The sequence below is a fragment of the Thermomonospora echinospora genome (assembly GCF_900108175.1).
In the GTDB taxonomy this organism is placed as follows: domain Bacteria; phylum Actinomycetota; class Actinomycetes; order Streptosporangiales; family Streptosporangiaceae; genus Thermomonospora; species Thermomonospora echinospora.
Map to the genome: position 1 here is coordinate 115,344 of NZ_FNVO01000005.1, position 112,441 is coordinate 227,784.

116 protein-coding genes (2 of these 116 only partly in view) are annotated in these 112,441 nt (G+C 72.0%); 41 read left to right on the forward strand and 75 right to left on the reverse strand.

The window, feature by feature from the left end; genetic code table 11:
- Positions 1-140 carry the end of an oxygenase MpaB family protein gene (locus tag C4U03_RS13510; RefSeq protein WP_103938095.1) on the forward strand. It extends 772 nt beyond the left edge of the window, so 140 of the gene's 912 nt are visible here — the last part of the coding sequence; its start codon lies beyond the left edge, outside the window; its stop codon occupies positions 138-140.
- 128 nt (positions 141-268) lie between these two features.
- Here the strand turns inward: C4U03_RS13510 and C4U03_RS13515 are convergent, their stop codons facing one another.
- Genes C4U03_RS13515 through C4U03_RS13525 form a run of 3 tightly spaced genes read right to left on the reverse strand, consistent with a single transcriptional unit; the run spans position 269 to position 2,588 of the window.
- On the reverse strand, positions 269-1,171 hold the full coding sequence (locus C4U03_RS13515; protein WP_235017842.1) for a RecB family exonuclease: 903 nt from the start codon (positions 1,169-1,171) through the stop codon (positions 269-271).
- A 13-nt stretch (positions 1,172-1,184) separates the two neighbouring features.
- Positions 1,185-1,892, reverse strand: a complete 708-nt coding sequence (locus tag C4U03_RS13520) for an MBL fold metallo-hydrolase (protein WP_103938096.1) — start codon at positions 1,890-1,892, stop codon at positions 1,185-1,187.
- A 51-nt stretch (positions 1,893-1,943) separates the two neighbouring features.
- Complete coding sequence (locus C4U03_RS13525) at positions 1,944-2,588, reverse strand: DUF6758 family protein (protein ID WP_103938097.1); 645 nt, start codon at positions 2,586-2,588, stop codon at positions 1,944-1,946.
- An 84-nt stretch (positions 2,589-2,672) separates the two neighbouring features.
- Between C4U03_RS13525 and C4U03_RS13530 the strand changes: the two genes are divergently transcribed.
- The 3 genes from C4U03_RS13530 to C4U03_RS13540 are packed head-to-tail and all read left to right on the forward strand — an operon-like array spanning position 2,673 to position 4,882.
- Positions 2,673-3,071, forward strand: a complete 399-nt coding sequence (locus tag C4U03_RS13530; protein ID WP_103938098.1) for an NUDIX hydrolase — start codon at positions 2,673-2,675, stop codon at positions 3,069-3,071.
- 39 nt (positions 3,072-3,110) lie between these two features.
- Positions 3,111-3,764: a nicotinamide riboside transporter PnuC gene (gene pnuC / locus C4U03_RS13535; protein WP_103938099.1), complete on the forward strand. Its 654-nt coding sequence runs from the start codon at positions 3,111-3,113 to the stop codon at positions 3,762-3,764.
- A complete protein-coding gene (locus tag C4U03_RS13540) occupies positions 3,761-4,882 on the forward strand; it encodes an AAA family ATPase (RefSeq protein WP_103938100.1) in 1,122 nt (373 codons plus the stop codon). Before pnuC ends, C4U03_RS13540 begins: the two co-directional genes overlap by 4 nt.
- Positions 4,883-5,001: 119 nt before the next feature.
- On the opposite strand, the gene C4U03_RS13545 is transcribed toward C4U03_RS13540, so the two are convergent.
- The 4 genes from C4U03_RS13545 to C4U03_RS13560 form a co-directional block, all read right to left on the reverse strand.
- Positions 5,002-6,450 (reverse strand): CPBP family intramembrane glutamic endopeptidase, encoded by a 1,449-nt coding sequence (locus C4U03_RS13545; protein ID WP_103938101.1) that lies wholly within the window; start codon positions 6,448-6,450, stop codon positions 5,002-5,004.
- Between the two features lie 62 nt (positions 6,451-6,512).
- A complete protein-coding gene (locus C4U03_RS13550; RefSeq protein ID WP_103938102.1) occupies positions 6,513-7,454 on the reverse strand; it encodes an HpcH/HpaI aldolase/citrate lyase family protein in 942 nt (313 codons plus the stop codon).
- A 20-nt stretch (positions 7,455-7,474) separates the two neighbouring features.
- On the reverse strand, positions 7,475-8,365 hold the full coding sequence (locus tag C4U03_RS13555) for a serine hydrolase (protein WP_235017843.1): 891 nt from the start codon (positions 8,363-8,365) through the stop codon (positions 7,475-7,477).
- The gene (locus C4U03_RS13560) at positions 8,362-9,327 is read right to left on the reverse strand and encodes a LysR family transcriptional regulator (RefSeq protein WP_103938103.1); all 966 of its coding nucleotides are present in this window, start codon (positions 9,325-9,327) and stop codon (positions 8,362-8,364) included. Before C4U03_RS13560 ends, C4U03_RS13555 begins: the two co-directional genes overlap by 4 nt.
- A 110-nt stretch (positions 9,328-9,437) precedes the next feature.
- Here C4U03_RS13560 and C4U03_RS13565 point away from each other — a divergent pair, with 110 nt between their 5' ends.
- Both C4U03_RS13565 and C4U03_RS13570 read left to right on the forward strand, forming a co-directional pair.
- Positions 9,438-11,081, forward strand: a complete 1,644-nt coding sequence (locus tag C4U03_RS13565; RefSeq protein ID WP_103938104.1) for a penicillin-binding transpeptidase domain-containing protein — start codon at positions 9,438-9,440, stop codon at positions 11,079-11,081.
- 134 nt (positions 11,082-11,215) lie between these two features.
- A complete protein-coding gene (locus C4U03_RS13570) occupies positions 11,216-11,731 on the forward strand; it encodes a hypothetical protein (protein ID WP_103938105.1) in 516 nt (171 codons plus the stop codon).
- Positions 11,732-11,741: 10 nt separating this feature from the next.
- Here the strand turns inward: C4U03_RS13570 and C4U03_RS13575 are convergent, their stop codons facing one another.
- Positions 11,742-12,650 carry an RNA polymerase sigma-70 factor gene (locus tag C4U03_RS13575; protein WP_103938106.1) on the reverse strand — a complete coding sequence of 303 codons (909 nt, stop codon included), beginning with the start codon at positions 12,648-12,650 and terminating at the stop codon, positions 11,742-11,744.
- Positions 12,634-13,218, reverse strand: coding sequence for a carboxymuconolactone decarboxylase family protein (locus C4U03_RS13580; protein ID WP_103938107.1), 585 nt, complete (start codon positions 13,216-13,218; stop codon positions 12,634-12,636). The genes C4U03_RS13575 and C4U03_RS13580 overlap by 17 nt, the downstream gene beginning before the upstream one ends.
- Positions 13,219-13,365: 147 nt before the next feature.
- Between C4U03_RS13580 and C4U03_RS13585 the strand changes: the two genes are divergently transcribed.
- The 3 genes from C4U03_RS13585 to C4U03_RS13595 all read left to right on the forward strand — a co-directional run bounded on the left by C4U03_RS13585 (position 13,366) and on the right by C4U03_RS13595 (position 16,468).
- On the forward strand, positions 13,366-14,682 hold the full coding sequence (locus C4U03_RS13585) for a magnesium transporter MgtE N-terminal domain-containing protein (RefSeq protein WP_103938108.1): 1,317 nt from the start codon (positions 13,366-13,368) through the stop codon (positions 14,680-14,682).
- Entirely contained in the window at positions 14,682-15,224 is a 543-nt protein-coding gene (locus C4U03_RS13590; RefSeq protein WP_103938109.1) for a DUF1003 domain-containing protein, read from the forward strand. The genes C4U03_RS13585 and C4U03_RS13590 overlap by 1 nt, the downstream gene beginning before the upstream one ends.
- 92 nt (positions 15,225-15,316) lie before the next feature.
- Positions 15,317-16,468 (forward strand): Mrp/NBP35 family ATP-binding protein, encoded by a 1,152-nt coding sequence (locus tag C4U03_RS13595; RefSeq protein ID WP_103938110.1) that lies wholly within the window; start codon positions 15,317-15,319, stop codon positions 16,466-16,468.
- Between the two features lie 190 nt (positions 16,469-16,658).
- Here the strand turns inward: C4U03_RS13595 and C4U03_RS13600 are convergent, their stop codons facing one another.
- The 5 genes from C4U03_RS13600 to sigE form a co-directional block, all read right to left on the reverse strand.
- Positions 16,659-17,009 carry a sec-independent translocase gene (locus C4U03_RS13600; protein WP_103938111.1) on the reverse strand — a complete coding sequence of 117 codons (351 nt, stop codon included), beginning with the start codon at positions 17,007-17,009 and terminating at the stop codon, positions 16,659-16,661.
- Positions 17,010-17,123: 114 nt separating this feature from the next.
- A complete protein-coding gene (locus C4U03_RS13605) occupies positions 17,124-19,001 on the reverse strand; it encodes a trypsin-like peptidase domain-containing protein (protein ID WP_103938503.1) in 1,878 nt (625 codons plus the stop codon).
- An 83-nt stretch (positions 19,002-19,084) separates the two neighbouring features.
- Positions 19,085-20,158: a MucB/RseB C-terminal domain-containing protein gene (locus C4U03_RS13610; RefSeq protein WP_103938112.1), complete on the reverse strand. Its 1,074-nt coding sequence runs from the start codon at positions 20,156-20,158 to the stop codon at positions 19,085-19,087.
- Complete coding sequence (locus tag C4U03_RS13615) at positions 20,155-20,814, reverse strand: anti-sigma factor family protein (RefSeq protein WP_103938113.1); 660 nt, start codon at positions 20,812-20,814, stop codon at positions 20,155-20,157. The genes C4U03_RS13610 and C4U03_RS13615 overlap by 4 nt, the downstream gene beginning before the upstream one ends.
- Before the next feature lie 22 nt (positions 20,815-20,836).
- Complete coding sequence (gene sigE / locus C4U03_RS13620) at positions 20,837-21,442, reverse strand: RNA polymerase sigma factor SigE (protein WP_235017844.1); 606 nt, start codon at positions 21,440-21,442, stop codon at positions 20,837-20,839.
- A 311-nt stretch (positions 21,443-21,753) separates the two neighbouring features.
- Here sigE and C4U03_RS13625 point away from each other — a divergent pair, with 311 nt between their 5' ends.
- Positions 21,754-22,356, forward strand: a complete 603-nt coding sequence (locus C4U03_RS13625; RefSeq protein ID WP_103938114.1) for an O-methyltransferase — start codon at positions 21,754-21,756, stop codon at positions 22,354-22,356.
- Positions 22,357-22,384: 28 nt separating this feature from the next.
- On the forward strand, positions 22,385-22,963 hold the full coding sequence (locus C4U03_RS13630; protein ID WP_103938115.1) for a hypothetical protein: 579 nt from the start codon (positions 22,385-22,387) through the stop codon (positions 22,961-22,963).
- Positions 22,964-23,131: 168 nt separating this feature from the next.
- Here C4U03_RS13630 and C4U03_RS13635 read toward each other — a convergent pair whose 3' ends face one another.
- The 6 genes from C4U03_RS13635 to C4U03_RS13660 all read right to left on the reverse strand — a co-directional run bounded on the left by C4U03_RS13635 (position 23,132) and on the right by C4U03_RS13660 (position 27,884).
- Positions 23,132-24,589 (reverse strand): leucyl aminopeptidase family protein, encoded by a 1,458-nt coding sequence (locus C4U03_RS13635; protein WP_103938116.1) that lies wholly within the window; start codon positions 24,587-24,589, stop codon positions 23,132-23,134.
- A 237-nt stretch (positions 24,590-24,826) separates the two neighbouring features.
- Positions 24,827-24,994 carry a DUF3117 domain-containing protein gene (locus C4U03_RS13640; protein ID WP_103938117.1) on the reverse strand — a complete coding sequence of 56 codons (168 nt, stop codon included), beginning with the start codon at positions 24,992-24,994 and terminating at the stop codon, positions 24,827-24,829.
- Between the two features lie 278 nt (positions 24,995-25,272).
- On the reverse strand, positions 25,273-26,223 hold the full coding sequence (locus C4U03_RS13645) for a YbgA family protein (protein ID WP_103938118.1): 951 nt from the start codon (positions 26,221-26,223) through the stop codon (positions 25,273-25,275).
- Positions 26,224-26,332: 109 nt separating this feature from the next.
- Positions 26,333-26,920, reverse strand: coding sequence for a DNA-3-methyladenine glycosylase I (locus C4U03_RS13650; RefSeq protein ID WP_103938119.1), 588 nt, complete (start codon positions 26,918-26,920; stop codon positions 26,333-26,335).
- Positions 26,917-27,387, reverse strand: a complete 471-nt coding sequence (locus C4U03_RS13655; protein WP_103938120.1) for an SRPBCC family protein — start codon at positions 27,385-27,387, stop codon at positions 26,917-26,919. Before C4U03_RS13655 ends, C4U03_RS13650 begins: the two co-directional genes overlap by 4 nt.
- Positions 27,384-27,884 (reverse strand): hypothetical protein, encoded by a 501-nt coding sequence (locus tag C4U03_RS13660; RefSeq protein ID WP_146087363.1) that lies wholly within the window; start codon positions 27,882-27,884, stop codon positions 27,384-27,386. Before C4U03_RS13660 ends, C4U03_RS13655 begins: the two co-directional genes overlap by 4 nt.
- Positions 27,885-27,939: 55 nt before the next feature.
- On the opposite strand from C4U03_RS13660, the gene C4U03_RS13665 reads away from it, so the two are divergent.
- Entirely contained in the window at positions 27,940-28,605 is a 666-nt protein-coding gene (locus C4U03_RS13665; protein WP_103938122.1) for a hypothetical protein, read from the forward strand.
- Between the two features lie 67 nt (positions 28,606-28,672).
- On the opposite strand, the gene C4U03_RS13670 is transcribed toward C4U03_RS13665, so the two are convergent.
- The 4 genes from C4U03_RS13670 to C4U03_RS13685 all read right to left on the reverse strand — a co-directional run bounded on the left by C4U03_RS13670 (position 28,673) and on the right by C4U03_RS13685 (position 33,075).
- The gene (locus tag C4U03_RS13670; RefSeq protein WP_103938123.1) at positions 28,673-29,989 is read right to left on the reverse strand and encodes an alkaline phosphatase PhoX; all 1,317 of its coding nucleotides are present in this window, start codon (positions 29,987-29,989) and stop codon (positions 28,673-28,675) included.
- Positions 29,990-30,211: 222 nt separating this feature from the next.
- On the reverse strand, positions 30,212-30,802 hold the full coding sequence (locus tag C4U03_RS13675) for an LOG family protein (RefSeq protein ID WP_103938124.1): 591 nt from the start codon (positions 30,800-30,802) through the stop codon (positions 30,212-30,214).
- Positions 30,802-31,602 (reverse strand): LOG family protein, encoded by an 801-nt coding sequence (locus C4U03_RS13680; protein ID WP_103938125.1) that lies wholly within the window; start codon positions 31,600-31,602, stop codon positions 30,802-30,804. Before C4U03_RS13680 ends, C4U03_RS13675 begins: the two co-directional genes overlap by 1 nt.
- Before the next feature lie 33 nt (positions 31,603-31,635).
- The gene (locus C4U03_RS13685) at positions 31,636-33,075 is read right to left on the reverse strand and encodes a DHA2 family efflux MFS transporter permease subunit (protein WP_103938505.1); all 1,440 of its coding nucleotides are present in this window, start codon (positions 33,073-33,075) and stop codon (positions 31,636-31,638) included.
- 101 nt (positions 33,076-33,176) lie between these two features.
- Here C4U03_RS13685 and C4U03_RS13690 point away from each other — a divergent pair, with 101 nt between their 5' ends.
- Positions 33,177-33,767, forward strand: coding sequence for a TetR/AcrR family transcriptional regulator (locus C4U03_RS13690; protein ID WP_160146978.1), 591 nt, complete (start codon positions 33,177-33,179; stop codon positions 33,765-33,767).
- A gap of 171 nt (positions 33,768-33,938) precedes the next feature.
- On the opposite strand, the gene dapE is transcribed toward C4U03_RS13690, so the two are convergent.
- Together dapE and C4U03_RS13700 are read right to left on the reverse strand one after the other, a co-directional pair.
- Positions 33,939-34,997: a succinyl-diaminopimelate desuccinylase gene (dapE, locus tag C4U03_RS13695; protein WP_103938127.1), complete on the reverse strand. Its 1,059-nt coding sequence runs from the start codon at positions 34,995-34,997 to the stop codon at positions 33,939-33,941.
- Positions 34,998-35,157: 160 nt separating this feature from the next.
- On the reverse strand, positions 35,158-35,994 hold the full coding sequence (locus C4U03_RS13700; RefSeq protein ID WP_103938128.1) for a 2,3,4,5-tetrahydropyridine-2,6-dicarboxylate N-succinyltransferase: 837 nt from the start codon (positions 35,992-35,994) through the stop codon (positions 35,158-35,160).
- Positions 35,995-36,038: 44 nt separating this feature from the next.
- Here C4U03_RS13700 and C4U03_RS13705 point away from each other — a divergent pair, with 44 nt between their 5' ends.
- Positions 36,039-36,881: a hypothetical protein gene (locus C4U03_RS13705; protein ID WP_103938129.1), complete on the forward strand. Its 843-nt coding sequence runs from the start codon at positions 36,039-36,041 to the stop codon at positions 36,879-36,881.
- Between the two features lie 80 nt (positions 36,882-36,961).
- Here C4U03_RS13705 and C4U03_RS13710 read toward each other — a convergent pair whose 3' ends face one another.
- Together C4U03_RS13710 and C4U03_RS13715 are read right to left on the reverse strand one after the other, a co-directional pair.
- A complete protein-coding gene (locus C4U03_RS13710; RefSeq protein WP_103938506.1) occupies positions 36,962-37,159 on the reverse strand; it encodes a hypothetical protein in 198 nt (65 codons plus the stop codon).
- Between the two features lie 288 nt (positions 37,160-37,447).
- Positions 37,448-38,197 carry a helix-turn-helix domain-containing protein gene (locus C4U03_RS13715; RefSeq protein ID WP_103938130.1) on the reverse strand — a complete coding sequence of 250 codons (750 nt, stop codon included), beginning with the start codon at positions 38,195-38,197 and terminating at the stop codon, positions 37,448-37,450.
- Positions 38,198-38,419: 222 nt separating this feature from the next.
- On the opposite strand from C4U03_RS13715, the gene C4U03_RS13720 reads away from it, so the two are divergent.
- Genes C4U03_RS13720 through C4U03_RS13730 form a run of 3 tightly spaced genes read left to right on the forward strand, consistent with a single transcriptional unit; the run spans position 38,420 to position 40,828 of the window.
- Positions 38,420-39,082, forward strand: coding sequence for a DUF4097 family beta strand repeat-containing protein (locus tag C4U03_RS13720; RefSeq protein WP_103938131.1), 663 nt, complete (start codon positions 38,420-38,422; stop codon positions 39,080-39,082).
- A 13-nt stretch (positions 39,083-39,095) separates the two neighbouring features.
- Complete coding sequence (locus C4U03_RS13725) at positions 39,096-40,058, forward strand: ATP-binding cassette domain-containing protein (RefSeq protein WP_103938132.1); 963 nt, start codon at positions 39,096-39,098, stop codon at positions 40,056-40,058.
- Positions 40,055-40,828, forward strand: a complete 774-nt coding sequence (locus C4U03_RS13730) for an ABC transporter permease (RefSeq protein WP_103938133.1) — start codon at positions 40,055-40,057, stop codon at positions 40,826-40,828. Before C4U03_RS13725 ends, C4U03_RS13730 begins: the two co-directional genes overlap by 4 nt.
- A 152-nt stretch (positions 40,829-40,980) precedes the next feature.
- On the opposite strand, the gene C4U03_RS13735 is transcribed toward C4U03_RS13730, so the two are convergent.
- Entirely contained in the window at positions 40,981-42,123 is a 1,143-nt protein-coding gene (locus C4U03_RS13735) for an acyl-CoA dehydrogenase family protein (protein ID WP_103938134.1), read from the reverse strand.
- A gap of 79 nt (positions 42,124-42,202) precedes the next feature.
- Between C4U03_RS13735 and C4U03_RS13740 the strand changes: the two genes are divergently transcribed.
- Positions 42,203-42,922 (forward strand): MerR family transcriptional regulator, encoded by a 720-nt coding sequence (locus C4U03_RS13740; protein WP_103938135.1) that lies wholly within the window; start codon positions 42,203-42,205, stop codon positions 42,920-42,922.
- On the opposite strand, the gene C4U03_RS13745 is transcribed toward C4U03_RS13740, so the two are convergent.
- From C4U03_RS13745 to C4U03_RS13795, 11 genes are all read right to left on the reverse strand, one after another.
- Complete coding sequence (locus C4U03_RS13745; protein WP_103938507.1) at positions 42,919-44,469, reverse strand: polyamine aminopropyltransferase; 1,551 nt, start codon at positions 44,467-44,469, stop codon at positions 42,919-42,921. The two genes, C4U03_RS13740 and C4U03_RS13745, sit on opposite strands and share 4 nt — an antisense overlap.
- 249 nt (positions 44,470-44,718) lie before the next feature.
- Positions 44,719-45,165 (reverse strand): DUF350 domain-containing protein, encoded by a 447-nt coding sequence (locus tag C4U03_RS13750; RefSeq protein WP_103938136.1) that lies wholly within the window; start codon positions 45,163-45,165, stop codon positions 44,719-44,721.
- Positions 45,165-46,016 (reverse strand): hypothetical protein, encoded by an 852-nt coding sequence (locus tag C4U03_RS13755; protein ID WP_103938137.1) that lies wholly within the window; start codon positions 46,014-46,016, stop codon positions 45,165-45,167. Before C4U03_RS13755 ends, C4U03_RS13750 begins: the two co-directional genes overlap by 1 nt.
- Positions 46,013-46,414, reverse strand: a complete 402-nt coding sequence (locus C4U03_RS13760; RefSeq protein WP_103938138.1) for a DUF4247 domain-containing protein — start codon at positions 46,412-46,414, stop codon at positions 46,013-46,015. The genes C4U03_RS13755 and C4U03_RS13760 overlap by 4 nt, the downstream gene beginning before the upstream one ends.
- On the reverse strand, positions 46,411-46,914 hold the full coding sequence (locus C4U03_RS13765; RefSeq protein ID WP_103938139.1) for a DUF2617 family protein: 504 nt from the start codon (positions 46,912-46,914) through the stop codon (positions 46,411-46,413). Before C4U03_RS13765 ends, C4U03_RS13760 begins: the two co-directional genes overlap by 4 nt.
- A gap of 120 nt (positions 46,915-47,034) precedes the next feature.
- Complete coding sequence (locus C4U03_RS13770) at positions 47,035-47,646, reverse strand: DUF4178 domain-containing protein (protein ID WP_103938140.1); 612 nt, start codon at positions 47,644-47,646, stop codon at positions 47,035-47,037.
- 119 nt (positions 47,647-47,765) lie between these two features.
- Positions 47,766-48,857, reverse strand: a complete 1,092-nt coding sequence (gene dapC, locus C4U03_RS13775) for a succinyldiaminopimelate transaminase (RefSeq protein ID WP_103938141.1) — start codon at positions 48,855-48,857, stop codon at positions 47,766-47,768.
- 127 nt (positions 48,858-48,984) lie between these two features.
- Positions 48,985-49,308: a ferredoxin gene (gene fdxA, locus C4U03_RS13780; protein ID WP_103938142.1), complete on the reverse strand. Its 324-nt coding sequence runs from the start codon at positions 49,306-49,308 to the stop codon at positions 48,985-48,987.
- A gap of 66 nt (positions 49,309-49,374) precedes the next feature.
- Positions 49,375-50,433 carry a polysaccharide deacetylase family protein gene (locus C4U03_RS42815; RefSeq protein ID WP_327372768.1) on the reverse strand — a complete coding sequence of 353 codons (1,059 nt, stop codon included), beginning with the start codon at positions 50,431-50,433 and terminating at the stop codon, positions 49,375-49,377.
- A gap of 96 nt (positions 50,434-50,529) precedes the next feature.
- Positions 50,530-51,399 carry a crotonase/enoyl-CoA hydratase family protein gene (locus C4U03_RS13790; protein ID WP_103938144.1) on the reverse strand — a complete coding sequence of 290 codons (870 nt, stop codon included), beginning with the start codon at positions 51,397-51,399 and terminating at the stop codon, positions 50,530-50,532.
- 61 nt (positions 51,400-51,460) lie between these two features.
- A complete protein-coding gene (locus C4U03_RS13795; RefSeq protein WP_103938145.1) occupies positions 51,461-51,865 on the reverse strand; it encodes a hypothetical protein in 405 nt (134 codons plus the stop codon).
- Positions 51,866-52,015: 150 nt separating this feature from the next.
- Here C4U03_RS13795 and C4U03_RS41810 point away from each other — a divergent pair, with 150 nt between their 5' ends.
- From C4U03_RS41810 to C4U03_RS13820, 3 genes are all read left to right on the forward strand, one after another.
- The gene (locus C4U03_RS41810; RefSeq protein ID WP_235017845.1) at positions 52,016-53,212 is read left to right on the forward strand and encodes a class I SAM-dependent methyltransferase; all 1,197 of its coding nucleotides are present in this window, start codon (positions 52,016-52,018) and stop codon (positions 53,210-53,212) included.
- Positions 53,213-53,221: 9 nt separating this feature from the next.
- A complete protein-coding gene (locus C4U03_RS39920; protein ID WP_146087364.1) occupies positions 53,222-53,899 on the forward strand; it encodes a hypothetical protein in 678 nt (225 codons plus the stop codon).
- A gap of 261 nt (positions 53,900-54,160) precedes the next feature.
- Positions 54,161-55,240 carry a hypothetical protein gene (locus C4U03_RS13820; protein ID WP_146087365.1) on the forward strand — a complete coding sequence of 360 codons (1,080 nt, stop codon included), beginning with the start codon at positions 54,161-54,163 and terminating at the stop codon, positions 55,238-55,240.
- A 277-nt stretch (positions 55,241-55,517) separates the two neighbouring features.
- On the opposite strand, the gene C4U03_RS13825 is transcribed toward C4U03_RS13820, so the two are convergent.
- Together C4U03_RS13825 and C4U03_RS13830 are read right to left on the reverse strand one after the other, a co-directional pair.
- Complete coding sequence (locus tag C4U03_RS13825; RefSeq protein WP_103938150.1) at positions 55,518-55,754, reverse strand: hypothetical protein; 237 nt, start codon at positions 55,752-55,754, stop codon at positions 55,518-55,520.
- A 128-nt stretch (positions 55,755-55,882) separates the two neighbouring features.
- Complete coding sequence (locus C4U03_RS13830) at positions 55,883-56,233, reverse strand: MmcQ/YjbR family DNA-binding protein (protein WP_103938508.1); 351 nt, start codon at positions 56,231-56,233, stop codon at positions 55,883-55,885.
- 192 nt (positions 56,234-56,425) lie between these two features.
- Between C4U03_RS13830 and C4U03_RS13835 the strand changes: the two genes are divergently transcribed.
- From C4U03_RS13835 to C4U03_RS13860, 6 genes are all read left to right on the forward strand, one after another.
- Complete coding sequence (locus C4U03_RS13835; RefSeq protein ID WP_146087366.1) at positions 56,426-56,983, forward strand: hypothetical protein; 558 nt, start codon at positions 56,426-56,428, stop codon at positions 56,981-56,983.
- Positions 56,977-57,756 carry a hypothetical protein gene (locus tag C4U03_RS41120; RefSeq protein WP_200827230.1) on the forward strand — a complete coding sequence of 260 codons (780 nt, stop codon included), beginning with the start codon at positions 56,977-56,979 and terminating at the stop codon, positions 57,754-57,756. Before C4U03_RS13835 ends, C4U03_RS41120 begins: the two co-directional genes overlap by 7 nt.
- Entirely contained in the window at positions 57,753-58,517 is a 765-nt protein-coding gene (locus C4U03_RS39925) for a hypothetical protein (protein WP_146087367.1), read from the forward strand. The genes C4U03_RS41120 and C4U03_RS39925 overlap by 4 nt, the downstream gene beginning before the upstream one ends.
- A gap of 296 nt (positions 58,518-58,813) precedes the next feature.
- Positions 58,814-59,410, forward strand: coding sequence for a cysteine hydrolase family protein (locus tag C4U03_RS13850; protein WP_200827231.1), 597 nt, complete (start codon positions 58,814-58,816; stop codon positions 59,408-59,410).
- Between the two features lie 7 nt (positions 59,411-59,417).
- Positions 59,418-60,338, forward strand: coding sequence for a GlxA family transcriptional regulator (locus C4U03_RS13855; protein ID WP_103938153.1), 921 nt, complete (start codon positions 59,418-59,420; stop codon positions 60,336-60,338).
- Positions 60,339-60,492: 154 nt separating this feature from the next.
- Positions 60,493-61,134 (forward strand): hypothetical protein, encoded by a 642-nt coding sequence (locus C4U03_RS13860; RefSeq protein ID WP_103938154.1) that lies wholly within the window; start codon positions 60,493-60,495, stop codon positions 61,132-61,134.
- An 87-nt stretch (positions 61,135-61,221) separates the two neighbouring features.
- On the opposite strand, the gene rraA is transcribed toward C4U03_RS13860, so the two are convergent.
- Positions 61,222-61,701, reverse strand: coding sequence for a ribonuclease E activity regulator RraA (rraA, locus tag C4U03_RS13865; protein WP_103938155.1), 480 nt, complete (start codon positions 61,699-61,701; stop codon positions 61,222-61,224).
- Positions 61,702-61,822: 121 nt separating this feature from the next.
- Here rraA and C4U03_RS13870 point away from each other — a divergent pair, with 121 nt between their 5' ends.
- Positions 61,823-63,511 (forward strand): serine/threonine-protein kinase, encoded by a 1,689-nt coding sequence (locus C4U03_RS13870; RefSeq protein ID WP_235017846.1) that lies wholly within the window; start codon positions 61,823-61,825, stop codon positions 63,509-63,511.
- A gap of 55 nt (positions 63,512-63,566) precedes the next feature.
- On the opposite strand, the gene C4U03_RS13875 is transcribed toward C4U03_RS13870, so the two are convergent.
- Complete coding sequence (locus C4U03_RS13875) at positions 63,567-64,022, reverse strand: Lrp/AsnC family transcriptional regulator (RefSeq protein ID WP_103938156.1); 456 nt, start codon at positions 64,020-64,022, stop codon at positions 63,567-63,569.
- Positions 64,023-64,199: 177 nt separating this feature from the next.
- Here C4U03_RS13875 and rocD point away from each other — a divergent pair, with 177 nt between their 5' ends.
- Complete coding sequence (gene rocD, locus C4U03_RS13880; RefSeq protein WP_327372878.1) at positions 64,200-65,396, forward strand: ornithine--oxo-acid transaminase; 1,197 nt, start codon at positions 64,200-64,202, stop codon at positions 65,394-65,396.
- 218 nt (positions 65,397-65,614) lie between these two features.
- On the opposite strand, the gene C4U03_RS13885 is transcribed toward rocD, so the two are convergent.
- The 4 genes from C4U03_RS13885 to C4U03_RS13900 all read right to left on the reverse strand — a co-directional run bounded on the left by C4U03_RS13885 (position 65,615) and on the right by C4U03_RS13900 (position 69,445).
- Positions 65,615-66,151 carry a flavin reductase family protein gene (locus tag C4U03_RS13885; RefSeq protein ID WP_235017847.1) on the reverse strand — a complete coding sequence of 179 codons (537 nt, stop codon included), beginning with the start codon at positions 66,149-66,151 and terminating at the stop codon, positions 65,615-65,617.
- Positions 66,152-66,192: 41 nt separating this feature from the next.
- Entirely contained in the window at positions 66,193-66,756 is a 564-nt protein-coding gene (locus tag C4U03_RS13890; RefSeq protein ID WP_103938158.1) for a DUF6113 family protein, read from the reverse strand.
- 70 nt (positions 66,757-66,826) lie between these two features.
- Positions 66,827-67,726, reverse strand: coding sequence for an N-acetyl-1-D-myo-inositol-2-amino-2-deoxy-alpha-D-glucopyranoside deacetylase (gene mshB / locus C4U03_RS13895; RefSeq protein WP_103938159.1), 900 nt, complete (start codon positions 67,724-67,726; stop codon positions 66,827-66,829).
- Positions 67,727-67,882: 156 nt separating this feature from the next.
- Complete coding sequence (locus tag C4U03_RS13900) at positions 67,883-69,445, reverse strand: serine/threonine-protein kinase (protein WP_103938160.1); 1,563 nt, start codon at positions 69,443-69,445, stop codon at positions 67,883-67,885.
- Between the two features lie 281 nt (positions 69,446-69,726).
- Between C4U03_RS13900 and C4U03_RS13905 the strand changes: the two genes are divergently transcribed.
- Positions 69,727-71,805 (forward strand): S9 family peptidase, encoded by a 2,079-nt coding sequence (locus C4U03_RS13905; protein WP_103938161.1) that lies wholly within the window; start codon positions 69,727-69,729, stop codon positions 71,803-71,805.
- Between the two features lie 48 nt (positions 71,806-71,853).
- On the opposite strand, the gene C4U03_RS13910 is transcribed toward C4U03_RS13905, so the two are convergent.
- Entirely contained in the window at positions 71,854-73,605 is a 1,752-nt protein-coding gene (locus C4U03_RS13910; RefSeq protein WP_103938162.1) for an ABC transporter ATP-binding protein, read from the reverse strand.
- Positions 73,606-73,631: 26 nt separating this feature from the next.
- Complete coding sequence (locus C4U03_RS13915) at positions 73,632-75,338, reverse strand: ABC transporter transmembrane domain-containing protein (RefSeq protein ID WP_103938163.1); 1,707 nt, start codon at positions 75,336-75,338, stop codon at positions 73,632-73,634.
- Between the two features lie 337 nt (positions 75,339-75,675).
- Here C4U03_RS13915 and C4U03_RS13920 point away from each other — a divergent pair, with 337 nt between their 5' ends.
- From C4U03_RS13920 to C4U03_RS13955, 8 genes are all read left to right on the forward strand, one after another.
- On the forward strand, positions 75,676-76,896 hold the full coding sequence (locus C4U03_RS13920) for a PP2C family protein-serine/threonine phosphatase (protein WP_235017848.1): 1,221 nt from the start codon (positions 75,676-75,678) through the stop codon (positions 76,894-76,896).
- Positions 76,893-78,620, forward strand: a complete 1,728-nt coding sequence (locus C4U03_RS13925) for a sensor histidine kinase (protein WP_103938164.1) — start codon at positions 76,893-76,895, stop codon at positions 78,618-78,620. Before C4U03_RS13920 ends, C4U03_RS13925 begins: the two co-directional genes overlap by 4 nt.
- Positions 78,613-79,050: a response regulator gene (locus C4U03_RS13930; RefSeq protein WP_103938165.1), complete on the forward strand. Its 438-nt coding sequence runs from the start codon at positions 78,613-78,615 to the stop codon at positions 79,048-79,050. Before C4U03_RS13925 ends, C4U03_RS13930 begins: the two co-directional genes overlap by 8 nt.
- Before the next feature lie 168 nt (positions 79,051-79,218).
- On the forward strand, positions 79,219-79,917 hold the full coding sequence (locus C4U03_RS13935) for a succinate dehydrogenase cytochrome b subunit (RefSeq protein WP_103938166.1): 699 nt from the start codon (positions 79,219-79,221) through the stop codon (positions 79,915-79,917).
- 2 nt (positions 79,918-79,919) lie between these two features.
- Positions 79,920-81,875 (forward strand): fumarate reductase/succinate dehydrogenase flavoprotein subunit, encoded by a 1,956-nt coding sequence (locus C4U03_RS13940; protein ID WP_103938167.1) that lies wholly within the window; start codon positions 79,920-79,922, stop codon positions 81,873-81,875.
- Positions 81,876-81,915: 40 nt separating this feature from the next.
- Positions 81,916-82,671: a succinate dehydrogenase/fumarate reductase iron-sulfur subunit gene (locus tag C4U03_RS13945; RefSeq protein WP_103938513.1), complete on the forward strand. Its 756-nt coding sequence runs from the start codon at positions 81,916-81,918 to the stop codon at positions 82,669-82,671.
- Between the two features lie 187 nt (positions 82,672-82,858).
- Complete coding sequence (locus tag C4U03_RS13950) at positions 82,859-83,899, forward strand: LysR family transcriptional regulator (RefSeq protein ID WP_103938168.1); 1,041 nt, start codon at positions 82,859-82,861, stop codon at positions 83,897-83,899.
- A 119-nt stretch (positions 83,900-84,018) separates the two neighbouring features.
- Positions 84,019-84,849, forward strand: a complete 831-nt coding sequence (locus tag C4U03_RS13955; protein WP_235017849.1) for a hypothetical protein — start codon at positions 84,019-84,021, stop codon at positions 84,847-84,849.
- A gap of 93 nt (positions 84,850-84,942) precedes the next feature.
- Here the strand turns inward: C4U03_RS13955 and C4U03_RS13960 are convergent, their stop codons facing one another.
- The 8 genes from C4U03_RS13960 to C4U03_RS13995 all read right to left on the reverse strand — a co-directional run bounded on the left by C4U03_RS13960 (position 84,943) and on the right by C4U03_RS13995 (position 94,041).
- Complete coding sequence (locus C4U03_RS13960; RefSeq protein WP_103938169.1) at positions 84,943-85,692, reverse strand: Crp/Fnr family transcriptional regulator; 750 nt, start codon at positions 85,690-85,692, stop codon at positions 84,943-84,945.
- A gap of 150 nt (positions 85,693-85,842) precedes the next feature.
- Complete coding sequence (locus C4U03_RS13965; protein WP_103938170.1) at positions 85,843-86,250, reverse strand: SMI1/KNR4 family protein; 408 nt, start codon at positions 86,248-86,250, stop codon at positions 85,843-85,845.
- 48 nt (positions 86,251-86,298) lie between these two features.
- Positions 86,299-87,555: a hypothetical protein gene (locus tag C4U03_RS13970; RefSeq protein ID WP_146087368.1), complete on the reverse strand. Its 1,257-nt coding sequence runs from the start codon at positions 87,553-87,555 to the stop codon at positions 86,299-86,301.
- A gap of 272 nt (positions 87,556-87,827) precedes the next feature.
- Positions 87,828-89,597 carry an ADP-ribosyltransferase gene (locus tag C4U03_RS13975; RefSeq protein WP_160146980.1) on the reverse strand — a complete coding sequence of 590 codons (1,770 nt, stop codon included), beginning with the start codon at positions 89,595-89,597 and terminating at the stop codon, positions 87,828-87,830.
- A gap of 323 nt (positions 89,598-89,920) precedes the next feature.
- A complete protein-coding gene (locus C4U03_RS13980; protein WP_103938173.1) occupies positions 89,921-90,691 on the reverse strand; it encodes a succinate dehydrogenase/fumarate reductase iron-sulfur subunit in 771 nt (256 codons plus the stop codon).
- Positions 90,688-92,622 (reverse strand): fumarate reductase/succinate dehydrogenase flavoprotein subunit, encoded by a 1,935-nt coding sequence (locus C4U03_RS13985; RefSeq protein WP_103938174.1) that lies wholly within the window; start codon positions 92,620-92,622, stop codon positions 90,688-90,690. The genes C4U03_RS13980 and C4U03_RS13985 overlap by 4 nt, the downstream gene beginning before the upstream one ends.
- 13 nt (positions 92,623-92,635) lie before the next feature.
- Positions 92,636-93,439 carry a hypothetical protein gene (locus C4U03_RS13990; protein WP_103938175.1) on the reverse strand — a complete coding sequence of 268 codons (804 nt, stop codon included), beginning with the start codon at positions 93,437-93,439 and terminating at the stop codon, positions 92,636-92,638.
- Positions 93,440-93,813: 374 nt separating this feature from the next.
- Positions 93,814-94,041 carry a hypothetical protein gene (locus C4U03_RS13995; RefSeq protein WP_103938176.1) on the reverse strand — a complete coding sequence of 76 codons (228 nt, stop codon included), beginning with the start codon at positions 94,039-94,041 and terminating at the stop codon, positions 93,814-93,816.
- A 552-nt stretch (positions 94,042-94,593) separates the two neighbouring features.
- Here C4U03_RS13995 and C4U03_RS14000 point away from each other — a divergent pair.
- The 3 genes from C4U03_RS14000 to C4U03_RS14010 all read left to right on the forward strand — a co-directional run bounded on the left by C4U03_RS14000 (position 94,594) and on the right by C4U03_RS14010 (position 97,418).
- Positions 94,594-94,989, forward strand: coding sequence for a hypothetical protein (locus C4U03_RS14000; protein WP_103938177.1), 396 nt, complete (start codon positions 94,594-94,596; stop codon positions 94,987-94,989).
- 82 nt (positions 94,990-95,071) lie between these two features.
- Positions 95,072-96,616: a hypothetical protein gene (locus C4U03_RS14005; RefSeq protein ID WP_146087369.1), complete on the forward strand. Its 1,545-nt coding sequence runs from the start codon at positions 95,072-95,074 to the stop codon at positions 96,614-96,616.
- A gap of 382 nt (positions 96,617-96,998) precedes the next feature.
- Positions 96,999-97,418 (forward strand): hypothetical protein, encoded by a 420-nt coding sequence (locus C4U03_RS14010; protein ID WP_103938179.1) that lies wholly within the window; start codon positions 96,999-97,001, stop codon positions 97,416-97,418.
- A gap of 204 nt (positions 97,419-97,622) precedes the next feature.
- Here the strand turns inward: C4U03_RS14010 and C4U03_RS14015 are convergent, their stop codons facing one another.
- The 17 genes from C4U03_RS14015 to C4U03_RS14095 form a co-directional block, all read right to left on the reverse strand.
- Positions 97,623-98,033, reverse strand: a complete 411-nt coding sequence (locus C4U03_RS14015; RefSeq protein WP_103938180.1) for a hypothetical protein — start codon at positions 98,031-98,033, stop codon at positions 97,623-97,625.
- The gene (locus C4U03_RS14020; RefSeq protein ID WP_103938181.1) at positions 98,030-98,575 is read right to left on the reverse strand and encodes a hypothetical protein; all 546 of its coding nucleotides are present in this window, start codon (positions 98,573-98,575) and stop codon (positions 98,030-98,032) included. The genes C4U03_RS14015 and C4U03_RS14020 overlap by 4 nt, the downstream gene beginning before the upstream one ends.
- On the reverse strand, positions 98,545-99,930 hold the full coding sequence (locus C4U03_RS14025) for a hypothetical protein (protein ID WP_235017850.1): 1,386 nt from the start codon (positions 99,928-99,930) through the stop codon (positions 98,545-98,547). Before C4U03_RS14025 ends, C4U03_RS14020 begins: the two co-directional genes overlap by 31 nt.
- A gap of 383 nt (positions 99,931-100,313) precedes the next feature.
- Positions 100,314-100,739: a hypothetical protein gene (locus tag C4U03_RS14030; protein WP_146087370.1), complete on the reverse strand. Its 426-nt coding sequence runs from the start codon at positions 100,737-100,739 to the stop codon at positions 100,314-100,316.
- A gap of 2 nt (positions 100,740-100,741) precedes the next feature.
- Positions 100,742-101,323 carry a hypothetical protein gene (locus tag C4U03_RS14035; RefSeq protein ID WP_146087371.1) on the reverse strand — a complete coding sequence of 194 codons (582 nt, stop codon included), beginning with the start codon at positions 101,321-101,323 and terminating at the stop codon, positions 100,742-100,744.
- Complete coding sequence (locus tag C4U03_RS14040) at positions 101,308-102,801, reverse strand: hypothetical protein (protein WP_146087372.1); 1,494 nt, start codon at positions 102,799-102,801, stop codon at positions 101,308-101,310. Before C4U03_RS14040 ends, C4U03_RS14035 begins: the two co-directional genes overlap by 16 nt.
- 175 nt (positions 102,802-102,976) lie before the next feature.
- Positions 102,977-104,146 (reverse strand): C40 family peptidase, encoded by a 1,170-nt coding sequence (locus C4U03_RS42820; RefSeq protein WP_327372770.1) that lies wholly within the window; start codon positions 104,144-104,146, stop codon positions 102,977-102,979.
- Positions 104,143-104,784, reverse strand: a complete 642-nt coding sequence (locus tag C4U03_RS14050; RefSeq protein ID WP_103938186.1) for a prepilin peptidase — start codon at positions 104,782-104,784, stop codon at positions 104,143-104,145. The genes C4U03_RS42820 and C4U03_RS14050 overlap by 4 nt, the downstream gene beginning before the upstream one ends.
- A 45-nt stretch (positions 104,785-104,829) precedes the next feature.
- Complete coding sequence (locus C4U03_RS14055) at positions 104,830-105,078, reverse strand: hypothetical protein (RefSeq protein WP_146087374.1); 249 nt, start codon at positions 105,076-105,078, stop codon at positions 104,830-104,832.
- 135 nt (positions 105,079-105,213) lie between these two features.
- Positions 105,214-105,510 (reverse strand): hypothetical protein, encoded by a 297-nt coding sequence (locus C4U03_RS14060; RefSeq protein ID WP_146087375.1) that lies wholly within the window; start codon positions 105,508-105,510, stop codon positions 105,214-105,216.
- Between the two features lie 117 nt (positions 105,511-105,627).
- Positions 105,628-106,293 carry a response regulator gene (locus C4U03_RS14065; RefSeq protein WP_103938189.1) on the reverse strand — a complete coding sequence of 222 codons (666 nt, stop codon included), beginning with the start codon at positions 106,291-106,293 and terminating at the stop codon, positions 105,628-105,630.
- The gene (locus C4U03_RS14070; protein ID WP_103938190.1) at positions 106,294-107,514 is read right to left on the reverse strand and encodes a sensor histidine kinase; all 1,221 of its coding nucleotides are present in this window, start codon (positions 107,512-107,514) and stop codon (positions 106,294-106,296) included.
- A 1-nt stretch (position 107,515) separates the two neighbouring features.
- Positions 107,516-108,403, reverse strand: a complete 888-nt coding sequence (locus tag C4U03_RS14075; protein ID WP_103938191.1) for a type II secretion system F family protein — start codon at positions 108,401-108,403, stop codon at positions 107,516-107,518.
- A 7-nt stretch (positions 108,404-108,410) separates the two neighbouring features.
- Positions 108,411-109,334, reverse strand: a complete 924-nt coding sequence (locus C4U03_RS14080) for a type II secretion system F family protein (protein ID WP_235017851.1) — start codon at positions 109,332-109,334, stop codon at positions 108,411-108,413.
- A 1-nt stretch (position 109,335) separates the two neighbouring features.
- Entirely contained in the window at positions 109,336-110,658 is a 1,323-nt protein-coding gene (locus tag C4U03_RS14085) for a CpaF family protein (RefSeq protein ID WP_103938192.1), read from the reverse strand.
- Positions 110,659-110,665: 7 nt separating this feature from the next.
- Positions 110,666-111,028 carry a TadE/TadG family type IV pilus assembly protein gene (locus C4U03_RS14090; protein WP_103938193.1) on the reverse strand — a complete coding sequence of 121 codons (363 nt, stop codon included), beginning with the start codon at positions 111,026-111,028 and terminating at the stop codon, positions 110,666-110,668.
- Positions 111,021-112,441, reverse strand: the 3' portion of a protein-coding gene (locus C4U03_RS14095; protein WP_103938194.1) for an AAA family ATPase. Its footprint extends 127 nt past the window's final position; 1,421 of the gene's 1,548 nt are visible here — the last part of the coding sequence; the start codon falls outside the window, past its right edge; the stop codon is at positions 111,021-111,023. The genes C4U03_RS14090 and C4U03_RS14095 overlap by 8 nt, the downstream gene beginning before the upstream one ends.

The following is a 112,441-nucleotide window of genomic DNA, read 5'->3' on the forward strand; positions in this document are numbered from 1 at the left end:
TCATGAAGCCCACCCGGGACATGCTGGAGCGGGCCCGGACCGGGCTGGCGGCTGAGGGCTACGACCTCAGCAGGGGCCTGATCGGGCTGCGCGACCCGCGCCGCTGGCCGGCCCACCGCACCGCCCTCACCGGCGCCTGACCGTTCCGGGACGGCGCCGGACCATCGCGCTCACCTGGCCTGTCCCTCGCGGAGAAACCCCGACCTCCGCGATGGGCCTGGAGAACCACACCAGAGCATCCGCGCATGTCCGCAAACGAGGTCAGGACTCAGGACGGCTCCTCGGCGGCGGTCACCGCGGCCCACGGCTCCTTGGGCGCGGCCGCCTGCCTGCCCTCGGGGCAGTGCCGGTTGAAGTCGCACCAGGCGCACAGGTTCCCGGGCCGCGGTGGGAACACTTCGTCGAAGGGCGAGTGGTCGATGCCCTCCTCGCCGGCGAGGCGGCGTTTCGAGGCCGCGGGCGCCAGATCGCCGCGGTACGCCTCGTCTGCCGCGGACGCCTCGGCGGCGATCTGCTCGGCGCGCCGGACGTGGCGGTCCAGCGAGTCGTCGGTGTGCTCCCAGGCGGCGACCGTGCCGGTCGGCAGGTGGTGCAGCTCGACCGTCCGGCACGGGCGGCGCAGCACCCGGGACGCGGCGACCGCGTAGAGGGCCAGGGCCAGGGAGCTGCGGGCGTCGTCGGCGGTGGGCTCGCGCCGCCCGGTCTTGTAGTCGACCACCACCAGCTCGCCGCCCCGGGCGTCGAGCCGGTCGATACGGCCCTGCATCGCGATGCGGGCGGTCTTGGCGGCGACCGTGCGTTCCACGCCCAGCGGCTCGTCGGCCGGGTCGAGCCGGGAGACGTACCGTTCCACCATCGCGCGGGCGCGCTCCCGCCAGGCGGCCGACTGCTCGGCGTCCCGGTAGCCCTCGGTGAGCCAGCCCCGCAGCAGCAGCGTCCCGGCCATCTCGGCGGTGCGTTCGGGCAGGGGCAGCCGCCACCAGGCGGCCAGCGCGTTGTGCACGCTGATGCCGAGGCTGTTGTGCGCCCAGGGCGGGCCCTTGGGCGGCGCCGGACGGTCCAGATAGGTCATCCGGTACCGCCGGGGGCAGTCCAGCCAGGTGTTCAGCCGCGACGGCGTGCACGGATACAGCCGCTGCGGCATCCCCTCGAAACCGAGCTGTTCCGCCACCGCAGGGAGCCCGTCAGTCGTCGGTTTCCCTGGCGAGGGCGCCCCAGCTCTCCCAGCGGGCGTCCTCGTCGCCGACCGTGGTCTCCCCGCCCTGGCCGGGCAGCACCCGGATGTCCTTGGGCAGCGGGGTCAGCAGCGAGCCGATCGAGTTGAGCTGCCTGCGCAGGTCGGAGAAGACCCCACCGACCGAGCCGGGCCGGCCGCGGTGCAGGGTGTCGCCGGAGAACAGCACGCTCAGCTGCTCGCAGTAGACGATCACGCTGCCCGGGGTGTGCCCGGGGGTGTGCTGGATCTCCAGCTGGACCCCGCCGATCTCGAAGACGCCGCCGTCCTCCAGCCAGATGTCGGGCTCCAGCGAGCGCAGCGCCTTGGCGTCCTCCGGGTCGTCCTCCTCCTTGGCGAGCTGCGCGAAGTAGTCCCGCCACAGGATCCGGTCGTTGCGGTGCAGGGCGATCGGGGCCCAGTTCTCCTCGTCGTCCTCCCCGGCGGCCGCCACCTCCAGCACGGAGTTCAGGTGGGAGTCGAGGCCGTCAGTGCAGATGACCGCCATGACCTCCCGGTCGCCGACCGCCTTGAGAACGCCCTCGGCGTCATGGGCCGGGTCGATCACGATGACCTCGTCGTCGTCCCCGACGATGTAGGTGTTGCTCTCGACCTCGTACTCGGTGTCGTCCAGGGTGCACTTGCCCTTCGACACCACCTGTTCGATACGCGCGTCCACGGCTCAGACCCTATCCGTTCGCCGGGGTCCCGTGGCCGTCGAAGAGCTCGGCTACTCCTCCAGGCGGGAGCAGAAGACGCCGTACGGCAGGTCTAGGTCCATGCCGGGCTCACGCAGGTCGATCAGGTGCAGCTCGTCGACCATGAGGACCCCCGCGTCGGCGGGCCACAGCACGATCCACAGCCAGTTGCCCATCGCCTCGCCGATGTAGACCGCCCGGTCGCGGCCTCCCGTCAGGGCCCACAGGGGCAGTTGGTGAGGGCGCGTCCCGGTGGCCTGGATCTCAACCTTGGCGTGCGGGGGGCCGTCGCCGATCCTTCTGCCCGGGTCGACCTCCTCCAGCCCCGCGTACCAGGCGCCGAGCCCCACTCCGGGCTCCTCGGCGATCAGCAGCATGTCGGCGGTCCCCTGCAGCAGGGCGGGGCCGGAGACCGCCACGGCGCAGGCGCGTGCGCCGCTGCGCTCGTCGCCCACGTTCAGAAAACCGGTGACCAGCCAGCCGGGCGGCAGCGGCCAGGGCATCCACAGCGGAACCCGGGCGTCGTGCAGGGCGGCGGCCAGCCCTTCGGGGGACGGCGGCCGGGCAGGCTGCCTCGGCAGCACGGCACCGTGCACGGGGCAGGTCCACTCGCCGGACCCGGCCCCCGGCCCGTGCAGCGGCCTGTCGCACCGCGGGCAGGTGGGCTCGACCCTCACGAGAACTTACGGTTGTCCGCGGACGTGACCGAGTCAAGTGCCTTGACGACGGCTATGGCTCCCGTTGACCCGGACAATAGAACAATGAGGACCGTGCGCTGCGTGGGCGCGATCGTCCGGGACGAGGCGGGCCGGCTGCTGATGATCCGCCGTGGCCACCCGCCGGGCGAGGGCCTGTGGTCGATACCGGGCGGGCGGGTGGAGCCCGGCGAGTCCGACGCCGCCGCCGTGGTCCGGGAGCTGCACGAGGAGACGGGCCTGGCGGTACGGGTCGGCGGGCCGGCCGGGGTGGTGCGCAGGCCGGGGCCCGAGAACGTGACGTACGAGATCCACGACTACGTGGCCGAGGCGACGGGAGGCACCCTGCGGGCGGGCGACGACGCCGCCGACGCCCGCTGGGTCACCGCCGAAGAGCTGCGCGGGCTGCCCACCACCGCGGGGCTGCTGGAAGCCCTCACCGCGTGGGACCTGCTGCCCTCCTGACTGTTATCGTCTCTTTGACGATTAACCTCGGAGGCGCCCGTGTCCCTGCACGACCTGCTGGAACCCCTGCTGCGACCGGCCTTTCACCTGGGCACCGTGCCGACCAGCCGGGCGGAGTTGCTCGGCTTCGTCACCGGCGCCGTCACCGTCTGGCTGGTGGTGCGGCAGAACATCTGGAACTGGCCCATCGGCATCGCCAACGTGGTCCTGCTGGGCCTGGTGTTCCTGGACGGCGGGCTGTACGCGGACGCCACCCTCCAGATCGTCTACGTCGTCCTGCAGTCCTACGGCTGGTGGGCGTGGCTGTACGGCGGGCAGGACCGCACCCGGCTGGTGGTCACCCGCACCTCGGCCCCCGAATGGGGCGGGCTGCTGGCCGCCGGGCTGGCCGCCACCGCCGCGATGACCTGGGTACTGCACACCTGGACCGACTCGACGGTGCCGTTCTGGGACGCCCTGACCACCGCGCTGTCGCTGATGGCCACCTACGGGCAGTGCCGCAAGCGGCTGGAGTCGTGGTGGTTGTGGATCACCGCCGACCTGGTCTACATCCCGCTGTACGCCTACAAGGAGCTGTACCTGACCAGCGCCCTGTACGTGGTTTTCCTGACGCTGTGCGTGCTGGGGCTGCTGGCCTGGCGCGGCGACTGGCGGGCGCACCGGGGCGCGCAGCCGGCCGAGGCCGCCCGATGACGGCCGGGCGCGCCTTCCGGCACGGGATGGTGATCGGGAAGTTCTATCCGCCGCACGCCGGCCACCACCACCTGATCGACACCGCGGCCGGGGCGTGCGAGCGGGTCACCGTGGTGGTGGCGGCCGCCACCGTGGAGACCGTCCCGCTGGCGCTGCGAGCGGCCTGGCTGCGGGAGGCTCATCCGCAGCCGCATGTGGAGATCGTCCCGGTGGTGGACGACGTCGAGATCGACTACGGCTCGCCGGACGTCTGGGCGGCCCATGTGGCGATCTTCCGGGACGGCCTGGCGCTCGGCCACGGGCTCGGAGTGCGGCCGCCGGCCGTCGACGCGGTGTTCAGCTCCGAGCCGTACGGCCCCGAACTGGCCCGCCGGATGTCGGCCGTGCATGTGCCGGTGGACCCGCCCCGCGACCGCTTCCCGGTCAGCGGCACGCGGGTGCGCGAAGACCCGGCGGGCTGCTGGCAGTGGCTGTCGCCGCCGGTGCGCGGGTACCTGGCCCGCCGGGTGGTGGTGGCCGGTGCCGAGTCGTCCGGGACGACCACCCTGGCCCGCGCGCTGGCGGCGCACTACGCGGCGCGCGGCGGGGTGTGGGCGGCGACCCGGTGGGTGCCGGAGTACGGCCGGACGTACTGCGAGGAGAAGCTCGCCGTCGCCCGCCGGGACGACCCGTCGCTGTGGATCGGGGATCTGCCGTGGTCCACGGAGGAGTTCACGCTGATCGCCGAGCGGCACCTCGCGCTGGAGGAGGCCGCCGCGCGGTCCGGCTCACCGCTGCTGGTGTGCGACACCGACGCCCTGGCCACCTCGCTGTGGCACGAGCGGTACCTGGGATCGCTTTCCCCGGAGGTGGAGCGGTTGCACGAGCGGGCGCCGCACCATCTGTGGATCCTCACCGACGTCGCCGGTGTGCCGTTCGAGCAGGACGGCTGGCGGGACGGGGAGAAGATCCGCGACGCGATGGCCCAGCGGTTCCGCGATGAACTGGACCGCCGGGACCTGCCGCATCTGGTGGTGTCCGGGCCGCATGAGCGGCGCCTGGCCACGGCCGTCGACGCGATCGACGAGCTGCTGGCCCGGGGCTGGGAGTTCGGCGAGCCGCTGCGCCCGGCGGACTGACCGGTCCGGCGTCCCCATGAGCGGACGGCAGGACCTCCGCGTCGGCGAAGTCGCCCACTGCGGCAAGGATCTCCCGCCGAGCCCCGGCCGATCCCACCCGGGTCCGGCCGGGCAGGGCGCTACGCGGCGACGGGCACGGGACCGGCGGCCGGGGGGCTGACCGTCTCCAGCTCCCGTCGGCGGGCCAGCCTGGCGACGAGGGCGGCGTACAGCAGCAGCGGCGCGAGGTCGGCGAGCACGTACGGCCAGGGGATGTCGCCCTGCTCCAGGCTGAGCTGCCCGACCGCGGCCGGGAGCAGGAACGCCACCACGTTGTTGACCACATGGATGGCGATCGCCGCCTCCAGCCCGCCGGTGCGCACCGTCAGCCAGCCGGTGATCGCCGCGAAGCCGAAGATGGCGACCATCCCCCAGCCGGTGTAGCCGTGCACCGACACGAAGGCCAGCCCGCCGATGCAGATCGCCGGCCAGGGCGTGCGGAACACCGGGCTCAGCGCGCGGGCGACCCGGCCGGTACGGGTCTCCAGCGTGCAACCGCCGATGGACTGCAGCAGCCAGCCGCGGAAGAAGTACTCCTCGGCGGTCGCCTGAAACGGCACCAGCAGCACCACGATCAGCAGCGGCACCGCAAAGGCGCCCCAGCCGACCCATGCCCCCTCCTCGGGGGCGGGCCGGTCCACCAGCAGGCTCGCCAGCCAGGCGCATCCGAACGACACCAGGCTGGTCAGCACCGACAGCCCCGCGCACACCAGCAGCCAGCGCCAGCGCAGCCGGCCGGTGACCGAGGACAGGCTGCCAGGCCGGCGGCGCTGGAACGCCCAGGCGGCCAGCAGGATGAACGGCAGGAAGACCGCCACGCTGACCAGGGTGAAGCCCAGCTCGGCGTTGGAGTCGCGCAGCAGCGGGCCGTCCGCCTCGCCCGCCACCTCGGCGACCCGCACCACGCTCACACCGCTGGTCAGGGACTCGACGAGGACCCAGGCGACCATGATGGGCACGATCGCGGCCAGCCCGGACAGCAGGATCGCCACGGTGCCCGCGATCGGCCGCCACCAGCGCTGCGCAGGGGTGCGGGCCAGCCGGTGGTACGGGGTGCCCGGGGGCGCCTCCACCACCCAGGGCCGCCTGACCTGCGGCGGCCCGTACGGCGGCTGTCCATACGGGGGCTGCCCGTACGGCGGCTGCCCGTACGGCGGCTGCCCGTAAAGACCCGGCCCGTACGGGGGCGGACCGTACGGAGGTGACCCGTACGGCGGTGGATCAGACGAAGGCGGGCCGTACGAGGTCTGTTCGTACGAGGTCTGTTCGTACGGAGTCGGACCGGGCGAAGGCTGCCCGTACGACGACTGTCCGTACGGCGGCGGCCCGGCGTGCCCGGCATTTCCGGGGTGGCCCGGTGGGACGGGAGGCGACTCCAGCGGCGGCGCGAAGTCCGGGCGGGGCCTCGACGAGACGGCGGCGGGCTTCGTCAGGTCATCGGACGGCTCCGCCGCACCCTGGGGCCGTTCCCGCGGTGACTGCACCGGGTCGGTCGGCGGCCGGCCCTGCATGTCCCCCTCATCGGTCACGCCCTACTCCCTGCCCCTGACGCCCGGTCACCATCGCCTGTCGGACGAATGGTATGCGGAGTTCAGTTCCCGGGCGGCTCGAAGGACCTGGTGCGCGACAGCCCCGCCGCCCGTCCCTTGGCCGCGATCACCAGGGCCATCTTGCGGGACGCCTCGTCGATCATCTCGTCGCCGAGCATGGCCGCGCCGCGCCGTTCCACGGTGGTGTAGTACTCGTAGGCGTCCAGGATCAGCTCGGCGTGGTCGTAGTCCTCCTGGGCCGGGGAGAACACCTCGTTGGCCGCCTCGACCTGGGACGGGTGCAGCACCCACTTGCCGTCGAAGCCGAGCGCCGCCGAGCGCCGCGCCACCCGGGTGAAGGCGTCCACATCGCGGACGTTGAAGTAGGGCCCGTCGATGGCCTGCAGGTCATGGGCGCGGGCGGCCATCAGGATGCGCATCAGGATGTAGTGGTAGGCGTCGCCCTCGGTGTAGCCGGGCGGCTGCTCCCCCACCACCAGCGTCCGCATGTTGATCGAGGCCATGAAGTCGCCCGGCCCGAACACCAGCGTCTCCAGCCGGGGCGAGGAGGCGGCGATGGCGTCGATGCCGACCATGCCGCGGGCGTCCTCGATCTGCGCCTCGATGCCGATCCGGCCGACCTCGTACCCCATGGTGGTCTCGATCTGGGTGAGCAACCGGTCCAGCCACCGCACGTCGTCGGGCCCCTGGACCTTGGGCAGCAGCACGCAGTCGAGGTCGGCGCCCGCGCCCTCCACGACCTCGATCACGTCCCGGTAGGTCCAGTGGGTCCGCAGGTCGTTGACGCGCACCACGCGGACCCGCTCGCCCCAGTCGCCCTCGTTGAGCGCGGCGACCACGTTCTTGCGGGCCTCCTCCTTGGCGGCCGGGGCGACCGCGTCCTCCAGGTCCAGGAAGATCTCGTCGGCGGGCAGGCCCTGGGCCTTCTCGATGAACCGGGGGTTGCTGGCGGGGACCGCCAGAGTCGAACGACGCGAGCGCATGCCCGGATGCTACCCATCCGTTATCCGCCGGGTGCGCGCAGGTGCTCGACGGCCATCCGGGCGGTGGTACCGATCACCGCGTCTGCCCGGGGCAGCACGGAGGCGGTGCTCAGGCTGCGAGTGAAGACCGCCACCGCGTACCGGCCGCCGTCGGGGTACTCCACCACCCCGGCCTCGTTGCGGATCGTCGGCAGCGTGCCGGTCTTGCCGCTCACCTGCACGTCGTCGAACGGGAAGCCGGAAGCCAGCCGGTGCGGCCACACCTGCAGCCCGAACAGCCGCCGCATCCGGGCGCACTCGGCCGCCGGCGCCGCCTCGTCCCGCCAGATCGCCGCGAACAGCTGGGCGATCTCCTCGGGGGTGCTGCGGGCGGTGCGGGCCGGGTCCAGCGCCCGCAGCCGGGCCATCAGCCCCGGCTCGTCCAGCACCGCCCACAGCTCGTCCATCCCGTCCACCCCGGCGTCCGCCAGCAGCGTGTCGAACAGCTCCCGGCAGCAGCCGGGGATGTGGGTGCGGTGCAGGCCCAGCTCGGCCAGCACCGCGTTGACGGTCTCCACCCCGACCCGGGCGAACAACGTGTCGGCGGCGGCGTTGTCGCTGACGGTGATCATCATCGCGGCCAGGTCGCGCAGCGACATCCGCACCTCGTCCTGCAGCACCGCCACGCCCGTCGGGCCGGTGGTGCGCTCGCCGGGGCGCAGCACGACCTGCTCGGACAGGTCGACGATCCCGGCGGCGGCCTGCCGGTGCAGCGCCACCAGCAGCGGCACCTTCAGCACCGAGGCGATCACCACCGGCCGGTCGGCGCGTACCCCGACCAGCCGCCCGTCGTCCAGGTCGATCGCGGCCAGGCACCCGACGACGCCGGCGTCCCGGAACGCCCGCTCGATGCGCTCCTCGATCCCGCTCACGCCAGGAACCCCGAGGAGGGGCGGGCCACGACCCGGCGGGCGGTGCTGCGGTCGAGCGGGACCATGCCGGCGTGCCGGCGCAGCACCCCGGTGGCGATCGAGGTGAAGTGCTCGACCGCGCGTTCCAGGACGGGGTCGCGGCGGCCCCGGGGCCAGGCGCACGAGGTGCGCAGGGCCAGCGGGTCGCCGGCGAACGGCCGCCAGACGGCGCCCTCGGCGTCCTCGGTGCGCGGGGTCAGCGCCACGGCGGTGCCCGCCAGCACCAGACCGAGGGCGAACTGCGGGTGCCGGGCCTCGTGCACGGCGGACGGGTCGAGGCCGTGCCGGCGGCAGGCCGCCAGCAGTTCGTCGTGCGCGCCGGGCGCGTCCTCGCGCGGGAACAGCACCACCTCCCGGCCCGCCAGGTCGGCCGGGTGCAGCGCGGCCCGCGCGCCGTGCGGCGAGCCGGCGGGCAGCACCGCGCCGACGGGCTGCAGCAGCATCGGACCCAGTTCCAGGTCCCGCACGTCACAGGGATGGCGCAGCACGCCCACGTCCAGCGCGCCCTCGGTCAGCGCGCGCCCCTGCTCGGCGCTGCCGAGTTCGCGCAGCTCCAGCCGCAGGTCGGGGCAGTGCTCGCGGAACCCCTCAATCAGCGCGGCCAGCACCGGGCCGCCCAGGCCGGCCGGCAGCCCGGCGCGCACGGTGCCCACCGCGCCCAGCCGGGCGCGGGCGGCCAGCGAGTAGATCCGATCCACGCGGGCGAGGATGTCACGGGCCTCCTCCAGCAGCAGCCGCCCGGGCGGGGTCAGCTCGACATGACGGCTGGACCGGTCGAACAACCGGATGCCCAGTTCCCGCTCCAGCCGCTGGATGCGTTGGCTCAGCGGCGGCTGAGCCATGCCGAGCCGCTCGGCCGCGTGGCCGAAGTGCAGCTCCTCGGCTACGGCCACGAAGCACTCCAGATGCCCCACCAGATTCACGAGCAGGGACTATATCGGTATTCATATCGATCTACCGGAGATATGCACTTGGACATCATGGCCGGTCGGCTGGTCTGCTGTGGGGAGATGCGACGCTAGGGGGGTACGACATGCGCCGATCCCATGCGGCCGTGGCCGTCGCGGCCGTGGCGGTGCTCGTGGGGACGAGCCTGTGGTGGTTCCTGCGGGGCGACGGGGGCCCGCAGGAGACTGCACGGCGGTATCTGGACGCCTGGCAGCGCGGCGACTACGCCGCGATGCAGGCCCTGGTGGACGACCCGCCGGCCGACTTCGCCGAGCGGCACCGGCGGCTGCGCGACGACCTGGGGGCCGCCCGCTGGATGTTCACTCTGGCCTCGCTCGGCGACGCCAAGGACGGTGTCGCCGGCGGCGCCTATGAGGCCAAGATCACACTGGCCGGCGACCGGACCTGGGCCTACCAGGCCGCGCTGCCCTTCGTACAGCGGGACGGCGCGTGGCGGGTCGACTGGAACACGCGGGTGCTGCACCCCGACCTGAAGGACGGGCAGCGGCTGCGCGCCTCCCGGGCCTGGCCCGACCGGGCGCCGATCCTGTCCGCCGAGGGCAGTTCGCTGCTCGGGCACTCCTCCGGCTCGGTGCAGCAACTGGTCGGCGCCGTCGGCAAGCTGACCGCCGAGCAGGCCAAGCAGCTCGGCGCGCCCTACCGGGAGGGTGACCCGGCCGGGACCTCCGGGCTGCAGCAGCAGTACGAGAAGCGGCTGGCCGGGACGCCCGCCCTCGCCGTTCAGATCGTCGACGGCGAGGGCGGCGTGGTCAAGACCCTGCAGCGGTTCGGCGGCAAGGAGGGCGCGCCACTGCGCACCACCATCGACCCGGCCGTGCAGCAGTCGGCCGGGGAGGCGCTGGCCGACGTGGACAAGCCCGCCTCGCTGGTGGCCGTACGACCCGCCACCGGGGAGATCCTGGCGGTCGCCAACAAGCCCGGCGGCTACAACCGGGCGCTGATGGGGCAGTACCCGCCCGGCTCCACCTTCAAGATCATCACGGCCGCCGCTCTGGTGGCCGACGGGGTGTCGCCGTCCTCCTCGGTCGCGTGCCCGGCCACCACCAACGTGGGCGGCCGCTCCTTCCGCAACTCCGAGCACAAGGACTACGGCACCGTCTCCTTCCGGGACGCCTTCGCCCACTCGTGCAACACCACGTTCGCGCGGATGGCGGTCGACCGGCTCGGCGAGGAGCGGCTGGCCCAGGTCGCCCACATGTTCGGGTTCGGCGCCCCCATCATCGGCGGGCTGCCCGCCGTGCGCGGCGCCTTCCCCTCGACCAAGGACGCCACCGCGCTGGCCGCCGCGTCGTTCGGGCAGGGCCAGGTGCTGGCCAGCCCACTGAACATGGCCTCCGTGGCGGCCGCCGCCGCGGACGGCACCTGGCGCTCGCCCCGGCTCGTCCCGGCCGCCGACGCCCCGCAGGCGCTGGACGCCAAGGGCCGCAAGCCCGAGCGGCCGCGCCCGCTGGAGAGCGGCGTCACGCGGGCGCTGCGCAGCCTCATGCCCGCCGTGGTCAGCGAGGGCACCGCCGCCGGGGTCGGCTTCCCGTCCGGCACCGCCGGCAAGACCGGCACCGCCGAGTTCGGCTCTGGCGACAAGCCCCCGACGCACGCCTGGTTCGTCGGCTACCGCAAGGACGTGGCGTTCGCCGTCATCGTGGAGGGCGGCGGCACCGGCGCCGAGGCGGCGGCCCCGATCGCCGCCCGCTTCCTGCGCGGCCTGTGAACCGGCGCGCCACCCGACGTCCGGGGGCAGGTGCGGCCACTCGGACGGCACGGTGAACGCGCCGGCGACCCGCCGAAACCATGCCCCAGGGCTCCCGCCCGCCGGAGCCAGACCCTGGGGTTAGGGTTCGACACATGGCAGAGGTGACGGCCGCGCTCATCGAAGAGGCGATGAAGAAGTCCGCGCTGGTGTGGCTGACGCTCCCCGGGCTGCCCCAGCCCCGGGCGGCCTGGCATGTCTGGCACGACGGCGCCGCCTACGTCCTCACCGGCGGAGAGGGCGAGCAGCCGCTGCCCGGCCTGCCCGAGGCGGACCGGGTGCCGGTGACGGTGCGCAGCAAGGACAAGGGGGGGCGGCTGCTGTCGTGGGTGGCGGCGTGCGAGCACGTCGAGCCGGGCGGCGATCTGTGGAACGAGGTGGCGCCGCTGCTGGCCAAGGAACGGCTCAACGCGCCGACCCACGAAGGCCAGCTGGAGCGGTGGGCGAGCGAGTCCTACGTCATCCGGCTCGTCCCGACCGGCGAGATCACGGAGGCACCGGGCGGGTACGACGGCGACTACGCCACCGTCCGCCCGGTGCCCACCCCCGCCACCACGGCGGGGACGCCGCCCCGTCTGCTCGGCGCCAAGAAGCGGCACGCCGACCGCTGACCGCGCCCCCTCAGCGGGTGAGGCGGCGTCCGGCCGCCAGGGCCCGCAGCTTGTCCGGGTTGACCACCACATGGATCTCCGTGACCCGGCCCCGGTCATCGGCGTCCACGGTGACCGCCATCAAAGGTCCGTCCGGGCCGTGGAAGACCAGGCCGGGCGCACCGTTGACGTCCGCCTGCGCGATCCGCATGCCGCTCAACCGCACCCCGCCGATCGATTGGCGCGACACCCCGTCCAGCCAGCGGCCCACCTTGTCGGCGCCCACGATGACGCGCCGCGCCGCGCGGACCTTGCCGCCGCCGTCGCTCCACAGTGTCACGTCGGGGGCGAGCACCTGCATCAGCTCGTTGACGTCCCCGCCGACCGCCGCGGCGAAGAACCGCTCCACCGCCTGCCGCCGCTCGTCCCGGCCGCTCTCGAAACGGGGCCGCCGGGCCTGCACGTGCTTGCGGGCCCGGGTGCCGAGCTGGCGGACCGACGTCTCCGAGCGGTCCAGCGTCTGGGCGATCTCCGCGTACGGGTAGCCGAACACCTCCCGCAGCACGAACACCGCGCGCTCCAGCGGGCTGAGGGTCTCCAGCACCACCAGCATCGCCATCGACACCGACTCGGCCAGCTCGACGTCCTCGGCGACGTCCGGGGAGGTCAGCACGGGCTCCGGCAGCCACGGGCCGACATAGGTCTCCCGCCGGACCCGCGCCGACCGCAGCCGGTCCAGCGACACGTTGGTGGTGATCCGCACCAGGTAGGCGCGCGGATCGTCCACCCGCGCACGGTCGGCGGCGTCCCAGCGCAGCCAGGCGTCCTGGACCACGTCCTCGGCGTCGGCGGCGGTGCCCAGCATCCGGTACGCCACCGCGAACAGCAGGTCGCGGTGCTCCTCGAACACCGCGACCCGGCGGTCATCTCCCGCGTTCACCGGACTCCTTTCCCGCCCCGGCCGGGATCTCGCAGCGGTCCTTGAACCCCTGCCCGGTCAGCCCGGCGGCGGCGTTGAACCGCGACCGCAGGTTCTCCACCGCCACGATCATCGTCAGCTCCACCAGCCCCGCGTCGTCGAAACCATGCCTGCGCAGCGCCTCCACCAGCTCGTCGGTGACGCCCGGCGGGTCCTCGGTCATCGCCTCGGCATATTCCATCACCAGCCGCTCCACCGGGCTGAACAGGTCGCTGTCGCGCCAGTGCGGCACCGCCTGGACCTTCTCCAAGGGGATGCCGTGCATGTGCGACTCCCAGGTTCCGAAGTCCACGCACCACGAGCAGCCGATCTTGACGGCGGCGGCCATCACCGCCAGGTCCTTGAGCGTGCGGTCCACCTTCCGCCACCGCGGCACCTGCAGCTCGAACATCGCATAGGCGGTGCCCACCCCCCGGTGGTGCCCCATCGCGCGGACCGGGTCCAGCGCGGCGCCGTACTGGCGGCGGACGAACCACTCGCCCATCCGGTACCACAGTGTGCGCGGCGGGTTCAGGGAGATTCTCGTCATGGCTTCGGCCTCCTCGGCTGTGTGCTCTCGTCCTTACGACGAGACCCGGCCGCCGGACGTGACATCGCCCACGGATTACGGGCCCGGCCATGGGTAACCTCTGTCCCGAAATCGGGACAGCATCGGCGGTCGCAGGGAGGGGAAGCCTTGAGCGCTCCGACGCGGGTGTTCATCGCCAGGCTCGCCGGGATCGCCGTCTTCGACCCGGCTGGCGACCAGGTGGGCCGGGTCCGCGACGTGGTGGTGGCGCTGCGGATCGGGCCCCGGCCGCCGCGCGTCCTCGGGCTGGTGGTGGAGGTGCAGCCGCGCCGCCCGGTGTTCCTGCCGATCACCCGGGTGACCACCATCGAGGCCGACCAGGTCGTCTTCAACGGGCGGCTGAACATGCGCCGCTTCCAGCAGCGCGAGTCCGAGACCCTGGCCATCGCCGAACTGCTGGACCGCACCGTCCGGCTCGCCGACACCGGGGAGCAGGTCGCGGTGGTGGACGTGGCCATGGAGCCCACCCGCTCCCGCGACTGGCTGCTGACCAAGGCGGCCGTGCGGCGCGGCGGCGGGCGGGGGCTGCGGCGGCGGCGCGGCGAGATCCTGGTGGTGGACTGGGACGCCATCACCGGGCTGTCCGGGGTGGAGTACGGGCAGGGCGCCGCCGGGCTGATCGCCGCCTTCGAGCAGCTCAAGGCCCCCGACCTGGCCAACATCATCCACGAGCTGCCGGAGAAGCGGCGGGCCGAGGTGGCCGCGGCGCTCGACGACGAGCGGCTGGCCGACATCCTGGAGGAGCTGCCCGAGGACGAGCAGATCGAGATCCTCGGCAAGCTGGACTCCGACCGGGCCGCCGACGTGCTGGACGCCATGGACCCCGACGACGCCGCCGACCTGCTCGGCGAGCTGCCGGCCGACCAGCGGGAACGGCTGCTGACGCTGATGGAGCCGGAGGAGGCCGCCCCGGTGCGGCGGCTGCTGACCTACGCCGACAACACCGCGGGCGGGCTGATGACCACCGACCCGGTGATCGTCCCGCCGGACGCCACCGTGGCCGAGGCGCTGGCGCACATCCGCAACCCCGACCTGGACCCGGCGCTGGCCGCCCAGGTGTACGTGTGCCGGCCGCCCACCGACACCCCCACCGGCCGCTACCTGGGCACCGTGCACTTCCAGCGGCTGCTGCGCGAACCACCGTCGGAGCTGGTCAGCGGGCTGGTGGACACCGAGCTGGCACCGCTGCGCCCGGCCCTGTCGCTGGAGGCGGTGGCCACCTTCCTGGCCACCTACAACCTGGTGGCCGCCGCCGTGGTGGACGACGCCGGGCACCTGCTCGGCGCGGTCAGCATCGACGACGTGCTGGACCACCTGCTGCCCGAGGACTGGCGCGAGACGGTGCTGGAGGCCATCGCCGACGAGTCCACCGATCCCGAGGAAGAGGCCCTGCGCCGTTCCGCCCACGCTCGCCAGGAGCCATGATGACCACCCGGCCGTACCGTCTGGACCAGCCGCTGGAGCAGCGCCGCACGCTGCTGCCCAAGCCGCACTACGACCCGGAGTCGTTCGGCCGGCTGTCGGAACGGTTCGCCCGCTTCCTGGGCACCGCCCGGTTCCTGGTCTACATGACCGGGTTCGTGGCGGTGTGGATCGGCTGGAACATCCTGGCCCCGCCGGCGCTGCGGTTCGACTCGTACCCGTTCATCTTCCTGACGCTGATGCTGTCGCTGCAGGCCTCCTACGCCGCGCCGCTGATCCTGCTGGCGCAGAACCGGCAGGGCGACCGCGACCGCGTCCAGTACGAGCAGGACCGGGCGCGCGGCGAACGCACCGTGGCCGACACCGAGTACCTCGCCCGGGAGATCGCCGGGCTGCGGCAGGCGCTCAGCGAGGTCGCCACCCGCGACTTTCTGCGCTCGGAACTGCAGCAGACGCTCAAGGAACTCGACGCCCGCCATGACGGCCGCCATGAGCCCCACCACCGGGTGCCCCCGGAGGGCGGTTACGCCTCGCACGGCCTGTGACCGGTGGCCCTCACGCCACGGCCGTATTCCCTGACGGTGCGTGACCATGGTTACCGGGGCGGATTGGCGGACGACTCGACGGAGTTCATACCATGGATGCCATGGCCTCCCCTGTGACGATCGATCAGGTGACCGCGGCGCTCGCCACGGTGATCGATCCCGAGATCCGCAAGCCCATCACCGAGCTCGACATGGTCAAGAGCGTCGACATCGCACCGGACGGCACGGTGCGCGTCGCGGTGTACCTGACCGTGGCCGGCTGCCCGATGCGCGACCGGATCACCAAGGACACCACCGAGGCGGTCGCCAAGCTGCCCGGGGTGACGTCGGTGCAGGTCGAGCTGGACGTGATGAGCGACGAGCAGCGCCGGGCGCTACGCGAGAAGCTGCGTCCGGGCGAGGTCGCCAAGGAGATCCCGTTCGCCAAGCCCAGCTCGCTGACCAAGGTGTACGCGGTCGCCAGCGGCAAGGGCGGGGTCGGCAAGTCCTCGGTGACGGTCAACCTGGCCGCCGCGCTGGCCGCGATGGGCCGCAAGGTGGGCGTGGTGGACGCCGACATCTACGGCCACTCGGTGCCCCGGATGCTGGGCGTGCAGGGCCGCCCCACCAAGGTCGAAGACATGATCATGCCGCCGTCCGCGCACGAGGTGAAGGTGATCTCGGTCGGCATGTTCACCGCCGGGAACCAGCCGGTGGTCTGGCGCGGCCCGATGCTGCACCGCGCGCTGCAGCAGTTCCTGGCCGACGTCTACTGGGGCGACCTGGACATCCTGCTGATGGACCTGCCGCCGGGCACCGGCGACATCGCGATCTCGGTGGCCCAGCTGCTGCCGGCCGCGGAGATCCTGGTGGTGACCACCCCGCAGCAGGCCGCCGCCGAGGTGGCCGAGCGGGCCGGAGCGATCGCCGCGCAGACCCACCAGCAGGTCGCCGGGGTGATCGAGAACATGGCGTACCTGGAGTGCGGGCACTGCGGGGAGCGCAACGAGATCTTCGGTTCGGGCGGCGGGCAGCAGGTGGCCGACGCGCTGAGCCGGACGCTGGGCACCAAGGTCCCGCTGCTGGGCCAGGTGCCGATCGACACCCGGCTGCGCGAGGGCGGTGACAACGGCCTCCCGCTGGTGCTGTCGGAGCCGGACGCCGGCGCCGCCAAGGAGCTGCGCACCATCGCCGAGTCGCTGGCGGGCCGCTCGCGCGGCCTGGTGGGCCGCTCACTGGGCATCAGCCCCACCCGGCGCGGCTGACCCGCGGGTCCGCGAGAACGGCATCGAGCCCGGCCGCAGTCCGCGGCCGGGCTCGTTCGTCACTCGCGCGTTCGTCGTCCGCTTGGTCGTTACCCGCTTGGTCGTTGCCCGCGCGTTCGTCGCTCGTTCGGTCGTTGCCCGCGCGTTCGTCGTTCGTTCGTCGGCGCGGGTCGCCGCCGGTGCGGCCCGCTCAGGTGGCCTCGGAGTCGAACGGCGGGCGCTCCCCGTAACCGAGGTCGTCCGGGCCGGTGGAGGAGTACGCCGGCTCCAGGCCGTCGAAGCGGCTCGCCGGCCGGTCGTCGTCGTTGTCCTCCAGCAGATGCTTGCGGACGAACGTCTTGGGGTGCAGGTCGGCGATGTCGAAGTCCTTGAACTCCGGGCCCAGGCCCTCCTGCAGATCTCGTTTGGCGCTGTCGGCCATGCCCCGCAACTGACGCAGCATCCGGCCGGCCTGACCGGCCACGGACGGCAGCCGGTCGCCGAAGATGACCAGGGCCAGTACGACGAGCACCAGCATCTCGCCGAGTCCGACGTCGAACACCCAACCTCCACATGACCCTGAGGGGCCGGACCTGCGGGTCCGGCCCCCTCAGAGTATCGGCAGCCCGGATCGTCCCGGAATGGGATGTCCCAGGTTGGTCCCTCGGCCGGCCGCTCAGTTGGCGGCGGCGAGGACCACCTCCACCGTCTGTTCCTTGCCGCCCCGCTGGAAGGTCACCTTGACCCTGGTGCCGGGCGCCTTGCTCTGGATGGCCGCCGACAGGTCCACCCGGTCCTCGATCGGCTTGCCGTCGATGGCGGTGATGACGTCACCGGGCTTGAGACCCGCCTTGTCGGCCGGGCCGTCGGGAACGATCGGCTGCACGCCGTTCTGCTCCCGCTCGGCGATGCGCACCCCGGGGCCGGGGAACGCCGGGTCCATGCCGATGCCGATCAGCGTCCGCTTGGCGGTGCCGGTGTTGATGATCTCCTGGGCGATCCGGCGGCCGTGGTTGATCGGGATGGCGAAGCCCAGGCCGATGTTGCCGCCCTGCTCGCCGAGCCCGCCGCCCAGGGTGACGATCGCGGTGTTGATGCCGATCACCCGGCCGTTGCCGTCCACCAGCGGGCCGCCGGAGTTGCCCGGGTTGATGGCCGCGTCGGTCTGGATCGCGGGGATCACCGAGGCGTCGGCGCCCTCGCCGCGGGTGGGCACCGCCCGGTTCAGCGCGCTGACGATCCCGGAGGTCACCGAGCCCTGCAGGCCCAGCGGCGAGCCGATGGCGATCACCGGGTCGCCCACCGCCAGGGAGTCGGAGTCCCCCATGGCCAGCGCCGGCAGGTTGTGGGTGGTGCGCGGCTTGAGCACCGCGATGTCGGAGGCCGGGTCGCGGCCCTGCACGTCGGCCGGCGAGGTCTTCTTGTCGTGGAAGACGATCTCGATCTGGCCGCCGCCCTCGGCGACCGAGGAGACCACGTGGTTGTTGGTGATGATGTAGCCGCCGTTGACGATGAAGCCGGTGCCGGCGCCGTTCTCCCCGCCGGACTGCACCCGGATCATGACCACGCTGGGAATGACCCGCTGGGCGATCCCGGCGACCGACTGCGGCGGCCGCTGCTTGACGGGCTCGGAGTCCCCGGGGCCACCCAGGCTGACGGCGGTGGGGTCGCCGGAGTCATCGGTGGCCATCACCCCGATGCCCGCACCGACGGCACCGGCCACCAGCGCGACGATCAGCGCGATGGCGGCCAGCACCCCGAGCGGGGGGCTGCCGCGGCGCGGCGCCGGCGGGGCCGGGACCGGCGCCCAGTTGGGCGCGCCGCCCGGACCGCCCGGACCGCCGAACGCCCCGCCCAGCGGTGCGGTGCCCGGAGGCGGCGGCGCGGTCGACAGCGGCGGGCCGGACGGAGGCGGCGGCCCCTGGTGCTGTGCGGGCGGCCAGCCGTACCGACCGGGCCCACCGGCGTCCTGGCCGTGCGGGACGAACCCGGGGCGCGGACGGCCGTCCGGCGGGAAGGGCCCGCCGGAGGGCTCCTGCCCGTACGGGGAGGGCTCCCGGTAGGGGGGCGGCTGCTCGTGCCCGGCCGCTTGGTCGGCCATCGGGTTGAACGGCGGCGCCTCCTGGTAGGGGGGCGGTGGCTGCCCGTACGGCTCGTACCGGGGCTCGGGCCCGGCCTCGTGGGCGCCGGCCGCCTGGTCCGCCCGGGGGTGCGGGGACACCAGCAGCTTGTCGGCGGGATCCCTGACCGGCGCGCCCGGGGTGTCGGGCGGCGCGAAGCCGGCGCCGGCGGGCGCCTCGTCGCGCGGCGCGCCGGCGGGCGGGCCGTCCTGCGGAAGGTCGTCCTGCGGAAGGTCGTCCTGGGGAAGGTCGGCGGGCGGGTCGTCCTGCGGGAGGTCGGCGCGCCGGTCGGCGGGCTCGGCCCGCTCGATGTCGTCGGCGGTCTGGGGCGCGGTGCCCTGGCCCTCGTCGTGCTGCCGGGCGGCGAAGCCGGGAACGATGTCGTCGTCCTCGCGCGGCGGATCGTCGACAGACCTGCGGCTGTCTTCCGTCATGTGCGCCATCTCTCCTAGCGGGCAAGTTCTCGTCGTCCGGGGCCATCGTGCCCGTCACGACATGTGATGAGCATAAGACCCGATCAGTTCCAGGGATTCGCCCATGTACCGATCCGCCGGACCCCTCGCCGCAGGCGTCCCCACAGGCCGGTGTCGGCCTGCGGCAACGCGGCCACCACCGTGTCGGAGGCGGCCCGGGGGGCGTCGGTAACGACCGTGTAGACATGACCGTCGGCGGCCCACACGGCCCAGCGCTGGCTGTCCTCGCGATGGAAGACCGCCCCCGAGCGGCGCCAGCCGGCCAGCCGCCGCTCGTCCAGCCGACCCCGCTGGACGAACACCGACACTGCCGCCAGCCCGTCGGAGTAGCCCAGGTGCAGCGTCCCGCCGTCGGCCGGGCCGGACCGCCGCACCTCGTTCAGCACGAACCCGCCGGGCAGGTCCTGCGGCACGGTCCAGCCCCGTCCGCGCAGCCCGGCGACCTCGGCGGCGCCCACCGCCGCCCACGGCGCGGCGCGCGAGGCGCCCGCCACCGCGGGGGTGCGGGGCTCGGCGATGCGCACGTCGGAGAAGCCGAGGGCGCTGACCACCCGGCCGCCGTCGTCCAGCAGTTCGCGGTGCAGCATGATCCCGGTCTCGGCGTCGATCCGGAACCGTCCGGCGGTGCCGCCGTCGGCGCGGCGGGCCTCGACGACGTGGGCCGCGCGCCCGCAGGCGTCGTCGTCGGCCGCCTGCACCACCGTGTAGTTGCGGGTCAGCAGGGCGAGCAGGGCGGGGGTGAAACCGGCCAGCCCACCGGTCGCGGTGACGTCGGCCGCTCCCCCGGTCGTCGAGGAGGCGTCCTGTACGAGGATGCCGTGCAGCGGGGTGACGGTGTCCGTCGCGTGCGCCACCTTCACAGCGGTCCTGGTATGTCCACCGCCGGTGAGCGTGGTGCGGATCTGGGTGCCCTCGTACGGGGTGCGGCGCGCGGCGGCGGCGGTCTCGCGCAGCAGTTCCAGGGCTTCGGGGTCGCTGTCGGCGCGGCGTCCCGCACCGGCGTTCCCGGCCAGCGTCCAGGCCAGCAGCAGGGCGGCGGCCAGCCCGCCCACCACCCAGGCGCTCCGCCCCCCGAACGGGCCGGACGGACCGAACGGGGTGGTCTGCGCGGAGGTCACGGGGCGGCCGGCGCGGACGGGGCCGGCGCGGGTGACATCTCCGTCATCGGGATGATCCCGTTGGTCAGCGCGTGCTCGGCCTCCAGCCGGTCGAACGCGGGGACCACGGAAGGCTGCTGCTCGGTCACGCCGCCCAGGGCGTAGGAGGCCGAGCCGAGGCCCAGCACCATGGCCGCCGCGCCCACCGCTAGGTAACGACGGGGGATGCGGCGCCGGACCGGCACCGCGGCGGCGCCTACCCGGACCGGCACACCGCCGTCACCGGCGAAGGGACGCGCGTGGCGCCGGCGCGTCGCGGCTGCTCGCATGGGCATCGGCGACGGCCCGCGAAGCGGCGGAACCCGCCGGGCACCCGGATGCGGGGGCCATGCCCCCGTCCCGCCCACGGGCGGACCGGACGCGTCACCGCTGCCGGGACGCTGCTCGCCCAGCGCGCGCAGCCGGTTCAGGAAGTCGTCGCCGGGCAGGTCCGGGGCGACTGCGGGATCCTGCGGGGGGCTCGCCAGCGCGCGCAGCCGGCCCTTGAGCCGGCGCATCGTGTCGGCCTCCTGCCGACACGCCCGGCAGACGGCCAGATGGGCGAGCGCGCGGTCGCGCTCGTCGTGATCCAGCTCGCCGTCGACCAGGGCGGTCAGACGCTCCCCCAGACAAGTCACGCGTTGTCCTCCATCAGGTCCCTCACCGGGCCTCCGGCGCCGCCAGGCGGCGCGGCGCGCGGTGCTCCAGGGCGGCCCGCAGCTGCGCCCGCCCCCGGTGGATCCGGCTGCGCACCGTGCCGAGCTTCACGCCCAGCGTGGCGGCGATCTCCTCGTAGGACAGCCCCTCGATGTCGCACAGCACCACGGCGGCACGGTACTCCGGCGCCAGCGCGTCCAGCGCCGCCTGCACGTCGGCGTCGAGGTTGCGGTCGTCGTACGCCTGCGCCGGAGTGGGCTCGCGGCCCTGCAGCCGGTCGGCGGCGTCGTCGGCGAGCCCCTCGAACCTGATGCGCTGCTTGCGGCGCGCCATGTCGAGGAACAGGTTGGTGGTGATGCGGTGCAGCCAGCCCTCGAAGGTGCCCGGCGTGTAGTTCGACAACGAGCGGAACACCCGGACGAAGACCTCCTGGGTGAGGTCCTCGGCGTCGTGCGGGTTACCGGTCAGCCGGTAGGCAAGGCGGTAGACGCGGGCCGAGTGCTCGCGGACGACCTCGTCCCACGACGGAGGCTCCCACCGGGCCTCCGGCACATGCTCGCGATCCAGAGCCGCTGCTCCCCCCTTCAACGCAAGTGCCGCCACGTTCATGGTCGCACCTCCGGCGCTCCGCCTCCCATGGCTGGGTCCTCTCTCACGACGAACATGCCGCGACGAGGCGACACGGTCACGCCTGGGCTGGGCGTTCGTGGACCGACTTCTCTTTGAACGCCGGGGCGCGCCGGTTAGTTCCCCGCCCGGTCCCACCGGCCGGCCGGGGTCCGCGGGGGCCCGCCGAGCCCCGTGGCAAAGGGAGGCCATGAACACGCGAGCGTTCCACCGGTCAGCGATATGGTCTTTCCCAGCAGACCAGGGGACTTAGGGAGGCGGCCATCGACGCGGTAAAAGCCACCCTGGCTTTCGTGGAGGACTACCTCCCCGAGGACGAGGCGCTGCTCGACGCCCGGCGGCTCGGCGAGGAGGTCGGCGCGGTGCCGATCGGCCCTGCCGGTGGGGCGGCCCTGCGCTTCCTGGCCGCCGTACTGGACGCCCGCACGGTGGTGGAGATCGGCTCCGGGTGCGGCGTGTCCGGGATCTGGCTGCTGCGCGGGATGCGCCCGGACGGCGTACTGACCAGCGTGGACTTGGAGCTGGCCAACCAGCGGCTGGCCAAGGAGGCCTACACGGCGGCGGGCTTCAGCTCCTCGCGCACCCGCATGATCGTGGGGCGTGCCCTGGACGTGCTACCCAGGCTCACCGACGGCGCCTACGACATGGTGTTCTGCGACGCCGCCAAGGAGGAGTACCCCGAGTACCTGGCCGCCGCACTGCGGCTGCTGCGTCCCGGCGGGGTGGTGGCCTTCGACAACGCGCTGTGGCACGACCGGGTCGCCGACCCAAACCGGCGCGACCCGGAGACCCTGGCGATCCGCGAGGTGGGGCGGCTGATCCGCGAGGACGAGCGGCTGGTACCGCTGCTGCTGCCGGTCGGCGACGGCCTGCTGTGCGCGCTCAAGCGCGGCTGACCGGCCGCCGGCTCCCCCGGCGGTCGGGATGCTGACGGTACGGGCACGGCCCTCCTGGTACCGGGCGGGCCGGGTGGCCTCCCCGCTGATCGCGTTCGGTGCGTCCGTGGCGTTCGTCACCGGCGGCGCGCGGGGCGGGACGGGGTTCGCCGCCATGGGGTTCCTAGTCCTGGGCGTGCTGGGGATCGCCTTCTTCGGCGCCGGGACGGTGCTGGCCGCCGGAAACCTGCTCGGCCGCCGCCCCGTGCTGGAACTGGACGAGCAGGGGGTGCGCCGGCCGGCCCCCTGGCCGCGCCGCCGCCGCCGGGACCGGGTGCTGCCCTGGCCGCAGGTCGAGGCGCTGTGCCTGGTCAGCCGGGGCGTCGCGGCGCGCGGCAGCCGGGTCCGCGACCACCTGGTCTTCCTGTCCAGCCCGCAGGCCGCCGAGCACGCCCGCACCGCCCCCAAGCCGCAGCTCGTCGCGCTCGTCCTCACCGACCTGCCCGGCGGGTCCGAGCACGCGCCCTGGCTGCTGATGGCCGACCCCGACTGGAACGTCCCGTTGAAGGACATCGTCGCCGAGGTCCGCCGGCATGGCGTCCCGATCATCGACCGCCGCCGCAAGTGACCGGCCGCCGGCCCTGCCCGCAAACGCGTCAGGGCCGAAGCGGAACAGCCCGCGGAACCCGCGGCCGGCCGCTCCCGGCTTGCCCGAACGCCGGCCCGGCTTGCCAGAGCCCGGCGGACGGGCCGCCGACGATCCGGAGCAACCCGTCCCGGCGGGTCGTGGGGTCCGCTAGTTCTGGGCGATGAGCCAGTTGAGCAGGAGGCGGGCGCCGTAGCCGGTGGCCCCCTTGGTGATCTCGGCGTCGTCCGCGGTGGCGCGGCCGGGTCCGGCCACGTCCAGGTGCGCCCAGGGGCGCTTGCCGGCGAACTCGCGCAGGAACAGGGCGGCCATGATGGCACCGCCGCCGAAGCCCCGGCGCTCGATGTTGGCCACGTCCGCCACCTCGGACTCGATCGCCACCCGGTAGTCGTCGACCAGTGGCATCCGCCACACCGGCTCCCCGGCGGCGGTGCCCGCCCCGGTGAGCCCCTCGGCCAGCGCGTCGTCGGTGGCGAACAGCGCGGCGTGCCGCAGCCCCAGCGCCACCTTGGCCGCGCCGGTCAGGGTGGCCACGTCCACCACCGCGTCCGGCTCCAGGACGGCGTCGGCGTAGGCCAGCGCGTCGGCCAGCACTAGCCGGCCCTCGGCGTCGGTGTTGAGCACCTCCGAGGTCCGGCCGCCGTAGTGGGTGATCACGTCGCTGGGCCGCATGGCGCTGCCGGAGGGCATGTTCTCGGCCGCCGCCACCAACCCGGTCACCCTGGCCCGCACGCCCAGCGCCGGCAGTGCGGCCAGCACCGCCATGACCACGCCGCCGGCGGCCATGTCGGTCTTCATGGTCTTCATGTTGTCGTTGGGCTTGAGCGACAGCCCACCGCTGTCGAAGGTGATGCCCTTGCCGACCAGCACCAGGTGCCGGTCGGCTCCGCCCTCGGGCTCGTAGGTCAGCTCGATGAGGCGGGGCGGGCGCACCGATCCGGCGCCGACCGCGATCAGCCCGCCGAAGCCCTCCTCGCGCAGCGCGCCCTCGTCACGGATCCGCACACCCAGCCCGGACCGCTCGGCGAGCTCGGCCGCGCGGTCGGCCAGCCAGGCCGGACTCTTGTCCACCGAGGGGGTGTTGGCCAGGTCGCGGGCCAGCGCGGCCGCCTCCGCGATGACCGTGCCGCGCTCAACGGCGGCCCGGTCGGCGCCGAGCACCGTGATGGTGCCGACCGACCGTCTGCGGGGCGCCTCGCCGATCCAGAACTCGTACGACCCCAGCAGCGCGCCCTCGGCGAACGCGGCCGCGTCGCCCTCGGGGGCCAGCACGACCAGCCCGTCGCGGCCCTTGGCACGGCGGGCCAGCGCGGCACCCGCCCGGCGCAGCGCGCCCGGCGACCCGTCGCCGACCCCGTACAGCAGCAGCTCGCCGGTGCCGTCGCCGAGCCGCAGGGGGCAGGCCACCACCTCGCCCGGCTCGCCCTTGGCGTCGTGAAAGGCCAGCAGGTCGGCCGGGTCCAGCGGCGGTGCGACGCCGAGATCGGCGCCGTGGACCTCGGGGCCCGGCCGGACCGGGACGGCCACCAGCTCGGCCCCGTTGTCCAGCGCGACACGGCCCACCGGACGGGCGTCCGGTTCCGTGCGGATCCGGGTGTGGATCGGCATTGGTCCCCCTGAGTCATTGCCGGTGTACCCGCGGCGCCGTGACGACGGTGGTCCCGACGCCGGGACCACCCACCGCGAATCGTCAGATTTTGAGCCGTACCGGGCCGGGCGACCACGGTGCGGCTCCAGCGGAGCGAGGATCGCCCGACCCGCGTCGGGAGGGGTCAGGCCATCGCACGGCGAAGCGAGGAGTGCCTGACGGCCTGCGGGATCCGGGGGCGTCCCCGGGCCGGCAGGTCAGCCGACGACGTTCTTCAGAGCGTCGCCCAGCTCGCTGGCCTCTTCAGCGGAGAGCTCGACGACGAGGCGTCCGCCACCCTCCAGCGGGACGCGCATCACGATGCCGCGCCCCTCCTTCGTCACTTCGAGCGGACCGTCACCCGTCCGCGGCTTCATCGCCGCCATGCGTGCATCCCCTTCCTGCCTAGGGCCGCGTGCCGGACATCCTTGGCCGCGTGGCCGCCGTTCGCATCCGCACCATCAGTAGTGGTCCATTATCTCGTCTTCCGGCCGCGAAGTGGTAACGATCAGCATCCAGATCGCCTGGCGGACCGGTCCGCGAGGCCTGCCGCACGCTGTTCGGCCTGGTAGCGGGCATGGTCGGCGGTGCCCGGCAGTCCGATGATCCGGCAGGTGGGCGCCCGTGGCCGCCCGGGACGGGGTGACTCTCGGTGTGGCGATGGTCACGCCATCGTCACCGACGGCACCAGTCCACGTGGGTAGGGCTCAAAGTAGGTCTGGGCGAGCAGGTAGGCGCAGCCCTCGCCGCGGGCGTGGTGGCGCAGCAGGGCCATCGGCACGCCGAGCGGCACCGTCCCCTGGCGGTACTCCTCGATGGCGGTGACGATGTCGTGGCGGCGGGCGTCGTCGAGCCGTTCGCTCATCGGGCCGAACACGTGCAGCAGCGCGTTGACGTGCCTGCCCCGCCGGGGACGGACGGCCAGCGCGGCGGCGAACAGCTCGGCGTACCCGGCCTCGACCCGCGTTCTCGGGGCCGACCCGGCCTCCGCCACCACCCGTCCCAGCCGCCGGTAACGGTCCGGGTCGTGGGCGAGGAGCTGCAGCTTGTGCCTGGTGTGGAAGGCCACCAGGTCGCGCGGCCGCCAGTCGCCGGCCAGCAGCGCGCGCAGCCGGGCGCGGGCGAAGATCCGCTCGACGAAGTGCGCGCGCAGCACGTCGTCGTGCAGCCGCCCCTCCTCCTCCACCGGCAGCAGCGGCAGCCGCTCGGTCAGCCGTTCGGCAAAGACGCCCCGGCCGCGGCGGTCGGCCGGCTGCCCCTTGCGGTAGCGGGGGATGCCGCGCAGCCCGCAGCTCGGCGAGCGGGCCTTGAGCACCCAGCCGTCCACCCCGGCCAGCTCTTCGGCGCGCCGGTCGGCCAGCGCCCGCATCGCCTCGGTGTGGTCGGCGTCCCCCTCCCGGGTGACCAGGCGGACCTCACCGCTGTCGGTGACCAGCCGCAGCGTGGGCCGGGGGGCGCCCAGCCCGATCTCGATCTCCGGGCAGACCGGCCTCCAGTCGACGTACCGGTCGAGCTCCTCGGCCAGGAAGCGGTCGCGGCTGTGCCCGCCGTTGTAGCGGACGGGCGCGCCCAGCAGGCAACTGGACACCGCGACCAGCGGCCGTACGTGCTCCATGCCTCCTCCAGCCGGTCACGCCATCGCACCGGCGTTCTCGGCGGCCTCGTCCACCGGTTCATCGCCGTGCTGGAGGACATCACACCCAAAAGCGCACAAAATGACGTTTCTACGGGCGTAGCGCCGTGTAGGCGCCCCTTCGGTGACAGTCGGCGAGATGGTCGTCCACCAACCCGCACGCCTGCATGAGGGCATAGGCGGTCGTGGGGCCCACGAACGTGAACCCGTGCTTCTTGAGCTCCTTGGCCAGAGCCCGGGAGCCGGCGGTCGAAGCGGGCACGTCCGCGGTGGTGCGGGGCGCGGGGGCGTCGTGGTCGGCGTGGCGCCACACCAGCGCGGCCAGCCCGCCGGGCAGGTCCAGGGCCGCGCGGGCGTTGGCGACGGCCGCCTCGATCTTGGCGCGGTTGCGGACGATCGCGGTGTCCGCCAGCAGCCGCGCGACGTCCTCGGGGCCGAATCCGGCCACCTCGGCCATGTCGAAGCCCTTGAAGGCCGCGCGGAAGCCCTCCCGCTTGCGCAGGATGGTGATCCACGACAGCCCCGACTGGAACGCCTCCAGGCACAGCCGCTCGTACAGCCCCTGGTCGTCGGTGACCGGGCGGCCCCACTCCTCGTCGTGGTAGGCGACGTAGTCCGGCGTCGACAGAGCCCAGGGGCAGCGGCCCAGCCCGTCCGCACCGACCACCGCCGCGCTCATGACGGCCCCCCGGCGCCGGAGCGGCTCGCGCCTCCTCCGGCTCCGGCCAGCCGGACCAGACGGCGCAGGCCCAGCCGCATGAACCAGCGGACCGGCGGCCCGACCAGCAGCCAGCCGGCCCGTCCCAGCGGACCCAGCGGCAGGTCCAGCCGTTCGGCCCACAGCACGGTGCTGCCGCCGCCGGGCAGCGGGCCGGTCTCGAACCACGCCTCGCCGCGCACCAGCCGGCCGGTGTGCCGTACGGCCACCCGGCGGCCCGGCACCCACTCGGTGATCACCATGGTGTCCAGGAAGCCCACCGGGCCGACGCCCGTCCACCCCCGTACGGAGGCGCCGACCTCATGGCCGCCCTCGGCACGGGTGAATGGCATCCACTCGGCATGCCGGGGCCAGTCGGTGAGCACCTCGAAGACCCGGTCGGCCGGGACACAGGAGGAGACGTCGGCGCTCACCGACACCGTGCTCATCCCGCCTCCTTGCCCGGGGCGCCCGGCAGGTCGCCGGCGTGCCGCCCCACGAGGTCGTCGTCCTGGGCGGGCTCGGCGGACTCGGCGGACTCGGCGGCGGGCTCGCCGTCGTCCGGGTCGTCGTGCCGGTCGCCGGCGGGTGCCTCCTCCCACGGGACCGGCTGCGGGTCGTCCCAGGGCCCGGGGTCGTCGTGCCGGGCGGGGCGATAGTGCAGTTCGGCGAGCTGAGCCTCCAGTGCGGCCACCCGAGCGTCGCGCTCGCTCAGCGCGTAGGCCAGCCGGTGCAGCACCTCGTCGGTGACGTCCACCTGGTAGCCCCAGATGCCGTGCGGCAGGCGCAGCAGCGCCACGTCGGTGCCGGTCAGCCGGCGCCCCGTCGGCATCCGCAGCGGCGGGTGGTCGGCGTGTACCTCGGTCAGCTCCCCTCCCCGGCCCATGGCGAGGACGACGACCGCCGCCAGGACGGCCAAGCCGGCCAGGGCGAGGACCACAAGCACGATCTTGCTCCCCTCAGTTCGGGCTCCCCACCACGATCGTGCCACGATCTCAGGCATGGAGTTGCGGCTTGGGTCCCGGGTCTTCGGCGCGGGGGACTTCGCGATCTGGCTTTCCGGCGGCGCCGAGCGCCCTCCGGAGCACACGGACGTCCCGGAACGGGCGGACATCCCTGAGGGGGCGGACGTCCCGGAGCCAGTGAACGTTCCGGAATGGGCGGACGTTCCGGGGCCGGGGGACGTCCCCGAGGGGGTGGACATCGTCACGGCCACGGGTGGCGGTCCAGTGGCGGCCAGCCTGGTCGTCGCGCAGTTCGCGCCCGTACCGGGCGATGCGGGCGGTAGGGCGGCGCTGCTGGTGGGCGACGAGCTGGCGGAGACGGCCGCGGCCACCGGTGCGGGGCTGGTGTGCCGCGACCCGCAGCGGGCACTGACGGCCGGGGTGCGGGCAGACGGCATTGTTGTGGACGCCGGGCCGCGGCCCCCGGCCCAGCGGGTGGCGGAGCTGACGAAGGACGGGCTCGCCGTCATGGTGAGCCTTGACGACGAGCCCGTCGGAGAGGACACGGGCCTGCTGGCCGCGGTCTCGATCTACGCGTGGCTGGGTGTGCGGGTGTTCCGGGTGGCCGCGCCGGACGTGGCACCCGTACGCCAGGTGCTGGACATGGTCGCCTCCATCGCAGGGACCCGTCCCCCCGCCCTAACCCGGCGCGGCCTGGCCTAGACAGTGGCCTGGCCTAAACGGACGTGGCGTCAGGGACCGCCCCGGTCCCCGACGCCCCGTGCCCCCGTCAGTCCTCCACCAGCTTGTGCCAGGGACCGGTGATGGCGAAGGTCACGCCCGGCGACTGGCGGTTGGCGAACAGGATGCGGCCGTCCGGGGAGAAGGTCACCCCGGCGAACTCGCTGCCGTTGAAGGCATTGCGGGCGAACGCGAACGGCTCGCCCTTGCGGGTGGTGCCGACCAGGAACTGCTCGCCGTCGCCGTCCTCGGCCAGGATCACGCCGCCGCCGTACGGGGAAACGGTGATGTTGTCCGGCCCGTCGAACTTCCCGCCCGGCTTGAAGACCAGTTCCAGCTCCAGGATCTGGCTGCGCGGGTCGTAGCGCCACACCTGCCCGGCGTGGTCACCGGCCGCACCGGCGCCGCGCTCGGCGTAGCTGGCCACGAAGTAGCACACGCCCCGGCCCCACCAGGCGCCCTCCAGCTTCTGGCTACGGGTGATCTTGCCGTTCTCGAACTGCTTGCGGGTCGAGGTGGTGACCGCCTCGGGGTCGGGCACCTTCACCCACTCGACGCGGAACTTGGCGCCGGCCTCGTCCACCGCCGCCAGGTCGGGCAGACCCGGCACGTACATGGCCTCCAGCGTCCCGCCCGCCTGGTAGGCGTGGTAGACGCCGCGGCGGATGTTGGGGGTGAAGCGGTAGAACAGGCCGAACGGCCCGCCGGCGTCCTCGGTCAGGTAGGCCACGTGGGTCTGCGGGTCGACCGCGACGGCCTCGTGCGCGAACCGGCCCATCGCCTTGATCGGCTCGGGCTTGGTGGCCCGGCCCCACGGGTCGACCTCGAAGACCCAGCCGTGGGACTTGGTCTGGGCACCGAAGCCCTCGGTCTCCTCACAGGTCAGCCAGGTGTGCCAGGGGGTCTTGCCACCGGCGCAGTTGGTGGCGGTGCCGGCCAGGCTGACGCGGTGGCCGACCAGGTTGCCGTCGAGGTCCACCTCCAGCGTGGTGGTGCCCCCGAACGCGGCCGGGTCGTAGGTCAGTTCGGCGGGCGCGACCGTCTTGGTCCCGCTGCCGCCCTGCTCGTGGTTGCGCACCAGCAGCCAGTTGCCCGAGTGGCGGTCCTTGAACGTGGACATGCCGTCGTGCGCGCCGGGGACCACCACGCCCGGGGCGATGGGGTCGCCCACCGCCGAGAACGCCTTGTAGGAGAAGCCCTCGGGCAGGTCCAGCACGCCCTTGGGGTCCGGAACGAGCGGGCCGTAGCCGGCGCCGGTGTCGGCGGCGGCCGAGGTCCGGAAGACGGTGTCCAGGCTGCCGGCCAGCGCGATGGACAGCGCTCCGGCGGTCCCGCCCTTCATGAGGCCGCGGCGAGAAACGGACATGTGTGCTCCTTTGCATGAAACTCAGTCATGTGGAGCGTTCCGGGTGGCCGTGAACCGGGCGTGAACGGCCTGTTGACCACTCATGATCATGCCGTTGACGTCGCAGCCCTCCGCGCCGGCCAGACCCCGCGGCCCCCGCCTCCGGCGGCACGGAGACGGGCGGAGGCGAGGTGGGGCGAGCCCTCCGTCAGCGGAGGGCGGGGCCCGGCCGGCCGGCGCGGCTCACGGCTCGGCCTCGGCGTAGTCCTCGGCGGTCGGCTGGATGCGGACCGGGGCGCCCTCCAGCAGGTCGAAGGCTTCGGTGACCGAGCCGGTCCAGCCGATCGCGTCGAAGATCTTCGGGCGGGTGAAGCCCTGGTCGGACAGCTTGACCATCAGCTCGCGCAGCGGGTCGTACACCCCGTACGGGTCCAGGATCACCAGGGGCTTGTCGTGCATGCCCAGCACCCGGCCGGTCCAGATCTCGAACAGCTCCTCCAGGGTGCCGATCCCGCCGGGCAGCACTAGGAAGGCGTCCGAGCGCCGGTCCATCTCCCCCTTACGGGAGCGCATGTCGGGCGTGACGATCAGCTCGTCGTTGTCCTCGTCGGAGATCTCCACGCTGACCAGCGCCTGCGGGATGACCCCGATGGTGCGGGCGCCCCCGGCGCGGGCGGCGCGGGCCACCGCGCCCATGCACGACACCTGGGCGCCGCCGCTGACCAGGGTGTGGCCGCGGCGGGCGAGCTCGGCGCCCGCCTGCCCGGCCAGCTCCAGGTAACGCCGGTCGATCCGGCTGCTGGAGGCGCAGAACACGCAGACGGCCAGGCCCATCAGCTGCCGGCCTCGTCGGCGGCCGCACGGACGGCGGCCTCCTCCTCCAGCCGCCGCTGCGCCTCGGCGTGCGCCTCCTGGATCACCCGGACCACCTCGGCCGGGTCGTCGGTCAGGTGGACCAGCTCCAGGTCCGAGGGGTGGATCTTGCCGGCCGGCAGCATCACGTTCTTGATCCACTCCAGCAGGCCGCCCCAGAAGGCGGTGCCCACCAGCACGATCGGGAACCGGGTGATCTTGCCGGTCTGCACCAGGGTGATCGCCTCGAACAGCTCGTCCATGGTGCCGAACCCGCCGGGCAGCACCACGAACGCCTGCGAGTACTTGACGAACATGGTCTTGCGGACGAAGAAGTAGCGGAACTCCAGGCCGATGTCGACGTGGTCGTTCATCCGCTGCTCGAACGGCAGCTCGATGCCGAGCCCGACCGACACCCCGCCGGCCTTGACGGCGCCCAGGTTGCCGGCCTCCATGATCCCCGGGCCGCCGCCGGTGATCACCGCGTAGCCGGCCTCGACCAGCCGGGTGCCGATCTCCACGCCCAGCCGGTACTCCTCGGAGTCGGGGTCGGTGCGGGCCGAGCCGAACACGCTGACCGCCTTGCCCAGCTCGGCCAGCAGCCCGAAGCCCTCCACGAACTCCGCCTGGATGCGTAGCACGCGCCAGGGATCGGCGTGCAGCCAGTCCACCGGGCCCCTGCTGTCGAGCAGTCGCTGGTCGGTCGTGCTGTGCGGAATGGCCTTGCCCCGCAGCATCGCGGGCCCCTGCCGGTACGTGCGCTGGTCGTCCTCGGAATCCATGGCCTTCACGGTAGCCCGGTACCCGGCGGGTTTTCAGACCATTATCGGCCGGGGAGCGTCCTGTTCGGCCCGTGCCGTCCCTGCCCGGACGAGGAGGCCGGCCAGCAGCGCGCCGGCCAGGGCGATCCCGGCCGCGATCAGCATGGCCAGCCGGTATCCCTCGTTCAGGGCGACCACCGGCACCCGCTCACCGGCCGCGAGCACGTCCTGGGTACGGGCGGTGGCGGCGGCGACCACCAGCGCCAGGCCGAGCGAGCCGCCGACCTGCTGGGCGGTGTTGATCAGACCCGAGGCCAGCCCCGCCTCCTCGGGCCGGACCCCGCTCGTCGCGGCGATCGTGACCGACACGAACGCCAGGCCGCCGCCCAGACCCATCACGACGGACGGCCCGAGCACGTCGGTCGTGAAGCCGCCGTCGGCCGACATCCGGGAGAACCAGCCCAGCCCGGCGGCCACCAGCGTCAGCCCGGCCGCCAGCGGGACGGCGTACCCGAACCGGGTGACCAGCTGGGAGCCCACGGACGCGGCGGCGGCGAGGGCCACCGCGACCGGCAGCCCGCCCAGGCCCGCCCGGACCGGCTCGTACCCGAGCACCTGCTGCAGGTAGAAGGTCATGAGGAAGAACATCGGGAACATCGCCATGGTGGTCAGTGCGGCCAGGACGTTGGCGGCGCGCAGCGTGCCCCGCCGGAAGATCCGCAGCGGCACCAGCGGGTGCGCCGAGCGGGCCTCGACCGCGACGAACACGGCGATCAGCACCGCCGCGGCGGCGCACAGGCCCAGGGTCCGGGGCGAGCCCCAGCCGGCGTCGGCCGAGTCCACCAGCGCGTACACCAGCAGCGTCAGCCCGGCCGTCACGGTGACCGCGCCGGCGAGGTCGAAGCCGCGCGCCCGCTGCCGGGCGTCCCGTCCGGCCGGCAGCAGCCGGGGGGCCAGCGCGATGACGACCGCGCCGACCGGCACGTTCACGTACAGCGTGGCCTGCCAGCCGAGCCACTCGGTGAGCACGCCGCCCAGGATCGAACCGGCGGCGCCGCCCGCCCCGGCGAGCGCGCCGAAGACGCCCAGCGCCCGGTTGCGGTCCGGGCCGGGCTCGAAGATCGTCATGACCAGGGACAGCGCCGCCGGGGCCACCAGCGCGGCACCGGCGCCCTGCGCCGCCCGCGCCAGCACCAGCATGGTCGCGTTCACCGACAGCGCCCCGGCCAGCGAGGCCGCCGTGAACAGGCCCAGGCCGAGCGCGAACACGCGGCGGCGCCCGGTCAGGTCGGCGACGCGTCCGCCGAGCAGCAGCAGCCCGCCGAACGTCAGCGTGTAGGCGTTGGCCACCCAGGACAGGTCCTCGGGCGCGAACCCCAGGTCGGGGCCGATGGAGGGCAGCGCCACGCCCACGATCGAGGCGTCCAGGATCAGCACGAACTGCGTCACCGCCAGCAGCGCCAGGGCCGACCAGCGGGAGGGGACAACGGACACGGTCACATCCTAACTGGAACTTGAATTCCGATTCCGTTTGATGGCCGGGACGATACGGAATGCGGATTCCGCTTGTCAATCCGGGTCTAGACTTGACATCGATGGCCGAGCCGACTCTCACCTCGAGCACCCCCGGCGAGCGTCCGCTGCGCGCCGACGCCCGCCGCAACCGCGAGCGCGTGCTGGCCGCCGCGCGCGCCGCCTTCGCCCAGGAGGGCGAGGAGGTGCAGATGGAGGCCATCGCCAAGCGCGCCGGGGTGGGCGTCGGCACCGTCTACCGGCACTTCCCCACCAAGCGGGCGCTGCTGGACACCCTGCGCAGGCAGTGGCTGGCCGACGGTGCCGCCCACGCCACCCTGGCGCTGTCCCATGTCGAGCCCGCCAAGGCACTGACCGTCTTCGTGCGCCGCGCGGCCGACCTGCTGGCCCGCGACCGGGGCATCCGTGAGGCGTTCGAGCGGCTGGATCGGGGGTCCGGCGAGACCGTGTGGTCCCCCGAGTTCGAGGGCTACCGGACGGGTGTCGCCCGGCTCCTCGACCGTGCCCACGAGGCCGGCGTCCTCCGGGAGGAGATCGACCTCAGCCGCTTCCTGGCCCTGCTGTCCGGCGTCGGCGCCGCGGTCGGCAACGGCCTCGATCCCCGGCTCGCCGCCGACGTGCTGCTCCAGGGGATCCGTCCGCCCGCGCCATGAACCTCTGACCCATGGCCCCACGCTCGCAGGCGTGGGCGACATCCCTATGTCGGTGTTTTGAGCATTCCTCGAACGCCGGGCCGCCGCGATCGAGCGGGAGGTGGCCGACCGCGGCCCGGGTCTGATGCCAGGCGGCGCGATCGAGGAGCGATGTCCCGGCCGGTCAGGCGTTCAGGAGGTGAGCCAGGTCCGCATCCGCTGCTCGCAGTCGTGGATGCGGGGAATCCGCACGTACTCGTCCCTGGTGTGCGACAGCGGCGGGTCGCCCGGCCCGTAGTTGACCGCCGGAACGCCCAGCGCGGAAAAGCGGGCCACGTCGGTCCAGCCGAGCTTGGCCCGGGGCGTGCCGCCGACCGCCGCGACAAAGTCGGCCGCCGCCGGATGGGTCAGGCCCGGGCGCGCCGACTCGGCCGCGTCCACCACCTTCACCTCGAACGCCACGAACAGCTCGCGCAGGTACGTCTCCGCATCGGCCTGCGTCTTGTCCGGCGCGAACCGGTAGTTGACGGTGACGACGCACTCGTCGGGGATCACGTTGCCCGCCACCCCGCCGCGGACGAACACCGCGTTCAGCCCCTCGTGGTACTCCAGCCCGTCCACCACCGGCTTACGCGGCTCGTAGGCCCGCAGGATGTCGAGGATCTGCCCCGCCTTGTGGATGGCGTTGGAGCCCATCCACGCCCGCGCGCTGTGGGCCCGTTCCCCCCGTGCCGTCACCTCGACGCGCATGGTGCCCTGGCAGCCGCCCTCGATGGCGGCGTCGGTGGGCTCCATCAGGACCGCGAAGTCGCCGGCCAGCAGCTCGGGGCGCGAGACGGCCAGCCTGGCCAGCCCGTTGCGGGCGGCCTCGACCTCCTCGCACTCGTAGAACAGGTACGTCACATCCCGCGTCGGCTCGGGCACGGTGGCGGCCAGCTTCAGCATCACCGCCAGCCCGCTCTTCATGTCGCTGGTGCCGCACCCGTAGAGCCGGTCGCCCTCCACCCTGGACGGGAGGTTCCCGTTCACCGGCACCGTGTCCAGGTGCCCCGCGATCACGACGCGCTCCGAACGCCCCAGGGACGTCCGGGCGATCACCGCGTCCCCGTCCCGCTCGACGCTCAGATGCGGCAACGGCCGCAACGCCTCCTCGACGGCGTCGGCGAGGTCCTTCTCCGATCCGCTCACCGACTCGACATCGACGATCGCCGCCGTCAGCTCCGCCACGTCCGCGCCAAGGTCCAGCCTCATGACACCCGACCATACCGACGCGCCCGCATCCCCTGTGTGACGCCGGTCGCACCACAGCAACGGAAGTCGGTGCCCGAAGAGCCGAAGGGCGACCGGGAGGACCCACTCCAACCGGGCCGGGCGGCCGCCAGACCACCGGCCCGGTGCCGCAGGACCCCGGTCAGGCGTTGGCGCCGTGTTCGCGGAGGATCTCGTTGAGGGCGAGCTTGTCGTGCTGCTGGCCCTCCTCCAGGCGCTTGAGGACGAGCAGGCACTGCATACCGAACTCGCCGCCCGGGAACTTCTTGGGCCGGGTGCCGCTGACGCACACCGACCAGGCGGGGGCCTCGCCGCGCGGGAGCTCCTCGCCGGTCTCGACGTCGTATACGCGGGTGGTCTTGGTCAGGATGGCGCCGGCGCCGAGCTTGGCGCCCCGGCGGACCCGGGCGCCGTCCACGACCATGCAGCGCGAGCCCACGAAGGCGTCGTCCTCCACCACGACCGGGACGGCGTTCGGCGGCTCCAGCACGCCGCCGATGCCGACGCCGCCGGACAGGTGGACGTTCTTGCCGATCTGCGCGCAGGAGCCGACCGTGGCCCAGGTGTCGACCATGGTGCCGCTGTCGACGTAGGCGCCGATGTTGGTGAACGAGGGCATCAGCACGACGCCCGGGGCCAGGTAGGCGCCCCAGCGGGCGATGGCGCCGGGCACGACGCGCACGCCGTCCAGGCGGGTCTTGAGCGGAATCCGGTCGTGGTGGTGGAAGTCGCCGACCTGGGCGCGCACCATGCCGAGGACCTTGAAGCTCAGCAGGATCGCCCGCTTGGCCCGCTCGTCGACGACGACCTCGTCGGTGGCCGGGTCGACGAAGGCGACGCGCGCCTGGCCGGTGTCGATCTGATCCACGGCGGCGACGATCGCCGCGCGGGCGTCGGCGTCGTCGGGGCTGAGCTGGTCACGCCGCTCCCACAGCTCGTCGATGAGACCGGGGATCGGGCTGGTGAACGTATCGGTCATGACACGTGAGCTTAGTGGTGGCCATCTGCCGGTACGGTCTTGGTGTGCGGGGTTGGGAATGGCGGCGTCGGCGCCCGGTTGTGGTCCTGCTCGTGATCGTGGTGGCGCTGGGTGCCGGCGGTTATGTGGTGTGGTCGTACGTCCGGCCTTACCTGCACGGCTCCAACTGTGAGGTGGCCGCGGTCGAGAGGACGGTGCCGCTGGACCTGGAGCAGGCCGCCAACGCGGCGACCATCGCGGGCGTGGCGTTCCGCAAGTCGCTGCCCGAGCGGGCGGTGGTGATCGCCTACGCGACCGCGATCCAGGAGTCGCACATCCGCAACCTGCCCGGCGGCGACCGCGACTCGGTGGGGATCTTCCAGCAGCGCCCGTCGCAGGGCTGGGGGCGGGTCGACCAGTTGCGCGACCCGGTCTACGCGACCAGCAAGTTCTTCGACTCGCTGGTGAAGGTCAAGGACTACCTGGACCGGGACCTGCACGACGCGGCGCAGCAGGTGCAGCGCAGTGCCGACGGCCGGGCCTACGCCCCGCACGAGGACCGGGCCAAGCAACTGGCCGAGGCGTACACCGGGCGGCGCCCGGCCGCGGTGCGCTGCTGGTTCTCCCCCAGCAAGCGGACCGAGCCGCGGCGGGAGGAGGCCGTCCGCGCCCTGCACCAAACGTTCGGCACCAGCAGGCTCCCGGTGACCAGGGACGGCGACCGGCACACGGTGAAGGTGCCCACGCGGCGTACCGGCTGGGCGGTGGCGTCCTGGGCGGTCTCCCACGCCCAGGGCTACGGCCTGTCGGAGGTCCGCTACGCCGGCTACCGCTGGAAGTCCGAGGCGGGCCACGACGGCTGGACCGAGGACGGGCACGCCCCCGCCGACCACGTCGCCATCCGCTGATCCCTGCGGAGCCGGACGTACCGGCACGGGTTCCTGGTGATGTATCCCGCCGCCCGGCGGCGGTCAACGTCCCTGGTGGCTCAAGCCTGTTCCAGGGCTTCCCCGAAGTCGTGGACGGCTTGGTCGCTGCGGTCGCCGGCCAGCAGGTGCCCTAGGCCGATGACGGCCGCGACGGGCCAATCGATCACTCCCGCCATGGCGAGGAGGCCGACACCTCCGATGAAGGCGAGCTGATTGCGCGGTGGGAGCTTGACGGTGCCCACCACGGGCAGCTCCAAGCGCGTGGCACCGTGCTCTCTGGAGCGGGCCGCAGCGCGCCGCCAGCTCCCGGGCTCGAAAGCGGCCTGCGAACGCCCCCCTCTACCGGTCGGCACTCCGCGGACCGGGGTGCCCTTCGTCTGCTTGTGGGTCGCGGTCGTCATGGAACCACCACCCCTCTCCTGCTACGGCTCCTGTCCCCGACCCACCGCGCGTTCCCCCGTCCAGCACCGCTATGTCACAACTTCGGCAAAGCCGAACTCCCCGCCGACGTAGCCTTCGCCGTAGGGGTCTATCGGCTCCGTCTGTCACTCCGGGTGGTCGTTCGCCCCGCCGTCCAGGGCTTCCTTGGGTGGGGTGTAGAGGATCTCGCGGGCCTGTTCCGCGGCGCGGGCGAGGCTTTCGCCGACGAAGTCGAGGTAGCGGGCGATGTTCTCGAGGCGGACCGCGGCCGGGGTGTCGGGGCCGAGCACGTCGGCGCCCTGCCGGGCGACCTCGACCTGCCTGGTGATGTCCCGGACGCTGGCCATCATCGACTGGTAGTAGAGGTCGCCGTCGACGACGTAGCGCTCGCGGCGGCGTTCGTCGCGTTCCCGGCGGACGAGGGTGTGCCTCTCCAGGAAGGCGATCGCTTTGGAGATGGACGCCGGGCTGACCTGGAGGCGCTGGACGAGCTCGGCGGCGGTGAGGCTGCCGGAGTCGGTGGTGTAGAGGCAGACCAGCACCCGCGCCATCATCTTGGGCACGCCTGAGGCTATGAGGACGTCTGTGAACGTCTCCTCGTACTCACGGAGGGCCTCGGCGTCGTGTCCGTGCGGCCGGGGGGCCGACTGCGCACCTCGGGACGAGGCAGGCCGGCGCCGCTGGGCGCGCCGTTCGGTGGCGCGGTGGGCCAGGTCGGCGCGGTAGCCGGTGGGGCCGCCGTTGCGCATCACCTCACGCGTGACCGTCGAGGTCGGCCGGTCGAGACCTCTGGCTATCTCCGCGTAGGCGAGCCCATCCGCCAGCCCCAAGGCGATCTGCCGGCGTTCGGCGTGGGTGAGCCTGCCCCCTGGCATCGCGCTCTCCTTCGTGCGTCCGTGATGCCCCAAGCATAGCGTTCACCCCTTGCGATTGCAACGAATCCAGTGCTGTATGTTGCGTTAAGTCATCATCCATTGCAACGATCTTATCGTCACTACCTGCATAGATGTGACTTTTATGCAACGAGAGCGTTGTGAGATTCTTGAACGCAACGTAGCGTTTCCGGTGTTCGAAACAACGAGTCGCAGGAGAGCACGATGCAGAAGTTCGACACCCCCGCCCCGATCTCGGCCGTCCTGGACATCCCCGCGGGGCGCGTGCGGTTCATCGCCGCCGACCGGGCCGACACCGTGGTCGAGGTCCTGCCCGCGAACGCCGCCAAGGGCCGCGACGTGAAGGCCGCGGAGCAGACCAAGGTCGAATACGCCGACGGCGTCCTGCGGATCGAGACTTCGGCGAAGAACCAGTACCTGGGCCCCTCCGGATCCATCGAGGTGACGGTCCGGTTGCCGGCCGGTTCCCGGGTCGAGGGGAAGGCGGCCTGCACCGAACTCCGGGTCGTCGGCCGCCTCGGTGACGTCGTCTTCGAAGGCGCGTACCACCAGATCAAGCTGGACGAGGCCGCGAGCGTCCGCCTCACTGCGATCGACGGCGACGTCGAGGTCGGCCGGCTGGGCGGCCCCGCGGAGATCAGCACCCACAGGGGCGACATCCGGATCGCCGAGGCCGTGCGCGGCAAGGTCGTGCTCCGCACCCGGTCCGGCGACATCTCGGTCGGCGCCGCCGCCGGCGTCTCGGCCTCCCTGGACGCCGGCACCGGCTACGGCCGCATCACCAACGCCCTCAAGAACGACGGCACCGCCGGACTCGACATCCACGCCACCACCTCCCAGGGCGACATCGCCGCCCGCAGCCTCTAAAAGGAGCACCACCATGACCGACCTGGCCATCGCGGCGAACGGGCTGCGCAAGTCCTACCGTGACAAGGACGGCGACAAGGTCGTCCTGGACGGCATCGACCTGGCCGTCCCCGAAGGAACGATCTTCTCCCTGCTCGGCCCGAACGGCGCCGGCAAGACCACCACCGTGCAGATCCTGTCCACGCTGATCCGCGCCGACGGCGGCCAGGTCCAGATCGCGGGATACGACTTGAACCGTCAGGCCGACGATGTGCGCGGCATGATCGGGGTGACCGGGCAGTACTCGGCGGTCGACAAGCTGCTGACCGGTGAGGAGAACCTGCTCCTCATGGCCGATCTGAAGCACCTGCCGAAGCGCACGGGCCGGCAGAAGGCCAAGGAACTGCTTGAGCGCTTCGACCTGGTCGACGCGGCCGGCAGGCCCGCCGCCACCTACTCCGGCGGCATGCAGCGCCGGCTCGACCTGGCGATGACCCTGGTCGGCGATCCCCGCCTGATCTTCCTGGACGAGCCCACCACCGGCCTGGACCCGCGCAGCCGCCGCACCATGTGGGGCATCGTCCGCGAACTCGTCGCCGGCGGCGTCACCATCTTCCTGACCACGCAGTACCTGGAGGAGGCCGACGAGCTCGCCGACCGGATCGCCCTGCTCGACCACGGGCGGCTGATCGCCGAAGGCACCGCCGAGGAGCTCAAGCGGCTCATCCCCGGCGGCCACGTCCTGCTGAAGTTCGCCGACCCGGGCCGTCTCGACGCGGCCCGGCTGGTCCTCGGCCTCGGCACCCCCGACCCCGAGGCGCTCACCCTGCAGGTACCGAGCGACGGCAGCGTCCGGGTGATCCGGCAGGTCCTCGCCGTCCTGGACGAGCACTCGATCGAGATCGACGAGATGTCGATGCACACCCCCGACCTCGACGACGTCTTCCTCACCCTCACCGGCCAGAACGGCGACCAGGACAAGGAGCCCGTCCGATGAGCACCCTCACCCTCGCCCTGCGCGACTCGGCCACCATGGTCCGGCGCCAGCTCAAGCGCCTGCTCCGCTACCCGTCCATGACCGTGCAGCTGGTCGTCACGCCCGTCATCATCCTGGTCCTGTTCGTCTACGTCTTCGGCGGCACCCTCGGCGCCGGCCTCGGCGGCGGCCGCGACGTCTACGTCGACTACGTCGTCCCCGGCATCCTGCTCATGGCGGCGGCCACGGCCGCGACCGGAACCGCCGTCATGGTCGCCACCGACATGACCGAGGGCATCATCGCCCGCTTCCGCACCATGCGGATCTCCCGGGCCTCAGTCCTCACCGGCCACGTCGTCGGCAGCGTCATCCAACAACTCCTCGGCATGGCCGTCGTCATCGGCGTCGCCCTGGCCATCGGGTTCCGGCCCAACGCGACACCCGTCGAATGGCTGGCCGCCACCGGCCTGCTCACCCTGCTCGTCGTGGCCGTCACCTGGCTCGCGGTCGCCCTCGGCATGAAGTCCCCGACCCCCGAGGCCGCCAGCAACGCCCCGATGCCCCTGGTCTTCCTGCCCTTCCTCGGCAGCGGCTTCGTCCCCACCGACTCCATGCCGGCCGTCCTACGCTGGTTCGCCGAGTACCAGCCCTTCACCCCGATCATGGAGACCGTCCGCGGCCTCCTGCTCGGCACCCCGATCGGCAACAGCGCCGCCATCGCCACCGCCTGGTGCACCGGCATCGCCACCGCCTCCTACCTGTGGGCCAAGCACACCTTCGACAAGGCCTGACCGTGGACCGACCGGACAGGGCCGCCAGACCCCGCTCAACGGGTCTGGCGGCCCGTTCGCACGCCACCCCCTCCGCGGCCGCACCGCCCATCGCGATGATCTTGAGGTGGCCACACCCTCGGCCGCACGAGAGCCCAGAAACCCAGGTCGGCCTAGACGCCGAGGCTACGGCCGATGATCTCCTTCATGATCTCGGTGGTGCCGCCGAAGATGGTCTGGATGCGGACGTCCTGGTAGGCCTTGCCGATGGGGTACTCGGTCATGTAGCCGTAGCCGCCGTGGAGCTGGACGCAGCGGTCGACGACCGTCTTGACCAGTTCGGTGTTCCAGTACTTGAGCATCGCGGCCTCTTCGGCGCTCAGCTCGCCCTCGCTCTCCTTGAGCACGCACTGGTCGGTGAACGCGCGGGCCACGGTGAGCTCGGTCTTCATCTCCGCCAGCGTGAACCGGTTGTGCTGGAACTTGCCGATCGGGCGGCCGAACGCCTCGCGGGTCTTGCAGTACTCCAGGGTCTGCTCGAAGGCGGTCTCGGCACCGGCCAGGGCGGTGGCGCCGATGGACAGCCGCTCGCGGGCCAGGTTCTGCATCAGGTAGATGAAGCCCATGCCCTCCTCGCCGAGGAGGTTCTCCTTGGGCACCCGGACGTTGTCGAAGAACAGCTCGGCGGTGTCCTGGGCGTGCATGCCGACCTTGTCGAGGTTGCGGCCCCGCTCGAAGCCCTCCATGCCGCGCTCGACGACCAGCAGGCTGACGCCGCGCGCCCCGGCCGACGGGTCGGTCTTGGCGGCAACGATCACCAGGTCGGACAGGATGCCGTTGGAGATGAACGTCTTGGAGCCGTTGAGGACGTAGTGGTCGCCGTCGCGGACCGCGGTGGTCTTCATGCCCTGCAGGTCGGAGCCTGCGGCGGGCTCGGTCATCGCGATGGCGGTGATGATCTCGCCGGAGCAGTAGCCGGGCAGCCAGCGGCGCTTCTGCTCCTCGTTGCACAGCTTGAGCAGGTAGGCGCCGTTGATGTCGTTGTGCACCGCGAACCCGGGACCATGCACCCCGGCCCTGGCCAGCTCCTCATTGAAGATCATGTAGTAGCGGTAGTCGTCGATGCCGCCCCCGCCGTACTCCTCGGGCACCTCGATGCCGAGCAGCCCCTGCCGGCCCGCGGCCAGCCACACGTCGCGGGAGACGATGCCGTCCTTCTCCCACTGCTCGTGGTACGGGGCGATCTCCTTCTCGATGAAGGACCGCACCATGTCGCGGAAGGCCTCGTGTTCCTCGGTGAAGATCTCGCGTCCCATCCGGCGGGTCTCCTCAGTTGTAAGTGCTTCCTGATGCAGGCTTAATGTAACACCGGGACTGTCACATAAGGGAGGGCGCATGGAGCTCACGGTGGACGAGCTGGCCGCCCGGGCCGGGGTGTCGGTCCGGACCGTGCGCTACTACGCCGGACGCGGCCTGCTGCCACCCCCTCGCCTGCGCGGGCGCACCGGCCTCTACGGCGCCGAGCACCTGGCCCGGCTGGAGCTCGTCCGCGAGCTGCAGTCGCTCGGGCTGACGCTGGCCGCGATCGAGCACCATCTGCAGCGCATCCCCGAGGACGCCCCGCCGGAGGACCTGGCGCTGCAACGCGCCCTGCTGTCGCCCTGGACCCCCGACCGCCCCGAGGAGATGGACCGGCACGAGCTGGACCGCCGCGCCGGACGGCACCTGGACGACGACGTCCTCAAACGGCTGGAGGCGCTGGGCGTGGTGGAGCAGGCGTCCGGCGACACGGTTCGGGTGATCAGCACGGGGCTGTTGCGGGTCGGCGCCGAACTGGCCGCGCTGCCGCTGCCCCTGGAGACCCTGGCCGCCTCCCACGAGGCCGTCGAACGCCACACCACCGCGCTGGCCGAGGAGCTCCAGCGCAACTTCCAGGACAGCGTGGTGCGCCCGTACCGGGAACGGGGGCGACAGCCGCGGGAGCGGGAGATGCTGCTGGAGATGGCCAACCGGCTCAAGCCGCTGATGATCCAGTCACTGGTCACCTCGTTCCAGCACGCCGTCGACCGGGCCATCCGCAAGTCCGTGCCCGGCGACGAGGACGACCGGGACTAGAGGTCGCGCCACTCCTGGCGCTGATAGTCGATCAGCTTCGGCTTGACCAACGTGTTGATCTCCACGTCGTCGCGCCGCAGGTCCCTGGCGAACACCGCCGACGCCCGCAGCACGTCGGCGTCCAGGAACCGCAGCCCGGAGACGGCCGGGTCCATCCGCAGCCCCGGGGCGTCCTGGCCGGCGGCGGCCAGCACGTAGCCCCAGTCGCCGAAGCTCGGCACGTCCACGTGGTACGGAACGGTCGCCAGCCCGGCCGACCGGATGGTTTTCTCGATGGACCAGAACGAGCGCGGCGCGAAGAACGGCGAGCCCGACTGGACGACCACCCGGCCGCCGGGTGCGAGCGCCCGTTGCAGCAGGCCGTAGAACTCCACCGAGTAGAGCTTGGCGGTCGGCACGTCGTCCGGGTCGGGGAAGTCCACGACCACCGCGTCGAACGTGCCCGCCCGGGACGCCACCAGGTCGCGCAGCCAGGAGAAGGCGTCGGCGTTGACCACGTGCGCCCTCGGGTCGTCGAAGGCGCGGGAGTTCAGCTCGGCCATCTCCGCGTACGTCCGGGCCAGCCTGACCATCTCCGGGTCCAGCTCCACCAGCGTGACCTGCCGGACGTCGCGGTAACGCAGCACCTCGCGCAGCGCCAGCCCGTCCCCGCCGCCGAGGATCAGCACGTTGCCGCGCGTGCCCGATAGGGCCGGATGCACCAGCGCCTCGTGGTAGCGGTACTCGTCGATGGAGGAGAACTGCAGGTCGCCGTTCAGGAACAGCCGCAGGTCCGGACGGCCGGACAGCGCCACCGAACGGGTGATCACGATCTCCTGGTAGGGCGTCCGTTCGGCCAGGGCGATCGGGTCGCGGTACAGCGCCTGCCGCGCGGACACCTCGAATCGGTCAGCCAGCGCGTACGTTCCGCCGAGCACCGCCAGCACCAGCGCCAGGCCCGTCCACAGCGCCAGCCGGGCGCCCCGCCGCACCTGCCCGCGGAACAGCCACAGCACCACCGCGATGCCCGCCACGGCGTTGCCCGCGCCCACCAGCAGTGTGCCCTTGATGTGCCCGAACAGCGGCAGCAGCAGGAACGGGAAGGCCAGCCCGCCGAGCAGCGCCCCCACGTAGTCGGCGGCGAACAGGTCGGCCACCGCGCTGCCGGCGTCCTGCTTGCGGATCCGCTGCAGCAGCGTCATCAGCAGCGGGATCTCCGCGCCGATCAGCGCGCCCACCCCGAACGCGATGGCCACCAGGGCGGGCGTGTACAGGCCCAGCCAGGAGTAGGCGGCGTACAGCGCGAGCACCGACAGCCCGCCGAGCAGCGCCAGCGCGCCCTCCACCGCCGCGAACGCGACGACCGCGTGCCGTTGCAGGGGCTTGGCGGCCAGCGAGCCGACGCCCATGGCGAAGACCATGACCGACAGCACGACCGACGCCTGGGTGACCGAGTTGCCGATCAGGTAGCTGCCCAGCGCCACCAGCGCCAGCTCGTACACCAGCCCGCAGGCCGCGCACGCGAACACCGCCAGCAGCACCAGTACCCGCGCGGTGCGCACCGGCATCCGGAGCCCCGCCACCCGCTCGGGCGCCGGCGCACCCGCCTCTGCCTGCTCAGCGGTCACAGCCACTCCCCTTCCATCCGGGCGGAAGGCTACCCGTCCCGCGGTGGCCGCTCCGACCAGGCGACGGCCACCACGACCGGCCCGCGCAGCAATGGCCGCTCCGGTCAGACAGTGGCCGCCGTGACGCGCCAGCCGTTCCGGTCAGGCGATGGCTGCCGTGACCGGCCCGTGCGGCGATGGCCGTTCCGGCTAGGCGATGGCTGCGGCGACTATGGCGGCGATGGCCAGGTCGGTGGCGGCCACCACCCAGCAGGCGGGGGCCATCTGGCCGGAGGGGGTCTCGCCCTCGTGGCCGACCACGATGGCGCCCAGGCTGCCAGGCGTCAGCACGTCCAGCAGGTAGAAGGCCAGCGTCATCACGATGATGCCGAGCACCCCGTACACCGCCGTGCTCACCAGGCCGTCGGCCAGCCCGTCCTCACTGGTGGCGATGGCGGTGGTGATGATGGCGCCGACCCCGACCAGCTTGGCGGCCAGGATCAGGGCGGCTCCCCGGTTGCCCTCGGTCCAGATCTGCCGGCCCAGCTTGCCGGGGGTCGTGACCTCGACCACCAGGAAGCCCAGGGCCAGCAGGGCGACGCCGACCGCGCCGTACGCCAGCGCGGCCCCGCCTTCCTCGATGATGTCGTTCAGCATCAAGCACTCCTACGGCTTCGTACGGCGGCGATGACGATCCAGACGAGCCCGCCGGCGACCAGGACGCCCCCGATCCCCATCCACACGTAGCGGGCCATGCCGGGCGGGGAGATCTTGTCCCCGGCGGGCGGGGCCTGCACGTCGATCTGCGGGACCGGCGGCGCGGCGCCCTTCTCCGCCACGATCATGGGCAGCGCCCCGACGGCGTCGGCCAGCCGGGCGTTGGCCTGGTCGCCGAGCAGGTCCACCTCGGTGATCCCGGCCTGTCGCAGGTCGGAGGGGCTCAGTTGCAGCGGGAGGTTGGTCTCGATGCCCTGGGTCACCGAGGTCCACTCCTCCTCGGTGATGTCGTAGTAGTAGTCGGCTGTGAACACCACCCAGCGGGGGCATTCCTGGGGACGTTCCCGCGGGTCGACGCCGGTGCCGAGGTTGGACCCGACGTCCACTCCCGGCTCGGCGGCCAGGGTGTCCCGCAGCCGCTGCTCCGTCTCCGACTGCGGCGTCCCGGGCGCCGGGGTCGGCAGGGGCGTGGCTCCGGGCGCCGGGGTCCGCAGGGCGGGGGCGGAGGGAGTGACCGGAGTGATGTAGTCGGTCATCCCGGGCAGGTCGGAGTCGATCTCCCAGCCGTAGCAGATCTGCTGCGCGCCGGCGGCCGCGTTCAGCCGCTCCACCAGTCGGCCGGCGCCCTCGCTGCCGAACAGGCCACCGCCGCTGAAGCCGACCTCGTCGTCGTTGTTGTCGGCGACCACGAGCACGACGATGAGCCCGATCACGCCGAGGACGATCGACCAGATGACGATCTGGCGCCCGACGGTGTCGGCGGTCTTCCCGCGCTTGCCGGAGCCGCTCACTTGCCCGACCCCGGTCCGCCGCCGCGGAAGACGGAGGCGCGGCCACTGGGACCGCCCCACCTGCTTCCGATGTAGCTGTAGTGCCGCCGGTAGCCGCGGTCGACGTCATCGATCAGCACCCGGCTGCCCTTGCCGTCCGGCAGCACCGCGACGACCGCGTTGGGGTACCGCAGGAACACCCCGGCCGGGTCGTAGGCCCGGTCCGACGGCTTGAACTTGCGGGTGAGGGTGGCCGCCACCGCCGTCGGCGGTCCGGGCGCCCGGTAGACGCCGTTCCCGACCTTGCTGTAGTGCGACCCGATCCAGCCGCGCGGCGAGGTGTTCCCGCTGACCAGCGCACCGGCCAGCACGATCGCCCCGAGCACGGCCAGCAGGCCGCCGCCCACGAAATGTTTCACAGCGCGACCTCCAGGAGGGTGCGGGTCACGACGATCTGTCGGGTCTGCGGGTAGGCGTGCCAGGTGCGCCAGCCCAGGGTGCCGGTGCCCGGGTCGCCGTCCAGGGCCAGGGCGGTCACCGCGTACGGCGAGCCTGGGAACGTGCCGGTCAGCGCGTCGTCCCGGTCGGCGAGCCGGGCGCACAGTTCCCGCACCGTCGCCGTGAACGTCAGGCCGCTGTCGTAGGACTGGACGCTCGCGCCGAAGTCGTACGTCCAGCCGTCCACTTCGGTGCGCATCCCGCCGGGCAGCGGGACGGGGCGGCCGGGCAGGCAGGCGACGGTCTCGCTGACCGGCCCGGCGAAGACCTGGTGGGAGGCGCCCAGCAGGCGCATCTCCACCCGGATCCCGGCGCGCTCCACCGGCAGGACGGCCAGCGCGTCCAGCGGCGCCAGGCCGAGCGCGAACGACAGCGCGTCGGCGCGGGTGTCCAGGTAGGGGGTGTCGAGGGCGGTGTGCACCGGGGTCAGCTTTCGGTCTGGTGAGCGCGCATGGTCAGCGTCTCGTCCGGCGCCGCCAACGGGCCACCCGTCGAGCGGGCTGCGCGGTCGTCGTTCCTGGGAGACATGGGGGGCATGGCGTCAGCTTCCGGGGTAGATGGTCAGCGTCCCGGTGGGGACGCGCTCGCCGGTGCCGGCCTCCCAAGATCCGCCGCCGAACTTCTCGAACGACAGGTAGCGGCCGCCAGGGCCTTCGTAGTCGACGTACTCGACCCGGCCGGTGTCGCCGAGACCGGTGGTGCCCTCGGTGCGGTACTCGGCGGTGCCGTGCTCCTCGCGCCGGTACTCCACCCCGTCGAGGGTCAGCGTGGACCTGTCGGGGCGCAGGTCGCCGACGTCCCGCTCGGTCCACCAGACCACTTCGAGGTCGGGGTCCTCCTCGACCGACACCCACACCTTGGTGCCCTCGATGGTGTCGGCGTCCAGCAGGTGCTCGCTCCAGGTGTAGCCGCCCTCGCGCAGGCGCACCGAGCCGCGCACGAAGTAGCGGGTGCCCAGGTACTCGACCATGTCGCCGGCCTTCAGCGTCCGAGGATCACCGGCCACCTCGCCCACGGAGGCGAACGGGTCGGCGGGCGCCGCCGGCGCCTGCTCCGTCCCGCCCCCGGTGCCCCGGCGGCGCAGCAGCACCGCGATGAGCACGACCAGGGCGACCAGGATCAGCACCAGCAACGTGATCACCACGGCCAGCATGCCCACCTCCACGCACGGGGATCGGTCAAGGCCCCGGCGTGCGGATACTACCGATCGCACACGTACCAGGCGCAACATGCATCCGATGACAGATCGGTGTATCCGGTTCCAATTTGGTTTCAGAGCCGCTGGACGGCGGCGGCGACCCGTTCGTCGGTGGCGGTGAAGGCAACCCGGACGTGCCGGGCCCCGGCCGGGCCGTAGAAGTCGCCGGGGGCGACGCTGATGCCCAGCTCGGCCAGGTGGGCGACGGTGTCCCAGCAGGACTCGTCGCGGGTGGCCCACAGGTACAGGGACGCCTCGGAGTGGTCGATGCGGAAGCCGTGCCGGACCAGCGCCGTCCGCAACGCCTCCCGGCGGCGGGCGTAGCGAGCCCACTGCTCGTCCACGTGGGCGTCGTCGCCGTAGGCCACGGTCATCGCGGCCTGCACCGGCGCGGGAACGATCATGCCGGCGTGCTTGCGCACCTCCAGCAGCCGCCCGACCACGGCGGGGTCGCCGGTGACGAACCCGGCCCGGTAGCCGGCCAGGTTGGAGCGCTTGGACAGCGAGTGGATCGCCAGCAGCCCCTCGTGGGTGCCCCCGCACACGTCCGGGTGCAGGATCGACACCGGCCGCCCGGCCGGGCCGTCGTCCCACACCAGCTCGATGTAGCACTCGTCGCTGACCACCAGGGCGCCCCGTTCGCGGGCCCAGGAGACCACCTTGCGCAGGTGCTCGGCGGGCAGCACCCGGCCGGTCGGGTTGGACGGCGAGTTGACCCACACGAGCTTCGGCGTCACGGGCCCCAGGCTCAGCAGCCCGTCGGAGGCCACCGGCTCGGCCCCCGCCAGCCGGGCGCCCACGTCGTAGGTCGGGTAGGCGAGCTCGGGGAAGACCACCCGGTCGCCGGGACCGGCGCCCAGCAGCGTCGGCAGCCAGGCCACCAGTTCCTTGGTGCCGATCACCGGCAGCACGGCGGCCGGGTCGGCGCCGGCCACCCCGAGCCGGCGGCGCAGCCATCCGGCCACCGCCTCGCGCAGGGCCGGGGTGCCGTGGGTCTGGGGATAGCCGGGTGCGTCCGCCGCCTCGCACAGCGCCCGCCGGATCGGCTCCGGCGTCGGATCGACGGGCGTGCCGACCGAAAGGTCCACCAGCCCGCCGGGATGTCCGGCGGCGATCTCCTTGTACGGGGCCAGCCGGTCCCAGGGGAAGTCCGGGAGCGTACGCACCGCTGTGCCTCTCCTCACCTCGTCTCGTCACGCCACAAGGCCGTGACCCCCCACGGAGGCCACGGCCCGGCGCTCAGCTGAGCGTGTCATCGTGGAGCGGTCCCCACGACGACCCGTGCACCGCCCGTCAGTCCTCGTTCTGCGGGGGCAGTGCGGCCACGATCGGGTGATCCTTGTCGATCTTCCCGACCTTGGAGGCGCCGCCGGGCGAGCCGAGGTCGTCGAAGAACTCCACGTTGACCTTGTAGAAGTCCTTCCACTGGTCGGGGACGTCGTCCTCGTAGTAGATCGCCTCAACCGGGCAGACGGGCTCGCACGCACCGCAGTCGACGCACTCGTCCGGGTGGATGTAGAGCTGGCGCTTGCCCTCGTAGATGCAGTCGACCGGGCATTCCTCAATGCACGCCTTGTCGAGCACGTCCACACAGGGCTGCGCAATGACGTAGGTCACGTCGTGACTCCTCTCGGGTTCTTCCGGCCCCGCCGTGCGCCACGGCTCACCGCAAGCTCGCTCCACCTAGTATTGCGGCAGCGAGATGTCCATTCGACTTGGGGGTCGCCACATGTCCGCCCGTTTCGCCGCGCGACTCGTGGTCTCCATCTCGCAGGCCGACGTGGGTGAGCGGGTCTCGCTGCGCCGCCGGCTGCCGACGGGAGGGTACAGCGATGTCGTGGGCGTCCTCGAATCGTGGACCGGCGACGTGCTGACGGTCCGGCGCCGTACCGGCGAGGTGGTCGAGGTGCCCCGCGACGTCCTCGTGGCGGGCAAGGTCGTCCCGCCCGCGTCCTCGGCTCGTTCCCGGACGGGCGGCGCCTCGCGCCCCGTGTAGAGCCGGCCGGGTTGCAGGGGCGTCCCGTTGAAGAGCTCGGAGACCGTCACGAACCGGTAGCCCCTGCCGCTCAGCTGCGCCAGGATCCCCGGGACCGCCGCGACGCTCGCCTCCTTGACGTCGTGGAGCAGCACGATGGATCCGGGCCGCGTGTCCCGCAGCACCACCTGGGTCGTGCGCGCCGCATCAGGCCGGCGCCAGTCCATCGGGTCGACGCTCCACATGATCTGCGGGAGCCCGGCCGCGTTCCCGACCTGGGCGTTCGTCGCGCCGTACGGAGGCCGGAAGATCGTCGGCCGGACGCCCGCGACCTGCTGGACCACTTCCTGGGTCCGCTGCACCTCCGACCGCGCCTCGGCCTCCGACAGCCTGGGCAGGTACGGGTGCGACCAGGTGTGGTTGCCCACGTCGTGCCCCTCGGCGACCATCCGCCGCACTAACTCGGCGTTCGGCCCCACGTGCGCGCCGAGCACGAAGAACGTGGCCCGCGCCCGCGCCTTCGCCAGGTCGTCCAGCAGCCGCCCGGTGTACGGGCCGGGTCCGTCGTCGAAGGTCAGCGCCACGCATTTCGCCCTGGTGCAGTCGACGGGAGGAGTGCTCGGCGTCTGCCGGGGACGGGCCACGGCCCCGTCCGGCGCCTTCGTCCGCCGGGACGCCGTCCGCACCTGGGCGTCCTGCCCGCAGGCCGACAGCAGGCAGGCTCCGACCGCCACGGCGACCAGGACGGCCGATCGTCTGTTCCGCACCATGCACCCCCGAATGTCGCTCCATCCGGGGAGATACCCCTCCCCACCTGGTCAAAGCGATCATCCGGGGGCGTCACGGGGCGCGGCCCGGACGGCTCAGCGCAGGGGCCAGTCGGGGACCTCGGCGGGCAGGTCGGTGCTGACGCGCATCGGGAAGACGGCCGGGCGCTTCTCCAGGAAAGAGGTGACGCCCTCGGCCGCGTCCGGCGCCGCGCCCAGCGCCGCCATCAGCCGCGAGTCGGCCACGTGCGCGTCCCAGGGAGTGCTGGACGACAGCCCCGACCACATCAGCCGGCGGATCGCCGCGACCGACACTCCCGAGGTGTTGTCGGCGATCTCCCGGGCCAGCTCGTAGGCGGCGGGCAGCAGCTCGTCGGGGGCGTACACCCGCGAGACCAGCCGGCCGGCGAGGGCCTCCCGCGCGTCGAACACCCGGCCGGTGGCCGCCCACTCCATGGCCTGGGAGATGCCCACCAGCCGGGGCAGGAACCAGCTGGAGGCCGCCTCGCTGACGATGCCGCGCCGGGCGAACACGAACCCGAACCCGGCCTTGTCGGAGGCCAGCCGGACGTCCATGGGCAGCGTCATCGTGACTCCCACGCCCACGGCCGCACCGTTGAAGGCGGCGATGACCGGCTTGAGGCAGCGCGCGATCCGCAGCGCCACGGTGCCGCCGCCGTCGCGGGGCGTGCCGTCCTCCAGCAGGTCGTCGCCGCCGAACATGTCCTGGCGCTTGTCCTTGTTGAAGGTGTCGCCGCCGCCCTCCAGGTCGGCGCCCGCGCAGAACGCCCGCCCCGCCCCGGTGACCACGACCGCCCGTACCTCGTCGTCGGCGTCGATCCGGTCGAAGACGTCCAGCATCTCGTTCCGCATCGTGAACGTGTAGGCGTTCATCCGGTCGGGCCGGTTGAGCGTGACCGTCGCGACCCGGTCCTGCACCTCGTACTCGATCTCGGTGTATGTCACCGTGCGTCCCCTCTCGTACCGGCCGTGGCAGAACGGGATTCTAGGGGCGGGGCGAGGCGGCTCAGCGGCGGGCGGCGGGGAAAACCTCGGTGACCAGGTCGGTGTGCCAGCGTTCCCGGGGGCCGGTGTAGTCCGGGGGCGGCGCCGGGGTCAGCAGGTCGCCGTGCCGGGCGAGGCCGACCGTGATCTGCGAGCAGCCGGCGGAGACGGGTTCGCCGAGGGCCGTGCGCAGGTCGTCCGGGGTCAGCGCGATCCGGTCGGGGACGTCGCCCGCGTGGGCGGCCAGGCGGAACGCCAGTGCGGCCAGCAGACGGGCCCATCCCCGGCCGAGGTAGGGCGGCAGGCCGGTGACGGTGATCTCCGGCAGACCCCGTGCGGCCAGCCCCCTGGTGACGAGCGTCAGGCCGGCCGGCGTCTCCCGCCCGGCGATCGTGATCTCGCCCGCCGCTCCCCGCTGTGCGCCCATGCCCCGCACCGTACCGGGACGCCACCGCGGTCCCGTCCCCGTCCACCCAACGTCCCTGCTCAGACGCTGTGGGTAATGAGAATCGCCGCGTGACGCATACCCTTGGCCAACCCTCGTCCGGCTGTTCTCATTGTCGGCTAAGTTACGAACGTGAACTGGGCCGTTGCGACGTACGACTCCGCGTTCGGATACGTGTCCGCGCACGGCGCTCCGCTGGTCGACCTGCTCGATCCGCAGCCCGACGAGCGCATCATCGACCTGGGCTGCGGCACCGGCCTGTTCGCCGCCACCATCGCCGAGCGGGGCGCCGAGGTGCTGGGCATCGACGGGTCGCCGGAGATGATCGCGCAGGCCGCCGCGGCCTACCCGCAGTTGTCGTTCGCGGTCGGCGACGCCCACGACTTCACCACCAGCGAGCCCTACGACGCGGTCGCCTCCAATGCGGCGCTGCACTGGATGACCCGCGACCCCGACGCGGTGATCGGCGCGGTGCACGCGGCGCTGCGGCCGGGCGGGCGGTTCGTCGCCGAGATGGGCGGGGCCGGCAACTGCGCGGAGCTGATCGCCGCGATGCAGACCGCCTGGCGGATCTTCGGGCTGGCCGAGCCCGAGCTGCCGTGGTACTTCCCCACCCCCGCCGAGTACACCTCCAAGCTGGAGGCCGCCGGCTTCACGGTGCGGCTGCTGGAGTACTTCGACCGGCCCACCCGGATGACCGAGGGCCCGGGCGGCGCCGCCGACTGGGTGCGGGTGTTCGCCGCGAGCGCGCTCAAGGAAGTGCCGCCGGAGATCGTTGAGCCGTTGCTGGCGCGCATCAACGAGCTGGCCGCCCCCGCGCTGCGGCGGGAGTCCGGCTGGGTCGCCGACTACGTGCGGCTGCGCTTCGCGGCGGTGCGCAAGCCGGACGGCAGCGCGCCCATGCCGGAGGGGCCGGCGGGTCCGGCCGCGGCCGCGGGGCCGCCGCCCACGGTGGTCACCCCACCGCCCATGGGGCCTTCCGCGCCGCCTCCCTCGGGTGCGCCCGGTGAGCCGCCCCTCCAGGGGGCGCCAGGCGCACCGGGCATGCCGGGTGCGTCCTCGCCGGGTGTACCCGGTGCGCAGGCCCAGCAAGGTCCTCCACCGCCCTCACCGGGCGTTCCGGGTACGCAACCCCAGCAAGGCGCGCCAGGTATGCCGGCGCCTTCTCCCGGCGTGCCGAGTGCGCAGCCTCAGCAAGGTGCGCCGCCCCCGATGCATACCGTTCCCATGGCGCCCGGGGCCGGTCCGGCGAACGTGCACGCCACCGCGCCGCCGCCCTCGCCCGGGGGCGAGCCTCCGTTCGAGGTTCCCGCCGTGCACCGGCACTGACGCGGCGCCATGGACGGGACACTACGGCTTTACGACCCCGGCAACGGGCGGCTGGAAGAGCTGCCGCCGGGTCCGCTCCATATTCATGTACGCGGGCCCGGGCTGCGCGCATTCGTCATCGCGGACCTGCTCCGCCGGGTCGCGGGCAGGCGGCGCCGTCGCGTACGCGTCACATGTTCCGGCCCGTTCCCTGAAGTCCGCGCCCTCGCCGACTTCAACGTTCTGGAAATGGAGGCGGGCGAAACCGCGTCCGCACAGGTGGTGGTGGCGGAGGGTGACGAGTCGAACGCAATTCAGCCGAATACGGCGCGTCTGCTGCTCGTCCCGGCTTTCGAGCCGCCACCGGCGGATGAGGATCCGATGACGCTGCGCCTGGCGATCCTGCACACCGCCTACCGTGACCCGCTCCCTTGGTCCGAGCGACTCGCGGACGCGCGTGCCCGGCTCGACCGATGGCGCGCCCTCATGGCGGAGTGGGCCGAGTCCCCCGGCAGACCAATGGACCGGACATACGCGGCGGACGCGGAGCGTGCGCTCACCGACGACTTGGACAGCCCCGCCGCGCTCGCCGTACTGGAAGGGCTCGCCGCCGATCCCGCCGTCGCCCCCGGGGCCAAGTTCGAGACGTTCGTTCACTTGGACCTGGTACTGGCCCTCGATCTGGTGCGCGATATCGGTCACCGCTGAACGTCCGGCGAGATGACCGTAAACCGGCCCGTCACCTGGTGATCATCTGCTGTTCAGATGGACCCCGCGGGCGATCCCGGCAACCGGAACGGCAGATCGGCCAGATCCGGCCGTCCGGACCTGCGGATACCCCGACAGAGAAGCCCAAACGTCATCGGGGTGAAGCAAACCACCAAATTCCGACTTGACGCAAGGACCGGAAACCTGCTTGGTTTGCCGGTCGTACCCCGCCTCCACCCGTCTCAAACGGAAGGCATCAGCTTGCGTCTTTCAGCCCCCCGCCTCGCCGTCTCGGCCGCCGTCATCGGCACGGCCGCCGTGACCGCGAGCGTGGCATTCGCCGCAGCCGGGCCGGGCGACCCCGCCCCGGTGACCAAGGCGGGCGCCCCCACGGCGACGTCGGACCCGGTGGTCCACACGTTCAGTGACATCTCCACCTCCGCGGTGGAGCAGTACTGGACCCCGGCGCGGATGCGCGCCGCCAAGCCGGTTTCCCTCCCCAAGACCGTCCAGGGCACCGCGGCCACCCCGGTCGCCGAGGCCTCCGCCCAGACCGGCGACGTCCCGGCCGCCCCGGTCGGCGGGACCGTCGCCTCCGGCGACGTCTCCACCGCTGCCGTTGTCGGCGCCAAGCAGTGGAGCAACCAGAAGTCCGGCATCGCCCGGACCACGGGTCGTATCTACTTCTCCCGTGGTGGCAGCGACTACGTGTGCAGCGGCACCGTCGTCAACGCCGCCAACAAGCGCACTGTCTGGACCGCCGCCCACTGCCTGCACAGCGGTGGCCCCAAGGGCGTCTGGCACCGCAACGTGCTCTTCGTCCCCGGCTACCGGGACGGCAAGAGCCCGCTCGGCCGGTACGCGGGCCTGCACGGAGCCGTCACCCCCCAGTGGGTCAACAGCACGAACGCCAACTACCGGTTCGCCCACGACCTCGCGACCTTCACCGTGGGGAACTCCGGCGGCAAGCGGGTTCAGGCCCGCACCGGCGCCCAGGGCATCGTCTGGGGCTACAAGAAGCGCACGTACGCCATGCGTGCCTTCGGTTACCCGGTGGTCTTCCTGCCGTCCAACAAGCGGACCCAGGGTCACCGCCTCTACTACTGCAGCGGCACGACCAAGGGCATCCGCTTCCACGCCAAGGCGCCGGTCAGCATGTCCCTGGCCTGCACCATGGGCGGTGGCGCCAGCGGCGGCTCCTGGCTGTACGGCATGAACAGCAAGGGCTGGGGCAAGGTCGCGGGTGTCAACAGCACCCACAGCACGCAGGACAACCGCATGTTCAGCCCCTACCAGGGCGCCGCGGCCCAGAAGCTGTACAACTACATCAAGAACAGGTAGGCCAAGTAGGCATCGCCTACCGCAGGCCACTGACACGGGCTGTGCCGGAGTCGTCTCCGGCACAGCCCGTGCTCGCGTCCACGGCTCCTCGGGCAGCACCCGCGCCCTACCGCGTGTCCAGCCCTACCGGGGTGCTCTCCGGCCCGGATCGTCTCCATCGGCAGCGGCAAGGAGACGCCCTGACGCGAACGGGCCGCCACCGGAGTCACCTCCGGTGGCGGCCCGCTGCTCTGCGTGCCTGAGGCGCGTCACCTCGTCCGGGACACGCCCTAGTGAGTCACTCGGCGTCCGGCGCCGGCATCTGGACCGGCTTGGCGTTACGCATCCGCTCCTCGGTCCAGTACTCCTCGACCTCCTGCGGGTCCTGCTGCACCTGGTGGTGGACCACCGACTGCGTCGGATCCTGCGGCTCGGGGTCGTTGTCCGCCTGGCCCGTCGCTGCGAACCCCACCACCGTGACCGCCGCAATGGCTGCCGCCGCACCTGTCAGGACGATGATTCGCCGTCGGCTCATGACTGATCCTCCGTGTCAGAAGTCGGGCGGGCCCTGCCCATGCGCTTACCTGGAGCCCTCTGAGCAGCAATCCGTACGGGCCCATGCTAGGACGCAGTCCGCTCAACGAACCGGTCCTCTCGCAGGTTTCAGCCTCGTCCCGCCAGGTACGCCACCGCAAGCCTCTTCGGCGCCGACAACCGCCACGCCTCGACGACGAGCTCCTCCAGCTCGTCCACCGGAACCTCGGCCAGCCGCACCTTCACCCAGCCGAACCGGCCTGAGGTGTAGGCGACCTCGTAGGCCGCCGGGTTCTCCGCCACCAGGGCCTCCTGCTCCTCCCGGGTCGCCTTGAGCAGCACCTCCTGCCCGTCCTGTGCCAGGTAGCAGAACCCCTTCCCGCGCACCTTCAGGCTCACCCAGTTGGCGTGCTCGCGTTCCTCCACCTCGGGGAGGTCCATCACCATCCGCTGGAACGCCTCCGCGTCCGCCCCGCCCATCTCGTCCACGGTCCACCCCTACCAGGCGGATCCGACATTTCTCCGCCTCGATCCGGCGAGGTCACATCCACCTAACCATTCGCCCGTCGGCAGGGTCCCCAGTAACGAACCTCTTTTCGCGCCACATGCGTCTCTGTAAGCTTTCGCTGCGTACCCCGCCCTGCAGACAGCTCGACTCGATCAGGGATTGGCATGCTCGCCCCGCTCGTTCGGCCCCTCGGCCTCCTAGCAGTGGCCGGACTCACCGTGGGCTGCGGCACCGGCTCCTCCTCGTCAGGCACCTTCCAGCCCTCCGGCAGTCTCGCCGACCCCGCCTCTCCCAGCACCGGCCCCACCGGCCCCGGCGCTCTGCCCACCGAGCAGGTCGACGCCCAGGTCCTCAAGCGCTACGCCGCCTACCAGAAGGCCTACAAGACCGCCTACGAGACCAACGACCCCTCCGGCCTTTCCGCCGTGGCCACCGACCCCCTGCTGACCACCGTCACCAGGGACGTGGAACGCACCCGCGCCAAGGGCGAGATCTGGCGCTTCGTCAACATCTCCAACGCCCGCGTCTACGCTCGTTCCAAGGACGGCCTGACCGTCTACGTCGTCGACTGCATGCGCACCCTCGCCGGCTACCGCTTCTCCGCCCGCACCGGCGAACGCACCGGCGGCGGCACCGGCGGCAGCCACCAGTACCGCACCGCCCTCAAGTACGACGCAGGCACCTGGAAAGTCTCCGACACGAAGCGGGACAAGCCATGCTGACCCCCACTCCATCCGGCCTCCGCCCGACGCGGCTCTCGGCACTGAGCGCAGCGACGATCGTCCTCGCCGGCTCCCTCACCGTGCTGAACGGAGTCTTCCTGAACGAGTCACCGGCCCTGGCCGACCCCTGCGGCGGAGGCGGCCAGAACTTCGGCTGCGGCCTCGAAGACGGCGGCGGCGGCTCCGGCGGCGGAGGCGGCGGTAATGGTGGCGGCGGCGGCGGTGGGACCGGGGAGATCCCTGATGTGAACCAGGACGGAGGAGCAGGCGGTCCGGGGGCGCCCAACAATCCCGCACAACCGGCGCCGGAACCCGCGACGCTGGACTTGGCCGCCCAGGCCCGTTCCACCGCGGAACTGCCGACACCAACGGCGCATACCGCGCCGAGCGACAAGACATACGTCAGCCTGCGCACACGGCTATGGGTGGATGGGTTCGTCCCAGTCAGCACCGAGCCGATCAACGTGGGCAACCAAATCGTGGTCGCGACCGCCACACCGCGCACGGTCACGTGGAGCCTTGGAGAGACCACAGTGACCTGCAACGGCCCAGGCAGCAAGACCAGCGATGCCTGTAGTCATGTCTTCCAGCGTTCTTCGGCGAGCACGCCCGGCGGCGCCCACCAGGTCACCGCGACCATCACCTTCTCGGTGACCTGGACCTGTGTGGGCAGCGGATGCGATGCCCCCGGCGGAACACTGGACGACCTGACGTCCACGTCGATTCCTCAGCCACTGGTGGTCAGCGAGATCCAGACGAACTCCCGGCCATGAAACCGACATCGAAGAGCGAGCGAACGGCACTTCATGGTACGGCCTGGGCCACCTTGGCCCTGCTGGGCCTGACTCTTGCCGGCTGTGGTGGAGATGACGAGCCGAGGAAACCGTCCACAGCGCGTACGTCCGCCACGCCGACCGCCTCCACCCCACCTCCCAGCTATTCGGCTTCTCAGGTCAAGACTCGCCTACTGACGGCCGGCGAGGTCGGAGACGGCATCTACAACGCTCCTGTCGAGTTTCTGCCATTCAAGGACCGTAAGGCACCTTCGTGCTCACTGTCGGGGGTCTCGCTACCGGCCGACCCCGAGCTGACATTCCGGCAGTACTCCAACCGCACCCGGCAAGCACGCAAAGAAGTCAAGTACGCGCAGCTCATCGCCCGCTTCAAAAGCCCCGAGGACGCCACAGGGGCCTATGAGAAGCTGAGGAAGCGGGCACGGTCATGCCCGGCCAAGCAACAGGTGCCCGCCAAGAAGATCAGGGAGAACTTCACCCTTTTCCCGCATAACGATACCTGGCGGGTCAGCGAGGACACCATCGCCGGCTGGCAGCATCTACGCGGCACCGAAAAGCAGGTCATCCCAAGAGGCTACACAAAGCACAACGTTCTTCATTACATGTACGACTACGCACTGCGCGGCAATCTTGTGGTCGCTACAGCGTACTGGGAGCGCACGGAGCCGGACGAGTCCGGCGATCCGGCCGCCAAGCGCGCCACGGAAGTGCTAACCAGGCAGCTGCGCAAACTCGGTTGACCGGCCCTGCGGGGACACACTCTTATTCGCCTACCGGGGCGAGCAGCATGCCATTCCTCCAGACAAGTGGCGAATGATTTCCGCTAATTCGCCGCGGGTGATGTCCGGGATGTGTCTTGGGGCGGGACGCCGTACGGCAGGAGGGCTGTGAGGCGACCGACGGCCTCGGGCAGGGGCGCCGGGCGGATGGAGTTTGGGGGGCGGGTTCGTGGGGGCATGGTGGTTGACCGGATCGGTCCGGTTCGGGGCTTGATCGTGTCTTCTGGGGTGGGGGCGGGGGTGAGCAGGATCGGGGTATGAGGCGAGCAGTGATCGTGATCGATGTCCAGGAGTCGTTCCGGCGGCAGCCGATCTGGGAGGCGACGTCCAATCCCGCGGTCGTGCGGCAGGTGCGGCGGCTGGTGGAGCATGCGCGGGGCGAGGGCGACCTGGTGGTGTGGGTGCTGCACGCCGAGGCGGGGTCGGGGACGGTCTTCGATCCGGCGCTCGGGTTCGTCCGGCTGATGGACGGGCTGGCGGCCGGGGAGGGGGAGCCGGTGCTGACCAAGACGGCGCACAACGCGTTCACCACGACGAACCTCCAGCAGATCCTGACGGCGCGGGGGGTGCGCGAGGTGGTGGTGTGCGGGATCCGTACCGAGCAGTGCTGTGAGACGACCGCGCGACTGGCCTCCGACCTCGGGTTCGAGGTGACGTTCGTGACGGACGCGACCGCGACCACGCCGATCGCGCACCGGGACGCGCCGGGTGGGCGGACGGTGGCCGAGATCCTGGCCGATCCGCGGACGCTGGGGACCGACGAGATCATCACGCGGACCGAGTACGCGCTGGCCGGCCGGTTCGCCACGATCCGTACCGTGGAGGAAGTGACCGGAGTGCTGGTGGAGGGCTGACCGGATCGTGACGCGTGTCGTCTTCCTGCTCGTGCCGCGCCTGCACCTGCTGGACCTCGCCGGACCCGCCCAGGTGTTCTCCACGGCGGCCGACCTTGGCCACGGGTATGAGCTGGGCTACGTGGCCGGGCAGGAGGACGTGCCCTCGGCACAGGGGGTGCGGCTGCGGGCGGAGACCGTCTGGCCGGAGCTGTGCCCCGACGATCTCGTCCTGGTGCCGGGCTGGCGGGCTCCGACGCTGCGCGGGCACCCGGGGGTCGGCGCGGATCTCGCCGAGCGGCTGGCCGAGCACCATGCCCGCGGCGGCACGGTCGCGAGCGTGTGCGCGGGGGCGGACGCGCTCGGGCGGGCCGGGCTGCTGGACGGCCGCCGGTGCACCACGCATCACGAGCTGCAGGACGAGCTGGCCGCCCGGTATCCGAAGGCGACGGTGGTGCGGGACGTGCTGTTCGTGATCGACGACCGGGTGGTGACGTCGGCGGGCATCGCCAGCGGGATCGACCTGGCCCTGCACCTCATCGCGGGCAGGCACGGGCCCGGCGTGGCCGCGCGGATCGCCCGCACGATGGTGGTGTACGCCCGCCGTAACGGGGAGGAGCGGCAGGCCAGCGCGATGCTGCGGCACCGGGCCCACCTCAGTGACGTGGTGCACCGGGTGCAGGACCTCATCGATGCCCGGTTCACCCAGCGGCTGACGCTGGCGGATCTGGCCGCGTCCGCCGGGGTCAGCGAGCGCACGCTGACGCGGCTGTTCGGGCGGGCGACCGGCATGACGCCGCTGCGCTACCAGCAGGTGCTGCGGCTGGAGCGGGCCGACCATCTCATCGGGCAGGGCGCCACGGTGGAGGCGGCGGCCCGTGCGGTCGGGTTCCAGGACGCCCGGATGCTCCGCAGGCTCAGGTCGAGGCCGCTCCCCGGCGCCTCCTGACGTCCGGTCGGGCTCCGGAAACCGACAGGCCGGGCGAACCGGACGCCGGTTCGCTGCATCGTAGAGGGCGCAGTGCCCATCAAGGTCCAAGCGGCGGGACCGAAAGACGTCACGAAAGAGAACCCAGGTCTTGTCCAGGTACCACCGTTCGGTATTGGCCCTTGTCTGCGCCTCCGTTCTGCTGCCGCTGTCGGCGTGTGAGTTCGAGGTCGGCACCACTTCGCCGGCCGGCGGCTCGCCGGACACCGGCCCGTCCGCCGGAGGGGACGCCCCGCAGACCGGGTCACAGGACGGCCCGGCAGGTCAGACGATCGATTTCAACGGGTTGAACGTCCAGCTCCCGGCGTCGTGGAAGGCCGTACCCGACGGGAACGGCGGCGGCCGCTGGCACATCACCACCGGCGGTTCATGCGGCTCCTACGGCTACCTGGAGGCCGACGCCTGCCGCGGCTGGTGGCTGCTGGGAGCCGACGACATCGCCCAGGGGAACGAGGGGAGCCCCTACTCCCCCGGCCGGCCCTACTACCCGCAGACGGACTCGGTCCCGTGTCCCACCGACCCGGAGACCTACCAGACCACGCCGCAGTCCCCGCAGGCACAGGGACTGGTACCGGTCGGCGACCACCGGGGCGACTACCGGGAGTGGGCCATCACCTGCATCAGCCCGGCGGGCGGCGCACGCACCGGCGGCTTCGTCCAGCGCCTGGTCTACCTGCCCGAGTCGCGCATCCTGGTCGTGGACAACTGGCAGACGCCGGGCCTGATGAACCTGCTGAAGAACGCCACCTGGCGCTGACGGGCGACAAGCCGACGCAAGCGCCGGCCGGGCGCCCTAGGCCTGCCGCTCCTTCCCGTCGCCGTGGGGCCGTGGGCCGGATGCGGGTCAGAGGAGGGGGCGGGCGGCCACGACGATGCCGTCCTCGTCGCTGTAGAGCCAGTGGCCCGGGTGGAACTCGGTGTCGCCGAAGGCGACGGGGACGTCCACCTCGCCGGCGCCGTCCTTGGCGCTCTTGCGGGGGTTGGAGCCCAGGGCCTTGATGCCCAGGTCGAGGGTGCGCAGGGCGGCCACGTCGCGTACTGCGCCGTTGATCACCACCCCGGACCAGCCGTTGCGCACCGCGGCAGCGGCGATCAGGTCGCCCATCAGCGCGGACGCCAGTGAGCCGGCGCCGTCCACCACCAGGACGCGACCCTCGCCGGGGGTGTTGAGCAGCTTCTTGACCAGCGCGTTGTCGCGGTGGCAGCGGACGGTGGCGATCGGGCCGGCGAACGCGGTGCGCCCGCCGTACTGCCGGAACTGGGTCTGGCAGCTGGCCAGCTCGGCGTCGAAGTCGTCGATCAGGTCGGCGGTCGCGAACTCCATGCCGGAAGCCTACCGTCCGGTAACCCCGTGGCCCTGGATCGGGTCCGGGAAGGGCATTGTGGAAAATCTGACAGACAACCTCCGGTTCCGGTAAGAAGGTCCGGAACCGGAGGAGGTACCCATGCAGCCCCCCGCCCAGCCGAACAACGTGTTCGATCCCCTGGCTCCGGAGGATCCACCGCACCTCGGGGGGTACCGGATCCTGGCGCGGATCGGGGCGGGCGGCATGGGCCGGGTCTACCTCGGCGCCACGCAGAGCGGACGGCGGCTCGCGATCAAGGTGGTGCGCCCGGAGTTCGCCGACGATCCGGAGTTCCGCCGCCGGTTCCGGCAGGAGGTCACCGCCGCGCAGCGGGTGCAGAGCCTGTACACCGCAGCGGTCATCGACGCCGAACTGGACGGGCCCAGGCCGTGGATGGCCACCGTGTACGTGCCGGGGCCGTCGCTGGCGCAGGTCGTCGCCGAGCAGGGGCCACTGGCGCCGGAGACGGTCCGTCCGCTGGCCGCCGGAGTGGCCGAGGCGCTGGTGGCCATCCACCGGGCCGGGGTGATCCACCGCGATCTGAAGCCGTCCAACGTACTGCTGGCGCCGGACGGGCCACAGGTGATCGACTTCGGGATCGCCCGGGCCGCCGACGCCACCCCGCTCACCCGGACCGGCGTGCGGATCGGCACCCCGCATTTCATGGCGCCCGAGCAGGCCCTCGGGCGGCACTGCACCCCCGCAGTGGATGTGTTCTCGCTGGGGGTGCTGGTGTTCTTCGCCGCGACCGGCCGCTCCCCGTTCGGCGAGGGACCCGACCAGGCGGTGCTGTTCCGGATCGCCAGGGAGGAGCCGAACCTTGACGGCTGCCCGGACGACCTGCATCCGCTGATCGAGCGCTGCCTGGCCAAGGAACCGGACGCACGGCCCGCGCTGCGCGAACTGATGGACGAACTCAACCCCGGCGGCGATGCCCCACCACCCGGATGGCTGCCGCCCGAGGTGACCCGTCGGCTGGACTCCTATTCGGCCGAGCCGCCCCCGCCGGCCGTTCCGCCGCGGCCCGGGCCTCCCGGCCCGCCGGCATCGCCCGTTCGGCCCGGAACGCCACCCGCCACGGCGCCACCGCCCGGCGCCCTGGCACGTACGGCTCCGGGCCCGCAGCCGTACGCCGGGCCGCCCGTCGCCGTCCCGGGAGCGCCGGGGAGTCGTTCCACCACCAGCCGGACGCTCGCCATCGCGCTGGGCGGAGTCGGGGCCGTGGCGCTGCTCCTGCTGGTCACCGTGATCGTCCTGCTCGCCGACGGCCCGGCCGAGCCGACCGCTCCCCAGGGCCGGGACGAGCGTTCCGCCGCGGCCCCGGCCCCCGATCCGGCCGGACCGCCGACCTCATCCGGCCCCCTCCCCTCCGCGAGCGACGCGCCGGCCGGGGGGACTCCCCCCGGCACTCTGCTGAAGGAGTACGAGGGCATCCAGCTCGCGACCGACTACACGATCGACTTCCTCGGCGATCCGAAACATCCGCGGGAGGGCGACGACGGCGACCTGTCCTACTCGGCCTACAGGTCCGACGAGATCAGGGCGGACCGGCTCGCGGTGCTCGACCCCGGTCAGCCGGACACCTACCAGGCCTGCCGCGACAACACCCGGTACACCGAATACCTGGACGACGACGGCTACAAGCGGGGCACCCGGTTCTGCGTCTATACCGATCAGGGGCTGACGGTGCTGGTGAAGGTCACCGACCTCCAGTCCGACCCCAGCGACTTCGTCACGCTCGACCTCAAGATCTGGCAGGGCTTCCCCGCGCCGAGTCCCACCGGGTGAGCGCGATCGTCTGTCTCCCCACGGGGATCTAAGGGCCTTCCCGGGGCGACCGGCCTCAGGTGTCGGGGCCGTCGGTGGGGCGGCCGATCAGGCGGGACAGCACGATCGAGGTCTTGGTCTGGGCGATCTTGGGCTCGCGGCGGAGGCGTTCGAGGGTCTCCTCCAGGTGGGCGATGTCGCGGGCCCGCAGGTGAATCAGGGCGTCGGCCTCCCCGGTGACGGTGTAGGCGGCGATGACCTCCGGGTGCCGGCGGACGCTCTCGTACGTCTCCTCCGGTGAACGGGCCCCGTTGTAGAAGATCTCGATGAACGCCTCGGTGGTCCAGCCGAGGGCCGCCGGGTCGACCACGGCGGCGAAACCGGTGATGACGCCCTCCTCGCGCAGCCGGTCGACCCGGCGTTTGACCGCGGGCGCCGACAGGCCGACGGCGTCGCCGATCTGGGCGTAGGAGGCCCGGGCATCCTCCAGTAGTCGCGCAACGATCCGACGGTCAAGGTCGTCAAGACGCAATGAACACAGCCCCTGAAGCAGGTTTTTGTAATTGGTCGTGCCTCATCGCCGACCTTACGCTGTGTGCTGGGTACGCGGCCACCCGCGGACCCCGCCGTATCGTTCCCGCGGCACCGGTGACCCCGGTGCCGGCACTCCGGCCACGGTCATCTGGGGTCGGCGGACCGCCGAAGGAGCATCGTGACGCGAACCCAGCAGCTGCGCGCCCTGTCCGAAGAGCACAGCGCCCACAACTACCACCCGCTTCCGGTCGTGATCGCCGAGGCCGAGGGGGCCTGGGTGACCGATGTCGAGGGCAGGCGCTACCTGGACATGCTGTCGGCGTACTCGGCGGTCAATTTCGGGCACCGCAACCCCCGGCTGATCGCCGCCGCGCAGCGCCAGCTGGAACGGGTCACCCTGGTCAGCCGGGCCTTCGACCACGACCAGTTCGGCCCGTTCGTCGCCGAGCTGGCCGAGCTGGCCGGCAAGGACATGGTGCTGCCGATGAACAGCGGGGCCGAGGCCGTCGAGACCGCCCTCAAGGCCGCCCGCAAGTGGGGGTACGAGGTCAAGGGCGTGCCGGCCGACCAGGCCGGCATCATCACCTTCGAGGGCAACTTCCACGGCCGGACGACCACGATCGTCGGCTTCTCCACCGACCCGGACGCCAGGAACTCCTACGGCCCCTACACGCCGGGCTTCCGCACCGTCCCGTACGGGGACGCCGAGGCGCTGCGGGCGGCGATGGACGAGAACACGGTGGGCGTGCTCATCGAGCCGATCCAGGGCGAGGCCGGGGTGAACGTGCCGCCCAGCGGGTTCCTGAAGACGGTGCGGGAGCTGTGCACCGCGGGGAACGCGCTGATGATCGCCGACGAGATCCAGTCCGGGCTGGGCCGTACCGGCGCCACGTTCGCGGTCGAGCACGAGGGCGTGGTCCCCGACATGTACCTGCTGGGCAAGGCGCTGGGCGGCGGCATCCTGCCGGTGTCGGCGGTGGTGGCCGACGCCGATGTGCTGGGGGTGTTCCGGCCGGGCCAGCACGGCTCGACGTTCGGCGGCAACCCGCTGGCCTGCGCGGTGGGCCGCGAGGTGGTCGCGATGCTGCGGACCGGCGAGTTCCAGGAACGGTCGCGGACGCTGGGCGCGCACCTGCACCGGCGGCTGGGCGCGCTGCCGGGCGACGTCGTCCGCGAGGTGCGCGGGCGCGGCCTGTGGGCCGGGGTGGAGCTGAACGGCAAGGCCCGCCCGGTCAGCGAGCGGCTGATGGAGCTGGGCGTGCTGGCCAAGGAGACCCACGAGACCACGCTGCGGCTGGCTCCCCCGCTGATGATCGACCAGGAGGATCTGGACTGGGCGCTCGACCAGTTGGAGATCGCCCTGCGCGACTGACCGGGCCGCCCGGCGGCCGTACCGGCCAGCAGCGTTCCGGCCGAGACCCGGCCAGGGCGATCCACGCGGCCTCCGCCGAGGCGTCGCGGACGCGCCGGTCCTGAACGCTCACGCCCTGTCAGGCGTTCGGCCGCCCGGCCGCAAGGGCACCGCCACGCCCACGGCGGCACGGCGAACTCCGCTGGAGCCGCATCACCTCGGCGGAAGGGTCCGGGGGATCAGGCCAGGCGCCGGTAGTGGCCCTCGTAGTACAGCAGGGGGCGGCGGTTCTTGGGGGCGGGCGTCTGGACCGCGAGGACCTCGCCCACCACGATGCTGTGGTCGCCGCCGTCGTGCACGGCGTGCGTGCGGCACTCCAGGGACGCCACCGACTCATCGAAGATCGCCGCACCCGTGTGCGCGCCCCGTTCGAACGGATGGCCGCCGAGCCGGTCGTCCAGGGGGCGGCCACGGGTGGCGAACCACTGGGAGAGGTCCTCGGCCTCCTCGGGCAGCACCGACACCGCCCAGCCGCCCGACTTCAGCACGGCGTCGTGCAGGCGCGCGATCTTCTCCGCACAGAACAGCACGAGCAGCGGATCCAGGGAGACCGAGGTGAAGGCGTTGATGGTCATCGCGTGGTCCACCCCGTCGGCGACAGTGGAGACGATCGCCACACCGGTGGCGAACCGGCCCACCACCCGGCGGAACTCCCGGGGATCCACCCGCGCGGGGGACGGCTTCGGCGGCGGCTGCGGGAGATGGTCTTTGTTCACGATTCAGCCAGGTTATCCGGCTCGCCCACCAGGGCCTTCGGTCAGGGCCGGTCCCGCACGCCCGGCCCCAGCAGCCAGGAGCCCGGCACACCGGCCGACCGGGTGAGCGCGACGGCCAGCCCACCGGCCACCATGCCGCCCACGATGAACAGATAGCCGGCCAGGTCGCCGGTGATGAGCAGGTCGCCCTCGGACCGCCGGCTGGACGCGGCGATCACCACGGCCATCCAGGTCACCCACGGGACCGCCGCCCCCGGCTTGGCGCGCATCCCCCAGCCGGCCAGCCACAGCACGCCGAAGTTCAGCGCCACCAGCACGATCGCCGCCAGCGGGACCGGCCCGACGGTCCAGCCGTAGTGCAGCGAGCCGACGACCCCCAGGACCACGCCCAACAGGGCCAGCATCCCGTAGGCGGCACCGGTGACGAACGCCCGCAGCCGCTCGTTCCCGGCCCCGGCCCCCCTGCCGCCGTCACCGGCCGGCCCCTCCCCAGCCGGATGGGCCGCCGGAGGCCGATCGGCCGGACCGTCCGACGGCGGGTCGCCCGGGGACGATGCGCCACCGTCCTTGGTCAGCGGCACTCCGGCGTCCTGGTCCTTGTCCACAGCCACTGAGGTTATCGAGTCGGCGCCGGTGTCCCGAGCCAGGTCCCCACCGCCCGCGCCCGACCGGGCCCTACTCCCGGCCGGGCAGCCCCGAGAACAGGCCGCTCTCCCGGCCGCCCGCCGCCGAGGGGCCGCGCCGCCCGTCGAGCAGCGTGTAGTACTCGGCGCCGAACGCCTGCTGGCCGATGTTGTTGGACAGGGCGAAGAACGGCCCCTGGTCCTCGGAGGCCACCGTGATCTGGGTGCGGTGGGCGCGTAGTGCCGCCAGCTTGGCGGGCAGGTGGGCGCGGGCGTCCACCACCGTGGTGACCTGGTCGTCGGGCACGCCGTAGCCGAGCTGGTCGATGCTGGAGACCCGTTCGAACGGGTGCCGGGACTCGCGCATCAGCGCGATCGACCGGGACAGCACCGTGCGCGGCGCGGCGGTGGCGTAGAACTTGGCGGCCAGCCAGGGCTCGCCCTCCCCATGGCCGGGGTCGGCGGCCAGTTCGCGGGCCCGCCGCGCCACCCGGTGGGCCTGGATGTGGTCGGGGTGCCCGTAGTGGCCGTGCTCGTCATAGGTGACGAGCACCTGCGGGCGCACCTCGCGGATGGTCTCGGCCAGGAGCGCGCCCGCCTCGTCCACGTCCGCCCGCCAGAAGCAGCGGGGGTGCTCGTTGGACGGGGCGCCCATCATGCCCGAGTCCCGCCAGCGGCCGGGGCCGCCGAGGAAGCGGTGGTCGGTGACGCCGAGCGCCGCGCACGCCTCGGCCAGTTCGCCGATCCGGAACTCGCCGAGCCGGTCCTCCTTGTCGGCGGCCAGATGGCGCAGCTCGTCCGGGATGATCTCGCCCTCCTCGCCGAGCGTGCAGGTGACGAGGCAGACATGGGCGCCTTCGGCGGCGTATTTGGCCATCGTCGCGCCGGTGCTGATCGATTCGTCGTCCGGGTGCGCGTGGACGAACAAGATCCGCCAGATGGGATCACTCATGAGGCTAGGCTAGAACCTGCCCGGCGGCGAGGGCCAAGCCGACCGGCTCGGCGGGTCGTGAGGCCCGTGGGATCCCCGGCCCGGGCCCGCCCGGGAACCCGGCGGGTCACCGCTGGAACCTCTCCGGCCCCAAGGTCGCGGGCCGCCCCACTGGCCTCACTCGGCGGCCTGGCCGTCTGTTCCCTCCCCGGCACCGCCGTTACCAGGGTTACCCCCACCGCCGCCGTCACCGGGATTGGTGCCGCCACCGCCGTCACCGGTACCGCCGTCGTCGCCCGTGCCCCCGTCGTCGCCGGTGCCGCCGCTGGGCGGCGGAGCGGAGGGCTGCTGGGACGGCTCCGAGGGCTGGGACGGCTCCTGGGTGGGCTGCGGGTTCTGGGTGGTGGGCTCCGGCTCCGGCTCCGGCTCACTGCTGTACTGCGGCGGGTCGGAGTCCTGCGGCCCCTGCGGGACCTGCTGCTCGTCGTCGCCCTGGTCTTCGGTGGTGCGCTCGACGGTGGGCGAGGGGCTCACCTGGTCGGTCGGGTCGTCGCGGCCCGAGGCGTACACCAGCCCGCCGATCAGCAGCAGGATCAGGGCGACCGCGGCCGCCGTGGCGATGAGCGGGCCCTTCGAGCGGTCCTGCCCGTCCCCAGGCCGGGGCCGTCCCGGCGGGGGCGGGTAGCCGGGCACGCCCGGCAGCGTCCCGCCCACCGGGCCGGCCGCCCGGGTCCGGCTCGCGCCGGTGGTCCGTCCCGCGATCTGCTGGCCCTCCGCCAGCACCGCGGTGGGAAGCTCGTCCCCGGCCGCCGCCGCGCCCGCGGCGCCCATCGCCGCGGCCATCCCCGGACCGGCGACCCGGGTGGCGTCGACCGCCCCGGGCCCGTCCAGCCGGGTGGCGTCGGCCGCCGGGCCGGCGGGGGGCGCCGCGACCGGGCCGCTGCCGCCGCCGATCAGCCGCATCATCAGGGCCTGCGCGGTGGGCCGCGCCTGCGGGTCCTTGGCCAGGCACTCGCGGATCAGGTCGCGCAGGTCGCCCGGCACCCCGTCCAGGTTCGGCTCCTCGTGGAGCAGCCGGTTGATCACGGCGGGAATGGTGTCCTGGCCGAACGGGGGCCGCCCGGTCGCGGCGAACACCATCGTCGAGCCCCAGGAGAAGACGTCCACCGCCTCGGTCAGCGAGGTGCCCATCACCTGCTCGGGCGCCATGTAGGCGGGGGTGCCGATGGCCTTGGTGCTGGCCGCCGAGCCGGGGTCCAGGGCCCGGGCGATCCCGAAGTCGATCACCCGGGGGCCGTCCGGCGCCATCAGCACGTTGTGCGGCTTGAAGTCGCGGTGCACGATCCCGGCCTGGTGGATGGCCACCAGCGCGGTCATCGTGCCGATGGCCAGCCGGTCCAGCGCCGCACCGGTGCGCGGGCCCTCGTCGGTGACCAGCTTCTGCAGCGACGGGCCCGGCACGTACTCGCTGGCGATGTAGGGCCGGTCGCCGGCCACGTCGGCCTCCAGCACCTGCGCGGTGCAGAACCGGGCGACCTGCTTGGCGGCCTGAACCTCACGCACGAACCGGCTGCGGGCCGTCTCGTCCTCGGTCAGGTCCGCACGCAGCAACTTGATGGCGACCTTGGTGCCCGTGGCGTCCTGTCCCAGGTAGACGACGCCCTGGCCGCCTTCGCCGAGACGTTCCAGGATCTCGTAGGAACCCAGTCGCCGCGGATCACCCGAACGCAGCTCCGGCATCGACACTCCTGTACGCGGGACCTAAGGGCAGAACTCCGAACTTACCGGAGAAGGGGCTCGCTCACCGGGCCTCGGCGGGAGCTGGCGGTGACCGGCCACGTGGCGTTCACCTCATGCACGGGTCTTCACGGTACTCCTCCCGGCGGCGTTCTCGGATCATCTCGCCGGACCCGGGGGCTTTCCGGTCACCCCGCCGTGCCCGAGGGCTTTCCGATCACCTCGGGATACCGGGAGGGGAGGATGGGTCGACCGCCCGGCCCCGGCTGGCAGACTCGGGAGACATGACCATGAGCTTCCCACGGCAGAGCGCCCGTACCCGTCGGTTCACCCTGGGAGTCCCGCGCGGCTTCCACATCGCGCCGGACGGCTCGCGGCTGGCGTTCCTGCGGACGAAGTCGGGCACCGACCCGGTCACCTGCCTGTGGACGCTGGACCTGGCCACCGGCGAGGAGCGGCTGGTGGCCGACCCGGCGGCGATGGCGCTGCCCGGCGAGGAGGACCTGCCCGCCGAGGAGCGGGCCCGCCGCGAGCGCGCCCGCGAGCAGGCCGGCGGCATCGTCGGGTTCGCCGCCGACCGGGAGCTGCGGACGGCGGCGTTCGCGCTGGGCGGCCGGCTGCTGGTGGCCGACCTGCGGGAGGGGACGGTACGGCCGCTGGAGGCGAGCACGCCGGTGTTCGACCCGCGCCCCGACCCGGCCGGACGGCGGGTGGCGTACGTGTCCGGGCGGACGCTGCGGGTCGTCGAACTCGACGGCTCCGGCGACCGGGCGCTGGTGCAGCCGGAGAGCGAGCAGATCTCCTACGGGCTCGCCGAGTTCATCGCGGCCGAGGAGATGGGCCGCATGCGCGGCTACTGGTGGGCGCCGGACGGCACGTCCCTGCTGGTGGCCCGGGTGGACGAGACGCCGGTGACGCGCTGGCACATCGCCGACCCCGCCAACCCGGAACGCCCGGCCACCGAGGTCGCCTACCCGGCGGCGGGCACCCCCAACGCCTACGTGGCGCTGTACCTCATCGACGTCAACGGCTCCCGTAAGGCCATCGTGTGGGACCGGGCCGAGTTCCCCTACCTGGTGACCGCCGTCTGGGACCGGCACGGGCCGATGGCCGTCGTCCAGTCGCGCGACCAGCGGATCATGCGGGTGCTGGGCGTGGACCCGGCCACCGGCGAGACCTCGGTGCTGCATGTCGCCCACGACCCGGTGTGGCTGGACGTCGTCTCCGGCGTGCCCGCCCGTACCGGCGGCGGCGACCTGGTGTGGACGGTCGAGGACCCCGACACCGACACCCGGCGGCTGACCGTGGGTGGGACCCCGGTTACCCCGGCGGGCCTGCAGGTGCGATCGGTGCTGGGGGTCGAGGGCGACTCGGTGCTGTTCACCGCCTCCGAGGAGCCGACCGAGGTCCACGTGTGGTCCTACGGCCCCGGCGAGCTGACCCGGCTGAGCGAGGGTCAGGGTGTGTTCGGCGGCGCCCGGTCGGGGAAGGTGACCCTGCTCACCGCCTCCCGGCTGGACCGGGACGGCGTCGAGGTGCGGGTGAGCGGCCCCGGCGGCATGTACTCGATCGCCTCCCGCGCGGAGACCCCGGTGATCACGCCGACGGTGCACCTGCTGCGGGCGGGCGAGCGGGAGATCCGCACGGCGGTGGTGCTGCCGACCGGATGGGAGCCGGGGGCCGGGAGGCTGCCGGTGCTGATGGACCCCTACGGCGGGCCGCACGCCCAGCGGGTGCTGGCGGTACGGCGCGCCTACAACGAGGCGCAGTGGCTGGCCGACCAGGGGTTCGCGGTGGTCATCGCCGACGGCCGGGGAACCTCCGGTCGCGGCCCGGCCTGGGACCGCGCGGTGCGTGGCGACTTCGTCGGCCCCGTGCTGGAGGACCAGATCACCGCACTGGAGGAGGCCGTCCGCTGCTTCCCGGACGCCCTGGACATCGACCGGGTGGGCATCCGCGGCTGGTCGTTCGGCGGCTGGCTGGCGGCGCTGGCGGTCATGTACCGCCCGGACGTCTTCCATGCGGCGGTCGCCGGCGCCCCGGTGACCGACTGGAGGCTGTACGACACCCACTACACCGAGCGCTATCTGGGCCACCCCGAGGAGGAGCCGGAGAACTACACCCGCAACTCCCTGATCGAGGCCGCCGGCCGCCTCGAACGCCCGCTGCTGCTCATCCACGGCCTCGCCGACGACAACGTGGTGGCCGCCCACACCCTGCGCCTGTCGTCGGCGCTGCTGGCGGCGGGCAAGCCGCACACCGTGCTGCCGCTGTCCGGGGTGACCCACATGACCCCGCAGGAGATCGTCGCGGAGAACCTGCTGCTGCTCCAGGTCTCCTTCCTGAAGACCCACCTCACCTGAGGAGTCCGGCCGATACGCCCGGTCGTCCCCGCGCAGGTCCCGGGGCGGTCAGGTGGAGCCGTGCCAGGAGCGCCACAGGGCGGCGTAGGGACCATCGGCCTCGATCAGCTCGTGGTGGGAGCCCAGCTCGCTGATGCGGCCGTCCTCGACCACCGCGACCCGGTCGGCGTCGTGGGCGGTGTGCAGGCGATGAGCGACGGCCACGACGGTGCGGCCGTCCAGCACGGCGGCCAGTGAGCGTTCCAGCCGCCGGGCCGCCCGCGGGTCCAGCAGGGAGGTGGCCTCGTCCAGCACCAGCGTGTGCGGGTCGGCCAGCACCAGGCGGGCCAGCGCGAGCTGCTGGGCCTGCGCCGGGGACAGCTCCCGCCCGGCGGAGCCGACGACCGCGTCCGGGCCGGGCCCGTCCCAGCCGACCGCCGCCAGGGCGGCATGCACCTGCTCATCGGTGGCGTCGGGACGGGCCATGACCAGGTTGTCGCGCACGGTGCCGTGGAACACATGGTGCTCCTGGGTGACCAGGGCAACATGGCCGCGCAGCTCGTCCAGCGGCAGTTCGACCAGCGGCACCTCGCAGCCGTCCGCGCCCACCGTCACCGAGCCGGTGCGGGGCCCGTGGATCCCGGCCAGCAGCCGACCCAGGGTGGATTTGCCCGCCCCGCTCGGCCCGACGACCGCCAGCCGCTCCCCCGGCCGCAGCACCAGGTCGACGCCGTGCAGCACGTCATGACCCGCACGGTAGGCGTACCGGACGTCACGGGCCGCCAGCCGCGTCCCGGCCGCGTCCTGGCCGGGACGCGGCCGGGCGGCGCCGGGCGCGCGGTCGGCCGGGACGGTGGCCACCCCCAACAGCCTGGCCAGCGAGGCGCCGCCCAATTGGAGGGAGTCGAGCTGGTCCAGCAGGCGCTCCACCGGGCCGGCGAGCTGCTGGACGTACAGGGTGGCGGCGGTCACCTGGGCCAGCGACGCCCAGCCGTGGACGTGGTAGATCCCGCCGATCAGCAGCGTGGCGGTCACCTGGAGCCCGAAGCTCATCGTGACCACCGGGTAGGCCACCAGGCGCAGCCCGAGGGTGTAGCGCTCGCGTTCCCAGCTGCCCGCGATGTCGGCGTCGGCGCGCCGGTGCCGCCGCTCCTGCAGGCCGAGCGCCTCGACGGTACGGGCCCCCGCCACGGTCTCGGCCAGGCCGTCGGTGAGCGTCGCCCACGCCTCGTTCTCGCGCAGATAGCCGGTGCGGGCGCGCGGCAGGTACCAGCGGTTGACCGCCCAGATCGCCGGGACGGCCAGCAGGCACGGCAGCATGAGCAGCGGCCCGACCAGCAGCAGCGCGCCCGCCGTGAACACCACCACGACCACCGAGATCATCGCCTCCGGGGCGGCGAAGCGGACCACGCTGGACAGCCCGCCCACGTCTCGGGACGTCCGGCTCACCAGGTCGCCGGTGCCGGCGCGCTCCACCGCCGACAGCGGCAGCGCCAGCACCCGGTCGACGAACTCCTCCCGCAGCCCGGCCAGTACCCGCTCCCCCAGTCGGGCGGAGGCGTAGTAGGCGTAACGCAGCAGCACGGCCTGGGCGATCACGAACCCGGCGATGGCCAGGGCGATGCCGTCGACGGCGGCGTGGCCGTCGGCCACGTCCTGCACCAGGCCGCCCAGCAGCCGGGGGCCCACCAGCCCGGCGGCCGCCGCCAGGGCGTGCAGCAGCAGCGCCCCGGCCAGCGCCCGCGGATGCCGCAGCACGAGCCGCCGCGCGTACGCCCGTACCTGGGCGGACGTCGCCACCGGCAGGATGTCGGCGCTCACTCGATCATCACCTCCGCCCGGCCGGCTCAGGCGCCGTCGGGAATACGGTCACGGTCCTGTCCTCGGGTCACCGTGGCCGCGTAGCGCGGCTCGGTGTCGAGCAACTCGCGGTGCGAGCCCTCGGCGACGACCCTCCCACCCTCGACGAAGACCACGTGGTCGGCCCGGTCGAGGACCAGCGGGCTGGTGGTGCACACGACGGTGGTGCGGCCCGCCCTGGCCCGGCCCAGCCGGCCGGCGATCCGGGCCTCGGTGTGCGCGTCCACCGCGCTGGTCGGCTCCACCAGCACCAGCACCTCGGGATCGGCGGCCACCGCCCGCGCCAGCCGCAGCCGCTGCTGCTGGCCGCCGGAGAACTCCCGGCCCGCCTCCACCACGTAGGCGTCCAGGCCCACCGCGTCCACGATGTCCTCGGCGGCGGCCGCATGGACCGCCCCGGCCAGGTCCCGGCCCGGGACGCCGCCGGTCAGCGTGTCCGCCAGCCGGCCGGACAGCAGGACGTCCTCGTTGACGGCGACGATGATCCGCTCGCGCAGGTCCGCCACGTCCCGCAGCGGCACGCCGCCGTAGGTGACCTCGCCGTCGGCGTAGCGGCCGAGGCGGTCGGCGATGGCGCGGGCGTCCACCGGGTCGGCGGCGGCCACGGCGGTCAGCAGGCCCGGCCGTACGACCAGGCCGCTGGCCGGGTCGGCCAGCGCCGCCGGGGAGGGCGGTACGGTGGTGCCCCGGTCGGGCAGCTCGGGCTCCAGCGCCAGGAAGCCGACCACCCGTCCGGCCGCCACATGGCCCTTGGTCAGCTTGTCGGCGGCCTCCCCGAGGGTGGCCATCGGGTGGATCAGGAAGACCGCGTAGCCGTAGCAGGTGACCAGCTCGCCGGGAGTGATCGTGCCGGAGACCGCCAGCCGGGCGCCCAGCCAGATGACCGCCACGATCAGCAGCCCCGGCAGCAGCGCCTCCGCGCCGGCCAGCATCGATTCCGAGCGCGCCACCTGCACCCCGGCCCGCCGGACCCGCTGCGACTCGGCGCGGTAGCGCTCGGCGAACAGCGCCTCACCGCCGATGCCGCGCAGCACTCGCAGCCCCGCCACGATGTCGGTGGCCCGCGTGTTGAGGTCGCCGACCAGCTCGCGCAGCCGCCGGTTGTGGCGGTGGTACGGGCGCAGCAGCGGCGCGGCGGCCACCAGGACCAGCGGCACGCCGGCCAGCACGACCAGGCCCAGCGGCGGGGACGCCGCCAGCATCAGCGCCGTCACCGCCACGATCGCCACCACCGCGCTGGTGCCGCGGATCACGATGTCCAGGGCGTCGCCGATGTGCGAGACGTCGGAGACGCCCACGCTGACGACCTCGCCGGCGCCGATCCGCCTGGGCAGGGTGGCGCCGAGCCGGGTGGCCTGCCGGGTCACCACCTGGACGGTGCGGTAGGCGGCCCCCAGCCAGGTGAACACCGCCAGCCGGTGCCGCCGCGCGGTGCTCACGGCCTGCACAATGGCCAGTCCCAGCAGCACGGCCGACCACCGCACCAGTGCGCCGGTGTCCCCGGCGGCCACGCCCTCGTCGATCGCCCGCCCGATCACGGCCGGGGCCAGCGCCATGCTGAGCATCCACAGCACGCCCCAGCCGATGCCACGGAGCACCGTCCTGGCCTGGGCACGCGTCAGCCACCACAGGTACCGCCAGGCCGACCGGTGGTCGGGTATAGCGGGATCGGGTACCGGTAAAGCTCTCCTCACGGGGCGACAGTAGGCGGGCACCGGCCGGAATCTCGAACGGTTTTTCCCGGGGCGCGCCGCCCCGCGCCCCGGCTTGATCAAGATCGAGTGCGCTCCGACCGGGTGCGGACCCCGGAACGAAGACGGTAAGGTCGATGACGTACGGAGTGGGCCCGGGGACCTTCCCGGCGCTGCTCCTTGAGCCGGGACACCGGCGGTCAGGACAGCGCCGCCGTGCCCGGCGCGGCCACCTGTGTGGTCGGTGACGCCATGCCGAGCCTGTGCCTGCCCCTACCGAGCCGCCCATGCCGAGCCTTGTCCCGGGCCATCGCCCTCGCCGACCATCCGGAAGCCATTAGTGAGCACAACCAGCGACCACACCACCACGGCAGTGCCGGGGATCGACGGCAGACTGCGCCTGCTCCTCATCGAGGACGACCCCGGCGACGCCTTCCTGGTCGAGGAACTGCTCGCCGACTCCGGCCTGGACGTGGAGATCCTGCACGCCCGCACGCTGGGCGAGGCGCGCCGCCGGATGTCGGCCCGGATCCACTGTGTGCTGGCCGACATGTCGCTGCCCGACGCCGGCGGCCTGGACCTGCTGCGCGAGGTGCTGAGTCTGACCGAGCGGGCGGCCGTGGTGGTGCTGACCGGGCTGGCCGACGCCCATCTGGGGGTGCGAGCGGTCGCTCTGGGCGCCGAGGACTACCTGGTCAAGGGCGAGGTGGACGGGCCGCTGCTGGCCCGGGCCATCCGCTACGCCATCGAGCGCAAGCGGGCCGAGGAGAGCGAGCGGCGGCTGGTGGAGGCCCGCATCGTCGGCCGGGAGAACGCCCGGCTGGAGCGGGGGCTGCTGCCGGTCCCGCTGATCGACGACGCTTCGCTGCACCACCACGCCCGCTACCGGCCCGGTCGGCGCCGGGCGCTGCTGGGCGGCGACTTCTACGACACGGTGCAGACCGCCGACGGCGCGGTGCACCTGATGATCGGCGACGTGTGCGGGCACGGCCCGGACGAGGCGGCGCTGGGCGTGTGCATGCGGATGGCCTGGCGCACGCTGGTGCTGGCCGGGCACACCGGCGGCCACCTGCTGGCCACGCTGAACACCGTGCTCGGCCACGAGCGGCGCAGCGACGAGCTGTTCACCACGGTCTGCACGCTGACCGTGGACCCGTCCCGGCGCACCGCCCGCATGCACCTGGCCGGCCACCCGCCCCCGCTGCTGCTGGCCGGGGACGAGGTGATCGCCGGGCCGGAGGAGCCGGCCGGGCCGGCGCTGGGACTGCCGACCGAGCTGGTGGACCAGAGCGCCTGGCCGGCCGCCGAGATCGAGCTGACCGATGCCTGGGGCCTGCTGCTGTACACCGACGGGCTGATCGAGGGCCGGATCGGCCAGGGCTCGGCCCGGCTGGGCACCGAGGGCCTGGTGGCGTTGGCCCGCGAGGCCCGCCGCACCGGCGTCGCCGGCGGCGCGCTGATCGACGCCCTGGTCGCCGAGGTCGAGTCGCTCAACGGCGAGGAGCTGACCGACGACGTGGCGGTGCTGCTGCTGTCCAACCAGGAGCAGGAGCGCCCTTGACCGCCGCACCCTCCCCACACCTGCGGCAGCAGCCGCCGCAGACCGGGGCGTCCCGTTCGATGAGCGCCAGCTCGCCGCTGCCGCCGCAGCTGGCGCCGCTGCGCCCGCCCGCTCCGCGCCGCGGGCTGAGCCGGATCCGGCTGGGCCAGTGGTTCTACGCCAGCGGGCTGGTGCTGGCGATGCTGCTGCTGGCCGCGGTGATCCTGTCAGTGCTGGCGCTGCAGGGCTACAACCAGGCCCGCGACGTCCTCATCGACCGGGTCGACCCGGCCGCGCTGCAGCAGTTCCAGCTCACCACCTCGCTCGACGAGCAGGACACCGCGATCCGGGCGTACCTCCGCAACGGCAGGCGCGCCGACCTGGCCGCCTATCGGGAGGCGGTGACGCAGGAGGGCCAGGCCGTCGCCGCCATGCGCAGGCAGCTGACCGGGGTGTCCGGCGCGGACGACGCCCGCAGGCGGCTCGACCAGGCCACCGCCGCCATCGCCACCTGGCGGATGCGGTTCGCCGCCCCGCTGGCAGCGGGGGCGCAGCTGACGCCGGAGGCCAACGAGGCCGGGCGGGACCTGTACCGGGTGGCCAACTTCGCCAACTCCGCGACGCAGCGCGAGCTGACCCTGCTGCACAACACCTACGACCAGCAGCTACGCGACCGGGCACGCACCTTGTACGTCTCGCTGGCGTTCACCGGGGTGGTGATCGTACTGGGGGCGGTGGCGCTGGTGATCCTGATCCGGCGCACCGTGCTGCGCCCGGTGGCGCGGCTGACCGACCAGGTGCGGGCGGTCTCGCAGGGCGACTTCGCCCATCCGCTGCGGATCTCAGGACCCGCCGAGCTGGCCGAGCTGGCCGGGATCGTGGACTCGATGCGGCACCGCATCGTGCAGGAGTGGCGGGCCACCTCCGAGGCCCGGCAGACGGTCGCCGAGCAGGCCGCCGAGCTGCGCCGCTCCAACGCCGAGCTGGAGCAGTTCGCCTATGTCGCCAGCCACGACCTGCAGGAGCCGCTGCGCAAGGTGGCCAGCTTCTGCCAGATGATCGAGCGCAGGTACGGCGACCGGCTGGACGAGCGGGGACGGCGGTACATCGACTTCGCGGTGGACGGCGCCAAGCGCATGCAGGCGCTCATCAACGACCTGCTCATGCTGTCGCGGGTCGGCCGTTCCGAGCGCAAGGTGGAGCCGGTGGACCTGGGGGCGGTGCTGGAGCGGACCCGGCACGACCTGGGGCACGTCATCGAGGAGACCGGCGCCGAGGTCACCGCCGGGGAGCTGCCGACGGTGACCGGCGACCGGACGCTGCTGGCGATGCTGCTGCAGAACCTGGTCGGCAACGCGATCAAGTTCCACGGGGAGGATCCGCCGCGGGTGCGCGTCACCGCCGAGCGGTCGGCCGACCATCCCGACATGTGGGAGTTCTCCTGCTCCGACAACGGGATCGGCATCGACCCCAAGTACGCCGAGCGGATCTTCCTGATCTTCCAGCGGCTGCATCCGCAGGACACCTACAGCGGCACCGGCATCGGGCTGGCCATGTGCAAGAAGATCGTGGAGTACCACGGCGGGCGCATCTGGCTGGATCCCGACCACGACGGGCCCGGTACCGTCTTCCGCTGGACGCTGCCGGCGCAGCGGGCGGGCGTGGCCACGAAGCGGGCGGACACCGACGGCAACACCGACAGCGACACCGAGGGCAAGGAAGGCGACGAGGCTGCCGATGAGTGACACCGGACGCGCGATCGAGGTGCTGCTGGTCGAGGACGACCCCGGCGACGTGCTGCTGACCCGCGAGGCGTTCGAGGACAACAAGGTCGGCAACAACCTCAACGTGGTCAGCGACGGCGAGGAGGCGATGGCCTACCTGCGCCGCGAGGGCGCCTACGCCGACGCGCCCCGGCCGGACCTGATCCTGCTGGACCTCAACCTGCCCCGTAAGGACGGCCGGGAGGTGCTCGGCGAGGTCAAGGCCGACCCGCAGCTGCGCTCCATCCCGGTGGTGGTGCTGACCACCTCCGAGGCCGACGAGGACATCCTGCGCAGCTACCACCTGCACGCCAACGCGTACGTGACCAAGCCGGTGGACTTCGAGCGGTTCATCGAGGTGGTCCGGCAGATCGACGACTTCTTCGTCACCGTGGTGAAGCTGCCGCGCTGACGGCGATCGGGCCGGTGAAGTTCCCCGGGCCCGTGTGAGGTCTCTCACCTGCGACAACACCTAGAAAGGGACGAAAGTCCCTTGTCGCACGTTTCATAGCCGAAAGCTATCGAAACGAGTGTGATCATGACTTGGACGCGTTGACCAGGCACGACCTACCGTGCACGCGTGCTCCAGACTTCACCCCGCGCGATCCCGGCGTTGTACCGCTCCTCGGTCGGCAAGAAAGCGATCATGGCGGTCACCGGCGTCCTGTTGGTCCTGTTCCTGATCGCCCACATGGTCGGCAACCTGAAGGTCTTCCTCGGCCCGGCCGAGATCGACGAGTACGCCGCCTGGCTGCGCACGATCGGCGCCCCCCTGCTGCACCACGAGTGGTTCCTGTGGATCCAGCGGGTGGTGCTGCTGGCTGCGCTGGTGCTGCACATGACCATGGCCTACCAGCTGGCCCGCCGGGCCAGGCGGGCCCGCCCGGTCCGCTACCGGCACCGGGCCAAGGTGCAGGGCTCGTACGCGGCCCGCACCATGCGCTGGGGCGGTGTGATCATCGCGCTGTTCGTGATCTACCACATCCTGGACCTGACGACCGGCACGGTGAACCCCGGCTACCAGCACGGCGAGGTCTACCGCAATCTCGTCGCCGACTTCGCCCCCGAGCGCTGGTACGTGACCCTCTTCTACACCCTGGCGGTCGTCGCGGTGGGCTTCCATCTGCGGCACGGCCTGGTCAGCGCCACGCAGAGCCTGGGAGCCGCGAGCCCGCAGCGGGCCCGCACCCTCAACCTGGCCGCCACGGCGTTCGCCGTCGTCATGGTCGCCGGCTATCTGTCCGTACCGTTCGCGGTCACCGTGGGATTGGTGGACTGAACATGACCGACAGCTTCTACGCCAGCGGCGAGCCGATCGCCGACACCAAGGCGCCCAAGGGCCCCATCGAGGACCGCTGGAGCACCCGCAAGTTCGAGGCCAAGCTGGTCAACCCGGCCAACAAGCGCAAGAAGACGATCATCGTCGTGGGCACCGGGCTGGCCGGCGGCTCGGCCGGCGCCACCCTGGCCGAGCTGGGCTACCAGGTCGTGCAGTTCTGCTTCCAGGACAGCCCGCGGCGGGCGCACTCGATCGCCGCGCAGGGCGGCATCAACGCGGCCAAGAACTACCGCAACGACGGCGACAGCGTGCACCGGCTGTTCTACGACACGGTCAAGGGCGGCGACTTCCGCGCCCGCGAGTCGAACGTGCACCGGCTGGCGGAGATCAGCACCCAGATCATCGACCAGTGCGTCGCGCAGGGCGTGCCGTTCGCCCGTGAGTACGGCGGCCTGCTGGACAACCGCTCCTTCGGCGGCGCGCAGGTCTCCCGCACCTTCTACGCCCGCGGCCAGACGGGCCAGCAGCTGCTGCTGGGCGCCTACCAGGCGCTGATGCGGCAGGTGGACGCCGGCAACGTCGAACTGCACCCACGGCACGAGATGCTCGACCTGGTGATGGTGAACGATGGAGATCGGGGGGCACGTGCTCGCGGCGTCGTCGTCCGCAACCTCATCACCGGCGAGATCAAGACCTACACCGGGGACGCGGTGGTGCTGGCCACCGGCGGCTACGGCAACGTCTACTACCTGTCCACCAACGCGATGGGCTCCAACGCCACCGCGATCTGGCGGGCGCACAAGCACGGCGCGCTGTTCGGCAACCCCTGCTACACGCAGATCCACCCGACCTGCATCCCGGTCAGCGGCGACCACCAGTCCAAGCTGACGCTGATGTCGGAGTCGCTGCGCAACGACGGCCGGGTGTGGGTGCCCAAGAAGGCGGGCGACACCCGCCGTCCCGCCGACATCCCCGAGGACGAGCGCGACTACTACCTGGAGCGCATCTACCCGGCGTTCGGCAACCTGGTGCCCCGCGACATCGCCTCCCGGGCCGCCAAGAACGTCTGCGACGAGGGACGCGGCGTCGGCCCCGGCGGGCTGGGCGTCTACCTGGACTTCGCCGACGCGATCGGCCGGCTGGGCCTGCCGGCCGTCAAGGCCAAGTACGGCAACCTGTTCGACATGTACGAGCGGATCACGGGTGAGAACCCGTACGAGACGCCGATGCGGATCTACCCGGCCGTCCACTACACGATGGGCGGGCTGTGGGTGGACTACGACCTGGAGTCCACCGTCCCGGGCCTGTTCGTGATCGGGGAGGCCAACTTCTCCGACCACGGCGCCAACCGGCTCGGCGCGTCCGCGCTGATGCAGGGCCTGGCCGACGGGTACTTCGTGCTGCCGAACACCATCGGCGACTACATCGCCAAGAACAACGGGCTCGGCGAGGTGCCGGCCGAGGCCGTGACCGAGGCCGAGGGCCGGGTCCAGGCCCAGATCGACAGGCTGCTGTCGATCGACGGGGACCGCACCGTCGACTCCTTTCACCGCGAGCTGGGCCACATCATGTGGGAGTACTGCGGGATGGAGCGCACCGAGGAGGGCCTGCGCAAGGCGCTGGAGCTGATCCCGGCGCTGCGCGAGGAGTTCTGGCAGCGGGTCAAGGTGCCCGGCTCGGCCGCCGACCTCAACCAGTCCCTGGAGAAGGCCGGCCGGGTGGCCGACTTCCTGGAGCTGGCCGAGCTGATGGTCATCGACGCGCTGCACCGCACCGAGTCGTGCGGCGGCCACTTCCGCGCCGAGTCCCAGGACTCCGACGGCGAGGCCAAGCGCGACGACGTCAACTTCTCCTACGTGGCCGCCTGGGAGTGGGCGGGCGCGGGCCAGCGGCCCGTCCTGCACAAGGAGGCCCTCGAATTCGAATACGTCAAGCCGAGCCAGCGGTCCTACAAGTGACGCGGACCGCGCGCCTCGTGCCCACGAAGAGGTCTTGATCATGAAACTGACACTGCGCGTCTGGCGCCAGAAGGGCCCGCAGGACAAGGGCGGGATGGTCGAGTACCAGCTCGACGACGTCTCCCCCGACATGTCCTTCCTGGAGATGCTGGACGTGTTGAACGAGCGGCTGATCCTGGACGGCGAGGACCCGATCGCCTTCGACCACGACTGCCGCGAGGGCATCTGCGGCATGTGCTCGCTGGTCATCAACGGCACCCCGCACGGCCCGGAGAAGGCCACCACCACCTGCCAGCTGCACATGCGCAAGTTCTCCGACGGCGAGGTCATCGACATCGAGCCCTGGCGCTCCCAGGCGTTCCCGGTGATCAAGGACCTGGTGGTGGACCGGTCGGCGTTCGACAAGATCATCGAGGCCGGGGGCTACATCTCCGCCCCGACCGGCTCGGCCCCGGACGCGCACGCCGTCCCGGTGCCCAAGCCGGACGCCGACCGGGCGTTCGAGGCGGCCGAGTGCATCGCCTGCGGCGCCTGCGTGGCGGCCTGCCCGAACGGCTCGGCGATGCTGTTCACCGCCGCCAAGGTCACCCACCTGGGGCTGCTGCCGCAGGGCCAGCCCGAGCGCTACGACCGGGTGGTGAACATGGTCGAGGCCCACGACGAGGCGGGCTTCGGCGGCTGCACCGTCACCGGCGAGTGCACCGTGGCCTGCCCCAAGGGCATCCCGCTGGACACCATCGCCCAGCTCAACCGCGACTACCTGGCCGCCACCGCCGGCCGCAGGAAGAAGTCGTAGGGCCGCCACCCCCAGACAAGGGGCGCCCCGCCATGTTCGGATCACTGGCGGGGCGCCCCGATCCATCTCCCGGCCGCCCGTGCAGAGCGGTCTCCCGTGCAGAGCGGTCTCCCGTGCGGAGCGGCCGACCGCCGGGGTGGCATCCCGCCGTGAAGTGCGGACTTTACCGGGCCGTACGCTACGGAACGTGCAGTTGCAGCAGCTCTCGTACTTCATCGCCGTCGCCGAGATCCGGCACTTCACCCATGCGGCCGAGGCGCTGCGGGTGGCGCAGCCGTCGTTGTCCAAGCAGATCCGCGCGCTGGAGACCGAGCTCGGGGCGTCCCTGTTCAGCCGGGCGCGCGGCAACATCACGCTGACCCCGGCCGGGGAGGCGCTGCTGCCGCTGGCCAAGCGGATACTGGCCGACGTCGACACCGCCCGGCTGGAGGTGCAGGAGCTGGTCGGGCTGCGGCGCGGCCGGGTCCGGCTGGGCGCCACGCCGTCGCTGTGCGCCGGGCTGCTGGCCGACGTGCTGCGCCGCTTCCACGACGCCTATCCCGGGATCCAACTGCTGGTGGAGGAGGGCGGGTCGCGTGACCTGGTGCGGGAGCTGACCCGCGGGTCGCTGGACCTGGCCCTGGTGATCCTGCCGCTGTCGGGGGACGCGCCGCTGGAGACCACCGCGATCCTGCGCGAGCACCTGGTGGTGGCCTCCCCCGCGCCCCGGCCCGAGGACCCCGCGGCGGCCCCTCGGGGCACGCTGCTGCCGCGCCGCCCCTACCTGCGGATCGAGGACCTGCGGGACCGCCCGCTGGTGATGTTCCGGTCCGGGTACGACCTGCGCGAGGCGACAATCGGGGCCTGCCGGCAGGCGGGGTTCGAGCCGCGGTTCGCGGTAGAGGGCGGCGAGATGGACGCCGTGCTGCGCTTCGTCGAGGTGGGGCTGGGCGTGGCCGTCGTCCCCAGCATGGTGCTGGCCGGACGGCCGGGGCTGCGCGGCACCCCGCTGGCCGTGGGCGACCGTCCGGGCGTCGCCGACCGGCAGGACGGGCCCCCGTCCGCCCTGACGGGACGACGCGGCGAGCCCGTCCCCGGGCTGCTGCGCACCATCGCGATGGCGCACCGCAAGGACGTGACGCTCACCCACGCCGCCCGCGCGTTCCAGAGCGTGCTGGAGACCTTCGTCCGCGAGGCGGCCCGCGCCGGCACCCTGCCGCCCGGGGTCGAGGCGCTGGTGCCGCTCTGAGGTAACTCATCACTTTTACACAGTTTCGAACGTGGGCTTTCTTCCCACGTGCGTATGGTCGGGCCCTCCGGATGATCACTACGCTGCTCGCACTCCACCCCACCCCCACCGGAGGCCTCATGAGACGTCCCCGCCTGACCGCACGCCCCGCAAAAGGCCGCCCTCCGGGGCCTCGGAAGATCCCCGCTCCGCCGGCGCTCCGTCGCGGCCGGCTGGCCGGCGGCCTCGGCGCCCTGGCCCTGTCGGCCGGCCTGCTGGCCGCTCCGGCGACCGCCGCGCACGCCGAGAGCGCCTACCAGCCGGGCCCGGCCGACTTCGACGACTGCCCGCAGCTGCCCCCGGGCGTGCTGCCGGCGCTGTGGCACTGCCTGGCGATCACCGTCGTCGGCGGCAGGATGACGCTCGGCTCGCTCGAACAGGAGCTGACCCAGCCCGTCCAGATCACCGTCGCGATGGGCCCCAAGGACCGCAAGCTCACCCTGCTGGAGGGCGGAATCAAGAGCGACCCGATCCCGGTGAACCCGCTGCCGCTGCCGGTCGACCTGCTGGGGATGACCGTCGAAGTGCGGCAGGCCGGGCCGATCGTGCCCGCACCGATCCTGCCGGCGTCCATCCCGCTGAAGATCAAGGTCAACCAGTTGCTGGTGGGCGGCAACTGCTACATCGGCAGCGACGCCGAACCGATCGCGGTCAAGCCCAACCTGGGCGAGCTGGCGCTGGGCTCCATCGGCGGCGTCCCGGTGATCACCACCCGGATCACCGACGACACGTTCGCGGTGCCCGCGGTCACCACCTGCGGACTGCTCGGCAATCCCGCCATCAACCTGATCGCCGGGCTGCCCAGCGCGGCCGGGAAGAACTCGGCCACCATGGACGTGGCCATCCGGGTCAAGAACTACCGGCTCGGCGTGATCACCGGGCCGTACGCCCGGGACAACGCCATCGGCTGACCCGTCCGGGTCCGGGCGGGCGCCGCACCGCGCCCGCCCGTCGCCGCCCGTCGCCTGTCGTCGCCCGGCTCGAACGCCCGCGGGCACGGCCCCTCAGCGGGCGTGGCGGCGCAGCGCCTGCAGATCGTGGACGATCACGCGACGGCGCCCGGTCTCGATCCAGCCGTGGCCGCGCAGGGTGCGCAGCGCCTTGCTGACCGCCTCCCGGGACGCGCCGACCCAGCCGGCCAGCTCCTCCTGCGTCAGGTTCAGCGTGATCCGCACGCTTCCCGGCGGCTGCGACAGCCCCCTCGGCTCGCGCGGCCCGGGCACCCGGCCGGCGACGGCCCGCTCCGCCCCGCGCCGGGGCTCGTACGGCTCGCTGTACCGCTCGGCCAGCTCGACCAGCCGCTGGGCGACCCGGCCGGTGGTGTCGAACATGCCGAACTCGATCCGCTTGCGGTCGGCGTCCCGCCACCGCTGGCACAGCATTCGCATCAACTGCACCGACACCCTGCTGTGGCCGTGCAGGAAGTCCATGAACTCCTCGGCCCGCAGCGCCCGCACCGACGCCCGCTCCAGCGCCGACACCGTCGCCGACCGGGGCAGCCCGTCGATCGCCGACACCTCACCGAGCAGCGCGCCGGGACCCCGCACCGCCAGCACCACCTCGATCCCGTTGTCGCCGTAGGAGCACGCCTTCACCGTCCCCGACAGCAGCACCGCCACCCAGGTCGTCGACTCCCCCTCGACGAACAGCGTCTCCCCGCGCTCCACACGGCGTTCCCGACCCCGCCCCAACAGGTCGCCCCGCTCCTCGACGGTCAGCTCGGCAAGGAAGGACCCAGGTTCGTACACGCTCATACGGTCACTACATCACGGCATGTGTGCACTTCTCCCTAGTTCACGCATCACGGATTGGGAGACAGTGACCCCGTGCCGTGTGCGCTGCCGGAGCGCAAGGGGAACGGCCGATCGGTGGGCGGCGTCGCCGGGGCACGCCGCCCACCGGCGTCACAGCCCGCAGCGGACGGCCAGGTCGGCGACGCTCTCCGCCACCGTCACCCAGCGGTCGCCCCACGACGCCAGATAGCACACCCCCGGTTCCCCGGGGCCGCGGTAGTCCAGCGCGAAGGGCAGGTCGGGCCCCAGATCCCCGATGAGAAGCGAACGGCGGGGGTCGATGTCGCCGGGAGGGCGGATCGGATCGGGCTCTCCGAGGTAGTACGGCGAGGTCTCCCCCGCCCAGGCTGCGTTCTCCGAGAGCATCAGGTCGACCTGGTAGAAGACGGGCTGGACGGGGCGGTCGCCGAACACCTCCGCAAGGCGCGCACGGTCGTCCGGCACCCGCCATCTGCCGGAGTCCAGCAGGTCGAGCAGTTCCCGGGGCAACGGGAGTCCGTTGATCTCCGTGATGTTCATCTGACTCCTTGGAGCGTGGAGACCCCCGCCTTCGGGCGGAGGAGGAAGTCAAGGGGCTCCCTCGACGACCCGGCCAGTGGTCTCCCGGATCGCATCGAGTATGGATTCGCGCAGATGCTCGGGTACATGGCTGCCTCTGAACGAGGGGTTCCGCCCGTTGACCCCCCGCGAGAACCACTCCACCCTCAGCGCTCCGTCTTTACCGATGAGGATCGTGAATCCCACGTGTTTTTTGGGGTCGCCTTTCGTCGCTCTGCGGAGTTGCTCGCTGAGCATCCCATGACCGCCCCGGCGCGGCACGGTGAAGGTCCGCTGCCCGTCCCTGCGGACGGTGCCCCCGCTCGGACGGGCCAGGAACGTGCCGCTCTCGGGGTCGTACACTCCGGAGAAACCCGATCCCGGCGCGTAGTCGTCCAGGTTCAGGCCCCCCGACGCACGGCGCATCCAGCGTCTCAGGCCCGCGTAGCGGCCCAGGTTGGTGAGCGCGCCGCGGGCCTCCGACTGCGGGATGTCGGGGGCCACGGGGGCTGCGGCCGGATCGTCGGGGCCGTCGCGGGGCTGGGCCTGGACCGGATCCCCCCGATCGCTCCCGTCGCCCAGAGCACGGAGCTTGCCGACGCCCTTCCCGCCGAAGATCGACCCCAGGATCGACGGGATCGCCCGGGTGACCGCCCGTCCCTCATGGCCGGTCTGCCAGTCGTGGACTATCTCCTTGGTGGCCTCCTCGACCCCGGTCTTGACACTGCCCCACGGGTCATCGGCGATGGCCTTCCAGGTGCTCCAACTGTCGTCGAAGTTGTCCGGGCCGCACGCATACGTAGAGCACGCCACCAGCGCCAGGCCTTCGAGGCCGTCCTTGACCATGTCGACGAGGCCCAGGCCGGTCCCCTGCGCGACGTCGCACCCGATTTGGAACCAGCCGCATTTCCAGGGCTCGTCGTAGTCCTCCCGGCTGATGATCGGGCCCTCGAAAGGCCTCATCACCGGCCGGTCCTTCAGATCCCGCGGGTGCGCAGGGTCCTGCGCGCCCGCGGGCGGAGGAGACGTGCCGTCATCCCTGCCGGGCGCGTCGACGGGCTGCACCCTGCCGGCCGCCGTTTCACAACTGACGTCCCGTTTCAACGGGCACAACGCGGACTCGGCGGCGTCGCGGACCGCGCCCGGCAGCCCGGCGGACGTCAGGGCGACGACCACCGTCGCGGCCAGGACCACCAGCGACACCCATGACACCGAGACCGAGCCGCAGTCGCCGCCGGCGGAGTCCCGGTATCGGCCGGCCAGCATGGCCCTCCCGTCGTCGCACATGATCGCAGCGCAAGCTAACCGACGGGCAAAAGCCGGCCCAGAGCCCCAGGACCCAGTGCTGGGGCCATTTTTCACGACGCACGCCCGGATCCGTCGAAGGATCCGGGGCGTACGCGTGCCGGGTGAAGGGACGTGCCGAGGGAGTGTCCCGGCCCTTCCGGCGATGCCGAACCCGACACCGAGGCAGACCAGTGCGTCGTACCGCTCGCCGCCCCCGCTCCCTGCTGACCGCCTCGCGGGACGCGCTGCCCATCGGCACACGCGGACCGGCGTCAGGGCAGGATCGTCCCGAACACCTTCCAGAGGCCGCCCTCGTTGACGACCTCGTCGATCCGGTAGCGCTGCCCGCGGTCCAGCAGCAGTTCGGTGTCGGTACCGGGGGCCCGCCGACCCCCCTCCACTACCTCCGGCAGGTGGATGCCGCGCGTGCCCGCCGGCGCGCGCAGGTAGAGCGAGACGTACTCCTTACCGGTGCCGAAGTGATGCGCCCACATGTGGGGGCGCTTGGTCGTGGCCGTCGACATGAAACCCGGGTCGGTCTGGACGCTGCCCTTCAGCTCCGCCGGGGGGCGGTCGAAGGCGTCGGTGCCGACGTACCGGGTGACGATCATGTCGACGGGCAGATACGAGCCGTCCATGGCCGCGTCGATGGCCGCGATGCGCTCCCTGGTCTGCTCCGAGGCGTCCCGCCGCCCGCGCAGGTAGCCGTTGATCTCCTGGTACGGCTCTTTGTAGCGGTAGGCGTCCAGCGCGTCCCGCGGCCCCTCCGGCAGTTGCGGGTACCGGTGGGTCAGGTTCTTGACCACCCAGTCCCGGTAGGCCGCGTCCGACGGGAAGCGGACCGCGTCCTTGGCCCAGTCCGCGTAGCCCTCCCAGTCGGTGGGGAACTGCTGCCACAGCAGGTTCTGGTCGGCGAGGTCCGGCAGCTCCGTGTCCAGGAACCTCTTGATCACGCGCGGATCGTTCTCCGGCTTGGCCCCGTGGACCTCGAGGGTGTTGGTGTCCTCGACGTAATGGGTTCCCAGCTTGGGATTCCAGTCGGGATCGCCAGGCCTGATCAGCCGCAGGTCGATGCCGTACCGCTTGAGCAGGGTGAAGTCGCTGGGGGTGAGCCCGGCGGTGGTGGCCCGTGCGGCCAGGTCGGACAGACGGCGCACCTGCTGTGCCCGATCCTCGACCGCGGCGATCGCGGGATCCCCGGCAGGATGCCGCTTCTGCGCCTCTTGGAGGATGAGCGCCGCGTCCTCGGCGGCCTGCTGGACGGCACCGGGAATCCCGTTGAGCAGGCCCCAGCGCGCCTTGCCCCGCAGGGCCTCCACGGCCGCCTCTTGGCCGGGAACGTCCCTGGGGACGGCCGGGTCCTGGCCCGGCCGGTCGCGGGGGGACGGCCCGCCGCCGTCCCTCTCCGGTCTTTTCGGCCCGGACGGGAGGTCGTCGACCCGGTTGATGCCCTTGCCGCCGAAGACCGCGCCGAGCACGTCGGGGAGGAGCCGTCCGACGGACCGCCAGCCGTGGCCGGTGTTCCAGTCGTTGACGTGGTCCTTGGTGGCGCCGTCCCAGATCTGCTGGGCGGTGTCGAGGGGATTGGTGGTGAAGAGCCTGCCCCAGGTGTCCCTGGTCTCGTCGAATCTGTCTCCGCCGCATATGTAGGTGAGGCAGAAGAAGAGCCCTGCGCCTTCGTTGACCCCTTGGACGGTGTCGACGGCGCCGATCCAGGCGCCCTGGCCGAGGTCGCAGACCCCCTGGAGCAGTTCCCAGCACTGCAGGGGCTCGTCCCAGTCCTCGCTGGGGATGATCTTGCGGCTGTCGTCCGGCGCCGAGAACGTGTGCTCCGGCCTGGGCACGGCCGGGGACGAGTGGGCCGGCTCGGCGACGACGGGGGCGCCCCGCGCGGGGACGACACCGGCGTCCGTGCCCGGTTCGCAACCGGCGTCCTGCTTCAGCGGGCACAGCGCGGATTCGGCGGCGTCGCGGACCGTACCCGGCAGCCCGGCGGACGTCAGGGCGACGACCACCGTCGCGACCAGGGCCACCAGCGACACCCACGACACCGAGACCGAGCCACGGTCGGACGCGCGGGAGCGCCCGAGAGAGAGGAGGAGTCGGCCGGCGGGCACAGCGCTCCCGTCGTCACGCACGGCGTTGTCCCGCCGCAAGCTAGCCGACGGAGGAGACCGGGCACAGGGTCCCAGGACCCATCACGGACCCTAAGGAAACGGTGACGCCCCGGACCCGCGAGGGATCCGGGGCGCCGGCGCAAACGAGTCAGGGGGGCGGGGAACAGGTGTGTCCTGGCCCGCCCTGGTGATGACCGGTCAGGCGGGCGGGAAACAGGTGTGTCCTGGCCCGCCCTGGTGATGACCGGTCAGGCGGAGGGGGTGTCCTGGCCCTTCTTGACGATGCCGAGCTTGGAGCCGAGCCAGACCAGCGGGTCGTACCGCTTGCCGGCCACCCGCTCCTTCATCGGGATCAGCGCGTTGTCGGTGATCTTGATGTGCTCGGGGCAGACCTCGGTGCAGCACTTGGTGATGTTGCAGAAGCCCAGCCCGTGGTCGTCCTGGGCGATCTGGCGGCGGTCGGACTCGTCGGCCGGGTGCATCTCCAACTCGGCGATCCGCATCAGGAAGCGCGGCCCGGCGAACTGCGGCTTGTTCTCCTCGTGGTCACGGATGACGTGGCAGACGTTGTTGCACAGGAAGCACTCGATGCACTTGCGGAACTCCTGCGAGCGCTGCACGTCCTGCTGCATCATCCGGAACTCGCCCGGCTTGGTGTCGCCCGGGTCGAACGAGGGGATCTGCCGCGCCTTCTCGTAGTTGAAGGACACGTCGGTGACCAGGTCGCGGATCACCGGGAACGTCCGCACCGGGGTGACCGTGATGGTCTCGTCCTCGGTGAAGGTGGACATCCGGGTCATGCACATCAGCCGCGGCATGCCGTTGATCTCCGCCGAGCACGAGCCGCACTTGCCCGCCTTGCAGTTCCATCGCACCGCCAGGTCGGGCGCCTGGGTGGCCTGCAGCCGGTGGATGATGTCGAGGACGACCTCGCCCTCGTTGACCTCGACGGTGTAGTCGACCAGCTCGCCGTCGCCGTCGTCCCCGCGCCAGACCCGGAACTTCGCCTGGTAGCTCACTTGTCGCCCTCCTTGGTGGTCACGGCGGCGTCCTTCGCCTCAGCGGGCAGCTCTTCGGCGGTGAGGTACTTCTTCAGCTCGTCGTTGTCGAACAGCGCGATCAGGTCCTCGCGCATCGGCTCCATCGGCTGGCGCTTCAGCTCGACCCGGGGATCGTCGGCGTTGCCCGCCAGCCGGCAGACCAGGTTCACCTTGCGCCACTCGGCGGACATCCCCGGGTGGTCCTCCCGGGTGTGCCCGCCCCGGCTCTCGGTCCGCTCCAGCGCCGCCTTGGCGATGCACTCGGACACGATCAGCATGTTGCGCAGGTCCAGCGCCAGGTGCCAGCCCGGGTTGTAGCCGTGCCCGCCCTGGACGGACACGTTCGCCACCCGGGTGCGCAGCTTGTCCAGCGCCTCCAGCGCCTGCTTGAGCTCCTCCTCGGTGCGGATGATGCCGACCAGGTCGTTCATCGTCTGCTGGAGCTCGGCGTGGACGGCGTAGGGGTTCTCCCCGCCCTCGCGCTCGAACGGCGCCAGCGCCTCGGCGACGGCCCGGTCGATCTCCTCCTGCGCCGGGGCCGGGCGGTCCTCGCCGAGCGCGTCCACGTACTCGGCGGCGCCCATCCCGGCGCGGCGGCCGAACACCAGCAGGTCGGTCAGCGAGTTGCCGCCGAGCCGGTTGGAGCCGTGCATGCCGCCGGCCACCTCGCCGGCCGCGAACAGGCCGGGCACCAGGGCCGCGGCGGTGTCCGGGTCGACCTCCACCCCGCCCATCACGTAGTGGCAGGTCGGGCCGACCTCCATCGGCTCGGAGGTGATGTCGACGTCGGCCAGCTCCTTGAACTGGTGGTGCATGGCCGGCAGCCGTCGCTTGATCTCCTCGGCGCCGCCCGGCATCCGGCCCACCACGGTCAGGAACACCCCGCCGTGCGGGGAGCCGCGGCCCTCCTTGACCTCGGTGTTGATGGCCCGGGCCACCTCGTCACGGGGCAGCAGCTCCGGCGGGCGGCGGTTGTTGTCCGGGTCGTCGTACCAGCGGTCGGCCTCCTCCGGGGTGGTGGCGTACTTGTCCTTGAACACCTCGGGGATGTACTTGAACATGAACCGCTTGCCCTCGGAGTTCAGCAGGATGCCGCGGTCACCGCGCACCGACTCGGTGACCAGGATTCCCTTCACCGACGGGGGCCAGACCATCCCGGTCGGGTGGAACTGCACGAACTCCATGTTCAGCAGCGTCCCGCCGGCCAGCAGCGCCAGCGCGTGGCCGTCGCCGGTGTACTCCCAGGAGTTGGAGGTGACCTTGAACGCCTTGCCGATGCCGCCGGTGGCCAGCACCACGGCCGGCGCCTCCAGGACCACGAACCTGCCGGTCTCGCGGACGTAGGCGAACACACCGGCGATCTTGCCGTCCTGCACCAGCAGCCGGGTGACGGTGGTCTCCGCCCACACCTTCAGCCGGGCCTCGTAGTCGCCGAACTCGCGGTGGTCCTCCTGCTGGAGGGCCACCACCTTCTGCTGGACGGTACGGATCAGCTCCAGGCCGGTGCGGTCACCGACGTGCGCCAGGCGGGGGTACTCGTGGCCGCCGAAGTTGCGCTGGCTGATCTTGCCGTCCTTGGTCCGGTCGAACAGCGCGCCCCAGTGCTCCAGCTCCCAGACCCGGTCCGGGGCCTCCTTGGCGTGCAGCTCGGCCATCCGCCAGTTGTTGAGGAACTTGCCGCCGCGCATGGTGTCGCGGAAGTGGACCTGCCAGTTGTCGTTGGGGTTGACGTTCCCCATCGCGGCGGCGGCGCCGCCCTCGGCCATCACGGTGTGCGCCTTGCCGAGCAGCGACTTGGAGATGATCGCCGTCTTCTTGCCCTGCAGCCGCGCCTCGATCGCCGCGCGCAGCCCGGACCCGCCGGCGCCGATCACGACGACGTCGTAGGAGTGCCTTTCGATCTCGGTCATGATCAGTCGATCCTCAGTTGTAGATGCGCAGGTCGGAGATGGCTCCGCCGGACACCAGCGCCACGTACAGGTCCGCGACCACCAGCGAGCCCAGGGTGATCAGGGCGAACTGGCCGTGCCGCTCGTTGAGCTTGGAGACCACGCCCCAGGCCCAGTAGCGCACCGGGTGCTTGGAGAAGTTCTTCAGCCGTCCGCCCACGATGTGCCGGCAGGAGTGGCACGACAGCGTGTACCCCCACAGCAGCACCACGTTGGCCAGCAGGATCAGCGAGCCCAGCCCGATGCCGAAGCCGCCGTCCTTGCCGTGGAAGGCCAGCAGGGCGTCATAGGTGTTGATCAGGGAGATCACGGCCGCGATGGCCCAGAAGTAGCGGTGCAGGTTCTGCCCGACCAGCGGGAACCGCCGCTCCCCGGTGTACTTGGCGTGCGGCTCGCGTACGGCGCAGGCCGAGGGGGACGCCCAGTAGCCCCGGTAGTAGGCCTTGCGGTAGTAGTAGCAGGTCAGCCGGAAGAGCAACAGGAACGGCAACGAGATCGCGGCGAACGGGATGAAGAACGGCAGCTTCGGCAGGAAGGTGCCGAAGTGGGCCGACCCCTCCACACAGCTCTCACTGACACAGGGCGAGTAGAACGGGGTGAGGTAGTGGTACTCGTCCACCCAGTAGTACTTGCCCATCATCGCCCGCACGGTGGCGTACGCCACCCATGCCGTGAACACAACCACGACGAAAATCGGATAGCCGCGCCAGTTGTCCGTCCGGAGCGTGCGTGCGGCGATCTGCGCGCGCTTCTTGCCCGGCGCTTCCACAGTGCTCATCGATAGCACTCCAGTTTTAAGGTCTTCGCTCGTGCGGGAGCTGATCCGCACGTCGGGCCGTCGCGCCACGGCTACATGCAGTACACCCGCTGCTGGCTAGGCGACCATACGCCACCAGCGTGGCGCTGTGACACACGCAACAACCAGGCGGGGCATGTGACCCTGGCCACAGGGGGTGGCATGGTACCCCTGGACGCTGGGGTCATGCCAGGAACCTATGAAACCGATCAGCTTGGGCTATCGAACCGCAGCGTCCGGGCACGTCCAACACTGCTCGAAAGCCCCCGTCCACCCGCCGCGCCGGGGGCGGCAGGGCGTCAGCAGGGGCCGTCGTCGGGCCTGCGGAGCTCCTTCAGCGTCCGGTGAGAACGCGCTCACTCGGTGAGCGGCCGTGTCGGCTCGCCGCGCAGGCGGCCGGCCCGAGCCCGCGACGACACCCCGGCAGGCGGTGGCACCAAGGCGACGGGCCGCGCGTCGCCACGGGCCGAGCCTGCGCATTTGACGCAGACCGTCTTCCCGATGGCCTCGCGGGCCATGTCGGCGACGGCCTCGCCGGGGCCGGAGCCCACGAGGGCGGCGACGATCGAAACGGTGCGGGCCATGATGCCGACGCACTCCGCGGACGTCCCCCCACGTCGCCCACCTCGGTGAACGGAGCGCGTTTTCCCCATGAACAAGAAGTGTCATATCCGCATATATTACGCACGCAGGGACCAGCGGCCCAATATGTAGGTCAAGCGGCCGGATCATTGGGTCCGCAGCCCCTTTCCGCCGCCCTTTAACGATCATTAACTTCGGGCCGGTGAAAACGGTTTCGAGGCGCAGACGTGGGCCTGGCGAACGAGGCCGACGGCCGGGCGCAGGAAGAAGGACGCCGCCGAGCGCGCCTACCTGGAGACGCAACTGTGGACGCTGGAACTGCACAGCAGATACGGCCGCAACCCCTCTGCAGAGAACAGACAGGCGCTTCAACTGGCCGAAGAGGCGTTGGAGGGCGCCCGGGCGGCGATCGAGTCGCCGGGATGACAGACAGGGCCCCCGGCTGGGCCCTGGGGCCCTGGGCCGCCCCCCACCTACTGTTTAACTTTCTGGAAATGTGGCGAGGAAGATCCCCCGGCACGCGCTCATGGCGGCCGTCGGTACTCCCCGGACCCATGCAGGCGGCGCGTGTCCTGCTGTACGCCGCCGCCGCGCTGACGGTGATCGCCGCACTCGACGCCTGGATCGCGGCCGACGGCACCGCCGGGCTCGGCCAGGTGATCGCGTTGAGCGTTCTCGCCGTCCCGTGCGTCCTGCTCGCCCGGCGGGCGGCGCACCCGGGGCCGTGGACCTGGTCGGCGATCCTGGCCCTGGAGACCTTCTCCCTGCTCTGGCAGCTCGGGCGTATCGCGTCAGGTGATCCGTTCGGGCTGCTGGGCCTGACGTTCCCCATCGCGCTCATCGTGCTGGTCGCCCGGTGGGCCGTCCGTGGACACCTGCGGGTCAGGCCGTGGCAGCGGCGAAACCTCCGCCCGAGAACGGCCGACTGCGGCTCGGCCTCGTCGTACTGAGCCGATGCCCATGCGACAGCCGAACCGAACGCGGCGAGCGAAATCACACCGGCCAGGGGCCAAGAACGGTCGTCCTTGGCTCATGCCCACGCCACCGGGGTCGGCACGGGCGGCGCGGGTGCTCCTGTACGTCGCCGCCGGTCTGACCTCGATGAGCGCCCTCGACGCCTGGCTCGAGATCGGCGGCCTGTCCGGGCTCGGCCAGGCGACCGTGCTCTGCGTCCCCGTCGTCGTCGGCGTCCTGCTCGCCCGGCGGGTGGGACGCCCGGGGCCGTGGACCTGGTCGGCGATCCTGGCCCTGGAGACCTTCTACCTGCTCTGGCAGCTCGGGCGGATCGCGGCGGGCGATCCCCTGGGCCTGCTCGGTCTGACGTTCCCGACCGCCATCATCGCCTGCGTCACCCGGCCCGCCGCCCGCGAATACCTGCGGATCAGGCCGTGGCGGCGGCGGTGCCCCGGCCTCCGCCGGCCGACGTCCGACCGGGGCTCGGTGACGGTGTCCCAGGTCGGGCTGGTGGCGCTGGTCGCCGGCGTTGTCACCGCGCTGCTGGCGGGGGGCCTGCCCGGCACGGTCTCCAGCGCCGCCGGCAGAGCCCTGTGCCCCCTGGTCCAGGCGGCCTGTGAGGACCCGGCACCCGGCGACGGCGCCACCGCCGCCCCCCCGGCCTCGTCCGTTCCCCAGCCGGCACAGCCGATCCGGGCCGACGACGGCGACCGCCCAACCGTCCCCGACGAGGAGTACGACAAGCCGCTGAACTGCTGGTGGTGGGCTCAGGGCGTCTGCGACCTCGGCCAGGGAGCCTGGATCGGCACCGTCGACACCGTCCAGGGCCTCAACGACGGCGCGGGCCTGATCGTCTGCCTGTCCTACCTGTGCGGCGGGGACAAGTTCGACCAGACCGTCGACACCTGGGACGCCCTCCTCACCACCAACCCCCTCGACACCGCACAACAGGTCTGGGACGGCACCACCAGGGACCACGTCAACGACTGGAGCACCGGACACGGCTGGCGCTCCATCGGACGACTCGCCCCCGACGTGCTCGGCGCGGTCTTCGGCAGCAAGGGCGTCCACCGGCTCGCCAAACTCCCGGACGGCCCGGACGGCCCCGATCAGCCTGCCGTCCAGCAGCCGGTCCATCCCCCCGTCCTGTACAAGGACGCTGAGATGACCGATGGCGGCAGGTCCTGGGACCGATTGAACAACGTCCCCATCCTGACACGGGCCCAGCGCGAGCACTACAGGATCACCCCGCGCAGGGATCCCGACGGCGTGGTCCGGCTGTACGACAGCAAGGGCAGGAGGTTCGACAGCAGCACCGCGAGCCCGCTCCACCCCGGCGACGAATCGGGCAGGGCCATCTTCGTCATGCTGAAGAACGGTGACTTCTTCGCCTCCGCCTACCACGCGCCAGGCCGTTTCCATCACTCGACCCTGGCGGCCGGGGACAGGGTCGCGGCCGCCGGCCAGCTCAAAGTCATCGACGGGAGGCTCGTCGCCTACGACGACCGCAGCGGTCATTACCAGCCCCAGCGCTGGCAGACCCGTCAGTTCGTCGACTGGCTGGAACGCTCGGGCGTCGACCTTGACGGCGTCGATGTGCACCTCGAAGCCCCACCGAACTGACGCGGCGCAGCCGGGCGGTCGGCAGGGCGCCGATGACGGCTCCGGCTGCGGTCAGCGCCGGGTGGAGCAGCGCAGCAATCCCCTGGCCGCCGAGCAGGGCGGCGACCGCCACCACTCCGGCTGTCACCACTGCGGCGGTTCCGGGTCCGGCGCCCGGCAGGCCCGGCGGGCGTTCACTCCCCGTTGCCGCCCTCCGGCTCAGGGAACACGTCCGTCCGCGGTGCCGGCAGTTCCGGCCTTCGTCGCCTCCGACCCGCCGCTCGAATGGGGACCGTTCTGGGCCCTGGGACCCTGGGCGCGTTCCAGTCCCGCTGTTTAGCTCCTCCGTATGCAGCGAGCAAAATCGCGCCGGGGCACGTCGGGACGCCCGGCACCGTGGCTCGTGCGGACACTGCCGGGTTCGGTGCGGGCGGTGCGGGTCCTGCTCTACGTCACCGCCGGGCTGACCGTGATGGCCGCGCTCGACACCTGGATCGCGATCGGCGGCGCCTCCGGGCTGGGCCAGGCGCTGGCGGTCTGCGTCCCCGCCGCCGCGGCGGCGGCGCTCGCCAGGCGGGTGGCCCGCCCGGGGCCGCGCACCTGGGCGGCGATCGTCGCCCTGGCGGTCTGCTACCTGTTCTGGCAGTTCGGACGGGTCGCGGGTGGCGATCCGTTCGGGTTGCTCGGGCTGACGTTCCCGATCGCCCTCATCGTCTGCGTCACCCGGCCCGCCGCCCGTGAACACCTGCGACCCGAGCCTGGACGCCGGCTGCGGCCGGGCAGGTCACGCCGGCCGGCCGGCCGCCGCTCGCTCCAGCCCTGACGGACCCGGTACAGGCGCCCCCGCACCATGGCGCCCGACGGAATCAGGGAACGGCGGTGGCCGCCCTGACCGTGCTCGGTCACCTGCTCGCCGTACGGGCGGGCCGCCCCGGCCGTGCACGGTCACCACGACGGCACGCCGAGCGGCTCCACGAGGTGATGTCCCGGCAGAACTTCGGCAACGACGTCACCGCCAGATTCCCGGTCATCGCCAACGGCCGGCCTGCTGCCGCCCGTTCCGGCGCCCACGGCCCCAGGCCGCACCGAGGAGGGCGCCGGCCAGGGTGACCGCCCCGTACAGCGCCGCGCTCGCCGGGGGCCCGGACACCAGGGTCGGGACGGAGGCCAGCAGGACCACGGTCAGCGGGCCGGACAGCGCCAGCGGCAGCCGCCACCGCCCGGCCTCCCGGACCCGGCGGGCCGCCAGGCGTCCTGCCGTCAGGGCGGTCCCGGCCAGGATCGACAGCAGCACCAGGCCCGTCGCCCAGCCGGACCAGCTGCGCAGTGCGACGTCCGGGAACGCGGCGAGGACGGCGGCCAGCGACAGCACCATGACGAGCATCCCGGCGGCCGTCACCGCGAGCCCGTCGAGGAAGGCGCGGACGGGGCGGTTCATTCGTCCACCCGCAGGGAGTCGGCAACGCGGGCCAGACCGGCGGCGTCGAAGTCGACCATGGGAGCCCGCACCGCGAGGTCCAGGAGGGTGCCGTCGCGGGTGAGCGCGTAGACGTCCACGATGCGGACCCGCACCGTCGCACCGCCCGGGGCGGTGTCGTCGTAGACGGCCTCGATCCGGTGGGCCTCGACAGCGCCGGGCACGTCGGCCGGGCGGTCCACGACGACCTGCCGTCCGCTCACCTGGTTCAGCAGCCGGACCTGGGCGAGTTGGTCGCGCATGGTCCCGGTGTAGGCGTCCCGCCGGGCGACGACGGCCTGGCTGCGGGCGGCGCCCTGGGGGCCGTCGGCCCCGCGCAGCTCCACCAGCGGGGCGCCGCCCTCGTCGGTGGTGCGGATCTCCCGCCAGCCAGCCGGGTGCGCAAGCGTATAGCCGTCGCCGGCGTACCGCTGGAACCCCGGCGGCGGCTCCGGCGGCCCGGAGCAGGCCGCGGCGAAGACGGCCGCCATCGTCAGCGCGAGCAGCCGGACCAGGGAACCCATCCCACACCTTCCTTCCACATCTGGGCGTCGGCCAGCGCGTTGTGCTCGCCCTCCAGCTTCAGCTCCACGCCGCCGATGCCGCGCACGCTGACCCGGTCGGAACTGAGCTTGCCCTTCAGGACGTCGGAGTCGTAGACGAGCTTGGTCACCGTGCCGTGCGTACGGAATCGTTCCTCCAGCTTGGTACGCGTCCCACCCGAGACGGAGTCCGGCAGCAGCCGGTCCCACTCACTGTGCAGGCCCTTCGCCGCGAAGTCCTGGACGAGCTTGAGGCTGGTGGGATCGCCCAGGTCCAGGGACCGCTGTTCGCGGGTGCGCTCGCCGCTGATCGGCACGTCGATGTTCGCCGCCAGATCCCGCAGCTTCGTCTTGGACGGCTCGCCGGGACGCTTGGGGGCCGCCTCGCTGACCTTGTCGGCACCACGGCCGAACCAGTTGAGCTGGCTGTCCACGATCTGGGTGAACGTTTTGAGGGTGCCCTTGGCGTCGGCGCCGAGCCGGTAGTAGGTCGAAGCCTTCCCCTTGGCCGAGACGCCGACGTCGGGCCAGTTCTTCTTCAGGTGCTCGCGGACTTGCAGGGGCAGCCGCACCCGGCCGCCGGTGCCCGCCTCGACCCTCCGGGCCAGTTCCTCGACGCCCTCGTTGACCCGGCCGACGAACTTCTTGCGGACGTCGGCGGGCATGTAACGGCCGATATCGGTGATGGCCGCGCCCTCCAGCTCGCCCGCCGACCGGACGGTCATCTCGAAGCTGCCGTCCGGTTTGTACCGCATTCCACCCAGATGCCAGCCCCGGCCTCCGGCGGACACTCCCAGGAATTTCTTGAACAGGTCGGCCTTCGCGGTGAACCCGGCGGTGGGGCCGCCCTCGATCAGCCACTCCTTGCGAGGCGGCAACGGCGCAGGGGCCACCGGCCTGCTGCTCAACAGGTACGGGAGCGAGGTGAGCGGATTCGTGGCCAGCGACAGATCCGCGGCCTGGCGCAGGCGATGCGCGGCGTAGTCCGTCGGGAACTGCCGGGCCTGCTTCTCGTTGTCGAACTCGTAGATGTCGGCAAGAGTGCCGTTCACGCCCAGCCAGGCGCCCGCGGGAACCTTGCGCAGGCTGTCGAGGCCCAGCGCGTCGTCGGATTCCACCTGCGCGGTGGCCAGCCCCGGCGTCGCCCCAGCGAGCTCCCCCCAGCCGTAGACCCACACCTGCCACGCGTCGGGCTTCCCCGGGCGGGCCACCCGGCGGATCTGGTAGCCGAGCCGGGTTCCGCCGCGCACGTCGACATAGCGGACGGGGACGGTGACGTTCAGCTCGGCATAACCGATGTCGATACTGCGATAGCAGGAGTTCTCCGGCCGCTTCACGCCCGACTGCACCGGATTAAGCGGTCCGGCGGGGCCGGACGCTCCCGGGCATGAGGAATTCCGGGACAGTGGGCACAGCGCCCGGCGGGCGGCATCCCGCACCCTCTCGCCGAGGCCCCCGTCCAACAGGGCCAGCGCGACACCGACGACAAGCGCCAGTATCGCCACCGACTCCGTTGTGGTGACCCCTCGTTCGCCCCGATCGACGGTGCACGGGCACGGCTCAGATCGCAAACGCGCACGCATATCCGCGAAGCAATCATTGCGGCGCGCACACCCGTTAGGCCCGAAGACCTAGCGGATAGACCTAAATCCATCCATTAATCCACGAGTCGCCGATAATTCATGATATTTCCGCGCAGGCGGCCTTGCGGCACCGCGGTTCAGCCGGGCCGTCGTCGGCCGGCGCCCTTCACCGCGGCCCTGCGGACGCCCAGCAGCACCCCGCCGGCGGCGGCCAGGATCGGAACGAGCATGCCGGGCAGCGCAGGTATCCCCTCCACCGGGTGCAGGTTGATCAGCAGCGCGATGGTCAGCGGCGCCGCGACGGCCAACGCGTACCGGGCACGCCCCCTCTCCACCCCCGCCCGCGCCAGCCGGGGACCGGCCAGGTGACCGGCCAGCAGGCCACCCACCAACTGCACTACGACCACGGCGACCGCCGACGCCCAGAACACCCCGTCCGACACCACCAGTTCTGGATCGGCCAGCGCCAGCGCCACCACGACGGTCATCGCCGCCACCGGCACCGCCAGCGCGGCGACCGCCGACACTGCGACGGCCGCCGCGACCCCGCGGTGATGGACCATGATCATTTCTCCTTGATCCGGAACGATTCGAGCACTTCGGGCAGTCCGGCGGCCTCGCCGCCGCCCTCGGGGGCACGGACGGCGATGTTCACCATCACCCCGTCCTCCGTCAGCGCGTACAGGTCGATGACCTCCATGCGCACCGACCGGCCCGGGTTCGTCGACATCTCTCCCACGGCCTCGAAACGGTGGGCCACTTCGGCGCCCGGCACCTTCGTCGAGCGGTCCATCCGGATCCGACGCTCGGTGAGCAGGCTCGCCGCCCGGTACTCACCCAACTGGAGCTCGAAACGCCGCCGTTGCGCCTGTGACCCGTACGGACGCGCCTCGGACTGCCCGCCGACCAGCACCTCGCCCTGCGGTGCGCCCGAGGCCGTCGGCGGGCCGACCAGCCAGATCTCCGGTTCACCCCGCACGTTGCGCCGCGGCTTGCGCGTCCAGTCCGCCGGGTGGGCGAAGGAGTACACCGGGCCGTCGTACCTGACGAAACCGGCGGGCGTCGGCGGCGTGTCCGCATCGCCGTCCGCGCATCCGGCCGCCGCCAGGACCGCCGCCAGGACCGCGGCGATCATCCGAGTCCGCATTTGTCCCACTTCACCCAGCCGGTTCCCGGCTTCCAGTACGAGGCGTCGGTCGCGGTGCTCGTGGTCTGGTCGTACTCCCACTCTCCGCCGACCACGACCGCCCCTATCGACGCGTTGAACGTGGAGACCTCGTTGTCGAAGTTCACCGTCGACATCGTCCCCGCGCCGTCGAGGAACATCTGGTTCAGATCCCTGAACGGCTTTATCGGGTTCTGCGTAGCCGCGGCGGGCTGCACGCTGGTCTTGAGGTAACGGTCGAAGGCCGCCTTGTCCTCCGGCTTGGTGAGGTCCAGGACCTTCGTCGTCCGCTCCCGGAAACCTTCCTGGGAATTCTGGTACCAGGCGCTCGCCGGGCCCACGTCAAGGTCTGCGCGCAGATGCCAGCTGCCCTGCTTGTCGTCGATCTGGGTGAACTCCACCGGCTTCCCGTTCTCGTCGACGGTGATGCCGATCCAGGTGGATCCCGTACCGCGCAGCCCGATGCCCACACCGCTGTCGGTGGCGATTGCGCGCTTCACCGGGTCCGGCAGCTTCATCGTCGTGCCAAGCTTGTCGGCCAACTGCCTCTCGACATCGGAGATCCGATTCTGCACGGAGTTGGGAAAGCGTTTCTTCGCCTTCTTGATCATCGTATCTATGTCGGCCTCCGCCGACTCCATGATCTGCTGGCTGCCCTGGAAGTAGAATGTCGTATTTTCCTTCTTGTCACCTTGGGCATAGGTCCGCCAGACGCCGGCCGAGGTCGTCCCGAAGTTCTTGCCGACGATCGACAGCGGTAGGGGGCCCAGCTGGATGTCGTTGTAGAAGCCGTTGTAGAGGCCGCCGTCCCAGTACTCCTGGGCCGGTTTCCGGTCGGGTTCGTTCGCACCGATCTGGTCACCGATCCGGTCACCGATCCCGAAGGGAAGATGTCCGGCCAGCCAGTGGGCGGGGCCGGTCAGCGGATTGGTGCGGACCGCCACCTTGATCGGGTCTCCGATCCGATAGTTCTCCATCTTCTTGTAGAACTCCCTGGCCTCCTTCTCGTTGTCGAACTCGTAGATCTCGGCCTTGGAGCCCTCGGCGGTCGCCCACGCCCCGGCGTTCAGAAAGGCCAGACGGCTCTTGTCCGGGATGCCGACTCCACCGCCGACGTCCATCCAGGACATGTCCCAGACCTGCCAGGTGTCAGGCTTCCCGTTGCCGTTCACATATCGCCGGAGCTGCAACTGGGTGCCGCCGTCGGAGAGGATGCTGAAGATACGTCCGTTCCCGATGGCGGTGAACTCCCCATACCTACTGTGCAGGTTCGTCAGGCACGCCCCGCCCGGCTCATCCGGATCGCCCATCGTCACGGGCTGAGTTCCCGGAGGGCCCGGGCACCCCAACGACGGGGAGAGCTTGCACAATTCCCGCCGCACACCGTCCCGGACCGTGTCATTGACCCCGGCGGTGACCAGCCCCAGGACGACGGCGACGGCGACGGCGAGAACACCCACCCCGTCCACGGTGACGGAGCCTTGGTCGACGACAATTCCCGATCGGCTCTTCGAAGCACGGAACACCATCGAAGATTCGCATGATCGGGACGATCCGCCATGAGCCCCGAGACCCAAACACGGACCCAATTTTCATCGGCTGTCCATCTGACGTTCACCCACGATCTCCGCCCGGCTATTCCTTACCGAATCTGGCGAGTGGACGGGTGAAGCCCATGACATTGGGACGGTTGGCGTACGAGGTGACGCTGATGGGACCGCACAGCCGGCACCGGGCCTCGATCATGAGTTTCTTCTCCGGGTCGACCACCATCGCGACGTGGCCGGGACGATTCGGTCCGGACCCCGGGCCGGAATTGAAGAAGATCAGGTCACCGGGTTTCTCCGCGCCGCCCGGTACCCGAACCCCGAACGGCCACTGGGTGAACGTGGTGCGCGGGATCGCCACCCCGGCCGACTTGTAGGCGGCGTAAATCAGCCCGGAGCAGTCGAACGCGCTGGGCCCCACGCCTCCCCACAGGTACGGCTTGCCGATCTGTGCGTACGCGTAGGCGAGGATCTTCTTGATGAGGTCGGAGGCGTCGGCGGGCAGTTCGGGCAGTTGCGGCAGCGGGCCGACCTGCCCCGGCGGGAAGATGTCGTCGTAGTCGGGCCCGCCCTTGTAGGCCACCGGGTCCTCGGCGTCGACCAACCGGAGCTTGAACATCTTCGCCACCCGGTCCCGGTCCCCGTTCGGCCAAACCTGCACCCCGTCGCACACCAGCCGGTTGTAGTCGGGGTTGCCGTCCTCCAGTTGGTCACCGGGAATGGGAGGGTAGACGCAGTCGGGGATGATCAGCCGGCCCACGGCGGTGGCCTTCCCGGCCCGGCCGACGCCCTTCTCTCCGTCGGTGCCGGTGCACAGGTCCTCGCCCTCCTGAAGCGCCCGCCGCTCCTTGTCGGTCAGGTTCCGCTCGTTCTTCAGCTGGCACTTGCGGGTGACCGTACTCACCTTCGCGGTCGTTCCCAGCCGCCCGCTCAGCTTGACCTCGCCGACCAGGTCGGTCTCGTTCTCCCCGGCGTACCGCTTGGCCGGCACCTCGGGCTCGGTGTTGGTCATCCAGTAGCCGACGCCAGACGGGGAGATGCCCTCCAGCGCCAGGTCGATGGCCTGGTTGCGCAGCGGCTCCAGCGCCCCGAGCGCGGCGGCGTCCGCCCCGATCTGTGCCTGGGTGCGCATGTCCCCGGCCTCGGCGATCTTGAAGATCAGCAGGGTGGCCGCCGCCAGCGCCAGCGACACGTAGAGGACCAGGAGCGTGGTCGCCAGTCCCTCGTCGCCGGTCCGGCCCCGGGTCCGCCGGATCATGCGAGGACCCCGCCGGACATGACGCCGAGCAGCGCCCCGGCCAGCATGAAGGGGCCGAAGGGCATCTCGTCCTTGCGCCCGACCCGGCCGAGCAGCATGCAGGTGATGCCGAACAGCCCGCCGAGCAACAGCCCGGCCATCGCTCCGGTGACCCATTCAGCCTGCCCCAGCCAGCCGAGATGAAGACCGATGACCCCGGCCAGTTTCACGTCGCCGCGGCCCATGGCGTCTGGCCGAAGATAGTGCTGGACGGCGTAGCAGAACCACAGCGCCGCCATTCCCAGCAGCGCGTGAACGAACCGGAACATCCCGTCGGCGACGAAAAAGGCAGCCATTCCCAGCAGCACTATCCCGACCCCGTACGACGGAAGGGTGAAGAAGTCGGGAAGCCGCTTGACGGCGATGTCGATCACCGCCAGCAGGGATCCGACGACACCCAGATAGCAGAAGGCCAGTAGTTCCACTCCCATGCCGAGCCGCCAGGTCAGCATAACCGTCACGGCGCCGCCCAGGGCCGCCAGGACAATCCGGCGATGTCGCGTGACGGGGCCGCAGTACCGGGTGGTCAACGGAGCGGAGAACCAGCCCGCCCCCGAGCCCGCAAGCCCGGCGACCGAAAGCGTCAAAAACTGGATCATTGCCACCGATCAGTTTCCGGAACCAGAACCGCCGTGTCACCGCGATCACTCGGCGGGCGTGTCGAGAATCTTGCCGATCCAGTCGTCGACCGCGCTCGCGGCCTTCTCCGGAAGCCCGATCGAGTAGACCCCCGCAATGATCCCGGCCACCAGGATCAGCACTCCGGCCCATTCGAAGACCTCGACGCCGCGATCCCCGCCCCGCCGCGGGTCCGCGCTCCTGGCGCGCGTGAACGCCGCCCACGCGGCCACGCCGTCCCGCAGGCACATCATGATCCGCACATACAGTGCCATCGTCCGGTTCATCGCGGCCCCACAGGTACGGGCGCTTTCATCGAGGTCATCGCCATGGGCCTTCACCAATGCGGAACAGCGGGCCCGCGGTCAGGGAACCCCGGCCACAGGCCCGCTCGAAGCCCTGGGGTGATATCAGCCGCCGCCCTCGGCGGGCTTCGCACCCTTGAGCTTCTGCAGTTGCTCGTCGATCATGTTCAGTATCCACTTGCCGATATCGGCCTGGATGAGGACTAGGGCGATCGCCACGACCACGGCGATGAGGCCGACCATCTCGGCGGAAAGAGCGATACCACGGTCGTCGCGCTGGCGGGCGCGCTCGACGCGACCCTTCACGAACAGGGTGCTCTTCTCCGCTCCGTCGCGCAGGAGCGTCGCGGTATATACGTATGCGGGAATCAGCATTTTCATCTCGGCCTCCCAGTCGCCCACTGCCGTCCACGTGCCAATAACGGTAGTAATCACGCCCGGTCGGCTCCAGGGTCCTGTGCCTCAACCCCGCCGATGCCGCGACTGGGGCCCAGGGCCCAGTGCCGTTGCCAGAGATGTTCATTCGCTTTCTCCCGCCGTGCCGATCCAGCAGGCTATCGCCGCCGCACGCGAGGTGACCCCGAGCTTCGCATAGATCCGGTTGACGTGGTTCTTGACGGTCTTCTCGGCCAGGAACAGGCCGCGGGCGATCTCGCCGTTCGAACGGCCCCGGACGATGAGGCCCATGACCTCCGCCTCACGCGCGGACAGGCCGTAGCGCTCCCCCGGCCGTCCGCCGGACCGCGCCTGTGGCCGATCCTGCTCCGTACCCTGGCGGACCGCACCAACCAGGGCCGACACCGCCGCACGCGACAGCGGATGGGCACCGCCGACCGCGTCGTTGATCGCCCTCGTCAGCTCCTCGACGGTGAAGGTGCCGTGGACCAGGTATCCCACCGCACCGTTGCCGATGGCTGCGCGGATGGTGTCCGGGTCGTCGGTGTAGGTCAGCATCACCACCCGGCTGATGGAGCTGAGCGCCTGAGCCGCCGCCACCCCGTCGAGCAGGGGCATGCGGACGTCCAGCAGCACCAGGTCGGGACGCAGCCGCTCGGCCATCTCGACGGCGAGCCGGCCGTCGCCGGCCTCACCCACGACCTCGATTCCGCTCGCCTCCAGCAGCGACACCAGCCCCTGTCGTACGACGGGGTTGTCGTCGACCACCATCACGCGTGGGGCGTTCATTCAGCTCGCCTCCGCCAGTCGATTGTCAAAACGTTCACCGCGATGCCGTGCGGGCAGGCGGAGTTCCACGGTGGTGCCCGCCCCGGGCACGGCCTGGACCGTCACCGTGCCGCCCACCCGTTCGGCCCGCTCCCGCATGCCGATCAAGCCGTAGTGGCCCTGGCGGGCCAGGTCGGGAAGCTCTTCGGGGTGGAACCCGCGGCCGTCGTCCCGTATGGTCAGCACCACCTGACCGTCCTCCTCGGCCAGGCTCACGGTGACCAGCCCGGCCTCCGCGTGCCGGGCCGTGTTGGTCAGCGCCTCGGTGAGCACGGCCAGCGCCTCGTATCTCGTCCGCAGTGGCACGTCGGTGTCCGGGGCCAGTGCGCAGCGGACCTCGATCCCGGTCTCGGCCTGCCAGCGGTCCGCCGCGGCGCGCACCGCCTCGGCCAGCGGCCGGGTGACGGTGGTGTCGCGCAGTTCGGTGAGCAGCCCGCGGGCCTCCCGGGAGGCCACCTCGGTCGCGGTGGCGATGCGCACCGCCTCCTCGGCGGCCCGGGCCGGGTCCCGCCGGGCCCAGGCGGGCAGCGCCGCCGCCGCCAGCGCGATGCCGCGCAGGGTCTTGGCCAGCGAGTCGTGCATCTCCCGGGCCAGCCGGGCCCGCTCCTCGGCGGCGGCCGCCGCCACCTCCGCCCTGATCCGGGCCTCCTCCTGGACGGACTGCTCCTCGAAGATCCGGCGCAGCGCCACGCCCGCGAACCCGACCAGCGGGTAGTAGGCCGGCTGGCCGACCAGCACCTGGAAGCTTCCGGTGTCCTCGGTCTGGGCCGCGTCGAAGGCGAATGTCAGGTAATAGCAGGCGATCTGGGCCGCCGACACCCCGAGCATGCCCGGCCACCGGTACAGCAGCCCCGCCGCGGCGGCTGTGGCCACGGTGGACAGGAAGAACGGGCCCGCCGGGCCGCACACCGCCAGGACGGTGAAGGAGGCCGCCACGTCGAGCAGAACCAGCGACGGGTGGGCCAACAGCCGGGGAACGATCTCCGTCACATAGCGGGCCACCAGCCAGGCGAGCAGGCCCACGCACACCAGCGTGACGAACGCCGCCACCGACAGCCGCCCGGTCGACAGCAACAGCAGCGTGATGCCCGCGATCGACATGCGGATCTGCATGAGCAGGCGGAAGGCCGCGTTGATCCGGAGCCCGGCGGATCCGCCGGCGACGCCCGTCCGCGCGCTCATCTCAGCGGTCCAGGACGTTGCCGAAGTCGGACTCCGAACCGAGCAGCAGCGCCCCGAGCATCAGCAGGCCCATCGCCGGCATCGCCATCACCGTGGTGACCAGGGTGACCCGGGGGGTGACCCGCTGGGCCTTGCGCTTGGCCCACTGGGCGGACTCCCGGCGCATGTCCTGCGCGATGCCGATCAGCGCGGACGCCAGCGGAGCGCCCAGTTCCTCCGCCTGCAGGATGGCGGTGACGAACTGCCCCAGCATCCCCGAGCGGTTGCGCTCACGCAGATTCTGGAACGCATCCCGGCGCGGCGTGCCCAGCTCCATCTGGCGCAGCGTGATGAAGAACTCGTCGGCCAGCGGGCCCGGCATGCTCTCGGCGACCCGGGCCAGGGAGTGCCGGAAGCTCAGCCCCGCGGACACGGTGACGGCCAGGACGTCGAGGAAGTCGGGCAGGCTCCGTTCGATCTGATCGCGCCGCATGGACGCCCGCAGCACCAGGTTGAGCTCGTTCTGCAGCACACCGACCAGAAAGAGCAGGCCTATCAGCAGTTGGCCGGACAGCACCAGCAGCAGGCTGAGCGAACCGAACAGCACCACGTAGCCCATCGTGCTCTGCACGTAGGACTCCACCGTCATCCCGGCCGGCCGGCCCGCGGCGTCGATGCGCCTGCGGATCCGCGGATGCCAGGGCCGCAGCCTCCCCATCGCCCAGCCGGTGAAGGGCCGGCCGAACGGCATGACCATCCTGTGCAGCGGCTGCCCCTGAGGCTTCGCCGGGCCGGTGGCCTGTCCGGCCAGCGCGGAGGGCGCCACCCGCTCGCCGCCGCGCGCCAGCGCGTACCCCCACAGCGCCGCGACCACGCACAGCGCCCCGCCCGAGGCCATCACCACGACCATCGGCGCCTCACACGTCGATCCGGGTCATCCGCTGGATGATCAGCAGGCTGCCCGCGAACAGTCCCCCGGCGACGACCAGGATGAGCTGCCCCACAGGATTCTCGCTCATCCGCTGCAGCGTCCCGGGCTGGATCTGCTCGATCAGCACCAGGCCCAGGAGGCCGAACACGCCGACCGTCCAGTTGCTGATCACGGCCTCTCCCATGATCGTCTTCACTTCCCGCCGGAGTTCCTTGCGGTCCTCCAGCGTGCCGGCGATGCTGCGCAGCGAGGTGACCAGCGAGCCGCCCGAGCGGGCCGCCACGATCATCGTGCTGATCAGCACGCCCAGTTCCCGGGACGGCAGCCGGTTCGCCAGGTCCCGCAACGCCGACTCCAGCGACTGGCCGAGCCGCAACGCATCGGCGGTGCGGCTCAGCTCCGACTTGGCGGGCTCGCCGAGCTCCTCCGCCGCGATCTCGACCGCAGTGCGCAGCGACAGGCCGGCCTGGGTGGCGTTGGACATCACCCGCGCGAGCTCGGGAAGCTGGGCGATGAACTCCTCCTTCCGGCGTTCCTCAAGGCGCCGCAGGTAGCCGAAGGCCATCCAGCCCACCACCAGCGCCGCGGCCAGGCCGAACGCCGGCGCCAGCCATCTGCTGATCAGCATGACGGCCAGGACGACGGCGGCGCCCAGCAGCAGCAGGAACGCCGACACCCCGATCCGCACACCCGCGGCGACGAGACGGCGGCCCACGGCACGCCCGAACTCCGTACGGGCCAACCGCCGGTCGAGCCTGGATAGCAGGCTCTGGCGCACGTCCTCATGGCCCAGCACGGCCCGCTCGGTGAGCCTGCGCCGCTGCTCGTAACCGGCGGCCAGTTCCCCGACCCCCCATACGGAGATCGCCAGCGTGAACGCCAGCATCAGCAAGATCGTCGGCAGGGACACCTCATGACACCTCCCTGAACTCGCCCTCGGCGGCGTCGAAGATCGCCGGCACGCTCTCGCCGGCGTGCGCCAGCCGGGTCGCCAGCTCCGCCGGCAGCCGGAACCGCCGGAACACACCGCGCACCACCAGATCCGACCCGATCGGCTCGCTCTCGAACTTCATGATCGTTTTCAGTGCGAACCCGGATCGGCCGTGTCCGTCGGCCACGGCGATCTCACCGATCCGCCGTGAGCCGTCCGGCCCCCGCTCCAGATGCACCATCACGTCGACCGCGCTGTTGATCTGCTCCCGGATGGTCTCGAACGGCAGCTTGACATCGCTCATGCTGGCCAGCGTCTGCAGCCGGTGGACGGCGTCCTCGGTGGAGTTGGCGTGCACCGTCACCATCGAGCCGTCGTGACCGGTGTTCATGGCCTGGAGCATGTCGAGCGTCTCACCGCCGCGGACCTCACCGACGATGATGCGGTCGGGGCGCATCCGCAGCGCGTTGCGGACCAGGTCACGGATGCTGATGCGGCCCTCCCCCTCGATGTTGGGCGGCCGGGCCTCCAGCGGCACCACATGCTCCTGGACCAGTTGGAGTTCGGCGGAGTCCTCGATGGTCACGATCCGCTCGTGCTCGGGGACGAAGGCCGACAACGCGTTGAGCATGGTGGTCTTGCCGGTGCCGGTGCCTCCAGAGATCACGACGTTGAGCCGGGCACGGATGAAGGCGGCCAGCAACTGCCCCGACGCCTCGTCCAAGGACCCCTTGGCGGCCAGCTCGGCCACGGTGTAGGCGCGGGGGAAGCGCCGGATGGTCAGCACCGGCCCCACCAGCGACAGCGGCGGGATAATGACGTTCACCCGCTCGCCGGTCGGCAGACGCGCGTCGACCATCGGGCTGGACTCGTCCACCCGCCGGTTGACCTGGGCGACGATGCGGTCGATGGTCTGGTAGAGCTGGTCCTCGCTGGCGAAGGTGGTGTCGACCCGCTGCACCCGGCCGTTGCGCTCGACGAAGATGTTCTTGGGGCCGTTCACCATGATCTCGGTGATCGTCTGGTCGTGCAGCAGCGGCTCCAGCACGCCCAGCCCGAGGGCCTCGTCGACCACCCGGCGGATCAGCGCGGCCCGCTCGTTGGCCGACAGCACCGGCCCCTCACGGCCCACGATGAGCGCGGTGACCTTCTCCAGCCGCGCCCTGCGCTGGGTCAGGTTGAGCCCGTTCAGCTCGTCGAGGTTGACCTCCTCCAGCAGTCGCTGCCGCCAGTGCGAGACACCGACCGAACCGGCCCGGTCCGCGGCGAGCCGGTCGACCTCCAGGCGATCTCTGAGTCCCATCTTCTTCTCATCCCTGCGGCATGGTGACGGTGCGTTCGACGGTGAAGTCCAACGGAACGCCCGGGAACAGCACCGGAACCGTGGCCCGGACCCGGCACTGGACGCCGTTCCCGGACGGCGTCCCGGACGCCGAGTAGTCGTTCAGCCAGCCCGGCATGGCGGCCTGCGCTCCCGGAACACAGGCGCCGGAATCCTGGCTCTGGCCGGCCAGACGGGCCCCGGTACGCGCCGCGTTCTCCACCCGCTCGATGGTCCAGGCGGCCATCAGCGCCTCGAACGAGAACAACATGATCATCACCACGGTGGGCAGCATCGCGGCGAGCTCCACCGAGGCGGTGCCCTCCTCACCCCCGCGCCGCCGGTCAGTCATCGCCGTCGCCCTCGTACACGATCCGCGAAGTGCTGGAGACGTCGAAGGACGTCCACCAGCCGGGCACCACGCCCGGCGTCTCGATGGTCACCTTGGCGAACCCGTCACCGACCTCGATGCTCAGATGCTCCTCGTCGCCCCATGGCCCACTGATCCGGGCGACGGTCCGCTTGCGCACCTCCATCTGTGCCGCCGGGGTGTCGTAGCCCAGCACGGACACCGCTCGCGCGGCCTCGTTGGCGGCATGACCGGAGTGCATGAGCGTCAGCCCGACGAGCACGATCTGCCAGGCGATCAGAACCAGCACGCCGAGCAGCGGGAGGAGCGCCACGAACTCGTAAAGTGACGCGCCCTTGTCGGAGGCCGGGTCGGGCGCGCCGTCCGGCTCGCCCTCCAACTCCAGCTCCCCGACGATCCGGGCGATGGCCCGCCGGTAGTCGTTGCTCCTGACCGCCGACGGCAGCCCGGTGTTGACGGCCTCCTCCAAAGCCCGGAAGTCGGCCGGGACGGTGACGGCCAGCAGCGGCATGCCGAGCATCTTGCGGGCCAGATCGGGCTGGATCTCGTTGCGCTTGTGGTGCCGGACGAAGACGGCCGAGGCGTCCTCCTCCTTGCGGATGCCCAGCCGGTCCCACAGTCGGCCGAGCCGCTTGGCGCCGCGCAGCGACGGGAGGTCGGGGGTGCAGGTGACCAGCACCCGGTCCGCCAGTTCCACGGCCACCGCGTTCCCGTCGAACATGTGGCTGCCGCAGTCGATCACGACCAGGTCGTAACGGGAACGCAGAGCGGCCAGGATCCGCCGGGCGACCCGGGCCGAAACGCTCTCGGCATCCTCCCCGTTGGGGGGCGCCAGCAGCAGGTGCAGACCCGACTGGTGGACGAACAGCGCCTCGGCCAGCGCGGTGCCGTCCAGGTCCTCGGCCACCGAGATCAGGTCGATGATGCTGCGGCGGTGGTGGATGTCCAGATAACTCGGCAGATCGCCCTTCTGCAGGTCCATGTCCACCAGGCACACCGACTGCCCGGTCTCCGCCGCCGCCATCGCCACGTGCACGGCCAGTGTGGTCGCGCCGGTACCGCCCTTGGAACCGCAGACCGCCAGCAGGGAGCCCATCCGGCCGGACCGGGTGACCGTGCTGGACTCGGCGAAGTGCCGCCGCATGCTCCGCGACCACTCGGCCGCCGACTCGATCCGGCTCTGCAGTTCCGACACCGTCGAGTCCCGGGCGATGACACCGCGGGCGCCGGCCGCCATCGCCGCGCCGTAGATCGCCGCGGTCGCCTCGTCTGCGACCAGCACCACGGCCAGGTGGGGGTGGCGGATGGCCAATTCACGGATGAGATCAGTGGCCGGCTGCGGGCCCAGCTCCTGGTGGAGCAGGATCACGTCGAGTCCCGGCAGCCCACCGGCGA

Bases quoted from the DNA above. Each gene is read 5' to 3' on its own strand.
- C4U03_RS13550 (WP_103938102.1), bottom strand. From the start codon at position 7,454: ATGCGCTCGCGTCGTTCGACTCTGGCGGTCCCCGCCAGCAACCCCCGG.
- C4U03_RS13825 (WP_103938150.1), bottom strand. From the start codon at position 55,754: ATGAGCCGACGGCGAATCATCGTCCTGACAGGTGCGGCGGCAGCCATT.
- mshB (WP_103938159.1), bottom strand. From the start codon at position 67,726: ATGAGTGATCCCATCTGGCGGATCTTGTTCGTCCACGCGCACCCGGAC.
- C4U03_RS13940 (WP_103938167.1), top strand. From the start codon at position 79,920: ATGACCGACAGCTTCTACGCCAGCGGCGAGCCGATCGCCGACACCAAG.
- C4U03_RS13690 (WP_160146978.1), top strand. From the start codon at position 33,177: ATGGCCGAGCCGACTCTCACCTCGAGCACCCCCGGCGAGCGTCCGCTG.
- C4U03_RS13590 (WP_103938109.1), top strand. From the start codon at position 14,682: ATGACCACCCGGCCGTACCGTCTGGACCAGCCGCTGGAGCAGCGCCGC.
- C4U03_RS42820 (WP_327372770.1), bottom strand. From the start codon at position 104,146: ATGATCCGGCGGACCCGGGGCCGGACCGGCGACGAGGGACTGGCGACC.
- C4U03_RS13720 (WP_103938131.1), top strand. From the start codon at position 38,420: ATGCAGAAGTTCGACACCCCCGCCCCGATCTCGGCCGTCCTGGACATC.
- C4U03_RS13750 (WP_103938136.1), bottom strand. From the start codon at position 45,165: ATGCTGAACGACATCATCGAGGAAGGCGGGGCCGCGCTGGCGTACGGC.
- C4U03_RS13735 (WP_103938134.1), bottom strand. From the start codon at position 42,123: ATGGGACGCGAGATCTTCACCGAGGAACACGAGGCCTTCCGCGACATG.
- C4U03_RS13740 (WP_103938135.1), top strand. From the start codon at position 42,203: ATGGAGCTCACGGTGGACGAGCTGGCCGCCCGGGCCGGGGTGTCGGTC.
- C4U03_RS13725 (WP_103938132.1), top strand. From the start codon at position 39,096: ATGACCGACCTGGCCATCGCGGCGAACGGGCTGCGCAAGTCCTACCGT.
- C4U03_RS13570 (WP_103938105.1), top strand. From the start codon at position 11,216: ATGGCAGAGGTGACGGCCGCGCTCATCGAAGAGGCGATGAAGAAGTCC.
- C4U03_RS13530 (WP_103938098.1), top strand. From the start codon at position 2,673: ATGAGGACCGTGCGCTGCGTGGGCGCGATCGTCCGGGACGAGGCGGGC.
- C4U03_RS13830 (WP_103938508.1), bottom strand. From the start codon at position 56,233: ATGGGCGGGGCGGACGCGGAGGCGTTCCAGCGGATGGTGATGGACCTC.
- C4U03_RS14085 (WP_103938192.1), bottom strand. From the start codon at position 110,658: ATGGGACTCAGAGATCGCCTGGAGGTCGACCGGCTCGCCGCGGACCGG.
- C4U03_RS13995 (WP_103938176.1), bottom strand. From the start codon at position 94,041: ATGGCCCGCACCGTTTCGATCGTCGCCGCCCTCGTGGGCTCCGGCCCC.
- C4U03_RS13650 (WP_103938119.1), bottom strand. From the start codon at position 26,920: ATGAGCGCGGCGGTGGTCGGTGCGGACGGGCTGGGCCGCTGCCCCTGG.
- C4U03_RS13665 (WP_103938122.1), top strand. From the start codon at position 27,940: ATGGAGTTGCGGCTTGGGTCCCGGGTCTTCGGCGCGGGGGACTTCGCG.
- C4U03_RS13745 (WP_103938507.1), bottom strand. From the start codon at position 44,469: ATGCCGGTGCGCACCGCGCGGGTACTGGTGCTGCTGGCGGTGTTCGCG.
- C4U03_RS14020 (WP_103938181.1), bottom strand. From the start codon at position 98,575: ATGGGTTCCCTGGTCCGGCTGCTCGCGCTGACGATGGCGGCCGTCTTC.
- C4U03_RS39920 (WP_146087364.1), top strand. From the start codon at position 53,222: ATGGACGGGACACTACGGCTTTACGACCCCGGCAACGGGCGGCTGGAA.
- C4U03_RS13680 (WP_103938125.1), bottom strand. From the start codon at position 31,602: ATGGATTCCGAGGACGACCAGCGCACGTACCGGCAGGGGCCCGCGATG.
- C4U03_RS13675 (WP_103938124.1), bottom strand. From the start codon at position 30,802: ATGGGCCTGGCCGTCTGCGTGTTCTGCGCCTCCAGCAGCCGGATCGAC.
- C4U03_RS13930 (WP_103938165.1), top strand. From the start codon at position 78,613: ATGAGTGACACCGGACGCGCGATCGAGGTGCTGCTGGTCGAGGACGAC.
- C4U03_RS39925 (WP_146087367.1), top strand. From the start codon at position 57,753: ATGAAACCGACATCGAAGAGCGAGCGAACGGCACTTCATGGTACGGCC.
- C4U03_RS13670 (WP_103938123.1), bottom strand. From the start codon at position 29,989: ATGTCCGTTTCTCGCCGCGGCCTCATGAAGGGCGGGACCGCCGGAGCG.
- sigE (WP_235017844.1), bottom strand. From the start codon at position 21,442: ATGAACGTGGCGGCACTTGCGTTGAAGGGGGGAGCAGCGGCTCTGGAT.
- C4U03_RS13770 (WP_103938140.1), bottom strand. From the start codon at position 47,646: ATGCTGGCCGTGGTGATCACGTTGCTGGTGCTGATCCTGGTCGCCCTG.
- C4U03_RS13870 (WP_235017846.1), top strand. From the start codon at position 61,823: ATGCAGCCCCCCGCCCAGCCGAACAACGTGTTCGATCCCCTGGCTCCG.
- C4U03_RS14035 (WP_146087371.1), bottom strand. From the start codon at position 101,323: ATGCGGACTCGGATGATCGCCGCGGTCCTGGCGGCGGTCCTGGCGGCG.
- C4U03_RS13960 (WP_103938169.1), bottom strand. From the start codon at position 85,692: ATGAGCGTGTACGAACCTGGGTCCTTCCTTGCCGAGCTGACCGTCGAG.
- C4U03_RS14015 (WP_103938180.1), bottom strand. From the start codon at position 98,033: ATGAACCGCCCCGTCCGCGCCTTCCTCGACGGGCTCGCGGTGACGGCC.
- C4U03_RS13850 (WP_200827231.1), top strand. From the start codon at position 58,814: ATGAGGCGAGCAGTGATCGTGATCGATGTCCAGGAGTCGTTCCGGCGG.
- C4U03_RS13635 (WP_103938116.1), bottom strand. From the start codon at position 24,589: ATGCCGATCCACACCCGGATCCGCACGGAACCGGACGCCCGTCCGGTG.
- C4U03_RS13955 (WP_235017849.1), top strand. From the start codon at position 84,019: ATGAGACGTCCCCGCCTGACCGCACGCCCCGCAAAAGGCCGCCCTCCG.
- C4U03_RS13595 (WP_103938110.1), top strand. From the start codon at position 15,317: ATGGATGCCATGGCCTCCCCTGTGACGATCGATCAGGTGACCGCGGCG.
- C4U03_RS13795 (WP_103938145.1), bottom strand. From the start codon at position 51,865: ATGGGCGCACAGCGGGGAGCGGCGGGCGAGATCACGATCGCCGGGCGG.
- C4U03_RS13905 (WP_103938161.1), top strand. From the start codon at position 69,727: ATGACCATGAGCTTCCCACGGCAGAGCGCCCGTACCCGTCGGTTCACC.
- C4U03_RS13715 (WP_103938130.1), bottom strand. From the start codon at position 38,197: ATGCCAGGGGGCAGGCTCACCCACGCCGAACGCCGGCAGATCGCCTTG.
- C4U03_RS13945 (WP_103938513.1), top strand. From the start codon at position 81,916: ATGAAACTGACACTGCGCGTCTGGCGCCAGAAGGGCCCGCAGGACAAG.
- C4U03_RS13580 (WP_103938107.1), bottom strand. From the start codon at position 13,218: ATGACGAGAATCTCCCTGAACCCGCCGCGCACACTGTGGTACCGGATG.
- C4U03_RS14000 (WP_103938177.1), top strand. From the start codon at position 94,594: ATGCAGGCGGCGCGTGTCCTGCTGTACGCCGCCGCCGCGCTGACGGTG.
- C4U03_RS13700 (WP_103938128.1), bottom strand. From the start codon at position 35,994: ATGACCGATACGTTCACCAGCCCGATCCCCGGTCTCATCGACGAGCTG.
- C4U03_RS14090 (WP_103938193.1), bottom strand. From the start codon at position 111,028: ATGACTGACCGGCGGCGCGGGGGTGAGGAGGGCACCGCCTCGGTGGAG.
- rraA (WP_103938155.1), bottom strand. From the start codon at position 61,701: ATGGAGTTCGCGACCGCCGACCTGATCGACGACTTCGACGCCGAGCTG.
- C4U03_RS13990 (WP_103938175.1), bottom strand. From the start codon at position 93,439: ATGAGCACTGTGGAAGCGCCGGGCAAGAAGCGCGCGCAGATCGCCGCA.
- C4U03_RS13605 (WP_103938503.1), bottom strand. From the start codon at position 19,001: ATGACGGAAGACAGCCGCAGGTCTGTCGACGATCCGCCGCGCGAGGAC.
- C4U03_RS41120 (WP_200827230.1), top strand. From the start codon at position 56,977: ATGCTGACCCCCACTCCATCCGGCCTCCGCCCGACGCGGCTCTCGGCA.
- C4U03_RS13655 (WP_103938120.1), bottom strand. From the start codon at position 27,387: ATGAGCACGGTGTCGGTGAGCGCCGACGTCTCCTCCTGTGTCCCGGCC.
- C4U03_RS13835 (WP_146087366.1), top strand. From the start codon at position 56,426: ATGCTCGCCCCGCTCGTTCGGCCCCTCGGCCTCCTAGCAGTGGCCGGA.
- C4U03_RS13900 (WP_103938160.1), bottom strand. From the start codon at position 69,445: ATGCCGGAGCTGCGTTCGGGTGATCCGCGGCGACTGGGTTCCTACGAG.
- C4U03_RS14050 (WP_103938186.1), bottom strand. From the start codon at position 104,784: ATGATCCAGTTTTTGACGCTTTCGGTCGCCGGGCTTGCGGGCTCGGGG.
- C4U03_RS14030 (WP_146087370.1), bottom strand. From the start codon at position 100,739: ATGGTCCATCACCGCGGGGTCGCGGCGGCCGTCGCAGTGTCGGCGGTC.
- C4U03_RS14055 (WP_146087374.1), bottom strand. From the start codon at position 105,078: ATGGCACTGTATGTGCGGATCATGATGTGCCTGCGGGACGGCGTGGCC.
- C4U03_RS14075 (WP_103938191.1), bottom strand. From the start codon at position 108,403: ATGGTCGTGGTGATGGCCTCGGGCGGGGCGCTGTGCGTGGTCGCGGCG.
- C4U03_RS13645 (WP_103938118.1), bottom strand. From the start codon at position 26,223: ATGGAGCACGTACGGCCGCTGGTCGCGGTGTCCAGTTGCCTGCTGGGC.
- C4U03_RS13985 (WP_103938174.1), bottom strand. From the start codon at position 92,622: ATGACCGAGATCGAAAGGCACTCCTACGACGTCGTCGTGATCGGCGCC.
- C4U03_RS13640 (WP_103938117.1), bottom strand. From the start codon at position 24,994: ATGGCGGCGATGAAGCCGCGGACGGGTGACGGTCCGCTCGAAGTGACG.
- C4U03_RS13630 (WP_103938115.1), top strand. From the start codon at position 22,385: ATGCTGACGGTACGGGCACGGCCCTCCTGGTACCGGGCGGGCCGGGTG.
- dapE (WP_103938127.1), bottom strand. From the start codon at position 34,997: ATGAGGCTGGACCTTGGCGCGGACGTGGCGGAGCTGACGGCGGCGATC.
- C4U03_RS14070 (WP_103938190.1), bottom strand. From the start codon at position 107,514: ATGAGCGCGCGGACGGGCGTCGCCGGCGGATCCGCCGGGCTCCGGATC.
- C4U03_RS13965 (WP_103938170.1), bottom strand. From the start codon at position 86,250: ATGAACATCACGGAGATCAACGGACTCCCGTTGCCCCGGGAACTGCTC.
- C4U03_RS13540 (WP_103938100.1), top strand. From the start codon at position 3,761: ATGACGGCCGGGCGCGCCTTCCGGCACGGGATGGTGATCGGGAAGTTC.
- C4U03_RS14005 (WP_146087369.1), top strand. From the start codon at position 95,072: ATGCCCACGCCACCGGGGTCGGCACGGGCGGCGCGGGTGCTCCTGTAC.
- C4U03_RS13730 (WP_103938133.1), top strand. From the start codon at position 40,055: ATGAGCACCCTCACCCTCGCCCTGCGCGACTCGGCCACCATGGTCCGG.
- C4U03_RS13970 (WP_146087368.1), bottom strand. From the start codon at position 87,555: ATGTGCGACGACGGGAGGGCCATGCTGGCCGGCCGATACCGGGACTCC.
- C4U03_RS13565 (WP_103938104.1), top strand. From the start codon at position 9,438: ATGCGCCGATCCCATGCGGCCGTGGCCGTCGCGGCCGTGGCGGTGCTC.
- C4U03_RS14065 (WP_103938189.1), bottom strand. From the start codon at position 106,293: ATGAACGCCCCACGCGTGATGGTGGTCGACGACAACCCCGTCGTACGA.